General features: G+C 69.7%; 107 protein-coding genes, 2 tRNA genes and 1 other RNA gene (1 of these 110 only partly in view). 56 read left to right on the top strand and 54 right to left on the bottom strand.

The genetic code is table 11. The features are described 5' to 3' along the window. From ACFQVD_RS32405 to ACFQVD_RS32380, 6 genes are all read left to right on the top strand, one after another. Window positions 1–1,246: the 3' portion of a hypothetical protein gene (locus tag ACFQVD_RS32405; protein WP_386272918.1), read on the top strand. 674 nt of this gene lie to the left of the window's left edge; 1,246 of the gene's 1,920 nt are visible here — the last part of the coding sequence; its start codon lies beyond the left edge, outside the window; its stop codon occupies window positions 1,244–1,246. Further along, window positions 1,243–3,093 carry a hypothetical protein gene (locus ACFQVD_RS32400; protein WP_343971567.1) on the top strand — a complete coding sequence of 617 codons (1,851 nt, stop codon included), beginning with the start codon at window positions 1,243–1,245 and terminating at the stop codon, window positions 3,091–3,093. The genes ACFQVD_RS32405 and ACFQVD_RS32400 overlap by 4 nt, the downstream gene beginning before the upstream one ends. 50 nt (window positions 3,094–3,143) lie before the next feature. Beyond that, window positions 3,144–4,136, top strand: a complete 993-nt coding sequence (locus ACFQVD_RS32395) for a MinD/ParA family ATP-binding protein (protein WP_343971570.1) — start codon at window positions 3,144–3,146, stop codon at window positions 4,134–4,136. Beyond that, window positions 4,136–4,897: a hypothetical protein gene (locus ACFQVD_RS32390; protein ID WP_343971573.1), complete on the top strand. Its 762-nt coding sequence runs from the start codon at window positions 4,136–4,138 to the stop codon at window positions 4,895–4,897. Before ACFQVD_RS32395 ends, ACFQVD_RS32390 begins: the two co-directional genes overlap by 1 nt. 138 nt (window positions 4,898–5,035) lie before the next feature. Then, window positions 5,036–6,322 carry a hypothetical protein gene (locus ACFQVD_RS32385; protein ID WP_343971576.1) on the top strand — a complete coding sequence of 429 codons (1,287 nt, stop codon included), beginning with the start codon at window positions 5,036–5,038 and terminating at the stop codon, window positions 6,320–6,322. Between the two features lie 2 nt (window positions 6,323–6,324). After that, complete coding sequence (locus ACFQVD_RS32380; protein ID WP_343971579.1) at window positions 6,325–7,107, top strand: glycoside hydrolase family 16 protein; 783 nt, start codon at window positions 6,325–6,327, stop codon at window positions 7,105–7,107. 115 nt (window positions 7,108–7,222) lie between these two features. Here ACFQVD_RS32380 and ACFQVD_RS32375 read toward each other — a convergent pair whose 3' ends face one another. Beyond that, window positions 7,223–8,974: an ABC transporter ATP-binding protein gene (locus ACFQVD_RS32375; RefSeq protein ID WP_343971582.1), complete on the bottom strand. Its 1,752-nt coding sequence runs from the start codon at window positions 8,972–8,974 to the stop codon at window positions 7,223–7,225. A 111-nt stretch (window positions 8,975–9,085) separates the two neighbouring features. Next, window positions 9,086–9,598: a GNAT family N-acetyltransferase gene (locus ACFQVD_RS32370; protein ID WP_343971584.1), complete on the bottom strand. Its 513-nt coding sequence runs from the start codon at window positions 9,596–9,598 to the stop codon at window positions 9,086–9,088. Between the two features lie 148 nt (window positions 9,599–9,746). Here ACFQVD_RS32370 and ACFQVD_RS32365 point away from each other — a divergent pair, with 148 nt between their 5' ends. Then, window positions 9,747–11,171, top strand: coding sequence for an LCP family protein (locus tag ACFQVD_RS32365; protein WP_343971587.1), 1,425 nt, complete (start codon window positions 9,747–9,749; stop codon window positions 11,169–11,171). 77 nt (window positions 11,172–11,248) lie between these two features. Continuing rightward, on the top strand, window positions 11,249–12,244 hold the full coding sequence (locus tag ACFQVD_RS32360) for a GlxA family transcriptional regulator (protein WP_343971590.1): 996 nt from the start codon (window positions 11,249–11,251) through the stop codon (window positions 12,242–12,244). Here ACFQVD_RS32360 and ACFQVD_RS32355 read toward each other — a convergent pair. The 3 genes from ACFQVD_RS32355 to ACFQVD_RS32345 all read right to left on the bottom strand — a co-directional run bounded on the left by ACFQVD_RS32355 (window position 12,230) and on the right by ACFQVD_RS32345 (window position 15,662). Next, window positions 12,230–13,591, bottom strand: a complete 1,362-nt coding sequence (locus tag ACFQVD_RS32355) for an ABC transporter substrate-binding protein (protein ID WP_343971593.1) — start codon at window positions 13,589–13,591, stop codon at window positions 12,230–12,232. The genes ACFQVD_RS32360 and ACFQVD_RS32355 overlap by 15 nt on opposite strands. A gap of 185 nt (window positions 13,592–13,776) precedes the next feature. Then, window positions 13,777–14,157, bottom strand: a complete 381-nt coding sequence (locus ACFQVD_RS32350) for an ArsR/SmtB family transcription factor (protein WP_343971596.1) — start codon at window positions 14,155–14,157, stop codon at window positions 13,777–13,779. Between the two features lie 89 nt (window positions 14,158–14,246). Further along, a complete protein-coding gene (locus ACFQVD_RS32345) occupies window positions 14,247–15,662 on the bottom strand; it encodes an MFS transporter (RefSeq protein ID WP_343971599.1) in 1,416 nt (471 codons plus the stop codon). 180 nt (window positions 15,663–15,842) lie between these two features. Here ACFQVD_RS32345 and ACFQVD_RS32340 point away from each other — a divergent pair, with 180 nt between their 5' ends. From ACFQVD_RS32340 to ACFQVD_RS32320, 5 genes are read left to right on the top strand one after another with little or no spacing between them, the layout of a single operon-like run. Further along, complete coding sequence (locus tag ACFQVD_RS32340; protein WP_343971602.1) at window positions 15,843–16,802, top strand: 3-oxoacyl-ACP synthase III family protein; 960 nt, start codon at window positions 15,843–15,845, stop codon at window positions 16,800–16,802. Continuing rightward, window positions 16,802–17,533 carry a glycosyltransferase gene (locus ACFQVD_RS32335; protein WP_343971605.1) on the top strand — a complete coding sequence of 244 codons (732 nt, stop codon included), beginning with the start codon at window positions 16,802–16,804 and terminating at the stop codon, window positions 17,531–17,533. The genes ACFQVD_RS32340 and ACFQVD_RS32335 overlap by 1 nt, the downstream gene beginning before the upstream one ends. Continuing rightward, window positions 17,530–18,651, top strand: coding sequence for a cytochrome P450 (locus ACFQVD_RS32330; RefSeq protein WP_343971608.1), 1,122 nt, complete (start codon window positions 17,530–17,532; stop codon window positions 18,649–18,651). Before ACFQVD_RS32335 ends, ACFQVD_RS32330 begins: the two co-directional genes overlap by 4 nt. Further along, window positions 18,648–20,153: a class I adenylate-forming enzyme family protein gene (locus ACFQVD_RS32325; RefSeq protein ID WP_343971611.1), complete on the top strand. Its 1,506-nt coding sequence runs from the start codon at window positions 18,648–18,650 to the stop codon at window positions 20,151–20,153. The genes ACFQVD_RS32330 and ACFQVD_RS32325 overlap by 4 nt, the downstream gene beginning before the upstream one ends. After that, entirely contained in the window at window positions 20,146–21,126 is a 981-nt protein-coding gene (locus tag ACFQVD_RS32320; RefSeq protein WP_343971614.1) for an NAD-dependent epimerase/dehydratase family protein, read from the top strand. The genes ACFQVD_RS32325 and ACFQVD_RS32320 overlap by 8 nt, the downstream gene beginning before the upstream one ends. Here ACFQVD_RS32320 and ACFQVD_RS32315 read toward each other — a convergent pair. Continuing rightward, window positions 21,081–21,986: a hypothetical protein gene (locus tag ACFQVD_RS32315; protein WP_343971617.1), complete on the bottom strand. Its 906-nt coding sequence runs from the start codon at window positions 21,984–21,986 to the stop codon at window positions 21,081–21,083. The genes ACFQVD_RS32320 and ACFQVD_RS32315 overlap by 46 nt on opposite strands. A gap of 227 nt (window positions 21,987–22,213) precedes the next feature. Here ACFQVD_RS32315 and ACFQVD_RS32310 point away from each other — a divergent pair, with 227 nt between their 5' ends. Then, window positions 22,214–23,596, top strand: a complete 1,383-nt coding sequence (locus ACFQVD_RS32310; protein WP_343971620.1) for an LCP family protein — start codon at window positions 22,214–22,216, stop codon at window positions 23,594–23,596. 118 nt (window positions 23,597–23,714) lie between these two features. Then, a complete protein-coding gene (locus ACFQVD_RS32305) occupies window positions 23,715–24,278 on the top strand; it encodes a hypothetical protein (RefSeq protein ID WP_343971623.1) in 564 nt (187 codons plus the stop codon). A 114-nt stretch (window positions 24,279–24,392) separates the two neighbouring features. Here ACFQVD_RS32305 and ACFQVD_RS32300 read toward each other — a convergent pair whose 3' ends face one another. After that, window positions 24,393–25,970 carry a DUF7927 domain-containing protein gene (locus tag ACFQVD_RS32300; RefSeq protein WP_343971626.1) on the bottom strand — a complete coding sequence of 526 codons (1,578 nt, stop codon included), beginning with the start codon at window positions 25,968–25,970 and terminating at the stop codon, window positions 24,393–24,395. Between the two features lie 784 nt (window positions 25,971–26,754). On the opposite strand from ACFQVD_RS32300, the gene ACFQVD_RS32295 reads away from it, so the two are divergent. Then, entirely contained in the window at window positions 26,755–27,720 is a 966-nt protein-coding gene (locus tag ACFQVD_RS32295; RefSeq protein WP_343971629.1) for an ATP-binding protein, read from the top strand. 63 nt (window positions 27,721–27,783) lie between these two features. Then, window positions 27,784–28,170 carry an SCO5389 family protein gene (locus tag ACFQVD_RS32290; protein ID WP_343971632.1) on the top strand — a complete coding sequence of 129 codons (387 nt, stop codon included), beginning with the start codon at window positions 27,784–27,786 and terminating at the stop codon, window positions 28,168–28,170. 8 nt (window positions 28,171–28,178) lie between these two features. Here the strand turns inward: ACFQVD_RS32290 and ACFQVD_RS32285 are convergent, their stop codons facing one another. Genes ACFQVD_RS32285 through ACFQVD_RS32275 form a run of 3 tightly spaced genes read right to left on the bottom strand, consistent with a single transcriptional unit; the run spans window position 28,179 to window position 30,898 of the window. Next, the gene (locus ACFQVD_RS32285) at window positions 28,179–29,213 is read right to left on the bottom strand and encodes an LLM class flavin-dependent oxidoreductase (protein ID WP_343971635.1); all 1,035 of its coding nucleotides are present in this window, start codon (window positions 29,211–29,213) and stop codon (window positions 28,179–28,181) included. 26 nt (window positions 29,214–29,239) lie between these two features. Beyond that, complete coding sequence (locus ACFQVD_RS32280) at window positions 29,240–29,908, bottom strand: ribonuclease HII (protein WP_343971638.1); 669 nt, start codon at window positions 29,906–29,908, stop codon at window positions 29,240–29,242. Window positions 29,909–29,962: 54 nt separating this feature from the next. Next, a complete protein-coding gene (locus tag ACFQVD_RS32275; RefSeq protein WP_343971641.1) occupies window positions 29,963–30,898 on the bottom strand; it encodes a LysR family transcriptional regulator in 936 nt (311 codons plus the stop codon). Between the two features lie 98 nt (window positions 30,899–30,996). On the opposite strand from ACFQVD_RS32275, the gene ACFQVD_RS32270 reads away from it, so the two are divergent. Further along, on the top strand, window positions 30,997–32,277 hold the full coding sequence (locus ACFQVD_RS32270; RefSeq protein ID WP_343971644.1) for a pyridoxal phosphate-dependent aminotransferase: 1,281 nt from the start codon (window positions 30,997–30,999) through the stop codon (window positions 32,275–32,277). A 173-nt stretch (window positions 32,278–32,450) separates the two neighbouring features. Continuing rightward, window positions 32,451–33,095 carry a GNAT family N-acetyltransferase gene (locus ACFQVD_RS32265; RefSeq protein ID WP_343971647.1) on the top strand — a complete coding sequence of 215 codons (645 nt, stop codon included), beginning with the start codon at window positions 32,451–32,453 and terminating at the stop codon, window positions 33,093–33,095. A gap of 180 nt (window positions 33,096–33,275) precedes the next feature. Here the strand turns inward: ACFQVD_RS32265 and ACFQVD_RS32260 are convergent, their stop codons facing one another. Beyond that, window positions 33,276–33,761, bottom strand: a complete 486-nt coding sequence (locus ACFQVD_RS32260) for a hypothetical protein (RefSeq protein WP_343971650.1) — start codon at window positions 33,759–33,761, stop codon at window positions 33,276–33,278. A 303-nt stretch (window positions 33,762–34,064) separates the two neighbouring features. Here ACFQVD_RS32260 and ACFQVD_RS32255 point away from each other — a divergent pair, with 303 nt between their 5' ends. Then, window positions 34,065–37,169, top strand: coding sequence for an AfsR/SARP family transcriptional regulator (locus ACFQVD_RS32255; RefSeq protein ID WP_343971653.1), 3,105 nt, complete (start codon window positions 34,065–34,067; stop codon window positions 37,167–37,169). A gap of 312 nt (window positions 37,170–37,481) precedes the next feature. Here ACFQVD_RS32255 and ACFQVD_RS32250 read toward each other — a convergent pair whose 3' ends face one another. Then, a complete protein-coding gene (locus ACFQVD_RS32250) occupies window positions 37,482–38,933 on the bottom strand; it encodes a DUF7059 domain-containing protein (protein ID WP_343971656.1) in 1,452 nt (483 codons plus the stop codon). Window positions 38,934–39,202: 269 nt separating this feature from the next. Here ACFQVD_RS32250 and ACFQVD_RS32245 point away from each other — a divergent pair, with 269 nt between their 5' ends. After that, window positions 39,203–39,385 (top strand): hypothetical protein, encoded by a 183-nt coding sequence (locus ACFQVD_RS32245; protein WP_343971659.1) that lies wholly within the window; start codon window positions 39,203–39,205, stop codon window positions 39,383–39,385. Between the two features lie 34 nt (window positions 39,386–39,419). Here the strand turns inward: ACFQVD_RS32245 and ACFQVD_RS32240 are convergent, their stop codons facing one another. Both ACFQVD_RS32240 and ACFQVD_RS32235 read right to left on the bottom strand, forming a co-directional pair. Beyond that, window positions 39,420–40,016 (bottom strand): TetR/AcrR family transcriptional regulator, encoded by a 597-nt coding sequence (locus ACFQVD_RS32240; protein ID WP_343971662.1) that lies wholly within the window; start codon window positions 40,014–40,016, stop codon window positions 39,420–39,422. 146 nt (window positions 40,017–40,162) lie between these two features. After that, on the bottom strand, window positions 40,163–40,648 hold the full coding sequence (locus ACFQVD_RS32235) for a GNAT family N-acetyltransferase (RefSeq protein WP_343971665.1): 486 nt from the start codon (window positions 40,646–40,648) through the stop codon (window positions 40,163–40,165). A 142-nt stretch (window positions 40,649–40,790) separates the two neighbouring features. On the opposite strand from ACFQVD_RS32235, the gene ACFQVD_RS32230 reads away from it, so the two are divergent. Further along, on the top strand, window positions 40,791–41,315 hold the full coding sequence (locus ACFQVD_RS32230; protein ID WP_343971668.1) for a winged helix-turn-helix transcriptional regulator: 525 nt from the start codon (window positions 40,791–40,793) through the stop codon (window positions 41,313–41,315). Here ACFQVD_RS32230 and ACFQVD_RS32225 read toward each other — a convergent pair. After that, complete coding sequence (locus ACFQVD_RS32225) at window positions 41,263–41,916, bottom strand: VC0807 family protein (RefSeq protein WP_343971670.1); 654 nt, start codon at window positions 41,914–41,916, stop codon at window positions 41,263–41,265. The two genes, ACFQVD_RS32230 and ACFQVD_RS32225, sit on opposite strands and share 53 nt — an antisense overlap. A 206-nt stretch (window positions 41,917–42,122) precedes the next feature. Between ACFQVD_RS32225 and ACFQVD_RS32220 the strand changes: the two genes are divergently transcribed. Then, window positions 42,123–42,971: an SURF1 family cytochrome oxidase biogenesis protein gene (locus ACFQVD_RS32220; protein WP_343971672.1), complete on the top strand. Its 849-nt coding sequence runs from the start codon at window positions 42,123–42,125 to the stop codon at window positions 42,969–42,971. 105 nt (window positions 42,972–43,076) lie between these two features. On the opposite strand, the gene ACFQVD_RS32215 is transcribed toward ACFQVD_RS32220, so the two are convergent. Next, complete coding sequence (locus ACFQVD_RS32215; RefSeq protein WP_343971675.1) at window positions 43,077–43,790, bottom strand: hypothetical protein; 714 nt, start codon at window positions 43,788–43,790, stop codon at window positions 43,077–43,079. A gap of 133 nt (window positions 43,791–43,923) precedes the next feature. Between ACFQVD_RS32215 and ACFQVD_RS32210 the strand changes: the two genes are divergently transcribed. Continuing rightward, window positions 43,924–45,120 carry an amidohydrolase family protein gene (locus ACFQVD_RS32210; RefSeq protein ID WP_343971677.1) on the top strand — a complete coding sequence of 399 codons (1,197 nt, stop codon included), beginning with the start codon at window positions 43,924–43,926 and terminating at the stop codon, window positions 45,118–45,120. Here ACFQVD_RS32210 and ACFQVD_RS32205 read toward each other — a convergent pair. The 3 genes from ACFQVD_RS32205 to ACFQVD_RS32195 all read right to left on the bottom strand — a co-directional run bounded on the left by ACFQVD_RS32205 (window position 45,101) and on the right by ACFQVD_RS32195 (window position 47,983). After that, window positions 45,101–45,439, bottom strand: coding sequence for a YkvA family protein (locus tag ACFQVD_RS32205; RefSeq protein ID WP_343971680.1), 339 nt, complete (start codon window positions 45,437–45,439; stop codon window positions 45,101–45,103). The two genes, ACFQVD_RS32210 and ACFQVD_RS32205, sit on opposite strands and share 20 nt — an antisense overlap. A gap of 156 nt (window positions 45,440–45,595) precedes the next feature. Next, window positions 45,596–47,011, bottom strand: coding sequence for an amidase (locus ACFQVD_RS32200; protein WP_343971683.1), 1,416 nt, complete (start codon window positions 47,009–47,011; stop codon window positions 45,596–45,598). A gap of 3 nt (window positions 47,012–47,014) precedes the next feature. Next, window positions 47,015–47,983, bottom strand: a complete 969-nt coding sequence (locus ACFQVD_RS32195; RefSeq protein WP_343971686.1) for an LLM class F420-dependent oxidoreductase — start codon at window positions 47,981–47,983, stop codon at window positions 47,015–47,017. 196 nt (window positions 47,984–48,179) lie between these two features. Here ACFQVD_RS32195 and ACFQVD_RS32190 point away from each other — a divergent pair, with 196 nt between their 5' ends. Continuing rightward, a complete protein-coding gene (locus ACFQVD_RS32190) occupies window positions 48,180–48,977 on the top strand; it encodes a hypothetical protein (protein WP_343971689.1) in 798 nt (265 codons plus the stop codon). A 74-nt stretch (window positions 48,978–49,051) separates the two neighbouring features. On the opposite strand, the gene ACFQVD_RS32185 is transcribed toward ACFQVD_RS32190, so the two are convergent. Continuing rightward, a complete protein-coding gene (locus ACFQVD_RS32185; protein WP_343971693.1) occupies window positions 49,052–49,822 on the bottom strand; it encodes a bestrophin-like domain in 771 nt (256 codons plus the stop codon). An 81-nt stretch (window positions 49,823–49,903) separates the two neighbouring features. Continuing rightward, the gene (locus tag ACFQVD_RS32180; protein WP_343971696.1) at window positions 49,904–50,524 is read right to left on the bottom strand and encodes a TetR/AcrR family transcriptional regulator; all 621 of its coding nucleotides are present in this window, start codon (window positions 50,522–50,524) and stop codon (window positions 49,904–49,906) included. Between the two features lie 473 nt (window positions 50,525–50,997). Between ACFQVD_RS32180 and ACFQVD_RS32175 the strand changes: the two genes are divergently transcribed. Next, window positions 50,998–51,921 carry a hypothetical protein gene (locus ACFQVD_RS32175; RefSeq protein ID WP_343971699.1) on the top strand — a complete coding sequence of 308 codons (924 nt, stop codon included), beginning with the start codon at window positions 50,998–51,000 and terminating at the stop codon, window positions 51,919–51,921. A gap of 102 nt (window positions 51,922–52,023) precedes the next feature. Here the strand turns inward: ACFQVD_RS32175 and ACFQVD_RS32170 are convergent, their stop codons facing one another. From ACFQVD_RS32170 to ACFQVD_RS32150, 5 genes are all read right to left on the bottom strand, one after another. Further along, entirely contained in the window at window positions 52,024–53,091 is a 1,068-nt protein-coding gene (locus ACFQVD_RS32170) for an aspartate-semialdehyde dehydrogenase (RefSeq protein WP_343971702.1), read from the bottom strand. After that, window positions 53,088–54,362, bottom strand: coding sequence for an aspartate kinase (locus tag ACFQVD_RS32165; protein WP_030919807.1), 1,275 nt, complete (start codon window positions 54,360–54,362; stop codon window positions 53,088–53,090). The genes ACFQVD_RS32170 and ACFQVD_RS32165 overlap by 4 nt, the downstream gene beginning before the upstream one ends. A gap of 91 nt (window positions 54,363–54,453) precedes the next feature. Beyond that, window positions 54,454–54,987, bottom strand: a complete 534-nt coding sequence (locus tag ACFQVD_RS32160; RefSeq protein ID WP_030919805.1) for a DUF5063 domain-containing protein — start codon at window positions 54,985–54,987, stop codon at window positions 54,454–54,456. Beyond that, entirely contained in the window at window positions 54,980–55,579 is a 600-nt protein-coding gene (recR, locus tag ACFQVD_RS32155) for a recombination mediator RecR (RefSeq protein WP_030919803.1), read from the bottom strand. The genes ACFQVD_RS32160 and recR overlap by 8 nt, the downstream gene beginning before the upstream one ends. 3 nt (window positions 55,580–55,582) lie before the next feature. After that, window positions 55,583–55,936 (bottom strand): YbaB/EbfC family nucleoid-associated protein, encoded by a 354-nt coding sequence (locus ACFQVD_RS32150; RefSeq protein WP_343971709.1) that lies wholly within the window; start codon window positions 55,934–55,936, stop codon window positions 55,583–55,585. A 342-nt stretch (window positions 55,937–56,278) separates the two neighbouring features. Here ACFQVD_RS32150 and ACFQVD_RS32145 point away from each other — a divergent pair, with 342 nt between their 5' ends. Then, window positions 56,279–57,745, top strand: coding sequence for a helix-turn-helix domain-containing protein (locus ACFQVD_RS32145; RefSeq protein ID WP_343971713.1), 1,467 nt, complete (start codon window positions 56,279–56,281; stop codon window positions 57,743–57,745). 138 nt (window positions 57,746–57,883) lie between these two features. Here ACFQVD_RS32145 and ACFQVD_RS32140 read toward each other — a convergent pair whose 3' ends face one another. Together ACFQVD_RS32140 and ffs are read right to left on the bottom strand one after the other, a co-directional pair. Next, window positions 57,884–60,061: a DNA polymerase III subunit gamma and tau gene (locus ACFQVD_RS32140; protein WP_386272887.1), complete on the bottom strand. Its 2,178-nt coding sequence runs from the start codon at window positions 60,059–60,061 to the stop codon at window positions 57,884–57,886. Window positions 60,062–60,091: 30 nt separating this feature from the next. Next, an RNA gene (ffs, locus tag ACFQVD_RS32135) (signal recognition particle sRNA small type) lies at window positions 60,092–60,187 on the bottom strand. Between the two features lie 82 nt (window positions 60,188–60,269). On the opposite strand from ffs, the gene ACFQVD_RS32130 reads away from it, so the two are divergent. From ACFQVD_RS32130 to ACFQVD_RS32115, 4 genes are all read left to right on the top strand, one after another. After that, a tRNA-Ser gene (locus tag ACFQVD_RS32130) sits at window positions 60,270–60,358 on the top strand. Between the two features lie 338 nt (window positions 60,359–60,696). After that, window positions 60,697–60,900 (top strand): hypothetical protein, encoded by a 204-nt coding sequence (locus tag ACFQVD_RS32125; RefSeq protein ID WP_343970229.1) that lies wholly within the window; start codon window positions 60,697–60,699, stop codon window positions 60,898–60,900. Between the two features lie 438 nt (window positions 60,901–61,338). Then, window positions 61,339–62,196: a KPN_02809 family neutral zinc metallopeptidase gene (gene ypfJ, locus ACFQVD_RS32120; protein WP_343970232.1), complete on the top strand. Its 858-nt coding sequence runs from the start codon at window positions 61,339–61,341 to the stop codon at window positions 62,194–62,196. A 106-nt stretch (window positions 62,197–62,302) separates the two neighbouring features. After that, on the top strand, window positions 62,303–62,605 hold the full coding sequence (locus tag ACFQVD_RS32115) for a type II toxin-antitoxin system VapB family antitoxin (protein ID WP_030919787.1): 303 nt from the start codon (window positions 62,303–62,305) through the stop codon (window positions 62,603–62,605). A 104-nt stretch (window positions 62,606–62,709) separates the two neighbouring features. Here ACFQVD_RS32115 and ACFQVD_RS32110 read toward each other — a convergent pair. From ACFQVD_RS32110 to ACFQVD_RS32095, 4 genes are all read right to left on the bottom strand, one after another. Continuing rightward, a tRNA-Ser gene (locus tag ACFQVD_RS32110) sits at window positions 62,710–62,799 on the bottom strand. Between the two features lie 24 nt (window positions 62,800–62,823). After that, window positions 62,824–63,267, bottom strand: coding sequence for a tRNA adenosine(34) deaminase TadA (gene tadA, locus ACFQVD_RS32105; protein WP_343970930.1), 444 nt, complete (start codon window positions 63,265–63,267; stop codon window positions 62,824–62,826). A 17-nt stretch (window positions 63,268–63,284) separates the two neighbouring features. Next, window positions 63,285–63,776, bottom strand: a complete 492-nt coding sequence (locus tag ACFQVD_RS32100; protein ID WP_343970237.1) for a tRNA adenosine deaminase-associated protein — start codon at window positions 63,774–63,776, stop codon at window positions 63,285–63,287. 16 nt (window positions 63,777–63,792) lie between these two features. Then, on the bottom strand, window positions 63,793–64,302 hold the full coding sequence (locus ACFQVD_RS32095; protein ID WP_245651776.1) for a tRNA adenosine deaminase-associated protein: 510 nt from the start codon (window positions 64,300–64,302) through the stop codon (window positions 63,793–63,795). Window positions 64,303–64,480: 178 nt separating this feature from the next. Between ACFQVD_RS32095 and upp the strand changes: the two genes are divergently transcribed. The 5 genes from upp to ACFQVD_RS32070 all read left to right on the top strand — a co-directional run bounded on the left by upp (window position 64,481) and on the right by ACFQVD_RS32070 (window position 68,694). Beyond that, window positions 64,481–65,119: a uracil phosphoribosyltransferase gene (gene upp / locus ACFQVD_RS32090; RefSeq protein WP_343970242.1), complete on the top strand. Its 639-nt coding sequence runs from the start codon at window positions 64,481–64,483 to the stop codon at window positions 65,117–65,119. A gap of 185 nt (window positions 65,120–65,304) precedes the next feature. Beyond that, window positions 65,305–65,535 carry a hypothetical protein gene (locus tag ACFQVD_RS32085; protein ID WP_343970245.1) on the top strand — a complete coding sequence of 77 codons (231 nt, stop codon included), beginning with the start codon at window positions 65,305–65,307 and terminating at the stop codon, window positions 65,533–65,535. Window positions 65,536–65,852: 317 nt separating this feature from the next. Next, a complete protein-coding gene (locus ACFQVD_RS32080; protein WP_030919774.1) occupies window positions 65,853–66,383 on the top strand; it encodes a PH domain-containing protein in 531 nt (176 codons plus the stop codon). Between the two features lie 141 nt (window positions 66,384–66,524). Next, the gene (locus ACFQVD_RS32075; protein ID WP_343970248.1) at window positions 66,525–67,883 is read left to right on the top strand and encodes a helix-turn-helix transcriptional regulator; all 1,359 of its coding nucleotides are present in this window, start codon (window positions 66,525–66,527) and stop codon (window positions 67,881–67,883) included. 109 nt (window positions 67,884–67,992) lie between these two features. After that, window positions 67,993–68,694: a FadR/GntR family transcriptional regulator gene (locus tag ACFQVD_RS32070; RefSeq protein ID WP_030919768.1), complete on the top strand. Its 702-nt coding sequence runs from the start codon at window positions 67,993–67,995 to the stop codon at window positions 68,692–68,694. A 146-nt stretch (window positions 68,695–68,840) separates the two neighbouring features. Here ACFQVD_RS32070 and dnaN read toward each other — a convergent pair whose 3' ends face one another. From dnaN to ACFQVD_RS32055, 3 genes are all read right to left on the bottom strand, one after another. Then, a complete protein-coding gene (gene dnaN, locus ACFQVD_RS32065) occupies window positions 68,841–69,941 on the bottom strand; it encodes a DNA polymerase III subunit beta (protein ID WP_343970253.1) in 1,101 nt (366 codons plus the stop codon). 100 nt (window positions 69,942–70,041) lie between these two features. Continuing rightward, complete coding sequence (locus ACFQVD_RS32060) at window positions 70,042–70,701, bottom strand: response regulator transcription factor (protein ID WP_343970257.1); 660 nt, start codon at window positions 70,699–70,701, stop codon at window positions 70,042–70,044. Next, window positions 70,698–72,227 carry a sensor histidine kinase gene (locus tag ACFQVD_RS32055; RefSeq protein WP_343970260.1) on the bottom strand — a complete coding sequence of 510 codons (1,530 nt, stop codon included), beginning with the start codon at window positions 72,225–72,227 and terminating at the stop codon, window positions 70,698–70,700. The genes ACFQVD_RS32060 and ACFQVD_RS32055 overlap by 4 nt, the downstream gene beginning before the upstream one ends. Window positions 72,228–72,382: 155 nt before the next feature. Between ACFQVD_RS32055 and ACFQVD_RS32050 the strand changes: the two genes are divergently transcribed. From ACFQVD_RS32050 to ACFQVD_RS32040, 3 genes are all read left to right on the top strand, one after another. Next, window positions 72,383–73,279, top strand: a complete 897-nt coding sequence (locus ACFQVD_RS32050; protein WP_343970263.1) for an ABC transporter ATP-binding protein — start codon at window positions 72,383–72,385, stop codon at window positions 73,277–73,279. Beyond that, window positions 73,279–74,013, top strand: a complete 735-nt coding sequence (locus ACFQVD_RS32045; protein WP_343970266.1) for an ABC transporter permease — start codon at window positions 73,279–73,281, stop codon at window positions 74,011–74,013. The genes ACFQVD_RS32050 and ACFQVD_RS32045 overlap by 1 nt, the downstream gene beginning before the upstream one ends. A gap of 134 nt (window positions 74,014–74,147) precedes the next feature. Beyond that, window positions 74,148–74,885, top strand: a complete 738-nt coding sequence (locus tag ACFQVD_RS32040) for a phosphodiesterase (protein WP_343970269.1) — start codon at window positions 74,148–74,150, stop codon at window positions 74,883–74,885. 307 nt (window positions 74,886–75,192) lie between these two features. On the opposite strand, the gene ACFQVD_RS32035 is transcribed toward ACFQVD_RS32040, so the two are convergent. Beyond that, complete coding sequence (locus ACFQVD_RS32035; RefSeq protein ID WP_343970271.1) at window positions 75,193–75,402, bottom strand: winged helix-turn-helix transcriptional regulator; 210 nt, start codon at window positions 75,400–75,402, stop codon at window positions 75,193–75,195. Between ACFQVD_RS32035 and ACFQVD_RS32030 the strand changes: the two genes are divergently transcribed. Both ACFQVD_RS32030 and ACFQVD_RS32025 read left to right on the top strand, forming a co-directional pair. After that, a complete protein-coding gene (locus ACFQVD_RS32030; RefSeq protein ID WP_343970933.1) occupies window positions 75,396–75,881 on the top strand; it encodes a zinc-binding dehydrogenase in 486 nt (161 codons plus the stop codon). The two genes, ACFQVD_RS32035 and ACFQVD_RS32030, sit on opposite strands and share 7 nt — an antisense overlap. A 198-nt stretch (window positions 75,882–76,079) precedes the next feature. Continuing rightward, window positions 76,080–76,358 (top strand): hypothetical protein, encoded by a 279-nt coding sequence (locus ACFQVD_RS32025; RefSeq protein ID WP_343970273.1) that lies wholly within the window; start codon window positions 76,080–76,082, stop codon window positions 76,356–76,358. 230 nt (window positions 76,359–76,588) lie between these two features. Here the strand turns inward: ACFQVD_RS32025 and ACFQVD_RS32020 are convergent, their stop codons facing one another. Continuing rightward, a complete protein-coding gene (locus ACFQVD_RS32020; RefSeq protein ID WP_343970276.1) occupies window positions 76,589–76,954 on the bottom strand; it encodes a DUF5335 family protein in 366 nt (121 codons plus the stop codon). Window positions 76,955–77,286: 332 nt separating this feature from the next. Further along, on the bottom strand, window positions 77,287–77,826 hold the full coding sequence (locus tag ACFQVD_RS32015) for a cysteine hydrolase family protein (protein WP_343970279.1): 540 nt from the start codon (window positions 77,824–77,826) through the stop codon (window positions 77,287–77,289). 1,160 nt (window positions 77,827–78,986) lie between these two features. Between ACFQVD_RS32015 and ACFQVD_RS32010 the strand changes: the two genes are divergently transcribed. Then, complete coding sequence (locus ACFQVD_RS32010) at window positions 78,987–79,895, top strand: YihY/virulence factor BrkB family protein (RefSeq protein WP_343970282.1); 909 nt, start codon at window positions 78,987–78,989, stop codon at window positions 79,893–79,895. A 152-nt stretch (window positions 79,896–80,047) separates the two neighbouring features. Here the strand turns inward: ACFQVD_RS32010 and map are convergent, their stop codons facing one another. After that, a complete protein-coding gene (gene map, locus ACFQVD_RS32005) occupies window positions 80,048–80,830 on the bottom strand; it encodes a type I methionyl aminopeptidase (RefSeq protein WP_343970285.1) in 783 nt (260 codons plus the stop codon). 66 nt (window positions 80,831–80,896) lie between these two features. Between map and ACFQVD_RS32000 the strand changes: the two genes are divergently transcribed. Continuing rightward, on the top strand, window positions 80,897–81,199 hold the full coding sequence (locus ACFQVD_RS32000) for a helix-turn-helix domain-containing protein (protein WP_343970288.1): 303 nt from the start codon (window positions 80,897–80,899) through the stop codon (window positions 81,197–81,199). A gap of 68 nt (window positions 81,200–81,267) precedes the next feature. Here the strand turns inward: ACFQVD_RS32000 and dnaB are convergent, their stop codons facing one another. Then, the gene (gene dnaB, locus ACFQVD_RS31995) at window positions 81,268–82,623 is read right to left on the bottom strand and encodes a replicative DNA helicase (RefSeq protein WP_030919742.1); all 1,356 of its coding nucleotides are present in this window, start codon (window positions 82,621–82,623) and stop codon (window positions 81,268–81,270) included. Window positions 82,624–82,961: 338 nt separating this feature from the next. Here dnaB and ACFQVD_RS31990 point away from each other — a divergent pair, with 338 nt between their 5' ends. Both ACFQVD_RS31990 and ACFQVD_RS31985 read left to right on the top strand, forming a co-directional pair. Then, entirely contained in the window at window positions 82,962–84,290 is a 1,329-nt protein-coding gene (locus ACFQVD_RS31990) for an MATE family efflux transporter (RefSeq protein WP_343970292.1), read from the top strand. A gap of 226 nt (window positions 84,291–84,516) precedes the next feature. Then, window positions 84,517–86,010 carry an APC family permease gene (locus ACFQVD_RS31985; RefSeq protein WP_343970295.1) on the top strand — a complete coding sequence of 498 codons (1,494 nt, stop codon included), beginning with the start codon at window positions 84,517–84,519 and terminating at the stop codon, window positions 86,008–86,010. 67 nt (window positions 86,011–86,077) lie between these two features. Here the strand turns inward: ACFQVD_RS31985 and ACFQVD_RS31980 are convergent, their stop codons facing one another. The 7 genes from ACFQVD_RS31980 to rpsF form a co-directional block, all read right to left on the bottom strand. Then, window positions 86,078–86,821 carry an amino acid ABC transporter ATP-binding protein gene (locus tag ACFQVD_RS31980; protein WP_343970298.1) on the bottom strand — a complete coding sequence of 248 codons (744 nt, stop codon included), beginning with the start codon at window positions 86,819–86,821 and terminating at the stop codon, window positions 86,078–86,080. Window positions 86,822–86,855: 34 nt separating this feature from the next. Further along, window positions 86,856–87,722, bottom strand: coding sequence for an amino acid ABC transporter permease (locus ACFQVD_RS31975; protein WP_343970301.1), 867 nt, complete (start codon window positions 87,720–87,722; stop codon window positions 86,856–86,858). Window positions 87,723–87,783: 61 nt separating this feature from the next. Next, the gene (locus tag ACFQVD_RS31970; RefSeq protein WP_343970304.1) at window positions 87,784–88,665 is read right to left on the bottom strand and encodes an ABC transporter substrate-binding protein; all 882 of its coding nucleotides are present in this window, start codon (window positions 88,663–88,665) and stop codon (window positions 87,784–87,786) included. A gap of 228 nt (window positions 88,666–88,893) precedes the next feature. Continuing rightward, window positions 88,894–89,340 (bottom strand): 50S ribosomal protein L9, encoded by a 447-nt coding sequence (gene rplI, locus ACFQVD_RS31965; protein WP_343970307.1) that lies wholly within the window; start codon window positions 89,338–89,340, stop codon window positions 88,894–88,896. A gap of 14 nt (window positions 89,341–89,354) precedes the next feature. Beyond that, window positions 89,355–89,591, bottom strand: coding sequence for a 30S ribosomal protein S18 (rpsR, locus tag ACFQVD_RS31960; RefSeq protein ID WP_012895699.1), 237 nt, complete (start codon window positions 89,589–89,591; stop codon window positions 89,355–89,357). An 83-nt stretch (window positions 89,592–89,674) separates the two neighbouring features. Beyond that, window positions 89,675–90,220 carry a single-stranded DNA-binding protein gene (locus tag ACFQVD_RS31955; RefSeq protein WP_343970322.1) on the bottom strand — a complete coding sequence of 182 codons (546 nt, stop codon included), beginning with the start codon at window positions 90,218–90,220 and terminating at the stop codon, window positions 89,675–89,677. A 77-nt stretch (window positions 90,221–90,297) separates the two neighbouring features. Continuing rightward, window positions 90,298–90,588, bottom strand: a complete 291-nt coding sequence (rpsF, locus tag ACFQVD_RS31950; RefSeq protein ID WP_030919721.1) for a 30S ribosomal protein S6 — start codon at window positions 90,586–90,588, stop codon at window positions 90,298–90,300. Window positions 90,589–90,845: 257 nt separating this feature from the next. On the opposite strand from rpsF, the gene ACFQVD_RS31945 reads away from it, so the two are divergent. Beyond that, complete coding sequence (locus ACFQVD_RS31945; protein ID WP_343970326.1) at window positions 90,846–91,121, top strand: hypothetical protein; 276 nt, start codon at window positions 90,846–90,848, stop codon at window positions 91,119–91,121. Between the two features lie 40 nt (window positions 91,122–91,161). On the opposite strand, the gene ACFQVD_RS31940 is transcribed toward ACFQVD_RS31945, so the two are convergent. After that, window positions 91,162–91,344, bottom strand: coding sequence for a hypothetical protein (locus ACFQVD_RS31940; protein ID WP_030919717.1), 183 nt, complete (start codon window positions 91,342–91,344; stop codon window positions 91,162–91,164). Between the two features lie 94 nt (window positions 91,345–91,438). Here ACFQVD_RS31940 and ACFQVD_RS31935 point away from each other — a divergent pair, with 94 nt between their 5' ends. Continuing rightward, a complete protein-coding gene (locus tag ACFQVD_RS31935) occupies window positions 91,439–92,197 on the top strand; it encodes a deoxyribonuclease IV (protein WP_343970330.1) in 759 nt (252 codons plus the stop codon). An 83-nt stretch (window positions 92,198–92,280) separates the two neighbouring features. Here the strand turns inward: ACFQVD_RS31935 and ACFQVD_RS31930 are convergent, their stop codons facing one another. From ACFQVD_RS31930 to ACFQVD_RS31920, 3 genes are read right to left on the bottom strand one after another with little or no spacing between them, the layout of a single operon-like run. Further along, on the bottom strand, window positions 92,281–93,414 hold the full coding sequence (locus ACFQVD_RS31930) for a hypothetical protein (RefSeq protein ID WP_343970333.1): 1,134 nt from the start codon (window positions 93,412–93,414) through the stop codon (window positions 92,281–92,283). A 58-nt stretch (window positions 93,415–93,472) separates the two neighbouring features. Continuing rightward, window positions 93,473–94,780, bottom strand: a complete 1,308-nt coding sequence (locus tag ACFQVD_RS31925; protein WP_343970336.1) for a glycosyltransferase family 87 protein — start codon at window positions 94,778–94,780, stop codon at window positions 93,473–93,475. Further along, a complete protein-coding gene (locus ACFQVD_RS31920) occupies window positions 94,780–97,443 on the bottom strand; it encodes a transglycosylase domain-containing protein (RefSeq protein WP_343970339.1) in 2,664 nt (887 codons plus the stop codon). Before ACFQVD_RS31920 ends, ACFQVD_RS31925 begins: the two co-directional genes overlap by 1 nt. 604 nt (window positions 97,444–98,047) lie before the next feature. On the opposite strand from ACFQVD_RS31920, the gene ACFQVD_RS31915 reads away from it, so the two are divergent. Continuing rightward, window positions 98,048–98,716 (top strand): PadR family transcriptional regulator, encoded by a 669-nt coding sequence (locus ACFQVD_RS31915; protein ID WP_343970342.1) that lies wholly within the window; start codon window positions 98,048–98,050, stop codon window positions 98,714–98,716. Window positions 98,717–98,745: 29 nt separating this feature from the next. Further along, window positions 98,746–99,825, top strand: a complete 1,080-nt coding sequence (locus tag ACFQVD_RS31910) for an inositol-3-phosphate synthase (protein WP_343970345.1) — start codon at window positions 98,746–98,748, stop codon at window positions 99,823–99,825. Window positions 99,826–99,914: 89 nt separating this feature from the next. On the opposite strand, the gene idi is transcribed toward ACFQVD_RS31910, so the two are convergent. After that, window positions 99,915–100,496 carry an isopentenyl-diphosphate Delta-isomerase gene (gene idi, locus ACFQVD_RS31905; RefSeq protein WP_343970348.1) on the bottom strand — a complete coding sequence of 194 codons (582 nt, stop codon included), beginning with the start codon at window positions 100,494–100,496 and terminating at the stop codon, window positions 99,915–99,917. Between the two features lie 136 nt (window positions 100,497–100,632). On the opposite strand from idi, the gene ACFQVD_RS31900 reads away from it, so the two are divergent. Further along, the gene (locus ACFQVD_RS31900) at window positions 100,633–101,931 is read left to right on the top strand and encodes an MFS transporter (protein ID WP_343970352.1); all 1,299 of its coding nucleotides are present in this window, start codon (window positions 100,633–100,635) and stop codon (window positions 101,929–101,931) included. Here ACFQVD_RS31900 and ACFQVD_RS31895 read toward each other — a convergent pair. Both ACFQVD_RS31895 and ACFQVD_RS31890 read right to left on the bottom strand, forming a co-directional pair. Next, entirely contained in the window at window positions 101,885–103,168 is a 1,284-nt protein-coding gene (locus tag ACFQVD_RS31895) for an adenosylmethionine--8-amino-7-oxononanoate transaminase (RefSeq protein ID WP_343970355.1), read from the bottom strand. The genes ACFQVD_RS31900 and ACFQVD_RS31895 overlap by 47 nt on opposite strands. After that, window positions 103,140–104,549, bottom strand: coding sequence for a CCA tRNA nucleotidyltransferase (locus ACFQVD_RS31890; RefSeq protein WP_343970358.1), 1,410 nt, complete (start codon window positions 104,547–104,549; stop codon window positions 103,140–103,142). The genes ACFQVD_RS31895 and ACFQVD_RS31890 overlap by 29 nt, the downstream gene beginning before the upstream one ends. A gap of 160 nt (window positions 104,550–104,709) precedes the next feature. On the opposite strand from ACFQVD_RS31890, the gene ACFQVD_RS31885 reads away from it, so the two are divergent. From ACFQVD_RS31885 to ACFQVD_RS31860, 6 genes are all read left to right on the top strand, one after another. Further along, window positions 104,710–105,231 carry an aminoacyl-tRNA deacylase gene (locus ACFQVD_RS31885; protein ID WP_343970361.1) on the top strand — a complete coding sequence of 174 codons (522 nt, stop codon included), beginning with the start codon at window positions 104,710–104,712 and terminating at the stop codon, window positions 105,229–105,231. A 46-nt stretch (window positions 105,232–105,277) separates the two neighbouring features. Beyond that, the gene (locus ACFQVD_RS31880; protein ID WP_343970364.1) at window positions 105,278–107,401 is read left to right on the top strand and encodes a DUF6049 family protein; all 2,124 of its coding nucleotides are present in this window, start codon (window positions 105,278–105,280) and stop codon (window positions 107,399–107,401) included. A gap of 21 nt (window positions 107,402–107,422) precedes the next feature. Then, on the top strand, window positions 107,423–109,027 hold the full coding sequence (gene murJ / locus ACFQVD_RS31875) for a murein biosynthesis integral membrane protein MurJ (protein WP_343970367.1): 1,605 nt from the start codon (window positions 107,423–107,425) through the stop codon (window positions 109,025–109,027). A gap of 195 nt (window positions 109,028–109,222) precedes the next feature. Continuing rightward, complete coding sequence (locus ACFQVD_RS31870) at window positions 109,223–110,734, top strand: protein kinase family protein (protein WP_343970370.1); 1,512 nt, start codon at window positions 109,223–109,225, stop codon at window positions 110,732–110,734. A gap of 114 nt (window positions 110,735–110,848) precedes the next feature. Further along, on the top strand, window positions 110,849–111,496 hold the full coding sequence (gene sigM, locus ACFQVD_RS31865) for an RNA polymerase sigma factor SigM (protein WP_343970373.1): 648 nt from the start codon (window positions 110,849–110,851) through the stop codon (window positions 111,494–111,496). After that, the gene (locus ACFQVD_RS31860) at window positions 111,486–112,406 is read left to right on the top strand and encodes an anti-sigma factor family protein (protein WP_343970376.1); all 921 of its coding nucleotides are present in this window, start codon (window positions 111,486–111,488) and stop codon (window positions 112,404–112,406) included. Before sigM ends, ACFQVD_RS31860 begins: the two co-directional genes overlap by 11 nt. The last annotated feature ends 116 nt before the right edge of the window (window positions 112,407–112,522 follow it).

The following is a 112,522-nucleotide window of genomic DNA, read 5'->3' as shown; positions in this document are numbered from 1 at the left end:
CCCCGCGGAGAAGAAGATCGAGGTGGTCTCGCCGCCCAAGCCGACCCCTGAGGCAGGCAGGACGAAGTCCTCGGGACCCGCGCCGTCATCGCAGCCCCAGCCCCCCGGCGGCAACCGCACCTCCCAGCCACAGCCCACCGGCGACAACAAGTCACAACCCCAGCCCCCCGGCGGCAACCGCACCTCCCAACCGCGGCCCACCGGCGACAACAAGTCACAACCCCAACCTCCCGGCGGCAACCGCACCTCCCAGCCCGGGGAGACGGCACCGCACGCCCGGCCGACGGGCACCCTGCGGCCGGCGATCCGGTCGGGCACGGGCCAGCCGATCGTGCCCTCCGGCGATGTCAGGCCCCCCACGGCACCCGTCGTCGTGCCACCCGCGACCAGACCGACGGACGACGCGGGTGCGCCTTCGCTGAGGACACAGCCCTCGATACCGCCGAGAGCGGCGACACCGACAGCACCCGGTGGCAGCCTGAAACCTGTCCAGCCGCAGCCGCAGCCGTCCGCCGGTCCCGGCGAGAACGCGTCGCAGGGTCCCGACGGAACCGTGCTCATGCCGGCCACGCCGCAACTCCCCGGCGGCCAGAACGGCGTCTCGCTGCCGGTCTTCGAGGACCCCGAGCTCCTGCGGCGAGCCTACGAGGCCCTCGGACTGGACAGGGGCATGCGCTACACGGACGAGAACGGCGTGTGGGATCTCAACATCGCCCCGCCGGGCACGCCGCCGTGCCGCAACTACACCACCGAGGAACTGCAGGCGCTGAGCACGTCCCAGGGCCCGAGCCCGACCCAGAGCGGCCAGACGATCCCCCGCGACTCGTGCCTGTGGCCCGCGTTCATCCGCTGGCTCTACGCGGAGCCCGCACCCGGTGAGGTCAGCAACTGGACCAAGTTCACCGGCCTGCCCCAGCGGAACCTGGAACTCGTGGTGACCGACCCCGCTCCCGTGCCGCTTCCCCAGCCGGTGCCCGGCCAGAGCCTTCCCGACCCAGGCCAGGTCCAGCCCGATCCCGGCCAGGTCCAGCCCGACCCAGGCCAGTCCCTTCCCGAGCAGGCCGACCAGGGCCGGCAGGTTCCCGCACAGCCCGATCCCGGCCGGTTGAGCCCGGCTCAGCCGGGAACGGGAGACGGCGCCCCCTCGCAGTGGGGTCGCGGCGAGAACGACCGGGACCGGACCTCCTCTTTCCAGCCCGACCAAGGCCCGGCCGAGCCGGACCCGGTCGAATACGACGGCCAATGAGCACACCCACCGGAACCGGGCGTTTCGCGCCCGGCCCCGGCCAGGGGGCGGCCTGGGTGCGCGAGCACGGCGCGCACCTGATGGACTACGCCGCCTCCCACCTCGAATCCGGCCGGGCACGCGCGGCGGTCGTCGCCGCGCTGGCGGCCGGCCGGACCGAGGCCGCCCCCGAAGGCGTCACGGTCCGGGGACGGTTGCTGGCCGCGGTACGACGTGACTGCCGCACCTCCACCGTCCACCGGGAGCGGTACGTGCCGGGTTCGGGACCCGGCATGCCCGACGCCCTGCTGATCGAACGGGTGTGGACGATCGTCGACCCTCTGGGCACGGAGACGCTCAGGTTGATGTACCGCCACGCGCTCGGCATGGAGGATCTCCCCCACGTGCTGGGGATGCCCGCCGACGAGATCGGCAGGCTCGCCACCCGTACCCAGGATCTGATCGAGACCCTGGTGAGCGGGCTGGACGCGCTCGCCAACGGGCGGCGTACCTGTCCAGAACTCGCCCCGCTGGTGGAGACGGTCTTTCCCGGCGTCTTCCCCACCGGCAGGCCCGGTGGGCAGGCGTCCTCCGCCATCGATCCCGACGACGCCCGGGCGGCCCTGCTCTCCCACATGATCAGGTGTTCCGTGTGTACGCGGCCGATCAACATCCGCTACACGGTCCCACAGATGATCTCTCACCCGCCGGTCGCGCCGCTCTCCGCCGAGGAACGACAGCGGCTCACGGACTCGCTGCCTCCGGAGCCGGTCCCACCCGCACCTCCCGCCAAGAGTCGGCCCTCCGTCCTCCCCGCTCCTCCGGCCGGGAGCGGCGTCCCCGCCGCTCCGGTACCGCCGGCCGTGGCACTGCCGGCGCCCAGGGTCGGCACGCCTCCCTATCCGCCGGTGGCCTCGAAGCCACCGGCGAAACCACCCGCCACGACGTCAACGGGCACAGGGTCGGCGAATGCGGCCCCGCCGGTCGCCCCACCGGCGGGCGGACCGGTGGCGGGCACCTCCGATCCCTCCGGCCTGCCCCCGCTGCCCGCCCTGCCGCCCCGCAGGACCCGGCCCGTCCGCCCACCGTCCGCACCCCCCGTACCCGGGCACGACACCCCGTTGTACGACGCCCTGCTCACCCAGGCATGGGCGCGCGAGGTCCTCGCCCAGAGCGAGGAGATCACCGGCACCATCCCCAGACAGGCGCCGCCCGCCGCTCAACCCGTCGCCAGAGCCGAGCCCGTCGTCATCGCGGGGCAGGCGTCCATCGAGATGCGCGACGACGCCCAGGTTCCCGCACTGCGTTTCCACACCGAGCCCGACGACCGCCCCGGCGAGGAGCGGATCGAGATGGGGATCCGCGTGCTGGAGGCGCTCAGCTGGGCCGGTACCCGGATCAGGAACATGACGATCAAGATCGTCATCATCGTCGTGGCGGGCACGGCCGGCACCCTGACCGGAATGAACCTTCTCGGCCCCGCGATCGAGTCGAAGGAGCCGGCGAGGTCGCTGCAGGCGTCCACCAGCCAGAGCACCCAGACTCCCCCCACCGCGGGCGCGCCGGCGCGACGAGACGGACTCGCCTCCCGCCTGCGGGTCCCGCCCGTGGTGACGCTGGACGAGTTCGGCCAGGGAAGCATGCTCCTCACCCTCTCGGGAGAGCCGTTGAAGTGGCGGATATCGGCTCCCGGCCTGGCCGTGAGCCCTTCCGACGGCACGTTGCGGGAAGGGGTCACGCAGGTGATCAACCTGCGGGCCCACCGGATCCGCAACTGGTGTGGTGCCCCCGCCTCCGTCACCGCCCCGCTGACCGTTCACGGCCTCGACGACTCGATCACTACGACGGTGCGCTGGCGGACCTGCTGACAGCCCCGTATCCCTTCCCCACGATCGCTCTCTGCGAAAGGACCTTGGCAATGACGGATATCTCCCCCCACATCCAGGCATCGCCGCCCGCTCCAGCCGAGCAGTTCCACGAAACGGTCCCGCTCACCGCGGAACACCTGCTCACCAACCGCCGTCCTGAGCCCGCCGGAGGATGGCGCCGCCTCGTCTGGCAACTCTCCGGCAGGCGCTTCATCCCCGCGGAGTCGGCGGCGGAGTTGGAACGACGCACGCTGATGGCGTATGCACAGACCCCCGTCGCGAGCGGGCACCACCGGATCGCGGTCATGAGTCTCAAGGGCGGGGTGGGCAAGACCACGACGACCGTCGCCCTCGGCAACACCCTGGCCTCCCTGCGCGGCGACCGGGTGATCGCGATCGACGCCAACCCCGACCGCGGGACCCTGGGCCTCAAGGTCAAGTCCGAGACGGCCGCGACCATCCGCACCATGCTGGCCGAGGCCCCGCACATCCTGCGCTACGCCGACGCGCGCGCCTTCACCTCGCAGTCCCCCGCCCGGCTTGAGGTCCTCGCCTCCGACACCGATCCGGCCGTGAGCGAGGCCTTCAACGCCGAGGACTACCGCACCGTCGCCGGCCTCATCGAGCGTTACTACTCCATCTGCATCACCGACTGCGGTACCGGCCTGCTGCACGGGGCCATGGGCGCGACGCTGGAGCTGGCCGACCAGATCGTGCTGGTCAGCCTGGTCGCGGTGGACGGGGCGAGCTCCGCCGCCGCGACGCTGGACTGGCTGACCGCCCACGGCCACGCCGACCTGGTCAGGAACGCCATCGTCGTGCTGAACGCCGTGGAGGCCAAGTCCGACGTGGACCTGGAACTGCTGGAGCGCCACTTCACCTCCCGCTGCCGCGCGGTGATCCGCATCCCCTACGACCCGCACCTCAAGGAGGGTGCCGAGGTTGACCTGGTCCGCCTGCGGCCCACGACCCGAGGCGCCTACCTGCGCCTGGCCGCGGCGGCCGGGCAGACGTTCAACCAGCGCACCGATCGGAGCCACTAGTGCGCCCTGTCGCCGACGATCCCGCGCTGAACTGGGATCTGGGCCCGCCGCCGAGCGCCCGGCGCCGGATGGTCATCGTGGTCGTCTCGATCGTGGGGGCGATCCTGCTGGCGGTCGCGGCATGGCAGCTCCTACGCCCCGAGGCCGAGACCGTGAACGCCTCCGCGACCATCGGGAACGCCGGGGAGACCGTCGTGCTCGCCCCACCCTCCGGTTACGAGGGCGCGGCCGGCTACCCCGTCGGATTCCCCCACAACGAGGTGGGCGCGATCTCGGCCGCCGCCGCCGCGCTGGAGGCTGCGTGGACCCTGGACGCCGCACAGGCCGAGCAGGCGGCGCTGCTGTACGCGGCACCCGAGCAGCACGACGCGGCACGGGCCGGCGCCCGCGAGGCCGTCGCCGGATGGCGCGAGATCCTCGGCCTTCCCAAGGACGGGGCGCTACCCGACGGCGCCGCCATGCGGACACGGACGGTCGGCGTCCAGTGGAAACCTCGCGGCCAGGATCAGATGCAGGTCTCGGTCCTGGTCCAGGTGACCGCCACCAGGGGCGTCGGGGACACCGAACCGACCTTCTCCAACTCGTACGCCATCAGCCTGCTCATGCACTGGCAGCCCGGCATGCGCGGCACGGACCAGGGCGACTGGGTCAACATCCCCGACCCACTGGCGACCTCCGTACCGCCGGTCGCACTGCCGGGCACCCCCGAATTCACCACCGCCGGCTGGAAGCCCATCTCCGGCCCGAAATCCACCCCATAGACCCAGGAAGAGCCATAAATGCCCCCACGTAGCTCGTCCCGGCGAGGCACCTTACTCTCCGGCCTCCTGTTAGCCGCGGTATCCGCGACGACAAGCGCGATCATCGCCCAGCCGTGGGCCGCCGCGGCGGATCCCGGCGTGAGCACCACCTCAGCCCCGATGCAGGAGGCGCTCCCCAGACAGGAGGCCGCCTCAGAGGTCGTGATCCCCTCCGCCCCGAGGGAGAGCTCCCCGCCCACCCAGACCAGGGAACCCCGGGTCACCCAGGAGAAGCCGACGGAAGAGCCCAGACGCTCCACCACCGAACCCCAGGAACCCAGGCGCTCCACCACCGAACCCCAGGAACCCAGACGCTCCACCGCCGAGCCCCAGGAACCCAGGCGCTCCACCGTCGAGACCGAGGAGTCCGCGCCGGCGACCCGCAACCGCCCCGGTACGCGGAACGCCGCGCCCGCCCCGCAGGAGGACGTCCCCACCGAGGAGTCCACGATGAGCCGCCAGTCCTCGGCGGCTCGGCAACCCACGCGGACCGGGACCACCGTAACGACGGAGCCGGCGCCCCCCAGGACGCGTCCGACCGAGGAACCACCCGCGAACACCACCAAGCGCACCACCGCGCCGACGACGACCCCGAAGCCCACCAACCCCCCCGGGAGCACCAAGCCGTCGGCCACCGCGCCGAACCCGCCGTCCGCGACGCCGGCCCCCTCCGGCACGGCCGGGACCCCCGCGCCGAAGCCGAGCGGGACGGCCACCAACCCGGCCGCGACCCCGCCGGCCAGCACCCCCAGTCCCACGAAGCCGACACTCCCGAAGCCGACACTCCCCAAGCCAACGCTCCCGAAGCCGACACTCCCCAAGCCGACACTTCCCAAGCCGACGCTCCCGAAGCCGACACTTCCCAAGCCGACGCTCCCGAAGCCGACGTCGAACCCGCCGAAGCCCTCGGCGAGCCAGCCCGCCACCCCCATCCCCACCACCCCCGCCACGCCACCGCGCACCGGCACACCGAGTCAGCCGCCGCACACGCCACAACCCGCCCCCACGCAGACCGGCCTCTACGAGCCCACCCTGCTGAGCGAGTGGGTCCGCGACAACCAGCCCCAGACGGAGACCTCCCCGCAGACCGCCGTGCCGCCGCCCTCGTTCAAGCGCTCCGCCTCGGAGGCGTGCGACCCCGCCGACATCGCCTCGTGCTGGAGCCTCGCGCCCTGGCGAAGCCGTACCGCGGAGTCCTCTGACGCCCTGCCGGCCTCGGAGCAGGGGTCGTCGGTGTCGAACGCGCCGCGCTGGGTGTTCGCACCGCCCGCCCGGTCCGCCCAGCCGCTGTTCAGCCCGATGAGGGTGGCGGCCCCCAGCCCAACGGCCGTCGGCTGCTGGAGCTTCAGTCCCTCCAAGCTCTGCGCCAGATCCTGGGAGGAGTAACCATGATCACCAGATCCCACGTGCGGGTGGCCGTACTCAGCATGGTGGCCGCGCTGGCAGTGAGCACCCTCAGCGCGGCCCAGGGAGAGGTGGTCTCCGCGGCGCCCTGCGCCCCCGCCACGACCGGCGAGGCCAGCGCCGCGCAAGCCCTCAACTGGGGGACGCCGTCCTGGTGCGCGGAGTTCGACGACTACCTCAACGAGTCCGACTGGGTGTTCTACGACTCGGCCGGGCACGCGGGTAACGGCCGCCGCTCTCCGCAGCAGCTCTACCTCGGCAACGGGGCGCTCTACCTGTACGGCCGTGAGGACGGGACCACGGCCGGGCTGGCCGCCCGTCACGCCCAGGCCTACGGGCGCTGGGAGACCCGCATCCGCCTGTATCCGGGCGCCGGGTCGTACCATCCCGTCGCCCTGCTGTGGCCGAAGGACGGCGGCGGCAACGTACAGAGCTCCACCGGCGAGGAGGTGGACTTCCTGGAGGTCATCGACGATCCGAACAGGCAGCGGCCGAACTTCTTCCTGCACACCCCGCAGGGACAGGAGCAGGCCCACGCCAACATCGACATGACCACCTGGCACACCTACGCCGTGGAGATCACCCCCAATAGCGTCGTCGGCTACATCGACGGGCAGGAGTGGTTCCGCTCCGGCAACGCCACCCGCAGTTCGATGTCGGTCTGCCTGCAGCTGGACTGGTTCCCGGGCCAGGGCAGCTCGGGAGAGGCGTGGATGGAGGTGGACTGGCTCCGCATCTACCCGTCCGGGACGGGTGCCGCGGGCTGACCCCACCTCGGTAGGGCAGGAGGGTGCGGGACATGAGTCCCGCACCCTCCTCATGTTCCCGGACGGACCGCTCCGGGACCGGCTGGTCCGTGGGAAACGGACGGCCGGAAGGCGCTCAGGCGAGCTGGGCGCCCTGCAGCCCGGCGTAGGCACCACGCAACCGCATCAGCTCGTCATGGGTGCCCATCTCCTGGATCCCGCCTTCGCGCATGACCACGATGCGGTCGGCGCCGCGGATGGTCGACAGCCGGTGAGCGACGACAAGGACCGTGCGCCCGGCGACCAGGCGGGTCAGCGCCTCCTGGACGAGCGCCTCCGAGCGGGTGTCCAGGGCGGAGGTGGCCTCGTCCAGGATCAGCACGCGTGGGTCGCGGATCAGGGCTCGGGCGATGGCCAGACGCTGGCGCTGGCCGCCCGACAGACGGGCGCCCCGCTCGCCGACGACCGTGTCGAGGCCGGCGGGGAGCCGGTCGATGAACTCCAGCGCGTTGGCGTCCTGGAGCGCCCGCCGCACCCTGTCGGAGGGGACGCCGGCCATGCCGTAGGTGACGTTCTCCCTGATGCTGCCCTCGAACAGGATCGACTCCTGCGGTACGACGGACAGGAACCTGCGGTAGGTCCGCAGGTCCAGCGTCTCCATGTCACGCCCGTCCAGCAGGATCCGGCCGGAGGTGGGCCGCACGAAGCCGATGACGAGGTTGAGCACCGTCGACTTGCCCGCCCCCGACGGGCCGACCAGCGCGATCGTCTCTCCGGGGGCCACCGTGAGGTTGAAGCCGGTGACCGCGGCGTCCTCGCCGTAGGAGAACTCGACGTCACGGAACTCGATCTCGCCGCCGACGGAGACGACCTGCTCCTTGCCCGCGTTGTGCTCCAGGTCGGGCGCCTGGAGCACCTCGCCGATGGACCGTACGGATGCCAGTCCCTTGCTGATCACCGGGGTGAGGCTGAGCAGGGAGGTGACGGCGGAGGTGAGGGTGGCGAAGAAGGTGGTGAGCATGACCACGTCGCCCGCGGTGATGGGGATGACCTGGTAGTAGGCGACGAGCGCGGAGCCGGCGAGGAAGACGACACCGAGCGTGTTGAGCAGGATCCAGGCCAGCGCGCCGAAGCTGCCGTTGAGCAGGTCGAGCCGGAGCCCCTTGCGCAGCACCTTGGTCAGCGTGCCGTCGACGCGGTGCAGGGCGTCCTGTTCCAGACCGTGCGCGCGGGTGATCGGGATGAGCGTGGTCATCTCGCTGACCCGGGTGGACAGCTGCTCGACCTCGCGGCGGAAGCTCTCGTTGTCGTCGCGCAGCCGGGTGCGCATCCGCATCACGAGCAGCGCGGCGGCGGGTACGACCACCAGGAAGACCGGCATCGCGGCGGGCACCCGCACGGCGATCACCACCAGGCCCCCGGCCAGCATGGTGAGCGCGGACAGGCCCATGTCCGCCGCCTGCTGGCTGGTCTGCTCCACGCTCTCGACGTCCCGGATGACCTTGGTCTGGAGTACGGCGGCACTGACCCGCGAGTGGTAGCCGATGGAGAGCTGCTGCATGCGGCGGCAGAGCGCGGAACGCAGGTCCGTCCCCATCCGGCGGATGGCTCCGTGCAGGCAGCGGACGTAGAGCAGATGGAAGGGATAGTTGAGGAGCAGCAGGACGAGCAGCACGCCCGCGTTGACCCATAGGTGCGCGATCGGGCCGTGATCGACCACGATGTCGACGACATTGGCCGTGATCAGTGGCAGCAGCCAGGTGGGGCTGTGCTTGAGGAGGAAGGCGAAGACCGCCACGAGCAGCCTGAGGCGGTCCTCCCGGAAGAGATAGGCGAGCGTACGCGTTGGATGCTCACCGCGGTAGCGGTGATCGAGAGCGCCAACCACAAATCCCCCAAATAATGGTAGATCTCCGGTCAATCCTCTCGTACCGAAATTTCGCCCGCGTGACATGCCCGCGCGTACCGCCACCGGACCGCCCCGCCTGTCGCGGGCCGTTCAGCCCCTCGCGGAGGGGAGCCTCATCTCCAGGATCTGGCCGGGCCAGTCGCCGACCCTGAAACTCTCGGTCCTGGTGAAGCCCTGGCTCTCGTAGTACGCCACCAGGCGGCCGTCGTCGCCGCCGTAGCAGTCCACCCGCAGCAGCGCGACCTTTCGCTCGACGGCCTCGGCCCTGGCCCGCTCCAGCAGGGCCGAGCCGACCCCGCGGCCATGGAACCGCTGGTCGATGACCAGCCCCTGGACGTACAGCTCGGGCTCGGAGGCGGGGGTGACGTAAGGCATCGCGGAGCCCACGACCAGGCATCCCGCGGGCCGGCCGTCGAGTTCGGCGACGCGCATTCCGCCGGACGTCGCCCATGAGGTGACACTCTCCACGCGGGCCGCGTCAGTCGAGAACGGTTCGCTGCCCCACTGACCGGTGCGTCCCTGGGCGGTCAGCCAGGCCACCGCGCTGTCGAACATCGCCAGGACAGCCGGTACGTCGCCGAGATGCCCGTCACGGATAATCACCGGCGGATCGTAACAGGACATGCACCCCTATACGGGATATGCCGCGTAAAGGATCTCAACGCACCGGAAGATCAGTACACTCGGCGACGGCCGGAATACGGCTCCTCGGTCACGGGCGCACGCCGTGGCCCTTCCTCCCGGGAGTCACGTGAGCAACGAAGTGATCGGCGCGTTCCCCGAGCCGCCGGCGGTTCCACCTGGCCGGCGCTCGTTCCGCCCTGGCCGCAGGTGGCTGTGGTGGCTGGTGGCCGCCGTCACCGCCGTGCTGCTCGTGGCGGGCGGGACCGTGGCCGGCGCGTACGTCAAGCTGACCGGCAACGTCAAGCACGTCGAGGTCGCCGCGGAGGACCTCGGACGCCGACCGGCCAAGGTGGCGACCAGTGCGATGAACGTCCTGATCGTCGGCTCGGACCAGCGAAACGGCAAGAACGCGAGGTACGGCCGGGTGGCGGGCGAGCGGACCGACACCATCATGCTCGCGCACATCTCGCCGAAGCGGGACAACGCGATGGTCATCAGTTTCCCGCGCGACTCGATGGTCCAGCTCCCCGCCTGCCGGGCCAGGCAGGGACTGCCAGGGCAACAGCCGCACCTGGGAATGATCAACGAGTCGTTCAACTCCGGCGGCATCACCTGTACCTGGAAGACCGTCGAATCGCTCACCGGCATCCACATCGACCACTTCGTGAAGGTCGACTTCACCGGCTTCAAGGACATGGTCGACGCGGTCGGTGGCGTGGAGATCTGTGTACCCGAGGCGATCGACGACAAGAAGGCCCTGCTCCACCTGGCCGCCGGGCGCCAGAACCTCGGAGGCGAGCAGGCCCTGGGCTACGTACGGGCCCGCTACAGCCTGGGCGACGGATCGGACATCGGACGCATCCAGCGCCAGCAGATGTTCATCGCCTCCATGGTCAAGAAGGTCATGAGCGGTGAGACGCTCACCGACCCGGCCCGGCTGTTCGGCTTCCTGGACGCGGCGACGAAGTCGGTCACCACCGACCCCGGCCTCACCCCCGGCGTCATGAAGGACCTGGCCACCAGCGCCGAGGGGCTCGCCGCCGGACAGATCCACTTCATCACCACCCCGTGGCGCTACTCGCTGGTCCATCCGGGCCGGGTGGAGTGGGTCGAGCCACAGAGCGGCAAGCTGTTCCGTATCGTCGCGACGGATCGGGCGATCGCCGGCTCCGGAGTCAGGGGCGGTCAGTCCAGGGTGCCCCGATCGAAGATCCAGGTAGAGGTGCGCAACGGAACCATGCGGTCCGGGCTGGCCACCGGAGTGGCGGTCCAGCTGGAGGAACGGGGCTACCACGTCGCCAGGATCGGCGACGCTCCGCACAAGCCGTACCCGGCGACCACGATCGCCTACTCGCCGAACGGCACCGCCAAGGCGCCCACCCTCAGCCGCGACCTGAACGTCTCCACCCCCAGGCCCGTCTCCTGGGCGACCACGGGAAGGCTCATCCTGACGATCGGTGACGACTGGAAGGGCCTGAAGCCGCTTCCCCGCAACGACAACGAGAGCCTGAAGGGGTTCGACGCGACCCACGACTCGTGCACCGGCGCCTGACGCGCCGTGAACCCCGCCACCGGTCACCGCGGTCCCGGTGAGGATGGCCCGCATCCGCCATATGTGAGAATCAGGCCATGCACAGGGTCGTCGTGTTCGCCTTGGACGGTGTGATCCCCTTCGAGCTGGGCATCCCGCCGCGCATCTTCGGTATCGCCAGGAGCCCCGAGGGCGAGCGGCTCTACGAGGTGCTCACCTGCACCGTCGACGGCGCCCCGGTGCGCACCGACGCCGACTTCTCGATCACGGTGGACCACGGGGCCGAGGTCCTGGCCGACGCGGACACCGTGGTGATCCCCGCCACCCACGCGCTCGGCTCCGCCTCCACCGAGGGACGGCTCACCGGGCCCGTGGCCGACGCGATCGCGCTCGTCCGGCCGGGCACCCGCCTGGTCTCGATCTGCACCGCCGCCTACGTGCTCGCGGCGGCCGGACTGCTCGACGACCGTCCCGCGACCACCCACTGGAGCCACACCGAGCACTTCCAGAAGCTGTTCCCCCGGGTCAGGGTCAACCCGGACGTACTGTTCGTGGACGACGGGGATGTGCTCACCTCCGCCGGAGTGGCCGCGGGGATAGACCTCTGCCTGCACATCGTCCGGCGCGACCACGGCACCGAGGTGGCCAACCGGGTGGCCAGGCGATGCGTCGTGCCGCCGTGGCGCGACGGCGGCCAGGCCCAGTTCATCGAGCGCCCGCTTCCCGCGCCGACCGCCACGACGACCGCGGCGACCAGGGCCTGGGCGCTGGACCGGCTGCACAAACCGCTCCCTCTCAGCGAGCTGGCCGCCCACGCCCGGATGAGCCGCCGTACCTTCACCCGGCGCTTCCGCGACGAGGTGGGCCTCAGCCCCGGGCAGTGGCTCATCCTGCAGCGGGTGGAGCTGGCCCGCCGGCTCCTGGAGAGCAGCGACCTGCCGGTGGAAGGCATCGCCCTGCGGGCCGGGTTCGGCACCGCGGCCTCGCTCCGCCAGCACCTGCAGGTGGTCGTCGGCGTCTCGCCGTTGGCCTACCGCCGCACGTTCCGGCCCGTGGAGGCCGCACCGGACCCGGAGCCGTCACCGGCTGCGTGACCACTCCTCCTGCAGGCGGTCCGCCGCCTTCTCCGGGGTGAGCGTGCCGCGGGCGACGTCGAGGATCACATCGCCCTCCGCGCGCTCCAGGAACACCTCGTCGGGGACGTTCAGCGAGCCGCCACCCCGGATGAGTTCCTGGAGCGCGGCGTAACCGTCCTTACCCTCCTGGGTGGCGAAGACCGACGACTCCACCTTGAAGTCCGCAGCCGCGGGGGCCATCGTCAGATCCCCGGCCCAGCTGGAGACGCCGTCGCCCACGGTCAGGAATTCGATCAGTGTGGCCGCCTCGGCCACGTACCTGGAATTCCTGGGGACGGCCAGGCCCACCTCGGCCGTACTGCGGGCGGCCGGCCTGGCGTTCGGCAGGACAGTGGGGAAGGGGCCGGCTCCGATCCTCTTGACGGAGACCCTGCCGGTCTTGCGATAGGACGTGGACAGCATCGAGCTCTGAGCTGAGCCGTCCACCAGGAACAGCGCCTTGCCGGAGCGGAAGAGTTCGGCCGGGCCGTCGCCCCTGAGGGCCAGCATGGACCTCGCCAGCACGCCCCTGTCGAACATCGACTCATAGGCGGTCAGGGCCGAGACCATCTCGGCGCTCTTCCATGACTTCCGGCCGGCCAGCAGGTCGTCGGAGAGGGTCGGGTGGGTCTGGCCCGCGATGGTGAACAGCAGTTCCTCCTGCGGGCGCGGCTCGCCGGAGAAGACGATCGGCTGGAGGTCGGGGATCTCCTTCCTGACCCGCATGACGATGGATTCGAGATCGGCGATCGTCGTGGGGAACGACTCCCCGAGCTCGGACAGGAGAGCCGCGTCGTAGTACATGACCGCACCGGCGGTGGATCCCATCGGGACCGAGTAGAGCCTGCCGTCCTTGGCGGCCTGTTCCGTCTGCTTGACCACGGCCGGGTCGAGTTCCCCGAGCAGGTCGCCGCCGACCTTGTCCTTCCAGTCCGCGACCGGGCGGAGCCGGTCCTTGACCGCGCCGGTCATGGTCGGGATGTGGATGCCGACGACGTCGAGTGCCCTGTCCGCCCGGTCGTCGTCGAGTGCCTTGGACAGCCGCTTGTGGTAGCCGACCTCGTCGAAGGTGCGCAGTTCGACCTTGATGCCGGGATTCGCCTCCTCGAAGGCGGCGAGCGCCGCCTTCAGCCCGGCCTCGGGCGGGGAGAAGGTCCAGTACTTCAGGGTGACGGGCCCCGCGGGCTTCTCGGCCGGTTTCTCCGTGGGTTTGGAAACGGACTGCTCGACCGGTTTCCCGCCTTCGGCCGCCCCGCCGACGCCGCAGGCGGTCAGCCCCAGGGCGAGGGCGGCGGTCAGGGCGAACACGCGACTTGTACCACGCATGCATACCTCCAAAAGGATCACGGTGCGGGTGACGGTGTTCAGCCCGGCGAGCCTGATCACAGTAGATCGTGAAAAAAGATCTTATGTGCTCCTCTGCCGCGACGACGGGCCCTGAAACCCGCTGCGCCCCGCGCCCCTGCCGCGAACCGCGCGGCGAACCCCGGTGACAACCGGACGGGCCGCTCTCAGCCCTCGACGATCTCGTGACGGAGGTGCTCGCGACTGAGGTCGAGGAGCATCCTGACATGGGCGTCGGCGAGACGGTAGTAGATCATCCGACCGGACCGGCGGCCGGCCACGATGCCCGCCGTCCGCAGCAGCCTCAGGGCGTGCGACACGGCGGTGTCGCTGACCTCGACGGTCTCGGCGAGGTCGCAGACACACAGCTCGCCCGCCTCGAGCAGCGCGTACAGCAGCTGCGCGCGGGTCTGGTCGCCCAGCAGCCTGAACAGGTCGGCGAGCCGGGCCGCCTCGCTCGGGGTGACAAGACGATCCCGTGTCGCCGCCACCCTGGCCTCGTCGGGCTCCACGGTCACGCACGTGTCCAGACCGGCGACGACTTCCATGGGCGAACTCCTGAACAGATACTCAAATGATAACGACTATCGTACCAAGTCGCCCGGACGGCGGCGGGGCCGCGAGCCCGGCTGGACGGTCAGCCCTGTTTGGCGCTCAACGGCTGGGCGATGTCCTCCAGCCCCCTGCCCTCGGCCTTGACCCCGAGGAACAGCTCCACCAGCCCTGCGATGATCATGAGAGTCGCGCCGATACAGAAGGCCAGCGCCGTGTCACCGGGTCTGCCGCTCTTGACCAGGTTGGCGAAGACCAGCGGCCCGGACACGCCGCCGGCGAAGGTGCCGATCGCGTAGAAGAACGCGATCGCCATGGCCCGGGTCTCCATCGGGAAGATCTCGCTGACCGTCAGGTAGGCCGCGCTCGCCCCGGCGGAGGCGAAGAAGAGCACGACGCACCAGCAGGCGGTGAGCGTGACCGCGGTCAGCACCCCCTGGTCGAACAGCCAGGCCGTGCCGAGAAGGAGCACCCCGGATCCGATGTAGGTGCCGGAGATCATGGGGATGCGGCCGACCGTGTCGAACAACCGCCCGAGCAGGAGCGGGCCGAGGAAGTTGCCGACCGCGATGACCGCGAAGTAGTAGCCGGTGTGGGTGACGATGCCGAAGAAGGTCGACAGGATCTGCGCGTACCCGAAGGTGACGGCGTTGTAGAGGAACGCCTGGCCGATGAAGAGCGCCAGACCGAGGACCGTGCGCTTGGGGTAGCGGGCGACCATGGTGTGCGCGATCCGCCCGAAGCCGATCGACTTGCGCTGGTGGATGGTCATCGACCGCGAGGGCTCGTCGAGCGGGATACCCTCCTCGCGCTCGATCCGCTCCTCCACCTCGTCGACCAGCCTCTCGGCCTCCCGGTCGCGGCCGTGGATGAACAGCCAGCGGGGACTCTCCGGCACGTGTCTGCGGACCAGCAGGATGGCCAGGCCGAGCACCACTCCCAGGCCGAAGGCGACGCGCCAGCCGATGTTCAGCGGGAGGTTGTCGAGCAGCGGCACGGTCAGCAGCGCGCCTCCGGCGGCGCCGAGCCAGTAGCTGCCGTTGATGATGATGTCGATCCTGCCGCGATGGCGGCTCGGGATGAGCTCGTCGATGGCCGAGTTGATGGCCGCGTACTCGCCACCGATGCCGAAACCGGTCAGGAACCGGAACAGGAAGAACCACCAGGCGGAGAAGGAGAACGCCGTCGCGGCGGTGGCGACCAGGTAGACGGCCATCGTGATCATGAACATCTTCTTCCGGCCGAACCTGTCGGTGAGCCAGCCGAAGAACAGCGCCCCGAGACACGCCCCCGCCACGTAGAGGGCCGCGGCCGTGCCCGCGACCTGGGCCTGGGTGATCGCCAGGCCGCTGCCCTCCTTGGCCAGCTGGGCGGAGAGGTTCCCGATGATCGTCACTTCGAGGCCGTCGAGGATCCAGACGGTGCCGAGGCCGACGACGATCATCCAGTGCCATCGCGACCACGGCAGCCGGTCCAACCTCGCGGGGACCTTCGTGGTCACGGTCCCTGTCTGAACGTCGCTCACGACAGGATCGGCTACCCCTGCATGACCGGCTTATGCCGGTGTGAGACGCGCCGTTTCACCGGTCCCCAGCTGCACGATCAGGACAAATCTGCACCTTTTCGATACATTGCGCGAGCATGGGGACATAGGGAGACTAAATCCTGTACAGGGAGATCAATGAAAGCCCGGATCACGGGCGTCGCGACGTATCTGCCGGAACGGACCATGTCCAGCGCGGATGTGGAGCGGCGGATCGAGGGCTACGTGCCCTACGGAGGCGTCGTCGAGAGGCTGACGGGAGTCCGACGGCGCCATGTGGCCCGCGATGACCAGCAGGCCTCGGACCTGGCCGCCGAGGCGGCGCGCGGCCTCGACCACTCAGGCGTCGACCTGCTCGTCTTCGCGTCGGCCTCGCAGGACATGGTCGAGCCCGCCACCGCGCACATCGTGGCGGCCAAGCTGGGGCTCTCCTGCCCGGTGTTCGACATCAAGAACGCCTGCAACAGCATGATCAACGGGATCCAGATCGCCGAGGCACTGATCCTGTCCGGGGCGTACCGCAAGGTACTGGTCTGCTCGGGCGAGATCCCCTCACGGGCGATCCGCTGGCGGGTCAGGGACCGAGCGCAGTTCGTCGACTCCTTCGCGGGCTACACGATGTCGGACACCGGAGCCGCGGTCACGGTCGCCGCCGATATGGAACGCGGCATTTTCTACCGCGACTTCGCGGCCGACTCCACGGCGTGGGCGGTCGGCACCCTGCCGGGAGGCGGTTCGGCGCATCCCCGCGACCCCGAATACTCCTACTTCCGAGGCGACGGGCGCAGGTTGAAGGAGGCGTTCGAGATGATCGGCCCGGACATCTTCCTCAACGCGCTCAAGCGCACCGGCCTGACCTGGGACGACTTCGCCATCGTGGCGGTGCACCAGGTGGCGCTGCCCTACCTGCGCTTCCTGGCCCAGGTGCTCGGCATCCCCGCCGACAGGCTCGTGGTCAGCCTGCCCGAGCACGGCAACTGCGCCTCGACCACGCTGCCGCTCCAGCTCGCACTGGGCGGCTGGCGGCCCGGCGACCGGGTGGCGCTGCTCGGCCTGGGCGGCGGGATCAGCACCGGTGTGATCCTGGCGGAGATGTGATGAACCTCTGGGTGATCATCCCTGCCTACAACGAGGCCCCCGGCATCGAGGCGACGCTGAGCGCGCTGGCCGAGCAGGACGATCGGGACTTCACGCTGCTCGTGGTGGACAACGCGAGCACCGACGGCACCGCCGAGATCGTCCGGCGGCACGGTGTCCAGGTGATCGTCGAGACCCGGAAGGGCACGGGCGCCGCCTCCGACACCGGCATGCGCCACGCCATCGCGCACGGGGCGACCCATCTGGCCAGGACCGACGCCGACTGCCTGCCCCGCCCCGACTGGGTGCGCAACATCCGGCGGGCCTTCGATGACGGTCTGGAGATGGTCGGCGGCCAGCTGCGCCCCCGGACCGACGAATTCCGGCTGAAGTTCTGGGAGCGGCGCCTCATCCCGTTCGTGGTGGAGGTGGCGGCCACCTTCGGGCGCTTTCGGCCCGGCAACAGGGACCCGCGCTACCTGGGGCCGTACGTGATGATGCCCGGCGCCACCCTGGCCATCACCGCGGACCTCTACGACCGCGCGGGCGGCTTCCCCAGGACCGCGATCGAGGAGGTCCACGAGGACCGCGCCCTGGTCAACCGGGTGCGCATGCTCACCGCCGCGTACGGCTCACGCCGCGACGTGGTGGTCTTCGGCTCCGTGCGCAGGCTCAGGGCGTACGGTCTCGTGGGCACCCTCGCCTGGTACGCCGACCACCACTACCGCCCAGAAGTGATCGACGTCCGGTGAACCACGAGACACGGCTCTACCTGGCCGCGCATCCCTTCGCCTACCCGCTCCTGCGGCTGCTGGCCAGACTCGGGCCCGTGGTGCGGGTTCCCGGGCTGGGCGTCGTGGTCAACGACGCCACCGTGGCACGGGCCGTGCTGATGGACGAGCGGTTCCGCAAGGACGGCCCCGGATCACCCGGCGACCTGTGGACGCCCGTGCTCGGCCCCTCCGTGCTGCTCAACATGGAGGGAGCGGGCCACCTCGCGCTGCGCAGGAAGCTGATGCCGCTGTTCACCCCCGCGTACGTCTCGGCGCTGGTGGACGATGTGCTCCGCGGGCCGCTCGACGACCTCTCGGCGCGTCTGGGACGCGGCGAGGCGGTCGACCTGGTGGACGCCATGCGGCTGATGGCCGGAGCGGTGATCTGCCGGGTGATCGGGCTGGGCGAGGTCTCCGAGGCTCGGGCCAGGGAGCTGTTCGCGGAAGGGGAACGGGTCGTCTCGATGGTCTCGCTCCGCTCGCGGCGGCTGTCGGATCGGCAGGTGGCGGCCGCCCGGCAGGTGCTGGACCGGATCGGGGACATCGCGCAGGCCGCCTACGAGGCCGCCGACGAGTCCACGGTGATGGGCCGGATGCGGGCACAGGGGCTCTCGCCCACCGAGGCCAGGGGAGCGGCCGGGGCGTTCTTCCTGACCGGTACCGAGACGGTCGCCACGTTCGTCCCCCGGCTCTTCGCCCTCCTGCACGACCACCGGACCCCGGTGGACGACCTGGACCGGGTCATCGAGGAGGCCATGCGGGTCACCACGCCGACCCCGCTGATGCTCCGCTCGGTGTCCGCCGCCGCGCGCGTCGGCAGGGCCGCGGTGCGCCCCGGCGACAGGGTGCTGATCGTCACTCACAACTGCGCCAGGGCGTACGGCCCGTTCGATCCCTCCCGCCCCCACCCGCCCGAGCTGCGCAGGCTCTGGTTCGGCGCGGGCCCGCACTTCTGCATCGGCTACCCGCTGGCCCTGGCGGAGATCCGGGCGGTGGCCTCCGTACTGCTCTCCCACCGGGTGCGCGTCCTGCGACGGCGCGCGGCCAGAGGGGTCCTCATTCCCACCTACGAGCACCTGTGGGTCAGCGCCACGTGAACGACATCATCAACGGGATCATGACCGTCGCCGGGCGGGAGCCGGGACGGACCGCCATCGTCGACGGCCGGGGCCGCGAGATCACCTACGGTGAGCTCGCCCGCCGGGTGTCGGCGGTCCGCGACGCGATGGGCGGACCGCCGGCCGAGGAGGGGATGCGGCCCGGGGACGGGGTGCTGTTCGCGGTGCGGCCCGGGGCGGACGCGGTGGCGCTGGCGCTGGGGGCGGTCGCGGCGGGCGGGACGCTCGTCCTCGCGGATCCCGGGCTGGCGCCCGACGTGCTCGCGGCCCGCATGGCCGCGACCCGGCCCGCGTGGGTGATCAGCGAGTCCCTGCTCTACACACTGAGCGGCCCGCTCAGGAGCCTGGCCCGCCGCCGCGGCCTGCTCCTGCCGAACCTCGCCGATCCGCTTCCCGGCCGGCCCGTCCGCCACCTGTACACCGGCCCTTGGCTGCCGGGGGTTCCCCGGGGGGCGCTGCGGCTGCCCGGGATCCTCCGATCGCCGTCCGGCCCGTCCGGGCGGCGGGCGGACGAGTCCGACCCGGACCAACCGGCGGCGGTGATCTTCACCTCCGGGACCACGGCGCGTCCGCGAGGGGTGGTGCACACCCGAAGGTCGCTCGCGACCGGGTTGGAGATGTTCAGGAGCGTGTTCCCGCTCGGCCCCGGCGACATCGTGCACACCGACCAGCTGATGCTCGGCCTTCCCGCCCTGCTGGCCGGGGCGACCTGGTCACTGCCCGGGGGCGGGGACCTCGCCGCCGAGCTGGCCGCGAGACGGGCCACCCACACCTTCGCCGTGCCGGTGCACCTGGACAGGCTGCTGCGCCGGACCCCCAGGCTTCCCGGAACCCTCCGCTACCTCCTGCTCGGCGCCGCCCCCGCCCCGCCGGGCGTGCTCCGGCGCGCGATCGAGGCCGGCCCCGAGGTGCTGTCCGTCTACGCGATGACCGAGGCGCTCCCCATCGCCATCGCGTCGGCGCGGGAGAAGCTGGCCCAGGCCGAGGGAGACCTGCTCGGGGCACCGCTGCCCGGCGTCGGCGTCCGGATCGCCGAGGACGGCGAACTGTTCGTCTCGGGGCCCCACCTCGCGCGGTGCTACCTCGGCGAGGAGCCGTTGCGCGAGATCGCCACCGGTGACCTGGTCCGGCTCGACGCCGGCCGGCTGGTCCTGCTCGGCCGGAAGAAGGACATGATCCTCCGCGACGGCGTCAACATCTATCCGGGCCTGTACGAGTCCGGCATCGCGGCGCTGCCCGGGGTGGCCGAGGCCGCGATCGTCGGACTCGCCGACCCGGAAACCGGGGACGAGGAGGTCGTGCTGGCCGTCGTGCCCACCGGCGGCTACGACGAGAGCCTGCTGCGCGGGGCACTTCCCGAAATCGTGGACTCGGCGGCCCTGCCCGACCGGATCGAGCCGCTCGACGCCTTCCCCCGCTCGGGGCGGGCCGACAAGCTCGACCGGGCCGCCCTGCGGGATCTGGTCGCCCGCCGTGGCTGAGCGTCGAAACCCCTCGCGTCGGGCCGGCACCGCCTCCAGGCCGGGCGGCGGGGCCTTGCGGGTCGCGGTGACGGGGGCCTCGGGGTTCGTGGGAGGCGCGGTCTGCCGGGCGGCCGTGGCGGAGGGCTGGACGGTGTTCGCCTTCGGCAGGCGGCCCGGAGTGGACGGCGGGCACGTCGGCCAGGCGCCCTACACATCGTGGGACCTCCTCGGCGAGCGGCCGGAGCCGCCGGAGGTGGACGCGGTGATCCACTGTGCCGGGAGCGTCACGGACTGGGGGCCGGCCCGCGGCATCTGGGCGGCCAATGTCGACGGCACCCGCAACGCGGCCGCGGCCTTCCCCGGCGCCAGGTTCGTACACGTCAGCACGGCGAGCGTCTACGACCCGTTCCTGCCGACCGTGATGGCCACCGAGGACGCCGCCCCGGTCGGGCGGTACGTGGGCGCCTACGGTGCCTCGAAGGCCGCCGCGGAGAGGTGCCTGGAGCGGGCGGTCATCCTACGGCCGCACGCGGTCTACGGCAGGGGGGACACCACGCTGCTTCCCCGAGTCCTCGGCGCGGTCAGGGGAGGCCGGCTGCTCGCGGTGGGCGACGGACGCCAGCGGATCAGCCTGACCTCGGTGGACAACCTGGTCCTGGCCTGCCTGCTCGCCGCCGCGGGGCCCGTCGACCACGGCGTCTTCAACGTGACCGACGCCGAGCCCGTCGTGCTCGACGACGCCCTGCGCGCGATCCTCGCGGAGCGCGGCATCGACGCCGAACCGTACTATCTGCCCCTGAAGCTGGTCGACCCCGTCGCGGCCGTCGCCGAGGCCGCCTTCCGGCTGCTCCGGCGCCCGCACCCGCCCCGGCTGACGCGTTACGCCGCGGGCCACCTGGCCGTCGAGCGGACCCTGGACATCACCGCGGCGCGCACCCGCCTCGGCTACCGGCCGTCGGCGACGTCGTTCGCCGGCTCCTCCGACTGGTGAGCGCGGGATTCGAACATGGCGAGGGCCCGGTACCGGATGAGCCCGTTCCTGGCGACGAAGACCGCCCCCGCCATGAGCAGGCCGAGCACGAAGAGCACGCGCAGGCCGTTCCTCAGGAAGGCGGTCAGCGCGTCGAATATCACGAGCACGGCGGCGACCGGCAGGCCTCCTGGGCCGGTGGCCTGCGGCAGGTAGACGTTACGTAGCGCGGACATGGCGATCGCCAGTGTGAACATGCCCCCGGCCACGCCGACACCGGCACCGATCAGTGCGGCGCACCGGTCGCGTGCCAGGAGGATGCCGGAGGCGATCAGAGCCGGTGACATACCCGCCAGGGCCCACCTCAGTGAGATCAGCTCGTCATGGATGTGGTCGATCTTGGACACGCCGGAGGCGGGGAGCACCTGGACGACGAGAGGTGTCCTGGGCAGGAGGGCGGCGGCTTTCAGACCGTCGCTCCGCAGCCGGTGCTTGACCAGTTCGTACATGGGAGCGAGGTCGTAGCCGATGCCGCGTGGTATGTCGGATTCCGCGCTCAGGGCCGCGACGAACCGGCGGTGCGCCAGCCTGTTGGTCTCCACCCAGGCGGTGACGAAGTCATCGTCGACCTGATCACCCACCACGTTGTGGACGAGCCCCTCCTCGGTCGCGACGCCCCTCTCGCGCAGCCTCAGGGTGATCTCGTCGGCGACGCGGCCGGTGACCGCGTCCCGCACGTCCGGGTGGCGGGCCAGCGGTGCCATGTTCCTGAGGTAGCCGCCGGGGTCCGCCACCTCGTTCGCCGCCCAGAAGGCGACGAGGGTAAGGGGCGCAAGAAGGCAGCCGAGCGCGATCAAAATCGAGCTGATCATTTTACGCACGGGACCTCCTAACCGCTTTACCTGGAAATCCCCGCGTTTGCCAGCCAAAATCGATTACGTGTCCTTTTTGACGATAATTTGGAGGTCAGCGTCATCCCGACGGCGTGATCTGGTTTACAAACCTTGACCGACCGCCCTCAGCGCGTCGAACAACCACATAGCCCATTCAACTGGAAACCGTTACTAACCTGCGACGTATTGGGGTGACGGACAGGAGATGTAGGGCTATGGCCGATAACACGGGGCGGACAGGCGTCGGATCGAGTCTGGCACTGACACTGGGCTCGGCCGTTCTGTGGGGCCTGGCCCACGTCTGGGCGGGCCGCCGCCTGACGGGCGCCTTTCTGATGGGCGTCGAGCTGACCCTCGCCGGAGCCGCCGCGATCGCCATACTGACCGCGGGACCCGCCCTGCTCGCCCTCGCCGTACAACCCGTCTGGCTCTGGGCCTTCGCGCTCGCCGTGATGTTGCTGGCCGCCGTGGCGGTGGCCGTGGTCATACACTCCTACCTGCTGGTGCGGCCGGAGTCGTCGTCTCCCTCGGCCCGGTACCTCTCAGCCGCGCTCGTCGGCCTGCTGTGCGTGCTGGTGACCGCTCCGATGATCTACGTGGCTCGGCTGGCCTACGTATCCCAGAGCGTGGTGACCTCGGTGTTCGCGGAAAGCGTCACGCCGATGCCGACGGACCCGTGGAAGGGCATGGAGCGGATCAACATCCTGCTCATCGGCGCGGACGCGGCGGCCAACCGGGTCGGCGTGCGCACCGACAGCATGACCGTGGCCAGCGTCGACACCCGGACCGGCGAAACCGTGCTTTTCGGCCTGCCAAGGAACCTGGAGAAAGTCCCGATGCCGCCGGGCCCGGCCCGCGAGCGATTTCCCTTCGGTTTCGAAGGCGAGCCGCCCTACACACCGGGCATGCTCAACGAGGTCTACCAGTACGCCGAGGACTACCCGGAGATGGCGCCGAAGCTGGGTAAGAGGCACCGTGGCCCCTCGCTGCTGAAAAGGACGATCGGCGGCATCCTCGGGCTCGACATCTCCTACTACGCGATGGTCGACATGAGGGGGTTCGTGGAAATCGTCGATGCGATGGGCGGCGTGCGGATCCGAATCAAGGACCCCATCGTGTACGGCAGGCAGAACGAGGGCCGGATCGAGGCGGGCCGGCGGAAACTCTCGGGCGAGGAGGCGCTCTGGTACGGCAGGTCCCGCACCTTCAGCGACGACTACGTACGGATGAGCCGCCAGAAATGCCTGCTGAACGCCGTCGCCAAGCAGGCCGACCCCGTGACGGTGTTCAAGAGCTTCGAGAGACTGGCCACCGCCACCGTCGACGCGATCTCCACCGACATACCGCGGCAGCTACTGCCCGACCTGGTCGAGCTTTCGGAGAAGGTGAAGAACTCCAGGATCAGGAGCCTCCAGTTCGTGCCCCCGCTGATCTATTCGGGTGCGCCCGACTACCACCTGATCAGGCGCGAGGTCACCGCCACCCTGGCGGCCCCGCCCGCCGGGGCCGACGCCGCCGTACCCGCCGTGCCGACGGGGAACCGCGGCAGGGAGCGCGCGGGAGCGAACGCCGTCGTCCTCGACTCCGCCTGCGGCTGACGGACGGCGGATCGGCGGGCAACGCTGATGAGCGACACACCCGGCGCGTTGAGAGCGCCCACGAGGGCCGGAATGCTGTTATGGAGTGATTACTTAGAGTCACTACGGAGGTAAGAGGATGAAACGCCGCCTGGCCAGCCTGAGCCTGCTCACCGCGGTCGCCGTACCCGCTGTCGGATGGCAGCCGGCCTGGGGTGATCCGGTCCCCTCACTCTCCATCTCCATCGACGACGGAATGAGGGACACCGCTCCCGGCGCGGAGAGCACGTACACGCTCCGCATCAGCAACCAGGGAACCACCCGGTTGAGGCGCATCCTCCTGGTGCAGTCCCTGCCGCCGTCGATGACCTTCGTGAAGGCCGACGCCGGAGGCCGCGTGGAGCGGGACAAGGTGGCGTGGACCGTGAACGTCCTGCCCAGGAAGGAGACCGTCGTCCACCTGAGCGCCCGGGTCGGCGCGGTCGCCGGGGCAGCGGAGGCGCGGAACCTGGCGACGACCGCCTGCGCCCGCAGGAGCGCGGCCGGCCCCGTGCTGGTCTGCGCCACGGACGTCAACACCGTGGCCTCGCCGGAGACGACCGACTGGGTCCTGCCGATCTCACTGGCCTCCGCCGCCGCGGCCGGGCTGGCCACCACCGCGTTCCTGCTCCGTCGCCGTCGCCGCCGGTCCCAGCCGGCCTGACCCGCGGGAGACTCCCGGTGCGGTGTCCCTCACCGGACACCGGGCACGGGAGACCGTCCTGACGGCTTCAGCCTCCCGGCCGCGCGTTCACGGCCTCCGTTGAGGAACGGAACATCAGGACGTCCCGCGCCGGTGGCACAGCCGCGGGGCCAGGCCGAGCCCGAGGAGCAGGAACCCCGCCAGGACCGGTCCGAGCGGCAGGCCCGTGAACGGCAGGGCGGGGCGGCCCGGTCCCGCGCAGGGCCCGCCGACGGGACAGGGGATCGGCAGGGGCCGTTCCCAGCCCGGCCCGTACGGCGGCGCGGGAGACCGCCCGGTCACCCGCGTGGGCGAAGGGATCGGCCCCGGATCGGAAACGGGTGGCGACACCGGTTCCCGGCCGGGGATCGGCGCCGACTCCGGCACAGGATCGGTGGCGGCCCCCGGTTCCCGGTCGGGGCCGGCCCCCGATGCCGAGGCCGGCGTCGGGGCTATCCCCACCGGCTCCGTCCCGCAGTCGGGATCGGTCGACCCCGCGGAGCAGTTGGACTCGGGCTCCACGCCCACCACCTCGTCGCGCAGCGCGGAGTCGCCCGGAGGAGGGTCGCCCACCGTGACGCGGTAGGTGATCGTCACCGTGGACTCCGCCGGAATGTCACCCCGCCAGTCGAGCACCGGCTCGGCGTAGCTGACGGTGCCCGAGGATGCCTCCACATCGCCGAACACCGCGTCGTCGAGCACCCCCGACAGATCGTCCGTGAGGCGGGCTCCGGGGTACGCGATCCGCCCCGGGTTGGTGACCGTGATCGTGTAGGTCACGGTGTCACCCGCCTCGGGCTCCTCCGGCGCTAGCGTCCTGCTGATCGTCACACCCTCCACCGCGACCCGCTGCGCACAGCCGAGGCCCGTCACGGGAAGGGGCTCGCCGGGCCTGGCCGGTCCCGGTGCCGGGCCGGGGCAGTTCGTCCCGCCCCCGCGAGCCTGGACGGCGCTGTCCAGCACCCGGTCCCCGGTGTCGGGGGTGTTCACGGTCGCGCTGTAGGTGATGGTGACCGTCTCGCCCGCCGGGATGTCACCGGTCCAGGCCAGCTTCGACGCGCCGTACGAGACGGTTCCGCCCGTGGCCCGCGCGTCGCCGTTGTAGATCGCGTCGTCGAGCACCCCGGAGAGTTCCCCGGTGAGCGCGGCACCCGGATAGGCGGCGGTGCCGACATTGCCGACGGTGACCGTGTACGCGACCACCTGGCCGGGATCGACAGTCTCCCGGTCCGCCGTCATGAGGACGTACAGCAGCGGCAGGCCGGGCGCGTCGAGGTTGCCGCAGGCGGGATCGGTGGAACCGGCCTCGCAGTTGGAGCCCTCGCCACCGACCAGTTCGCCGGAGAGCCGCATGTCCCCCGCCGGAGGGTCGTTCACCGTGACTCCGTAGGTGATCGTCACCGTCTGGCCTATGGCCACGTCACCCGACCAGGTGAGCCTGGACTCGGTGAAGGAGACCGTGCCCGAGGTGGCCGACGCGTCGTGGTCGAAGTCCGCGTCGTCGAGCACGCCCGACAGGTCGTCGGTGAAGCCGAAGTCCGGCCGGTCGGCGTCACCGGTGTTGCGCAGTTCGACGGTGTAGGTGATCTTCTGCCCGGGCTTGGCGAGAGCGGGCGAGGCCGTCTTGGTGATCTCGACCCTCGCCTCCGCCTCCGCGTCCGCTGGAGCGGGCAAGGACCTCCTTCCACCGGACCTGGCAAGGACAGGCGAGGCCGTCTCGGTGGCCCCGGCCCCGGCCTCCGCCTCCGCCTCCGCCTCCGCCTCCGCTGGAGCGGGCAAAGACCTCCGCCCGGCAGGAACGGGCGAGGCCGTCTCGGTGGCCCCGGCCCCCGCCTCCGCCACCTCCGTCATCTCGGTCACCTCCGCCGGAGCGGACGGGGCTCTCTCGCCGGCCTCCGATCGCTGCGAAGACGTCACGGTGGCCGGGTGGGACGGTGCTGTCTCCGTCCCGGCCCGGGGCGGGGCGGAGACGACCAACGGCGTCGCGAGCATCGCGAGCGCGACCCCCCACGCGGCGAACCCGTCGGCTCGCCGCTCGGAAACGCGACGTGACCAGGTATCGGTACCTACCACCAAAGCCCCTTGCTGACTTCTCGTCCACGATCCCGCCGGGGGGCTCAAGATCAACCGACTCGGGGTGGGATACCCGGGCGACCGGGATCTCACCGGAGTCGATGGCAAACATCTGCCCTACCCGCCCCCAAGGCCGTCGCCGAGTCCATACAGGAAGGAGCGAAGCAGTAACGGCGGACCTTCAGCACCGGTCATGACATGGCAGGTGTTTTCCCTCAGGACCCACATCCGTACTTGTCATGAGAGACCACTTTCATCCGCGTACGCAGCGAGGGCGCCCTCCCACTCCGCTCGGTGATACACGCCACGCGCCCTCGCCCCCCGTGGCATGATGGTCCCCTCGCAAGAGTTGCAATGATTTTCATAACCAGATTGGATCGTCGTCGTGAGGGTGGCATTCGTCGGCAAGGGCGGCAGCGGCAAGACGACTCTGTCGGCGCTGTTCTCCAGATACACAGCAGGCCGGGGCGGTCCCGTCGTGGCCGTCGACGCCGACATCAACCAGCACCTGGGCATGGCGCTGGGGGTGGCCGACGGCGCGCTGCCGAGACCGATGGGCTCACACCTGGCCGAGATCAAGGAATACCTGCGAGGCGACAACCCCCGCATCTCCTCGGCCTCGGCGATGGTCAAGACCACCCCGCCGGGGCGTGGCTCGCGTCTGCTCCGCCTCGACGAGCGGAACGACCCGATCCACGCCGGATTCGCCGTCGCCGCACCCGAGGGGCCCCTGTTGATGGTCACCGGGCCGTTCAGCGAGGACGACCTGGGGGTGGCGTGTTACCACTCCAAGGTCGGCGCCGTGGAGCTGTATCTCAACCATCTGCTCGACGGCGCGGGTGAGTACGTCGTGGTCGACATGACGGCCGGAGCCGACTCCTTCGCCTCGGGGCTGTTCACCCGCTTCGACATGACCTTCCTGGTGGTCGAGCCGACCCGCCAGGGAGTGAGCGTCTACCGGCAGTACCGTGACTACGCCGCCGACTACGGCGTGCCGATCGCGGTGGTGGGCAACAAGATCCACGGCCCCGGGGACGTGTCGTTCCTGCGCGAGCAGGTCGGCGCCGACCTGCTCGTCTGCCTGGAGCACTCCGCGGCGATCCGCGCGATGGAGCAGGGCCGCCCCTTCACCCTCTCCGACCTCGAGGTGGCCAACTCCCGGGCCCTGGGCACGCTCCTCGACCATCTCGACGCCCAGGAGAAGGACTGGGACCGCTTCGGCCGCCAGGCCGTGCGGTTCCACCTCCGCAATGCCGAGGCCTGGGCCAACAGGGCAACGGGCGAGGATCTGGCGGCTCAGATCGACCCCGACTTCGTCTTCGGGCCCACGCGAGTGTCGCTCTCCCGCTAGATGGAGCGATCACTACGCCCGACCTAGTGTCTGATTGATCCCCTTCCGAGAGGAGAACGCAGTATGTCACTGACCGTTTCGAACGATCTTCTCGACCAGGCCAGGACCGGTGAGGTGGACGACGCGGCTTTTGTCACCTGCGTCAGAGACTCACTGCCCTACGCCTGGTCACTGATCAGCGACCTGGTCAAACAGCGTGAACATACCGGTGCCGAATTCGCCGACAACACCGTGCCACCGCCGGACGAGGCCGCCCGCGGCCAGCTCCTGCGCGCGCTCGCCAGCGACGCCATGCGTGGCGCCCTGGAACGGCACTTCGGGGTGCGGCTGGCCTTCCAGAACTGCCACCGGGTCGCGGTCTTCGACCCGGCCGCCACCGGGGCCCACGCGGAGTTCATCACCGCCAGGTCTCAGATCCTCAACCAGACGCCCGAGCTCGTCGACTGCTGACGGCGGCCTCATCCCGAGGCCGTTCCTCCCCGTGCCCGCCGTACCCGGCGGGCACGGCCGGAGAGCCTGGGCAGCACCTCGGCTCCCAGCCGTCTGATGTTCTCAAGGGTGCGGGCGCGATCGCCCGCCCCCTCCACCATGAGAATCAAATGCCGCAGGCCGGTGACCTCGGCGGTCCGCTCGATCCTCGTCACGCAGAGGTCGGGTGAGCCGACCGGATGCGTCCCGCAGAGGAAGTCCACGTACTCCCCGATGTCGCGCACCGGCCGCGCCCGCCCGTCCACCGGTACGTATCCCGCGAGACCCGGCTCCAGCCAGCGCGGCATGGCCTTCCGCATCTCCCGCACAGCCTGCTCCGTCGTGTCGGCCACGTACCCCACGGCCGCCGCGACATGACCGGGCGGTGACAGCGGGCCGGCCACCAGCGCGCCGTAGTCACGGAGCATGGCCGCCTTCTCCCGGTCCCCGACATGCATGCCCAGCAGCATCGGCAGCCCGCGTTCGGCGGCGATCCGCACGGTCGCGGGCGAGGTGCACGCGACAACCGGCCTAAGCCGGGCCGCCGGCACCATCGGCACCTGCCTGAAGTCGAAGAACTCCCCGCTCGCGGAGAGCGTGTCACGCGAGAGCGCCTCGCACAGCAGGTCGAGTGACTCGCGGAAGCCGCGCTCGAACCTCGCCAGGCCCGTGCCGAACACCTCCAGGTCCACCCACGGCCCACCCCTGCCCACCCCCAGGGAGAACCGGCCCCCGGAGACCTGGTCGAGGATCGCCGCCTGCTCGGCCAGATCCACCGGATGCCGGGTGGACAGGACGCTCACCGCCGTCCCGACCCTGATCCTGGCGGTGCGTCCCAGCGCCACACCGGCCAGCGTCGCCGCCGACGGGCAGACGCCGTACGACATGAAGTGGTGCTCGGCGATCCACGCGTCATCGAATCCCGCCTCCTCCGCGGCCACGACCGCGTCCACGGTGTCGCGCAGCACCTCTCCCGGTTGCCGGCCGGGAAATCCCGCCGCGACCAGGAAGACTCCGATTCGCACTCTTCGATGATGTCCGATGTCCGCCGCTAGCCGAAGAGGTCGAGCTGGCCCTCACCGGCCAATGGGTTGCGGTGCCTCTTGAGGTGGCGCCAGCGGGGCAGATCGTCCAGGTACGACCAGGACAGGCGGTGGTGCTCCGTCGGGCCGAGCTCGGCCAGGGCCGCCTGGTGGACCGGGGAGGGGTAACCCGCGTTCTCGGCGAACCCGTACTCGGAGAAGCCCAGCGAGGCCATGTAGGTGTCCCGGCGAACCTTCGCGATCACCGAGGCCGCGGCCACCGAGACACAGGACAGGTCACCCTTGACCTCGCACCGGACCGGCCAGGGCGCACCCAGATAGTCGTGCTTGCCGTCCAGCACGACCACGTCGGGCCGGACGGGAAGCCCGGCCAGCGCCCTCCTGGCCGCCCTGCGCAGGGCCTCGGTCATCCCGAGCGTGTCGATCTCCTCGTGGGACGCCTCGCCGTACCCGATACCGGCCGCCCAGGCGGTGATCTCGGCGACCATGGCGGCGCGGCGGGCGGGGGTGAGCAGTTTGGAATCGGTGAGGCCGGCGGGCGGTTCCGACAGGTCGGTGACCACGGCGCAGACCGCCACCGGGCCCGCCCAGGCTCCCCGCCCGACCTCGTCCACCCCGGCGACCAGCTTGGCACCGCCGTCGTTCAGCAATCGCTCGAGCGCGTAGGAGGGAGGCATGCGCCGACGTTACCGGCAGGGGAGCGCGACCGTCTCCCGGTGTACCCGAGGGCGTCATCTGGGCACGGGCTCGACCGCCTCCAGGTCGGCGGCGAGGAGCCTGGCGGCGACGTGGACGGCCCTGAGGGTGACGGAGACGGCAGGGCGGTGCACGCTGGAGGATCGGGCGACGGCGTGGACGGTCCGGCCGACCGGCGGGCCGGGCAGTCGGCGGACGACGATGCCCCGGACACCCGCGGCCAGCGCCAGGGCGGGAACGGCCGCGATGCCGATGCCCTTGGCGACCAGACCGATGATCGTGCTCAGTCCCTCGAACTCCCAGGGCACCGGCCGGTGGCCGCCGACGTCGGCCATCAGCCGGTCCACCGCCAGCCGGGAGGGCTCGCCGTCCGGGGTGGCCATCCAGGACTCCTCCCTCAGCTCGCGCAGGTCGACGGGGACGTCGGGGGAGGCGAGCCGGTGCGTGCGCGGCACCACGAGCACCAGCGGATCGCGCAGCAGCGGGAAGACCCGCATGGTGTCCGGTTCGCGTATGCCGCCGTACCAGTCGTCGATCAGAGCGATGTCCACCTCGCCTGACTGCACCTCGCGCATCCCGCGCCCCGAGCGCCCCTGCCCCATCCGCAGGGTGATCCCGCCGTGTCGGCGGAGCGTCCTGGTCAGCGCGGGCGCGAAGGCGACCGCGGCGGTGGGGAAGGCGGTCACCGTGACCCGTCCCGCCGGGGTGACGGCCTGGGCCGACAGATCGGACTCGGCACTCTCCACCATGGCCAGGATGCGCTCGGCGTGCTCGACCAGGCGGCGCCCCGCGTCGGTCAGCTCCGCGCTCCTGGCGGTCCTGTCGATCAACGCGGTCCCGGCCTGGCGCTCCAGCGCGGCCAGCTGCTGGGAGACCGCCGAGGGACTGTAACCCAGGGATGCCGCGGTGGCGGCGATGCTGCCCCGGCGGGCGAATTCGCAGATCAGCGCGAGTCTCCGCAAATCAAGCATCAGCTTTCCTTATGCCCACCCGCGAGAACCGAAGCTTGTCCTTACGCCCCTACCTCATCAGGGTTGGGAACGTTCCGCAACGAGGGAGGGACCTCACGATGAACGTCACCCTTTCCGCCACCCTGGCGGCCAACGAGGACATCGAGCGAAGACGGCTCGCCGGGGAGCGCGTGCTGCACCTGGCCTTCGGAGAGGCGGGGCTGCCCGTTCATCCGGCTCTGCGCGAGCGGCTGGCCGCGGCGTCCGGGCACAACGGGTACGGACCTGTCGCCGGCGCGCCGGCGCTGCGCGAGGCTGCCTCCGGCTACTGGTCGCGGCGGGGTCTGCCCACCGACCCGGAACTGGTGGTCTGCGGCCCCGGGAGCAAACCCCTGCTGTACGGCCTGCTGCTGGCGGTCGGCGGCGACATCGTGCTGCCGATGCCGAGCTGGGTCAGCTACGCCGCCCAGGCCGACCTGGTCGGGGCGCGTTCCCTGCTCGTTCCCGCGCCCGATGGCGAGGGCGGGGTGCCCGACCCCGAGCGCGTGGCGGCGGCGGTCACGCACGCCCGCGCCCAGGGACGCGACGTGCGTTCGCTGCTGGTCACACTGCCCGACAACCCCAGCGGCACGCTGGCCGGGGCGTCCACGATCCGGCGGATCGCCGAGGTCGCCCGCGAGCTCGACCTCACCATCATTTCCGACGAGATCTACCGCGACCTGGTCCACTCCCCGGCCACCGGCTTTCTCAGCCCCGCCGACGTGGCCCCCGAACGGACCGTGATCACCAGCGGGCTCAGCAAGAGCCTCGCCCTGGGCGGCTGGCGGATCGGTGTGGCCCGGCTCCCGTCCGCGGGGCTGCGTGACCGGTTGCTGGCGGTCGCAAGCGAGATCTGGTCCAGCCCGGCCGCACCCGTCCAGCAGGCGGCGGCGTACGCGTACACCGAACCGCCGGAGCTCGTCGAGCGGATCGGCGAGAGCCGCAGGCTGCACGGCACGGTGGCGCGGGCGGTGCACGAGCGGCTCGTCCGCGCGGGCGTGCGGGTGGACGCGCCGCAGGGCGGCTTCTACCTCTACCCCGACTTCACCGGGTTGGACTTCGCGTCCTCCGCCGACCTGTCGGCGTATCTGCTCGACCGGCACGGCGTCGGAGTGCTCCCCGGCCACGCCTTCGGCGACGACCCGGCGGCCCTGCGGACGCGGGTGGCGACCAGCCTCCTGTACGGCGAGACGACGCGGCGTCGGCTGGCCGCGCTCGGTGCCTCCGACCCCCTGGAACTGCCCTGGATCTCGGCCTCGCTGGACCATCTGAGCGAGGCTCTGGCCGACCTGCGCACCACCCGGCGGCCACCTCGCCCGCAGGTACGCGCCCCGCTCGTCGCGGCCCCCACGACGGGGTGAGATCGCATCGCGGCCCCCGCGTCGGCGACGCGCGTTCCCAGGGCGGATTCAGCGGGTCTGACCTGCTCTTTCTCACTGTGGAGAGTCCTGCGGCCGGTGCTTCTCATGATGCTCGCCAAGATGTCTCGTGTCGTTTGGCATCGAGCAGGGGAAAGAGCCCTCATTATGTGCTCATGCCCGCTTCTGTCACCCTGTCCGGGCGCCTCGTGCGCCTGGAACCGTTCAGCCTCGCGGTCGTCGACGACCTCGTCGCCGCGGCGAGTGAAGACCGTTCCACCTATACCTTCACTCGTGTCCCCAATGGCCGGGACGAGATGGTCTCCTATGTGGAGGCCGCTCTGGCTGAGCAGGCGGAGGGCCGCACGATGCCCTTCGCCATCCGGTGGCTTCACACCGACCGCGTGGTCGGTGCCACCCGTCTCATGAACCTGGAGTACTGGCAGGGCCCCATGCCCTGGCCGCCGGGTACTCGTGGGGCGGTGGGCGATGTCCCGTCCGTGGCGGACATCGGTTACACCTGGCTCTCCGCCTCCGCGCAGGGAACCGGTATCAACCGCGAGAGCAAGTACCTGATGCTCTCCCTCGCCTTCGAGACCTGGCAGGTCCACCGCATAACCCTCAAGGCCGACATACGGAACGTACGATCCCGGGCCGCCATCGAAGCCCTCGGCGCGCACCTCGACGGTGTGCGGCGGGCGGAGAGCCGAGGCGCCGACGACACGGTCCGAGATACCGCGTACTACTCGATCCTGAGCGACGAATGGCCGATCGTCCGAGAACGGCTGCGTGCGCGGATGGGCCTGTTCGAGGCCGCGTGAGACGCCCCCGGACGAGGGGTGAGGCAAGGAGAATCAAATAAACCGACAAAAGCCGCATAACGGTAAAAGCTCGCTTTAACTACTTAATTGAACAAAAGGCCCGCCCGGGTCTCGGGCGGGCCTGGTATTCGTCTGATGGCGTACGCGGGTCATGGAGGGGATCCGCCGGACGAGGTGGGGTCACTCCTCGCCATCGACCTCGTAGATGTAGCGCCACTTGCCGCACAGCGCCCTCTTGGCGTCGTGCTTGTCCCAGTAGCAGACCCTGACCTGCAGGTTTTCAACCTCTTCCCGGACGAAGTGGAAGGGGGTGTAGCCCTGGGAGCCGCACTTGCGCGCCCAGTAGTAGCTCTCCTCGCCCTCGTGGTCCTCGACCTTGAACTGGACGTAGCCGCAGAGCCAGCTCGGCGAGTACTTGTCGTAGAGCCTGCCCTGGACGTGGACGCTGTCGTCGTCCTCGGTCCAGACGCGGCCCTTGGCGCTGGCGCGGGAGCCGTTGTAGTACTTGGAGTAGTAGGAGCCCCAGAACTCGTCGTAGTCGCTGGAGGCGGCCGAACCGGCGGCGGGGGTGGCGGCCGAGGCCGGGGAGGCGAGGGCCGGAACACCGATCGCGATGACGGCGGTGGCGGCGGCGAGACCGAGGAGTTTGCTGATCGAGCGGCGCATGATGGTTCTCTCCTTGAGGGGGCGGCTCCCGACTTCCTCTAGGAGCCATGGCTCATTGATAGGCCCGCCCGCCTTCATCACGCTTACAGCACCTTTATTCATACCTGCAATCCACCGACATGTCGGGCATGGCCGCCCCCGTATGGGGCCATGCCCGACAGCCACAGCATTGTGGACATGACTCAACAGCCGATTAACGTGCGATCAACGGCTCGGCGAACGGACAACCCTCTACTTACTGAGTCAGCAGGGGAGGATCTATCATTTGGCCATAAACCTTCCCATCGGGCGGAGATTCAAGAAATGGCTGTTCAGGGCAGCGGAGACGGATTACGGTTCGCCGTACTCGGTCCTGTCCAGGCCTGGCGTGACGGATCCGAGCTTGACCTGGGCACCCCACTGCAACGTTCCATCCTGGCGATGCTCCTGCTGAGGGAGAACCGGGCGGTGACGCCGACCGAGATGATCGACGCGATCTGGGGGGACGACGCCCCGCCCCGCGCGCTCGGCGCCCTGCGCACCTACGTCTCCCGGCTGCGAGCGGTGCTGGAGCCGGACAGGTCCCCGCGCACCCGCCCCGAACTGCTCACCTCCGTCGGCAGGGGGTACGCGCTCCGGCTGAACGGGGTCGTCCTTGACCTGGTTCTCTTCGAGCGTGGCATCGCCGAGGCCGAGGTCGCGCGCCGCGCGGGCGAGCCGGCGAAAGCCGCGGAGAGCCTGCGTGCGAGCCTGGCGCTGTGCACCGGCGAGCCGCTGGCCGGAGCCGTCGGCCCCTATGCCGAACACCAGCGCGACCGGCTCACCGAGCGCCGGATGAGCGTGCTGGAAGTCCTGATGGACCTGGACCTGGAGCTGGGCAGGCACGCCGACGTGCTGTCCGAGCTGATCGCGCTGACCGCCGACCATCCGCTGCGCGAGCGACTCCGCGCCCAGCTGATGCTGGCCTACTACCGCTGCGGGCGCAGGGCGGAGGCACTCGCCGCCTTCGCCGACACCCGCGCCACGCTGATCGAGGAACTGGGCATCGAGCCCGGCCCCGACCTGACGAGCATGCACCAGCGCATTCTCACCGACGACCCGGCCCTCGCGCTCGGCGGCCGCCCCGCACGGCTCGCGCCCGCCGAGGCCGCACCGGGCGCCCCGGACCGGAGCCCGAAGCCGGAGCCGGAGCCGGAGCCGATGAGAACGTCGGGGAGGCGGGGAACACCGGTGGTCCCGGAGCTGCCGCGCCCCGCGCAGCTTCCCGCCGCCGTGAACGACTTCACCGGGCGCCGTCAGATCATCGCGCGGCTGCGCACGCTGCTGTCGGCCCAGGAGGGCTCCGAGGGCGTGCCCGTGGCGGCCATCTCCGGCATCGGCGGCGTGGGCAAGACGGCTCTGGCGGTGCACGTCGCCCATGCCATGCACGATCTGTTCCCCGATGGCCAGCTCTACGCCGACCTGCGCGGGTACGGCGTGGAGCCGACCGCGCCCGAGTCCGTGCTGGCCGCGTTCCTGCGCGGGCTCGGCCTGCCCTCCGACGCCATCCCCGACGGCCTGGCCGAGCGTTCCGCGCTGTTCCGGTCGCTCCTGGCCGACCGGCGGATGCTCGTGCTGCTGGACAATGCCCGCGACGCCGCGCAGGTGAGCCAGCTGCTCCCCGGTTCGGCAGGGTGTGCGGCGATCGTGACCAGTCGCGGCAAACTCGCCGACCTGGCCTCGGCCCGGCTGATCGACCTGGACGTCATGGAGCCGGAGGAGGCCCTCGCGCTGTTCGGCACCGTCGCAGGCACCGAGAGGGTGGAGGCGGAACGCGCCGCCGCCATGGACGTGGTCGCCGCCTGTGGTTTCCTGCCGCTCGCGGTGCGAATCGTGGCGGCGCGCCTGGCCGCCCGGCCGTCCTGGACCGTCGCCTCCCTGGTTCCCCGGCTGGCCGACGAGCGCCGCCGCCTGGACGAGATGCGCGTGGGAGACCTCGCGGTGGAGGCGACCTTCGCCCTCGGGTACGGCCAGCTCAGTCCGGCTCAGGCCCGCGCGTTCCGGCTGCTCTCCCTGCCCGGTGGCCCGGACATCTCGATCGGGGCCGCCTCCGGGCTGCTCGCGCTGGAGGCGATGGACACCGAGGACGTCCTGGAGTCCCTGGTGGACGCCAGCCTGCTTGAGGCTCCGGCCCCCGGCCGTTACCGCTTCCACGACCTGCTCAAGCTCTTCGCCCGCCGGATCGCGGAACGGGCCGAGAGCACGGCGGGGGGAGACGACGGTCAGGACGGCGAAGAGTGGCGCGGGTCCGGGGTGAGTGTGGCCATCGGCGGGGAGGGCGCGGCGGCGCTGGCCCGGCTGCTCGACTTCTACCTGGCGTCCGCGCGCTCGGCGCACCGCCTCGCCTACGAGGGCAGCACGATCGCCGACCAGCTGGGGGTCACCGGTACCGGCCACGCCTTCGTCTCCGCCGACGAGGCTGTGGCCTGGTTGTCGGTGGAGGCGGAGTCGCTGTTCGCGTCGATCGCCCAGGTGGCCCGCGCGAACCGGGCCGAGGCACTGCTGCCGGGGGCCGACCTGCTGCTCGCCATGGAGCCGCTGCTGGAGTCGGGAAGCCACGGCCGCGAATTCGAGAGCCGGACGCGGGAGATGCTGGCCGTGGCGCGACGGCTCGGTGCCGTCTCCAGCGAGCTGCGCTGCCGCTACGTGCTGGGCCGTGTGCTGTTCGGCACCAACCGGCTGGCCGAGGCCGAGGAGGAGTTCCGCGCCTCCCTGGAGCTGTCGGCCGGGGGCGACCGCATCGTTGTCGGCGAGGTGCTGAACGCGTTGGCCGTCGTGGCCGGGCGCCGACGTCGCCACGTGGAGGCCCTGGCCTGGTTCAGCTCGGCGCGCGAGGCGTTCAGGGAGGTCGGAGCGCGGGGCGGGGAGGCGCTGACGCTCAGCTACTCCGCCCGCGACCACCTGTTCCTGGAGCAGCCGCAGGAGGCGATCGCCGCCGCCGAGCAGGGGCTGGCCCTGTTCATCGAGATGGGCTCCAGCGCCGGCACCGCCAGGGCCCGCTACCACCTGGGGATGATCCTGTCGCGGGTCGGCCGGTTGACCGAGGCGGTCCACCACCATGCCGAGTGCCTCGCCTTCTTCCGGGCCAGCAGGCAACGGGTCTGGGAGCAGCGGGTCTGTTCCCGGCTGGCCGAGACCTTCATCCACGCGGGCCGCTTCACGGACGCGACCCGTCACGCGGAGCAGGCGCTTACCGTGAGCCGGGAGATCAGCCACCCGTACGGTGAGGCGCAGGCTCTGTGGGTGCTAGGCAAGGCGCTCAACGGCCTCGGCAGCACCGGCCGCGGTCGCGACTGCCTCGAACGCGCCCACGACCTGTTCAGCAGGCTCGGGGCGCCCGAGGCCGAGGATCTGCGCCTGCTGCTGGAGCGCGACCAGGTCGACAGCTGATCCAAGATCATCATAAAGATCATCGTCAAGTCGCGTCATCCAGATGTGGTTGATCACTGGCATACCCCTCGAAGTCGGTCCGCGGTCCGGAATGGACGTGGCAGCCCGGCCGGCCGCCTGGCCCCGGGCGACGTGTAGGGGGCCCGGTCATCCGGTACGTCACCCGCGGGCCGGCCGCCTCACTGTGGCGGCCGGCCGGACTTTGCACGGACCCTTCACCCCCCGGATCCGTGCCCACGCCCAGAGCTTCCCCCGCCGGGTTTGACATCCGATTGACAGGCGATAGCGGCGATATCCACAGCCTGTGGAGAATCACCCTGTGGATATGTGGAAAAACCCTTCGGCAATCAGCGGGCGGAGCACGGCAGGAGCCTTGGCCCGCAGGTCGTCGGGGTCCTCGCCGATGAGTTCCGCGATCGCGTCGAGCAGCGGGGCCAGTGGATAGTCGCCGTCGCAGACCCCCGCGAGGGCGGCCTCCACGGTCCCGACCCGCGTGCTGCGGCGCAGCCCCCCGGTCTGCCGCAGCACGATCCGCGCCGGGTCCTCGGCGCCGGGCGGTCCGGTCCGCTCCTCCAGCACCCCCTCGGCGACCGCCAGTCTGGCGCCCAGCAGCTGGGCGTCGGTCAGCCGGTGTGCCGTGGTGATCGCGCCGAGCACCTCGTCCACGTATCCGCCGACCGGCAACTCCACCGGCAGGCCGTACTCCTCCACCCGCACGACCGGGTCAAGACTCCCTGAGTCGTGCAGTGTGATCCAGCCGAAGCCGATCCCGGTGACGTTCTCGGACTCGAACCAGCCGAGCCAGTCGTCGTAGAGCTCGCGGTAGCGCGGGGTGCCCTGCTCGGCGGCGTCCCTCAGCCACAGCTCGACGTACTCGGCGGGATCCTGCACGTCGCGCTGGACCGCCCAGCCGTCACAGCCGGTCCCGGCGAGCCAGCCGCCCACCCGGTCACGCCAGTCCTCGCCGTCGACGTGCAGCCAGTTGGCCAGCAGGTGGCAGGTGCCGCCGGGTGCGAGGTGGCCCGGCGCCCGCCGTACGAGGTCGCGGCAGAAGTCGTCGGCGGACAAGCCCGACTCCCGGTAGGTGAACCGGCCGGCCGGGGAGATCACGAACGGCGGGTTGGAGACGACCAGGTCGAAGCGCTCGCCCTCGACGGGATCGAACATGGAACCCCGCCGCGCCTCGACCCCGGTGATCCCGGACAGTGCCCAGCTCAACCGGGCCAGCTCCAGCGCGCGCGGGTTGACGTCGGTGGCCGTGATCTCCTCGGCGCGGCCGTTCAGATGGAGCACCTGGACCCCGCACCCGGTACCGAGATCCAGAGCACGCCCGACCGGGCGACGTGAGGCCAGCTGGGCGAGGTTCGCCGAGGCTCCCCCCGCGCCGACGACGTGGTCCGGGCGCAGGGCGGGGTCGCCCGGCCTGACCTTGCGGTCGGAGACCAGGTAACCACCGGTCTCCCAGGGCTGCAGGTGAACCGTGGAGGCGACCCGCCCGCCCTCGACGGTCACCAGTCCCGCGGCGGCCAGTTCCTCCAGCGGGAGCCCCGCCGGTGCCCCTCGCGCCTCCACGGGGGCGCCGAGCCACCACAGCCGGATCAGGGTGCCGAGCGGGTCGCCCTGACCGGTGGCGCGCAGGGCGGGCACCGTCTCCTCGCGAGAGAGCGCGGTGGCGGCGACGTCCCCGAGTCGCTCGCGGACGCCGTCGATGGTGTAGCCGGTGTCGAGCAGAAGCTCTCTGAGCCGGTCCAGCAGATCGTTCACCGGGCAATCCTCGCACCGGGCACGTCCGGCTGCCCCGAGTGATGAGACTGTTACACACCGGGGTAAGCATTCTGCAAGCGGGCTTCAACCGGGAGGCGGTACTTCTTGGTAACTGCGCCATCCGTTTCAAAGGATCCGTGATGCTGATCCCCTGCTTCGCCTGCGAGTCCCGTTTTCGCCCTGATGAGTATTTTCGCGCCTGCCACGACTATTGCCGAGGCAAGGATCTGGTCGCCTGGACCTGTCCGCGATGTGGCAATCAGGATGAGTTGCGAGTCCTCCCCGGAGAGCTGGGGTTCGGCTACGCCAGGCGCGGCAGGTTCGACGTCTCCGACCGGGTGCGCGTGCCCGGCCTGCGGCGCCGGCGCCAGGACCTGCGACTGGACATCTCGCTCGACGAGGACGTCTGGCGGGTGTCGACGCGGATGCGCCAGTTGGCGGGCACCCGCTGAGCCCGCTCCGGCCGGGCGGGAACGGTGACGACGGTCAGGAACCCGGCTGCCGCAGACTCTGCCAGGCCGCCTCACAGAGGCCGCCGATCTCCTCGGAGGTGGGCTGGTGTGCCCCGGCGAACCACAGGCGGCACATCTCGTTGGCCGGTCCGAGCCAGAGCACATAGCACATCGTCGGGTGGACGGGCTGGAGCAGCCCGTTCTTCATGTGCGGGCGCCACCAGTCGGAGACCGTTCTGAAGAACGCCCTGCGCGACTCCGACACCTCGGTGCCACCCGGCTCCTCGCGCCTGGGCGGCCGCTCGCTGATCAGCAGGTGGGCGCGCTCGCGATGCTCGCCACACCAGGACATGTGCAGTGCGACGATGGCCTCGATGCCCTCCCGCGCCCCCTCGTGGCGATGGAGTTCGGCGAGGAACGCGTCCTGGTACATGCGCAGGGTCTCGGCGTACAGGACGCCGAAGACATGTTCCTTGCTGGCGAAATGGTGATAGAAGCTGCCGACGCTGACGCCGCTCTCCTCACGGAGGCTGGCCAGCGTGGTGGCCGAGACACCATCTTGGCTGAATCGTCGTAGGGCGCCCTCGACGATCCTGGTGCGGCCGTCGCGTCCGTTCTTGGCAGTCTTCACGATTCCAATGGTGAGGCACCAGAACCTTATTCCGCAAACTGTGCGGGAAACGGCTTGGGCCACGCCGATCCTACCGCCTTGATCTCGATACCGCGCCACACCCCCGAGGCCCAGCCCACACGCCCGCGCCCCGGCGCGGAGCTCGCTCAGCGCAGGATTCTCGCGGTCACCTCCACCGCGCCGCAGGAGGCGCGCATGGTCGCCTCGGGCCACATCTTGCGGATCATCGCCAGTACCGTGCGGTTGTCTCCGAGCACGTCCATCCCCACCGTCCCGGCTCCCCGGGCCGCCGCGCGGCGCATCAGCGTGCGGACGAGCCGGGAGCCGAGCCCCACTCCCTGCCACTCGTCGCCCACCACCACGGCGATCTCGATGTCGACCGCCTCCCCCTCTCTCCGGTGGCTCATCGCGTGCCCGACGACGAGGCCCTCGTGGACCGCGAGCAGCGCGTCGCACCGTTCGTCCACCGCGAGGAGCGCCCTGACGAAGCCCGCGCCGGGACGGCTCACCCCGCTGAAGAACCGCCGTGTCCGCGTCCGGGACGACAGCCCCCCGAGGAAGCGACGGACCTGCTCCTCGTCATCCGGCCGCGCGGGCCGGATCTCGATCGCCTCCCCGGGCACGACGCCCATGGGCACGGGTGACGCCGGGGCCGGGCACGGCGGCGCAAGCTGAGTTCGCATCATGGACTCAGATTCTCGCGAGAGGGCTGAGTATGTCAAGTAGACTTAGGCGAACGTTGGAGGTGGCGTCATGGCGACTTACGATTCGCACATGAGTGAGGCGGCTCCCGGCAACCTGCCCCTGCGGCTGGAGAACTGTTCCATCGAGCGCGCCCTCGGCGTCGTCGGCGAGAAGTGGACGTTCCTGGTGCTGCGCGAGGCGTTCAGCGGGGTACGGCGTTTCGCCGACATGCAGGCCGCCACGGGAGCCCCCAGGCAGGTGCTCAGCGCCAGGCTGGCCCGTCTCGTGGAGGAGGGACTGCTGCGCAAGGTGCCCTACCGCGAACCCGGGCAGCGGCAGCGCGACGAATACCGGCTGACCCAGATGGGCCTCGACCTCTATCCGACCCTGGTGGCCCTGATGCAGTGGGGCGACAGGTATCTCAGCGACCACGAGGGGCCGCCGACACTCCTCACCCACCGCGGCTGCGGCGCTCCGATCGAGCAGCACTTCCGCTGCGCCGAGGGGCACGAGGTGTCCGGCCCGAGAGAGGTCACCGCGCTTCCCGGACCCGGCATGCGCCTCAGCCCTCCGGCCCTCGCGTCTCCAGGCCCCGCAGGCAGTGCCGGAGGCTGAGCACCGAGATCAGTGCCACACCGCCGAGCAGCACCGCCACCGCCGAGGTGCGCACCAGAAGGTAGGTCTCCAGAGTCTGGCTGAGCAGCAGCCACAGGCTCAGCGCCGCGTTCAGCAGTTGCGCGCAACCCCACAGCACCGACTGCGACACGAAGAACCGGCGCATCCGCGGGTGCTCGGTCACCTGGTCGGGCAACGGCACGAGATCGGCCACCACCCGCCGGATCAGCGGCCGCCGCAACGGCGCGGTGAGCAGGAAACCCATGCTCACGCAGAACACCCCGAGGCAGGGCTGGAGGAAGAACACGATGGGGTTGCCCGTCGCCACGGTCAGCACCACCCTGACGGTGATCGTGCCCGCCGCCAGCATGAGCGTGCCGGGTGCCTCGCTCCGCCTGACCAGCCGCCAGGCGACCCCGCCGTAGACCCAGAGCGCCGCCACCGCGAGCGCGACGTGCGAGTTGGTGAAGATCAGCGCGACGTAGAAGACGAGAACGGGAAGCATCATGCTCTCGAACACCCTGGGGGCGGCATGCCGCAGCAGAGCGCCGAGACGGGGGAGTGCGATCGGAGCCGTGGGAGCGGGCATGAGCACAGTCATCAGGAGCAGGCTCCGAGGGTGGTGGAACGTCCCGGGGGGATATTTCAGCCGACCATATGCGATGTCCGGAGTGTCCATGGAATTTTCCATGACATCCGACGATCGCGCGGTTCCGGGCACCTTACTACGCCCGCGGGCACCCTCCGCCACTCCCAAAAGCGCACTCGGAGGACGGGGCGACGCTCCCGATGCCTACTCTTGAGAGCGTGTACCGGTTTCTGCTGACTCCCCGATGGCTGGCTCTGCACGTGGTGGTGTTGCTGGTCATCCCCGCTTTCGTGCTGCTGGGCCAGTGGCAGTTCGGGCGTTTCACGGAAAGATCCACCAGCAGCGACCAGATCACGCGCAACCTCGCCGCCACCCCCGTCGCCGTGGAAGAGCTGACCTCGCCCGGCGGCACCGTCTCCGTGCAGGACAAATACCGCCCCGTCACGGTCCGCGGCAGGTACGACGCGGATGCCCAGCTCCTGGTCAGGCGCCGCGTCCAGAACAAGGTGGTCGGCTTCTACGTGCTGACCCCGTTGATCTCCCCGAAGGGCACCGGCGTGCTGGTGAACCGGGGCTGGGTCAAGGCGGGTGCCACGGCCGACGCCCTCCCCGAGGTCCCCGCCCCGTCCTCAGGTGAGGTAACTGTCACCGGCAGGCTACGGCCCACCGAGACCGAGGAGACCTCGGGCATCCGGGACCGAGCGGGCCTGCCCACGGGCCAGGTCCTGCTGATCAACACCGAGGCGATCGGCGGCCGCCTGCCGTACCGGCTTCTCGGCGGGTACGTCGAGTTGACCGAGCAGTCGCCCGCGGCCGCCGCCGCGCCGGATCCCGTCCCGGCACCGGACGTCGGCGGGGGAGGCGGGCTCAACCTGGCGTACGGCGTGCAGTGGTGGCTGTTCATCGGGGTCGCGATCGGCGGCTGGGTGCTGCTGATCCGCAGGGAGGCCGCCGACCTCAGGGCCGCGGCCGCGACCGGCGGTCCGGAGTCCGGCGAACTCCCGGACGGTCCCGGGCGGCCCGCACCGGCGGAACAGACCGCGCCGGCGGAGCGGGCCGGCACCTGAGATCAGGACGAGCAGGAGCGCCGTCCGGATGATCGGCCCGAGGATCCGCCGGCCACGACGGACTTCGCCCCCCTTCGGGAACCATGCCCCATCACTACCTCATGGTCATGCGTTGACCATGGCCATGCCGAAAAGGAGCGCCACCGCGATCGCGAACCCCCGCGTGCCGTCGATTCTGGCCGGTGCGGGCAGCATCTCGTACGGTCCGCGCCATAGTGGGCGGGGCTCCAGCAGTACGTAGAACAGCGAGCCGCCGGTGAGGAACATCCAGAACCACGCCCAGCGGCTGGCGTAGCGGGGGTTCGGCCGGGTCAGCATGAGCAGCCAGGCCAGCACCTCCGCCATCACCGCCACCGGGCCGAAGGGTGCCCACCAGCGCCCGTAGGCGGGCGAGCCCACCGAGCCGCCGATCGGGCCGCCGAAGCCCTCGGTGCGCACGATCTCCACGCCGGGGTCGGCCGCGGCGCGTACCTGGGCCAGGAAGGCCCCCTGGCGCCGCTCAAGAGCCTCGGGGACCAGCCGGGTGGTCTCCGGGTCCCAGACGTCGTCGGGCTGGTCGAAGCGGGCCTGGTTCCAGGAGAGCGGCCCGTGCGACCACGTCAGCGTGCCGTAGGCGGGCCAGTTGCGGTCGTAGACGACCTTGGTCACCCCGCCGGCCCGCAGGTCCGAGATGAGCTCCGCGGCGGGCCGCAGAGGTGGCGCCTGGTTGAAATGGACGACCACCGTGGAGATCGCGAGCACGAACAGCAGCGCCAGACGCACGACATACGGTATGTCGCCCCGCGCCGGAACCACCACTCGCATCTCTGCCCCCGTCACGCGAGATCCACCGCCAGACAGGCTAGCCGGTGGCCCCGTAGGGCGCCTGTAAGAGACGTCCTGGGAGACAGAGATACCAACCGGAGACCTTGCGGCTTGAACAGTGTTATTCCAGCGTCATACGGTTGACCGTGTGACTACGCCGCTGCTCCCCGACCCCGAGCCCAGGCGGCGGGACTATGTGATCATTTCAGCCGACGACCACCTGATCGAGCCGCCCGACATGTTCGACGACCGGCTGCCGGAGAAGTACGCCGAGCTGGCTCCAAAGGTGGTCGAGACCGATTCGGGTCACCAGGTCTGGCGCTACGGCGGTGCCACCTACCCCTGCGCCGGGCTCGACGTGGGCGCCGGTCTGCCCCGCGAGCAGTGGACGCTCGACCCGGTGCGGTTCGAGCACATGCGTCCCGGCTGCCACGACATCGAGGCCCGGATCGAGGACATGGACCGCGCCGGCGTCTGGGCCGCGCTCTGCTTCCCCGGCATGCTGGCCGGGCAGTCGGGCATGGTCTTCGCCAAGACCCGCGACCAGGAGCTCGGTCTGGCGATCCTGCGCGCGTGGAACGACTGGCACGTGGACGTCTGGGCGGGCACCTATCCGGAGCGGATCATCGCCCTGCAGCTGCCCTGGCTGACCGACCCCGAGATCGCCGCCAAGGAGATCCGCGACAACGCGGCGCGCGGCTTCAAGGCGGTGCTCTTTCCCGAGTTCCCCACCCGGCTACGTCTGCCGTCCATCCACAGCGACCACTGGGACCCGTTCTTCCAGGCGTGCGAGGAGACGGGCACGGTCGTCTGCCTGAACGCCGGCGCCGGTTCCTGGGCCCCCGTCCCCTCACCGGACACCCCGATCGAGGCGATCACCACGCTGATGCCGACGAGCGCCATGTTCGCCTGTGCCGACTGGCTCTGGTCGGGCATCCCGCTGCGCTTCCCCGCGCTGCGGATCCTCATCGTGGAGGGGGGCGTGGGCTGGCTGCCGATGCTCGCCGAGCGGGCCGACTACGCGCTCGACCACCCGGTGGCCGGCGAGGCCTCCTGGGAGGGCGGCCTGAAGCCCAGCGAGGTCCTGCGCAGAAACTTCTTCTTCGGCACGCTCAACGACCACGCCCTGTCCGGGGTGCGGCTCGCCGTCGGGCTGGAGCACGTGCTGCTGGAGAGCGGCTACCCCCACTCCGACTCCACCTGGCCCGACACCCAGCAGGCCATCGCGACGAACCTGGGCAGCCTGCCGCCCGCCGACATCGCCCGGGTGGCCTACGGCAACGCCGCCCGCCTGTTCGGCCACCCGCTGCCCTCCCGCGCCTGGCTCAGGATGGAACAGCTCTGACCCGGTCACGCTCCCAGTCGACGTAGCGTCCGCCCTCACCGAGCAGGGAGCTCATCAGCCACAGGAAGACCCCGAAGTCGTCGGCCACCCCGATGAGAACCAGGAAGTCGGGGACGATGTCGACCGGCGAGATGATGTAGAGCACGCCAAGGCCCATCATGGCCAGCTTGCCCTTGCTCATACCGGGGTACTGCCCGCGCATGACCGCGCCGATCATCCTGGGAAGAGCGCGCAGGCGAGCGCCGAGACCGGGCGAGCCCGGCTTCGACACACTCCGGTACGTCTTCCACGCCTGTGCCGCGCGCGCCGCCTTCGCCATGGGGATTCCTCTCGGAAGCACGTTCGCCTGGTGGCGTACTACCCCGCCACTTCACGATATAACGCGTGATTTTCCGATACGGTTCCCGAACGCCGACCGCGACCGGGACGATCATGCCCCGCCGCCGCTCCCGTCCGTCCTTCCCCGAAAATCGGGTCAGCGCATCGCCGTGTGCCGGAAGGGCCGCTCCTCCTCGATCTGCGCGGCCACCCGGATGAGCAGGTCCTCCCGTCCCGCCGCGGCGACCAGTTGCACGCCTACCGGCAGACCGTCCGCGGTGCGGTGCAGCGGCAGGGAGATCGCGGGCTGCCCGGTGGCGTTGATCGGCGAGGTGAACGCCACCGCCTGGTTGGTCAGGCCCCGTGAGAGGCTCACATCGTCCGCGGGCAGCTCGCCGAGGCGGAAGGGCGCCACTCCCAGGGACGGCATGAGCAGCAGGTCGTGGGAGTTCCACCAGGCGGCCATCCGCCGCCGGAACCCGTCGATCCAGTCGCGCGAGGCCAGGTAGCCGACCGCACCGAGCTCGCGACCCGCCGCACCCAGGATCCGGTTGCGCGTCTCCAGCTCGTCCAGCTCCACGGGTCTGCCGCGCCAGCGCCCGATGTCCTCCAGGTCGGCGGCCACGTGGGCGGCGACGACGGTGCCGAAGTGCGCGGCGAAGCCGTCCTCGGCGAGCGCGGGCGGCCCTCCCGGCTCGACGTCGTGTCCCAGCGCCGCCAGCAGCCCGGCGGCCCCGGTGACCGCGGTCACCAGGTCCGCCTCCGGCGGGACGGTCCCGTCCGGATGTCCGGTGAGGAAGCCGATCCGCAGCCGCCCGGGGTCGGCTCCGACCTCCTCGGCGAGCGGGCGCCGCCAGGCGGGCGCGCCGTACGGATCACCCGGCATCGCCCCCGCGACCACGTCGAGGGTCGCCGCGCTGTCCCTGACCGTACGGCAGAGCAGGCCCGCGGCCGAGAAGCCCGCCCAGGGCTCGCCCGCCGACGGCCCCGAGCTGACCCTGCCCCTGCTGGGCTTCAGACCGACCAGCCCGCACATGCTCGCCGGGATCCGGATCGATCCGCCGCCGTCGCTGGCCGTGGCCACCGCGACCATGCCCGCCGCCACCGCCGCCGCGGACCCTCCGCTCGACCCGCCGCTGCTGTAGCGGAGGTCGTACGGGTTACGGGTCGGACCGAACGCCACCGGCTCGGTGGTGATCGCGGTGCCGAACTCCGGGGTGTTGGTCCGGCCCAGGATGGTGAACCCCGCCCGGCGCAGCCTGGTCACCGCGTAGCCGTCGCGCTCCGCCGAGATCCCGTCGAGGGTGCGCGATCCCGCGCGGTACGGCTCACCGGCCATGCCCCAGCCCAGGTCCTTCAGCAGCGTCGGCACCCCCGCGAAGGGGGCGTCGAGCTCGACCTTGTCCGCCTCCTCCAGCGCCCGCTCGAACCTGCGGTGCACCACCGCGTTGATCGCGCCGTCGCACGCCTCGATCCGGGCGATCGCCGCCTCGGCGAGTTCCCTCGGGGAGACTTCTCCCTTCGATACGGCCTGCGCCTGTCCGAGCGCGTCCAAACCCAACAGGTCGTGCAAGAGTCACTCCTCGGCGGGGGCCAGATCTCGTACGGCCTGCGTGATCGGAACCTCGCCGCCGGGGATGGGGGCGAGGACCGGGGTGTTCAGGCCGTTGCGCACATACTCCCGGATCCTGGCCCGGCACGTGGCGGCGTCCCCGTGCACGATGAGGTCGTCCACCACCTCGTCCGGAATGGCCTTGAGCGCCGCCTGCCGGTCACCGGCCGCCCAGGCCTCGTGCATCGGCCGCAGTGTCTCCCCACGTCCCAGCCAGTCGTGGAAGGCCGCGTAGACCGGGACCGTCAGGTAGCTGGCGAGCATCCAGCGTCCGAGCTCGCGCGCCTTCTCCGCGTCCTCGCTGACGCACACGAACAGCCGGGCGATCAGTTCGGTCTCCTCGCCGACCTCGGCCCTGACCTTCAGCACGTCCTGCGGGGAGAGCCAGTTGGTGATCGCGCCGTCGGCCTCGTCGGCGGCCAGGTGCAGCATGCGGGGACGGAGCGCGGCGAGCACGATCTTCGGCGGGATCTTGGGGGCGCGCTCCAGCTTGAAACCCTTGATCTCGAACGTCTCGTACCGCTCGGTGACCTTCTCTCCCGCGAGGGCCTTGCGCAGGAAGCGCAGGGTGTCCCTGGTCCTGGCGAACGGCTTGACGAATGCTCCGGCGTTCCAGCGCTCCACGATGGCCGGGGAGGAGGCCCCGATGCCCAGGACGAAGCGCTCGGGGGCCAGGTTGGCGAGCGTCGCGGCGGACATGGCGAGCAGGCCGGGCCCCCGGGTGGAGACCGGGACGATCGCGCTGCCGAGCCGCAGCCCCGGCGCCCATTCCGCGGTCATCGCCAGGGGCACGAAGCCGTCGACCCCGTTGACCTCGGCGGACCAGGCGTCGGTGTAGCCGAGTCCGGGGAGTTCGGCGATCAGCTCCTTGGAACCGGCCAGTGAGCGGTCGTAGAAGGGAACCGTCATACCCCAGCGCGGGCCTGTAGCCATCGTGCCACCTCCGTGTCAGCGGTCGCCGTCCCGGGACTTTGCCTAGAACGATGTTCTGATGTAGCTTGCCGCACCCGGCCGGGGGGTCGTCAATAGGCCGACTGTACCAACCAGACGGTATGCCTCGGATGTAATGATCTATGTCGACTCCCCACTTACCCTCCCATCACTTTCCGCATGATGTTAGAAACTTTGCGTGACGACGCATCGGTGGAGGAAAAGACGACGGGGCCTGCTCGGCGCGGCGGTCCTCGCGACCTGTATCGCGGCCCCCGCGCCGGCCGTGGCGCCCTCGCTCTCGGCGTTCTCGGCGACCTCGACGGCGGGCGGTGCCGGTCCGCCCGCCCCGCAGGTCGTCCGGCACGTCAGAGAGCCGATCTCGGCCTCCAGCCGTTCAACGCACCCGGAACCTGAGACGGACCACTCGGCCACCGGCTCCCAGGCGAGCCGGGAGCCGGTGTATCCCGGATATCCGGCCATGCCGCCACCCGAGATGAAGGCCGAGCCCGACTACCCGACAGCCCCTCCCCGGGTGGGCCTGGAGCCCGGGGACCCGGTCGCGTTTCCCTCCGAGGGGAAACCCGAACCGGACCATCCGAAGAAACCGCCGGAGAAACCGGGCTACCCGGCAGAAATTCCGGTCAAGCCGGAACCGGAGCCGGCTCCCGAACCCAAACCTGATCCCAAGCCCGAACCGACACCCGAGCCCGAACCGGTGTCGCCGACGCCCGCCCCGCCCTCACCACCCCGCCCCCTCCCGCCCGCCTACATTCCCAAGGCCGCTGTCACGCCGGCACCGTCCCGGACCCGCCCCCCGCGGCCCGCACCGGTGACGCGCCCCAGCGCTCCTCCCCTCCTGCGGCAGCGCCTGGTGCCGGACCGCTACGCCGAGCGGCGCAAGGGCACCGACCGCAGGCTCGTCCTTCTGGTGATGTTCACCGGCGTGATCTCGGTCACCGCGGTCGCCGCCCTCAACCAGCGGGGCCGCGGATAGCGCGGACGGCCCCCGATCGGACAGCGAAGCCCGCCGGGAACCACCGGCGGGCTTTTCGATCCGGACGCGCCGGGCTACGGCTGGGCGGGAAACTGGCCGTCGATCTGGTCGTACTGCCGCTGCGCGGCCTTGAACGCGTCAGGCCCGACGGCGCCCGGCCCGCTGAACGGGTGGCTGATCAGGATGATGAAACACACCCCGATGACCACCACGCCCACCCGGACCAGATCGGCGACGATCGACGGGAAGGTGGGCCGCACCCTGAGCGTCCAGGGCAGCGCGATCACCAGCAGCCCGGAAATGATCATCGAGACCACGAAGATGCTCTCCAGGCCGGTGCCCGCGTCGTCACCCCTTACGGTTCGGGCGTGGGAGATCTCGGAGACCCGGTCGAGCGCGTCCTGCTGGAGGTTCTTGCCCGCGTCGCCGATCGGCCGGAGCCGGAGCACCGAGGCCCGCATGTCAGCGAGGGTCTGCCCGGGGAGCGGGGACATCTCGCTGTCGGCCATGAGCGGCCAGTCGAGGTCGATGCTCTGCGCGGTGTACTGGCGGATCTGGGTCCTGACGGGCGCCGCCTCGGGGATGGGCGCCACCGACCAGTACATCTCGGTGAGGCTCTCGGCCTCGGCCTGTACGTCCGTCTCCGTCGTCCAGAGTCCGTCCCGGCACAGAACCGCGGCGTAGGCCAGCACCAGCAGGTAGACGGCGAGGGCGAGGTTGGCGGAGAAGTCGATGGACGACGAGCCGTGCCCGTCGTCATCCCGCCCCTTCCTCCTCAGCACACGGAACGCGATCAGCGGGATCGCGACGGACAGCACCACCAGCAGCACGGCTACCCAACCCATGAGACTCCCTTGAATCCGCCATCGAATCGACCACTCAGGGTAATCAGATCGACACGATGATTCCTGGAGTTCCGCCGGTATTCACTCGCGAAGTTCATGGACTCCCGCGATGAAGTCACGGGCGACCCCGCGCAGGCCAGGCAGGTGCGAGAGCCCCACCAACCGGTCCACCAGCGGCACGGTGAGCTCGATGAACCGATATGTCCGCCGACATCCCTCAGAGTCGTCGTGCACCCAGAACAGGACGACGCCCATCGACATCAGCCAGAGCAGTTCGGGCAGTTCGGCCCGCAACTCGGCGTCCATCCGGTCGGAGGATCCCTCCACGACCCGCCGGTAGATCCCGATCGACGCGTCCCTGGAGGGCGAGGACTCGGCGCTGAACGGGTTGAGCGGGTTGCTCGGCTCGGCCGCGTGCTTGAAGAACTTCACCGCGAACTCGTGGTAGGGCTCGGAGACCCGCACCCACTCCCGCAGCACGCCCTCCAACCGCGCGGCGAACCGGTGTTCGGTGGCCAGCAGTTTCTCGCACGCGGCCTCGTGCTCGGCCTGGGCCCGGTCGTAATAGGCCTGGACCAGGATCTCCTTCGAGGCGAAGTAGTAGTAGGCGTTGCCCACCGACACCCCGGCCTCGGCGGCGATGGCCCGCATCGTGGTCGCCTCGTACCCTCGCTCGCGAAAAAGCCGCAGGGCCGTCTCCACGATGACCTCACGGGTCCTGTCTGATCCACGGCTTCTCGGGGGCGGCTCGGCCATAGAGCACCTGTCACCTATCGATTGGAGCTGGGAGAACGGGCTCATCTGGTCTCTCTCCACTGGACGAACCCTAGATCATCCGTCCCGTGTCACCAGGGAGAAGCCCCAGTCAACGACCCTAGGCGCGCCACATTGCCCCCGCCACTCATATCAACCATCGCCACATGACTCTCGTCTCCGTGCGCCTTCGGCGGTAGCGACCCGATCACCGCGCGACCGCTGTCTCAGCAGGTCATCGAGCCGCACGATGATCCCCATTACCGGGCAAAATTCACTCTTCGGGAGGGATCATCCGGGTTCGGTAGTGGGATTGATCCATTTGGCGGAAGGGCTCCCGCGACAAGGGATACATAATGGGGACACGTCCCTGTAGACAGCGGGCTGCCCGGTTTACCGCCGGAGCACTGCTCGCTCTGCAGATGTCTTTCATCGCATCGGCCCGGGACGACAGTGCGACCGCGGAGAGCGGACGCGCGTCGGCCACCGTCACGATCGTGAGCCGGCCGATCACGGCCGGCCCGGCGGAGGCACGCCGGTCCACGACCATCGGGACGTACGACACCGGCACCCTGGAAACCGCCGGGCTGCACCGCCGGACCGTCCACCGGGTGAGGGACATCGCCACCGCGGGCACACCCCCCGAACAGGCGGCCCCCCTGATCCCCGAGACCACGGGACGGACACGGGCCGCCACCCCGGCGGGCACACCACCGGAACAGGCGGCCCTCCTGATCCTCGAAACCGCGGCGCGAACGCGGGACACCGCCGCCGCGGACGCGCCATCGGAACAGGCGGCCCTCCTGATCCCCCAGAGCCCCCGGGAGACCCGGGCCTTCCAGCCGCGGTCCCGCCCCGAAACCTTCGCGGAGCAGGCGCCCTCCGTCCCCGAGAAGGCGACCGAGGCCCACCCCCCTCAGGCGCAGCGGGCCAAGCAGCGCCAGCCGGTGCGGCTGGCGCAGGCGGACGCCAGACAGCGCCTGCGGGCGGCGGGCCTGACCTGGAGTTCCTCGGGTAAATGCGCGAACCGCCAAGGACGGCACTGCACCTCGCTGCAGGCGGTCCGGGCCGCCACCGTCTCCGACGTGATCGAGCTGAAGCGCCGCAGCGGTTGTCCCCTGGTCATCACCGGCGGCACCGAGGTGGGCCATGCCCCGGGCCCCTACAGCCACTACATGGGCTACAAGCTGGACATCAAGCCCAACACATGCATCAACCGCTACATCACGAAGAACTATCCGCCACAGGGCATACGAGGCGACGGAGCCCCCCTGTACGGCGAATCGGCGACCTCGGGCACCCTCTTCGCCCGCGAGGCGGACCACTGGGACATCCTCTTCCGCTGACTCACGGGATTCCGCCGGCTCCGGTGTTCGCCGTTCACACCAGTGCCGCGGAACCGCGAGGGTCGTGCGGCGACATCCGATGCCGCCGCACGACCGGGGAGGTCACCCGAATTCGGCCGCGACCAGCTCGGCGATCTCCGCCGCGTTCAGGGCAGCGCCCTTGCGGAGATTGTCGCCACAGACGAACAGGTCGAGGGTGTTGGGGAAGTCGAGCGCCTGACGGATTCGGCCCACGTAGGTGGGGTCGGTTCCGACGACGTCCGCCGGGGTCGGGAAGACGCCGTTGGCCGGGTCGTCCATGACGACCACGGTCGGAGCGGCCTCCAGAATCCGATGGGCGTCGGCGACGGTGATCTCACGCTCGAAGGTCGCGTGCACGGCCAGTGAGTGGGTGGTGATCACTGGGACGCGGACGCAGGTCGCCGAGACCTTCAGGTCGTGGATCCCAAGGATCTTCCGCGACTCGTTGCGGAGCTTGATCTCCTCGGAGGCCCAGCCGCCGTCCTTGAGCGAGCCCGCCCACGGCACCACGTTGAACGCCACCGGTGCCGGGAAGGGCGACTCGGCGCCGGAGAGCTTGTTCTGCAGGACCTTGCGCACGTCGCCGGCGGTCTGCCCGACCGTACGGTCGCCCGCCAGGGCCTCGACCTCGTCGTAGAGGCGGGCCGAGCCCGCCACACCCGCGCCGGAGACCGCCTGGTAGGAGGCGACCACCAGCTCACGCAGGCCGTACTCCTCGTGGAGGGCACCCATCGCGGCCATCATCGACAGGGTCGTGCAGTTGGGGGTGGAGATGATTCCCAGCGGCCGCTCGCGCGCGGCCTCGGGGTTGACCTCCGGCACGACCAGCGGGACCTCGGGGTTCATCCGGAAGGTGCCCGACTTGTCGATGACGACGGCACCGCGCTCGGCGGCGATCGGCACCCACGTCGCGGAGACCTCGTCCGGCACGTCGAAGATCGCGATGTCGACGCCCTCGAAGACCTCGGGAGTCAGCTCCTGGACGACGAGGTCCTCACCGCGGACCCTCAGGACCTTGCCCGCCGAGCGGGCGGACGCGACGAGCTTGATGTCTCCGTAGACATTCTCGCGGCCGGAGATGATGTCGCGCATCACGGTGCCGACGGCACCGGTCGCGCCGATCAGGGCAAGAGTGGGCTTGCGGCTCATCGCCCGGTACCTCCATAGATAACGGCTTCGACCTGGTCGGCGTCGAGATCGAACGCGCGGTGCGCGGCGCTGACCGCCGTGTCCACCTCGTCCTGTCCGACGATCACCGAGATACGGATCTCCGAGGTGGAGATCATCTCGATGTTCACCCCCGCGTCGGCGAGAGCGGCGAAGAACGTCGCGGTGACGCCGGGGTGCGAGCGCATGCCCGCTCCGATCAGCGAGACCTTGCCGATCTGGTCGTCGAAGAGCAGCGACTCGAAGCCGATGCGCTCCTGGATCTTCTTCAGCGCGGTGAGCGCCACGGAGGCGTCACTCGTGGGCAGCGTGAAGGAGATGTCGGTCCGGCCGGTCGTCGCCGCCGACACGTTCTGCACGATCATGTCGATGTTGACCTCGGCGTCGGCGAGTGTTTTGAAGATCGTCGCAGCCTCGCCGACCTTGTCGGGCACCCCGACAACGGTGATCTTGGCCTCGCTCCGGTCGTGCGCGACGCCGGAGATGATCGGCTGCTCCATCTCTGTTCCTTCGCTGTCGGGGTCGGATACGACCCACGTGCCTTCCTTGGTGCTGAACGAGCTTCTGACGTGGATCGGCAGGCCGAAACGGCGAGCGTACTCAACGCAGCGCAGGTGCAGGATCTTCGCACCGCAGGCCGCCATCTCCATCATCTCGTCGTACGAGATCTTGGGAATCTTACGGGCGGTCGGGACGATGCGGGGGTCGGCGGTGAAGACGCCGTCCACGTCGGTGTAGATCTCACACACGTCGGCGTTCAAGGCGGCGGCGAGCGCGACCGCCGTGGTGTCCGAGCCGCCCCTGCCGAGCGTGGTGATGTCCTTGGTGTCCTGGGAGACGCCCTGGAACCCGGCCACGATCGCGACCTGGCCGCTGTCGAGCGCCCCGCGTATCCGGCCGGGCGTCACGTCGATGATGCGCGCGCGGCCGTGCGAGGAGTCAGTGATCACACCGGCCTGGGAGCCGGTGAACGAACGCGCCTCCTGGCCGAGGTTGGCGATCGCCATCGCCAGCAGCGCCATCGAGATGCGCTCGCCCGAGGTGAGCAGCATGTCAAGCTCCCGGCCAGGCGGGAGCGGCGAGACCTGCTGGGCGAGGTCGAGCAGTTCGTCCGTCGTGTCACCCATGGCGGAAACGATCACCACGACGTCGTTGCCGGCTTTTTTCGTCGCGACGATCCGCTGAGCGACCCGCTTGATGCAGGACGCGTCGGCGACGGACGAACCACCATACTTCTGAACAACGAGCGCCACGAGATGTCTCCGAAGCAATCTAGGGCTGTGGAGTTCACAGTCTACTGGCGCCCTAGCTGGGACCTTCTGATGTGGCTCAGTATGTGGACGATCACACGGTTGTGCGCTCCTCGGCGACATCAAGCCGGGTATGGGCGACAAGAGCCTGAAGTGCCCGCATCGCCGCTCCGGCGTGGTTTCCCCAGGTATTGAAATAGGAGTACTGCCACCACCAGAGAGCCTCCAGCGGGCGACCCGCACTGTGGTGCCGCAGACCGTGCAGGAGGTCGGCGGCCACCGCCGTCAGGTCGTCGGAGAGACGGTACGGGGTGACCACGGTGTCCTTGTAGGGGTCGAAGACCTCGGCGTAGTCGTCGACCGGCCCCAGCCGCTCGGCCAGAGCCGTTCGGACGGCGTCAACGTCCGGGTCCTCCCCCAGATGCGGTTCCCAGTTGCCGGACAGGATCACGTCCTGACTCGCGCCGAGCTGCGCGCCGGCCGAGCTGACCTGCGCGACCTCCACCAGCAGCAGGGGCAGGATGGCGTCGCCGCCCTCGCCGCCCGCCAGGCGGGTCAGGCCGTCGATGTAGTTCTTCGCGTGCTCCGCGATCCGCTCCGCGAGAGCACTCCATGCGTCATCAGACATCAAGGAGCCTCCTTCCCTCGAACGCGCGGCCCAAGGTGACCTCGTCCGCGTACTCGAGGTCACCGCCTACCGGCAGACCGCTGGCCAGTCGTGTCACTTTCAGTCCCATCGGCTTGACCAGACGGGCGAGATAGGTCGCCGTCGCCTCCCCCTCAAGGTTGGGGTCGGTGGCGAGGATCAGCTCGGTGACCTGGCCGTCCGCCAGGCGGGTCATGAGCTCTCTGATGCGCAGGTCGTCGGGGCCGACACCGTCGATCGGGCTGATCGCCCCGCCCAGCACGTGGTAGCGGCCTCGGAACTCGCGGGTCTTCTCGATGGCCACGACGTCCTTCGACTCCTCGACGACGCAGATCACGTGGGGATCGCGCCTGGCGTCACGGCAGATCCGGCACTCCTCCTCCGCGGCGACGTTGCCACAGACCCGACAGAAGCGGACCTTCTCCTTGACCTCCAGCAGAGCGTGCGCGAGCCGTTTCACGTCGGCCGGCTCCGCGGCCAGCAGGTGGAACGCGATGCGTTGCGCGCTCTTGGGACCGACGCCGGGGAGCATCCCCAACTCGTCGATCAGGTTCTGGACGACCCCTTCGTACATGACCTAGAACCCGGGAAGCTGGCCGAGCCCGCCCCCGCCCCCCAGCCCCTGTGCGAGGGGACCGAGCTTCTCCTGCTGCAGGTCGGCCGCGGCGCGCACGGCGTCGCGGATGGCCGCGATGACCAGGTCGGCGACGGTGTCCGCCGTCTCCTGGGGATCACCGGGGTCGATGGCCTCGGCGCTGATCTCTAGTTCGAGCAGCTCGCCCCCGCCGTTGACCGTGGCCACGACCAGGCCGCCGCCCGCGGAGCCCTGGACCTCCGCGTCGTTCAGCTCCTGCTGGGCGCTCACAAGCTGCTGCTGCATGAGCTGAGCCTGCTCCAGCAGCTGCTGCAGGTTGACATCCCCTGGGTTCACCGTCGTTGTGCTCCTCATTCGCGACATCGGTCGTCACGAGCCTACGGGTTCTGAGCCGGGTGTTGTACTGAAGCGGGCACGGGTTCCCTGCTGACGGGGATTAAACCTCCATCGGGCCCCGGACCCCCTCAAGACGTCCGAGACCCGAGATGACACGTCCCGGAGCGGCCGCACACGGCGACGTGTGGTCGAAAGGTAACCGCCCGAAGGTTGCGCACACGTTGCGGTCGTCCGCTCACACTCCGCGTGCCCTCTTTGATCGAACGGGTTGCGTGCGGGGTTCCGAGCCCCGATGCTTCCGCCATCGGCTCTGTTCCGGGGGGATATGTGTCCGACGGCCAGATGAGAGCTGCCCAGGCAGCCGATCTCGACTCCTACGCGTCACGGCTGCGGCGCCTGCACGAGGCCCTGAGCGACGGTGGGCGACCGGTGGCCGAGGGACCCAGAAGCGTGATCTCCTCGTCGTGGCGGCGGTCGCTGGACGCCGGGGTCGACCTCGGGACCAGGTCGGCTCCGCCGGCCTTCGAGGGCCAGGACATCCGGGAGGTCCGTTCGGCCCACCCGATGAACGGGTTGCTGCCGATCATCACCGGCACCCTTCTGGGAGCCGCCGACGAGGGCGACCAGATCCTGCTCATCGCCGACGCCGAGGGCAGGGTGCTCTGGCGGGACGGCAACCACCGGACGATGGAACGCGCCGACGAGGTGGGACTGGCCGCCGGCTTCGACTGGAGCGAGCAGGCGATCGGGACCAACGGCCTGGGCACCGCGCTCGCGACCCGGCGGCCCCTCCACGTCTTCTCCTCCGAACATCTGGTCAGAGCACTCCACATCTGGTCCTGTTCCGCCGCGCCGGTCATCGATCCCGACGGCGGCGGCCTGCTGGGCTGCGTCGACGTCAGTGGCACGACGCGCGCCATGCACCCGGCGAGCGTCGCCCTCGTCGAGGCCGCCGCGCGGCTGGCCGAGAGCCACCTCACGCTGCGCATGCTCGAACGCGACGAGCGGCTCAGACGCCGCCACGAGAGGCAGGTGAGCGCGCTGCGCGGCGAGCCCGGCGCCCTGGTCACCGTGACCGGGCGGATCATCGCCGATGACGACGCACGGCAGTGGGGTCACCGCATCCGCCTGCCCGAGGTGGGCCACCGGGTGGTCCTGCCCGACGGGCGGAGCGCCTTCCTTGAACCGCTCGGTGACGAGGGCTTCCTGCTCCGCCTCGCGGGTCCGGCGCGCGGCCCCGTGCTGACCCTGTCCCTCCTCGGCACCGAGCACCCCTCGGCGTACCTGGAGGGGGTCCGCCTGCCGCTCTCCCTGCGCCACGCCGAGATCCTCGCGATGCTCGTCCTCAACCCCCGGGGAATGACGGCCGCCCAACTCTCCTTCCATCTGTACGGCGACGAGGGAAATCCGGTGACCATCCGTGCCGAGATCCACCGGCTCCGCGCCCACCTCGGCCGCACCATCGCCGCCAAGCCGTACCGCCTTACCTGCCAGGTCGAGGCCGACTTCCTGGAGCTCAAGCGGCTGCTCGCGGCCGGCGAGACCGCGCCGGTCGCCCGCGCCTACCGCGGCCCCCTGCTGCCCCGCTCCGAGGCGCCCGCCCTGCGCCGCGAGCGGGAGGAACTGGAGGGCCAGGTACGGGCCCGTCTCCTGCGGCGAGGCGACCCCGACGACCTCTGGGCCTACACCGAGACCGAGCACGGCAGGAACGACGTCCAGGTCCTCGAACGCCTCGCCGCCACGCTGCCCGGCCACGACCACCGCGCGGTGGCGGCCCGGATCCGCCTCAGCGGCGGCGACCCGCCCTGAGATCCTCGTCACCCCGAAGGCGGGGCTCCCGTGCTGCCACGGGTGCGGCGGGTTTCCCGGCGACCGCTTCCGGACGGACGCGCGCCGTCGACCGGTCTGAGACCTCCGGGACGCGGCTGGGAGCCCGGCGTGAAACCGTCAGGTGTGGTCGATCTCGCCGATGATCTGGCCACCCAGCTCGCGCTGGATGAGGGCCATCCCGCTGAGCGCGTCGACGTCGGCGTCCGCGTCGTTCAGCGGGTCGACCTCGTCGGCGTCGGGGGCGGCGCCGCGGTTACCCCGGCCGGGCACCGCGTCGGGCCAGGCCGGCTTGGCGCCGGTCTTGGCCACGGCCCGTGGACCGGCCTGGGCTGCGGCCTTGGCGGCCGAGCGGGCGGCGGCCAGACCTGGGCCGGGCCCGGAGATCGACGGGGGAGGCGAGCCCGGGTCCTCCGGCATGGGGGCGTCCGGCCAGGACTCGTCCGTCGCGGGCGGGCTCTGACGCGCCGGGGCCTCCCGCTCCGCCTGCGGCGCGGGCGGAGCGGCTGGGGCCTGTGCCTGCCGGACCGGCGCCTGGACCTGCGGCTGCGACGGCTGGGGGGTGGGCTGCTGGGGGGCCGGGGGCTGTCTCGGTGCCGGCGCACGGCCCCCGCCCGACGGAGCGGGCCCGTTGCCGACGACGGCCTCGACCTTCCAGGTCCCGCCCAGAACCTCCTGCAGCACCGCCGCGACGACCGCGTCCTTGCCGCCCCCGGTGAAGTTCTTCATCGCGCCGACCTGCGCGAATCCCAAAGTTACGATCTTGCCCTCGACCCCGACGACCTGGGCGTTGGTGTTGACGTTGGCCCACACGACAATGCTGCGCCGCTTGAGCGCGGCGAGCACCTGGGGCCACGCCTGCTGCACGGCCCCGCCCCCGGAACCGGGTGCGGCAGCCATGTCGACCGGCGCGGGCGCGCCGGGAGCCTGCTGAACGGGCGCCTGGGCCTGCTGCCCCGTAGCCAGTGCGCCGGGCCTGACCGCCACCGGCCAGTCGTCGCCCTGGGCAGCGGGCTGCTCGGCGGGTGCCTTGACGACGGGCGGTGCGGGCCGCTCCGCCTGCGGCGGGGGCGCCGCGTGGACCACCGGTGCCGGAGCCGCGGCCTGCGGGGCCACGGCCTGCGAAGCGGCGGGCACGGCGACCCCGCCCCGCTCCAGCCGCTCCAGCCGTGTCAGCAGCGCCGCCTCACCCTGCGCCGCGCCGGGAAGCAGGATCCTGGCGCACATCAGCTCAAGGAGCAGCCGAGGCGAGGCCGCGCCGCGCATCTCGATCAGGCCCGCGTTGAGGATCTCCGCGGCGCGGGTCAGCTCGGCCGGACCCATCGAGGCCGCCTGGACCTGGAGCCGCTCCAGCTCGTCGCCTGGCCGGTCGAGCAGCCCGCTGGTGGCCGCCTCCGGCACGTTGGCCAGGATCACCAGGTCACGGAAGCGCTCCAGCAGGTCCATCGCGAACCGCCGGGGGTCGTGGCCGCCCTCGATCACCCGGTTCACCACCTGGAACACCAGCGCACCGTCGCGACCGGCGAAGGCCGCGACCACGTCGTCGAGCAGGTCACCGTCGGTGTAGCCGAGCAGGGAGACGGCACGTGCGTACGTGATGCCCGCCTCGTCCGACCCGGCGAACAGCTGGTCGAGGATGGAGAGCGAGTCCCGGGCCGAACCCGCGCCCGCCCGGACCACCAGCGGGAGCGCGGCGGGCTCGAACGGCACGTTCTCGGAGGTGAGGATCTCCTCCATGAGCGTGCGCAGCGCGGCCGGCGGGATCAGCCGGAACGGGTAGTGATGGGTCCTGGACTTGATCGTCCCGATGACCTTCTCTGGCTCGGTGGTCGCGAAGACGAACTTCAGGTGAGGGGGAGGCTCCTCGACGAGCTTGAGCAGCGCGTTGAAACCCTCGCGGGTCACCATGTGCGCCTCGTCGATGATGTAGATCTTGAAGCGCGACGACACCGGCGCGAAGAAGGCCCGCTCGCGCAGGTCGCGGGCGTCGTCCACGCCGCCGTGCGAGGCGGCGTCGATCTCGATGACGTCGAGGTGACCGGGACCGGTGGGCGCCAGCGCCACGCAGGACTCGCACTCCCCGCACGGCTCGGGGGTCGGGCCCTTCTCGCAGTTCAGGGAGCGGGCGAGGATGCGCGCGCTGGACGTCTTGCCACATCCCCTGGGACCGCTGAACAGGTAGGCGTGGTTGATGCGCCCGCTGCGCAGCGCCTGGCGGAGCGGATCGGTGACGTGTTCCTGACCCTTGACCTCGGCGAAGGTTCCGGGCCGGTACTTGCGGTACAGCGCAAGACTCATGCGACGATCCCACCTGCGAGGGGTCCTGAAACGAAAGACCCCTCGCACACCCGCCAGAGCCCGCTTATCCTTGCTGCCTTCCGGCCCTGGGGAGGTTCACAGGATGACGCCGCGCGAGGGGTCGACCCTCAGTCTAGCCTCAGATCCGAGTGCTCGGGGTCGGAAATCCATGGTCCGTGCACCTCGAAAGTTGGGTAAGCTTCTCCACGGAGGATTCGCCTAGTTGGCCTAGGGCGCACGCTTGGAAAGCGTGTTGGGGGCAACCCCTCAGGAGTTCGAATCTCCTATCCTCCGCCACCTCGAAGGGCCGGACGGCATATGCCGTCCGGCCCTTCGTCGTCTCAGGCCGCTGTGGGACGCCTACCGGCTCCGAACGGCTACAGGCTTCGGTCCCACCGTGCCCGTCCGGTGGTGTTCGTGCCGCTGCCGGTGCGCGCGTACCCCGCAGAAACCGATGACGGCGCCTTGTGCTCACCTCGCACCGAGGCGCTCCCGGTAGCGGCCGTCTCGGCCTCTTCCGGAGAGTCCGTGACGAGGCCGAGACAGCCGTCGGGCCGTACGACGAAGAGGACGTCTTCGCCAAGGGTGACGCCGTAGGCCGAGTGCGCCGTCGCCTCTGGGACCTCATGGACCCCATGGCCGCCGACTTGGCCGGCCACCTCGACTACGTCTCCGCCGCCGGCCGCCCGCAGGACGTCGCCTGCGCCATCATGGCCCTCATCACCGAGTACGCCGCGATCTGGGTGAGCCAGCCTCCCAAGACCCGCCTTTCCCCCGACGCCGCCATCGACCTGGTCACCGACCTGATCTGCACCGGTATCACCGGCCCCACCCCCTGACCCACCGCGTGAGCACCGGGGTGCTCATCCGCGTCGGGAACGCATGAGCGGGGGAGTTCGGCGACGCGCAGGCGGAACCGGTGCCGGGGCGGGAATCGTCGACGGCCTCGGATCGAGGTTCCGGTTCTCGGACGCCCGACAACGGTGGGAAGGTCCGCCGAACCTCCGGGCTTCGAACGGGACGGCAAGCGGAGGACCTGGGAGATCGTCGTCTCCGGGCGCGCGAGGAGATCGTGGCGCCCCCTCGGCTCGGGACCACGCGTCAGCGAGCCGGGCAAGCCATCGATATTCACACCTCGGGTAACGAGTACGGAGAAGGGGGTCTTGGGCATGTAGGAGGGTGAACCTCGCATCTCATGCCTTTGTCCGCGTGCGGGCATGTCAAGCTCTGTTCGGGGCAGGGGAGGCGCCCCAAGCGGATCGAAGGGATGTCGGGCGATGGATTTCAAGGACGATGTCCAGCTGGACAGCTCGCAGGTCGAAAACCGCGGCCGGGGGAGGATTCCCGGTGGAGGTCTCGCGGTCGGCGGCGGGGCGGCCGGAATCATCGCGCTCATCCTCGCGCTGGTGTTCGGGATCAACCCCGGAGACATCACCGGCGGCTCCGATCCGGCTCCGGTCGGCCCGGGCTCCGACCTCTCGGCGCAGTGCAAGACCGGGCGGGACGCCGACCAGAACGAGGAGTGCCGGGTGGTCGGCGTGGTCAACAGCGTCCAGGAGTACTGGCCGAAGGCCGTCCAAGGATACGAGCCCGCCAAGACCGTCATGTTCTCCGGCCAGGTCAACACCGCCTGCGGTGCCGCCGACGCCTCCGTCGGCCCGTTCTACTGCCCGGCCGACCGCCAGGTCTACCTGGACCTCAGCTTCTTCAAGGAACTGGAGAGCAGGTTCGGCGCCAAAGGCGGCCCCTTCGCCCAGGCGTACGTCATCGGGCACGAGTATGGTCACCACGTCCAGCACCTGATCGGTACCGACGCCAAGGCCCAGGGGGACCGGCAGGGCCCCAAGAGCGGCTCGGTAAGACTGGAACTGCAGGCCGACTGCTACTCGGGCGCCTGGGCCAAGAACGCCTACGAGACCGGCCTGTTCGAGAAACCGTTCAGCAGGACGGACATCGAGGAGGCGCTGAGCGCCGCGTCCGCCGTGGGCGACGACAGCATCCAGGAGCGGACCCAGGGCCGGGTCACCCCCGAGGGCTTCACCCACGGCACGTCGGCGCAGCGCGTCAAGTGGTTCACCACCGGCTACCAGAGCGGCGATCCCGGCAGGTGCGACACCTTCTCCGGCGACATCTGAGAACTCCGGCGGCACCTGCCCAGGACGCATCCGAAAGACGGCCTCCGAACTGCGGCGATGAAGATCGGACAGGCGAGAGGCCGGATTCTCTCCTAAACTACGTACTGTGATCTTCAAGCTGGTCGGCGATGGACGGCCCTACCCCGAGCACGGTCTCTCGCATCGCGAGTGGGCGCAGATACCGCCGCGACAGGTCCGGCTCGACACGCTGATCACCACGAAAGCGGTGCTGGACCTGCATTCCCTGCTCGCCAAGGACTCCACGTTCTACGGCGACCTGTTCCCGCACGTGGTCCAGTGGCGCGGCGACCTCTATCTGGAGGACGGCCTGCACCGGGCCCTGCGCTCGGCCCTGCACCAGCGCTCGGTGCTGCACGCCCGGGTCCTGGAACTGCCCACGGAGAACTGAGGCCCCGGGCGGGATGTGCCGGGTTCGCGAAAGGGATGGAACGGCGGGGGAAAGAAGGCAGAACGCGAGGAAGGGCTCCCGCGACCGCGGGAGCCCTTCCTGTGTGGCGGTGGAGGTGGGATTTGAACCCACGGATAGGTTGCCCCATCACACGCTTTCGAGGCGTGCGCCCTCGGCCACTAGGCGACTCCACCGCGGAGCAGCCTACCGGATAACCGCTATTGCTCGCGCATCCGGCGAGCGGTGAAGAACTCGGTGAGAACCGCCGCGCAGTCATCGGCCAGGACCCCCCGCAGGACCTCGGGCCGGTGGTTGAGGCGGCGGTCCCTGAGCACGTCCCAGAGCGACCCCGCCGCTCCGCCCTTGGGATCGACGGCGCCGTAGACGACGCGGTCGACCCGGGCGAGCACGGCGGCGCCCGCGCACATGGTGCAGGGCTCCAGGGTGACCACCAACGTGCAGCCGGTCAGCCGCCACCGCCCGCACGCCTTCGCGGCCTGCCTCAGGGCGAGCACCTCGGCGTGCGCGGTGGGGTCGGCCGAGGCCTCCCTGTCGTTTCCCGCGCGCCCCAGCACGGAGCCGTCCGGGCCGATGACCACCGCACCGACGGGCACCTCGCCGCGGGCTCCGGCTTCGGCGGCCTGCGCCAGGGCGAGCCTCATCTCCCCGACGTAGTCCGTCAACGCAACCGGTCGAGCTCGTCGGCGAAGGCCATCCGCTCGGCGATCACCGAGAGCGTGTCCCCGGGGAGCGCGCCCTCCTCCATGCTGAGCTCGACGAGCTCGTCGGAACTCAGCCCGAGGTCCTCCAGCAACTCGAAGTCGCCCGCCGGCCGCACGCCCAGGTCGGGGGTGTCCTTGTCGACCGCCACCCCGGCCAGCTCGGTGAAGAGCTCACCGAGGCCGTCGGAGAGCCCCGCGTGGGCGTCGGACAGGAAGGTGCGTGGCTCCAGGTCGCCCTGATATCGGACGATCGCGAACCACTCGTCCTCCACCTCCACACACAGAAGAGCAAGCTCGTCGCCGTTGAGCCCCAGATGCTCCTGAACGGCGTCGCCGAGATCGTCGACGATCTCGGCCTCGCTGAGGTCGACCTCCGCGCCTTTCCAACCGTCCGGTGTACGGACGAAGGCCGCGGAGAAAACACTGTTGCGGGGTGGTCTGGAGGGCATGGCCGATCTCCCGAGGTCAGCCGAACACAGAGTCGATGGCGCGTTCGAACGGCTCGGAGAACCCCAGCCGCGCGGCGATGCTGGACAGGACGTCCTCCGGCAGGAGGTCGATGTCGCCGGAGAGGATGCCGAGTTCCATCTCGTCAAGCCCCAGGTCCGCGAAGATCGACAGGTCCCCCGCGGGGAGCGCCGTCTCCTCGTCCTGAAGAATCGCGTCGAGTTCGTCCTCGTCGGGAACCGGCACGTCCAGGTATTCCAGCGCCTGCCGGGCGAGCGGGAAGTCCCAGGACGCGGCGATGTCGGACAGGAAGACCTCGACCCTCTCGCCGAACACCCGTAGCGCCACGAAGAACTCATCCCCAACGGCGACCAGGCCAATCGTGCCGTTCATGCTCGGTTGCTGGCGCAGGGCGTGGATGAGGCCGTCGAGGTCGGACGTGAGGGCCACGGGGAGCATCTCCGCCTCCCAGCCGTCGTCCTCACGGTAGATCACGATGGCAAAGTCCAGCGAGTCTTCGTCTGACATGGCCATCCCCACCGAATGCTTTCTCTACGGAGGTCAATGCTTTCAGAAGCGGGACACGGACGTGGGTCTCTCCGACCAAATTGTGATCAAATCCGAGTGAGCGGGTGATGTCGAACAGGTGCCGCCCACCCTCCCCCGGCTCATCGCCCGCCGAGTGCCCAGGATATCTTTGGCCACCATGGAAACCCTGGTCGTCGACCATCCCCTGGTGGCCCACAAGCTGACCGTGCTGCGGGACGTCGGCACGGACTCCCCCACTTTCCGGCGTCTCGCCGACGAGTTGGTGACCCTGCTGGCCTACGAGGCGACCAGGCACGTCCGCGTCACCGAGTGGTCGGTGCAGACGCCCGTGGCTCCCGCCAAGGGCGTGCGGCTGGCACAGCCCTGCCCGCTGGTGGTCCCGATCCTGCGCGCGGGACTGGGGATGCTGGAGGGCATGACCCGGCTACTGCCCACCGCCGAGGTCGGTTTCCTGGGAATGATCCGCAACGAGTCCACCCTCCAGGCGGAGACCTACGCCACCCGGCTGCCCGACGACCTCTCCGGCCGTCAGGTCTACGTGGTGGACCCGATGCTGGCCACCGGCGGCACCCTCGCCGCCGCGATCCAGTTCCTCTTCGACCGGGGCGCCGACGACGTGACCGCGCTCTGCCTGCTGGCCGCCCCCGAGGGCATCGCCTACATGGACCAGGTCTTCAACGGCAGCGGCAAGCCGATCCGCCTGGTGACCGCGGCCCTGGACGAGCGCCTGAACGAGCACGGCTACATCGTTCCCGGGCTGGGCGACGCCGGAGACCGCCTCTACGGCGTCGTCTGAGTACTCCCCGGTATCGCCGCCGACCCGAAGGTTCCGGGATTTCAGAGCCATCCTTTTCCCTTGAAGGATGGTTCTTCTACCCGCCGATCGTTACATAACGCGATCGAGCGGGTACGAAGAGTCGCGAAGACATCTCTTCTGTGTCCCCGGTCCGCCGAGGCCGCGGGCGCACACCAGGGAGAACCATGAGCGAGCGAATCATCCCGGACACCGAACCCGACCCTTACGCGGACTTCAGCGCCGCGCTCAGGGACGAGTTCTCCGAAGTCCATCCGGCGGCCACGGTGACCCGCTGCATAGAGGCGGCTCACTACGGAGCGCTGGAGGTCGTCGGCCACGCCCATCCGACGCTGGTCGAGCGGATCGCCCGCAAGCACCTCGAGGTCCTCGCACTGGTCGCGAGCGAACGCGGGTGACGGGTCATGAGGGGCACGGATGTCCGGGAGGGGCCCACGGGGCCCTCGCGCGGGATCCTCGCGACGCGTACGAGACCGAATGAGCCGATGCGCTTTACCGCGGCATGGCCCTGGGTAATGTATATGGCGGGTGCAGTGGGTGAGTGGTAGTGGGAGGCCAACGTGCAGGTCAAGAAAGTCCTATCGTATAGCGCTGTCGGTTTTGTGGCGTTTTTCCTGTTCACCCGACCAGGTGACGCAGCCAACGCCGTAAGGGGTGCCATGGACACGGTTTACACGGCGGCCGATTCTCTGGCCCAATTCGTCTCACACCTGTCATGAGGCTCGTGACCCACGGGGACTCCGCTCCCTCGTCGGTCAACCGCTACCTGCTCCCCCACGAACACCAGGTCATCATGGTGCGGCGCCACCCGGCCGTGCTGCTTCGCGCGGTCGCCGAGGTCTTCGGCGGCCTGATCCTCGCCGGACTGCTCAGCAAGTGGTTCGGCGACCAGGGCGGCGGTGGCGTGCTCGTCATCGTCTGGTGGGCCTGGCTGCTGTTGTTGATCCGCTTCGTCTGGAAGGTCGCGGAGTGGTCGGTCGACTACTTCGTCGTCACCTCCAAGCGCATGCTGCTCACCACCGGCTTGATCACCCGCAAGGTCGACATGATGCCGCTCGGCAAAGTGACCGACATGAGCTTCCAGCGCTCGATCCTCGGCCGCATGCTGGGCTACGGCGAGTTCGTTCTGGAGTCGGCCGGTCAGGACCAGGCTCTGTCGAGGGTCAATTACATTCCATACCCGGAGACCCTCTACCTGGAGGTCTGCCAGATGCTCTTCCCGGGGGGCAATGATTCGGATGATTAGTTCCCTATGTCCATATTGACAGCAATGACATAGTGGCTGCCCACACTCCCCGGTGAGGATTTTTCACGCGGGGTTACCCGATTCGACTGCTTCATGCAATCATGGCGGGAACATTGACCATCCCCCGCCCTGAGAGATCAGATGCCGAGTCAGGGAACCATCGGTGACCGCGTCCGCGGACTGCGACTGAGTAGGCGCATGTCCCAGGCCCAGTTGGCAGGGCCCGACCTTTCCGACAGCTACGTCTCCCTCATCGAGTCCGGCAAGCGGACGCCGACGCCCGTGGTCGCCCGTCTGCTGGCCGAGCGACTGGGGTGCACCACCGAGTTCCTGCTGCACGGGATCGAGCCGCGCCAGCGCATCGACACCGAGCTTGGCCTGCGCCACGCGGAGTTGGAGCTTCTCCACGGCGACCCGTCCGTCGCGGCGGACCGTTTCGGTGAGATCGTCAAGGTCGCCGGCGAGGAGAACGCGATGCTGGCCGCGCACGCGCGACTCGGCCGCGCACGCGCGCTGGAGGCCCAGGGCAGGATCGGTCCGGCGTTGGAGGCGTTCGAGCGACTCCGCCGTGAGGCGGCCGCCCACCCCGAGCGCTTGGCCGACCTGCCGCTGACGGTGGCGCTGAGCCGCTGCTACCAGCGTGCCGGAGACACCCCTCGCTCGCGCGACCTGGCCGCCCACGCGCTCAGCGAAGTCAACCGGCTCCCCCTGTCGCAGGGCGAGATCGCCGTCGAGCTGGCCGCCTCCCTGATGGAGGCCGAAACCTCTCACGGACCCGGCTCACCGGGCATCTCCTACGTTCGGCACGTCCTGTCGACCAATGGCGTCCCCACCGCGGTCAACCGCACCGCGGAGATCCACGCCCTCTGGCGAGCGAGTGTCGCGGCCTCTGACAGAGAGGACTCGGCCCTGGCCGTCCGCCTCGCCGACGACGCGATCGCGACCGGTCGCCCGGCACGGATGGCGTCACAGCTCGCCCTCATCGCGATGGACTGGGCACGTCTCGCCGCCTCCACGGGCGACGAGTCACTCGACGAGGCCCACAGGCTCGCGACCAGCGCCGGCAAGGTCTTCGCGGCGTTCCCCGAACGCGTCCACGAGTACATCAGGAGCATCGTCGTGCTCGCCCAGGTCCGGCTGGCGACCGGCGACGCTCAGGGCGCGGCGGATCTGGCCAGAACCGCCCTCGACATGCCGGGCGGCCAGGCGGGCGCCATCGGGGCGACCGCGCAGCTGGTTCTCGCCCGGGCCGCGCTGGCCCACGGCCGGAGCGACGTCACGACCGCCCTGGACACCGCCAAGCTGCTGCTGAACGGCGTCCGGTACGAGCTCTCCGGCCCTGATCGGGGGACCGCGCGAGTCTGGCGTGACCTAGGAGACCTGTACGGCCAGGTCGGTGCGCGTGATGACCAGGCCAGCGCGTATCGTAGGGCTCTCGAAACCGCTGGAGTGCGCGACGCGCTGGTGGGCGTGACCGTCGACTCGGCTTTGGTCCGATAAGACCGGTTTCGTTAAGGGAGTTCCAGATTTGTTTTCGCACCTCTGGAATAACTAGGGTCTACCAGTCATTGATTCATAGGATGATTGGTTTCTCCGGAGGAGGCGGACGGTGAGTCTGCGTACGGCGCAGCGAGCATCCCTCGTCGACCAAGTGATCGATCAACTCAAGGAGCAGATCACTTCTAACTCCTGGCAGATGCACGCGAAGATTCCTACCGAGACCGTACTCGCCGAACAACTCGGGGTCGGTCGCAACACCGTGCGCGAGGCGGTGCGGGCGCTCACACACGCCGGCCTGCTGGAGTGTCGCCAGGGTGACGGAACGTACGTTCGCGCCACGAGCGAGCTCTCCGGGGCCATGCTGCGCCGGCTACGCTCCGCCGAGCAGCTTGAGATCCTGGAGGTGCGGCGTGCGCTGGAGGTGGAGGCCGCCAGGCTCGCCGCGACCAGGCGCACCGACGCCGACATCGCCGCGATCGAGGCGGCGCTGACCGAGCGGGACAACGCCTGGCAACTGGGCGAACCCAACGCGTTCGTCGAATCCGACCTTGCCTTCCACATCGCGGTGGTCCGTGCCACCCACAACCTGGTGCTGATCGAGCTTTACGAGGACTTCTCAGCGGCGCTGCGCGCCAGCATCACCGCCGCGGGCACCTCGCTGAGCAGCACCCTGAACACCACCTACATCCCGCACGACGCCATCGCCCGCGCCATCGCGGCCGGTGACGCCGCCGCCGCCGAACACGCGGGACACGCGTGCATGGAGCACATCCTGATCGCCCTGACCGAGGAACAGGAACTCTCCGCCTGACCCCTCCCTCCCAGGGCTTCTCACAGTGCGGGCCCCGCCACCGGCCGGTGGCGGGGCCCGCACTGTGAGAAGCCCTCTGGGCGGCCGGCGGGGCGCGGCCCGGTCCAGGTGCCCGAAGCACCCGGTGTGCCCGGACACGGAGGCGTTCAGGTCAGGCGCAGGGACATCACCAGGTAGCGGAAGGCGGGGTCGGCATCGCCGGGAACCTCGGTGATGAGAGCCGGGCGGCTCGGCGACTCCATGTTGAGCCGGACGAACTCGGTCTCGACACCGTTCAGGCCGTCGAGCAGGAAGTGGGACTGGAAGGCGATCTGGATATCGTCACCGGACAACTCGGCGTCGACGACCTCGGTGCCGCGGCCGATGTCGCCACCGCCCGCCTGGATGAGAACCTGCCCCTGGCCGAAGGAGAGCCGGATCGGGGTGTTGCGCTCGGCGACCAGCGCGACCCGCTTGATCGCGTCGACGAACGGGGCCACCCGCAGGTCGGCCCGGATCGACCAGTCGTCGGTCAGCCGCGCGCGGTAGTCGATGAACTGCTCGTCGAGCAGGCGGACGGTGGTGGCCCTGCCCACGCTCTCGAAACCGGCGATGCCCTCACCCAGCGCCACGGAGACCTCGCCGCCGCGCAACGATCTGGCCACCTCGACGAGCACCCGCGCGGGCACCATGGCGGCGGCCGCGGTGCCCGGCCGCTCGGGGCGCCAGCCGAACTCCCTGGCCGCGATGCGGTAGCGATCGGTGGCGGCCAGGGTCACGTCGTCGCCTGAGATGTCGACCCGGATGCCGGTCAGCATGGGGAGGGTCTCGTCGCGGCTGGCCGCCGAAGCCACCTGGCCGACCGCGGTCGCGAAGATCCCGCCGCCGACGGCACCGATCTTGGGGGGCATCTCGGGGAGAGAGGGGAAATCCTCAACCGGCATGGTCAACAGGCCGAACTCCGCGCTGCCGCAGGTCAGAACCGCCTCGGAACCGCTGGTGGCGACCTCCACCGCGTCATCGGGCAGGCTGCGGGTGATCTCCGCGAGAATCCGGCCCGGAATCAGCGCCCTGCCGGGCTCCGCCACGACAGCCTCGATCGAGACGCGGGCGGAGACGTCGTAGTCGAAGACGGACAGTACGAGATCGTCTCCGTCGGCCTCCAGGAGCAGCCCGGAGAGCACGGGAATGGCCGGCCGGTTCGGCAGCACCCGGGCCACCCAGGCCACCGCGTCGGCCAGGACATCACGGTTAACCCGGAACTTCACCTGATCATCCCTTCGTCCTGAACAGCACCGCCACGTGCGGAAACCGTCCTTCAGCACGTTATCCGCTAGGACCGACAAACAGGGTCCGAGCCTGGGAAAGTCAGCCTCGGGCCGCGTTGAGATAGGTCAGGACGGCGAGCACGCGGCGGTTGTCGTCATCGGAGGGGACCAGGTCGAGCTTGGCGAAGATACTGGCCGTGTGCTTGCCCACCGCGCTCTCGCTGAGGAACAGGCGCTGGGAGATGGCCGCGTTGGAGCGGCCCTCGGCCATCAGCTCCAGCACCTCGCGCTCGCGCGGGGTCAGCGCGCCGAGCGGCTGGTGACGGACGGTGCTGGCCAGCAACTTGGCGATCACCTCCGGGTCCATCGCGGTGCCTCCAGCCGCGACCCGGCGGACCGCGTCGACGAACTGTTCGGCGTTGAAGACCCGGTCCTTGAGGAGGTAGCCGATCGCCCCCGAGCCGTCGGCCAGCAGTTCGCGCGCGTACAGCTGCTCGACGTGCTGGGACAGGACGAGCACCGGCAGGCCGGGGACGGCCCTGCGCGCCGCCAGTGCCGCCTGGAGCCCCTCGTCGGTGAACGTGGGCGGGAGGCGCACGTCGACCACGGCCACGTCGGGCCTGAGCTCGATCAGCGCCTTCAGCAGCTCGGGCCCCGATTCCACTGCCGCCACGACCTCGAAGTCGTGGGCCTGGAGCAGGTGGACCAGGCCGTCCCGCAGAAGGTAGAGGTCCTCGGCGATGACGACTCTAAGGCTCATCGGCCCAACCATAGGCGGGCCGGCACGACCTCCGCCAACCGGCGCTGGCTGGAGTGCATGGCGGGGATGATCATGCCCGCGGCGTACATGGAGAGGCCCAGGGAGATGTTGAAGACGATCAGCGGCCACTGCAGGGGTTCGGGCAGGTAGAGCGCGAGGAACCAGCTGAGGTGCTCGGTGTCGATGATCTTCATGACCATCGTCACCAGCCCCTGCGGGAAGAGCGGTAGCCAGCCGAGCCCCCAGCAGATCCCGACGATGACGGCCTTCCCCCGCGGTAGGGGCCTGCTGTCCCGGCGCTTCTCGGCGAGCGCGTTGGGCAGGTCGAACGTGGCGATCGTCGGACCACCGCGCGGACTGCTGACCGCGAGCACCCCGTCGAAGGCCGCCAGCCTGCGCTCGATGCCTCGCAGGCCACTGCCCAGCGACGGGTCGGCGCCTCCCTCGCCGTCGTCGGTGACCACGACGCGCAGCGCGTGGTCATGGCTGCTGATGTCGATCGACACCCGCTCGGCGCCACCGTGGCGGGCCGCGTTGGTGAGGAGCTCGCTGATCGAGAAGTAGGCGGCCGACTCGACGGGCGAGTCCGGGCGGGCGTGCAGGTCCACGGTGACCGTGACCTTCAACGGACTGTCCAGCGCCAGGGCGCGCACCGCGTCACCGAGGCCGCGCTCGGCCAGGACCGGTGGGTGAATGCCCCTGACCAGGTCACGCAGCTCGACGAGCGCCGTGGAGGAGGCCTCCCTGACCTTGCCGAGCAGGGCCTTGGCGGCCGCCGGATCCTTGTCCATCAGTTCCTCGACCGCGCCCAGCGTCATGCCCATCGCGACAAGCCTCGCCTGCGCACCGTCGTGCAGGTCGCGCTCGATCCGCCGCAGCTCGGACGCCTGGGAGTCGACCGTCGCCAGGCGCGCCTGGTCGAGCCGCTGGATCCGCCCCGCGAGCACGGACTTGGCCGTGGGAGAGAGCAACAGGTGGTTCCACCAGGCGTATCCCCGCAGCAGGTGGGGCAACGCGATCAGCGCGACCACGGCGGCGCACCCCAGGAGCGGAGGCACGGCCGCCGGCACCGCGGACCGCGACGCCAGGACGGCGCCTGTGGCCAGGGTGAGGGGGAGCAGCAACAGAGCGGCCGCGACCACCGGGTTGAGGAACAGCCAGAGCCCGTCCCGCCAGGTGGCCGGGTCGCCGAACATCCACTTCCAGCGGTTGTTCCAGTCGGGCCAGCGCGGCGTCTTGTAGAGCTGGCGCTCGTGGCGGTACCACCCGTCGGGCTGGGGTCGTGCCGGCAGCGGCGGCGGCAGGTAGGGCACCGGCACCGCGATCCCGAGCCAGGTGCCGGTCAACCTCCTGGCGAACGCCGTACGGTACCTGATCAGCCGGGCCGTCGGAGGGAACACAAAGATCATCCCCAACCCGAACGTCAGCAGGAACGCGAACAGGGTCAGCGCCACCAGGGCGATGTCCACCAGTGCCATCGCCCCCAGGGCCAGTGCCTTGCCGACCGCCACCGCGTACGTCCTCATGTGTCAATTCTCGATGATGTCTCCGGATGTGCCCAGTGGTGGCGGACGCCGCCCGGGGGTGGAGGTAGCCACACCCCTGCCGGGTGCCTGGCCCGCCCCCGCCGGGGGTCCAGGCGGATTCTCCCCGCGCGGCGCGGCTTCTAGCGTCGGTTGGCATGAAGGTCATCGAGGTCAGCAACCTCCGCAAGCAGTACCGAGACCAGCTGGTGGTGGACGACGTCTCGTTCACCGTCGAAGAGGGCGAGATCTTCGGCGTTCTCGGCCCCAACGGAGCCGGCAAGACGACCACCGTGGAGTGCGTCGCCGGCCTGCGCGTCCCCGACTACGGGACCGTCGGCGTGCTCGGCGGCCTCACCGGCACCGAGCTCAGGGAACAGCTGGGCGTCCAGCTGCAGAGTTCCACACTGCCGGGGAAGCTCAGGGTGTGGGAGGCGCTCGACCTGTACGCGTCCTTCTACCGGGCCCCCGCGGACTGGGCCGAGCTCCTGGAACGGGTCGGGCTCGCCGACAAGCGTGACACGCCCTACGGGAAACTCTCCGGCGGCCAGCAGCAGCGGCTCTCGATAGCACTGGCCCTGGTCGGCAGTCCTCGCGTGGCGATCCTGGACGAGCTGACCACGGGCCTGGACCCGCAGGCCCGCAGGGACACCTGGGAGCTCATCGAGCGGGTGCGCGATGACGGTGTGACGATCCTGCTGGTCACCCACTTCATGGAGGAGGCCGAGCGGCTCTGCGACCGGCTCGCGCTGATCGACTCCGGCCGGCTGGTCGCGCTGGACAGCCCGGCGGGCCTGATCGCCAAGGTCGGCGGGCGGCAGACCGTCAGGTTCCGGCCCTCCCAGCCGTTCGACGACTCGGTGCTCAAGGCACTGCCCGAGGTCACCGAGATGAGGCGGAGCGGCGGGCAGATCACGGTCACCGGTACCGGTGACCTGCTGCTCGCGATCACGACCGCCCTGTCCGCCGCCCATGTCGTACCCGCCGACCTACGCGTGGAGCAGGCCAATCTCGACGACGCCTTCCTGGGCCTCACCGGAAAGAAGCTTTCCTGATGAACAAGATGATCCTGACCGAGCTCAAGCTCTTCCTGCGGGACCCCGCCGGCCCGATCTTCGCGGTACTGCTCCCCCTCGTGCTCCTGCTCGGGCTGGGCAGCACCGCCGGACTTCAGGAGGCTCCTCCCGAGATGGGCGGAGAGCGGATCATCGACACTCACTTTCCCACCATGATGGTGATCCTGGCCGTGGTGACGATGGCACTGACCACCCTGCCGGCGACGCTGGTGAGCTACCGGGAGAGCGGCGTGCTGCGCCGGATGTCCACCACCCCGGTCAGCCCGGTCCGGTTGCTGGTCGCCCAGGTCGTGAACAACCTCGCGGTGGCGATCATCGCCACCATCCTCCTGATCGGCTTCGGCGGCCTCGTCCTCGGCCTGACCCCGCCCAGGAACCCCCTGGCCTTCGCCGGGGTGTTCGTGCTCGGCACGGCCTCGATGTTCGGCCTGGGGCTGCTGATCTCCGCCTTGGCGCCCAGCGCGAAGTCCGCGCCGGGCATCGGTTCGCTGCTGATGTTCCCGCTGCTGTTCATGTCCGGGATGTGGGTTCCCAGGGAGTTCATGCCGGACCTGGTGCGGCAGATCGGCGACTTCCTGCCGATGGCGCCGTTCGCCACGGCGCTCCGCGACACGTGGGCGGGGCACGCGCCGCAGCCACTGCACCTGGTGGTGGTGGCGGTGACCCTGCTGGTCACGGGTGGACTGGCCACCCGACTGTTCCGGTGGGAGTAGCGGACAGAGTGTGATCACGATCCGCCGTGGTCCGCCCCTCGCGTGGGGCAGGGACGGACCACGGCCTGTTTCCGCCTTCTTTTCGCGGGGAGTTCGACGTACTTGGCGGAAAGTGGATATGCCACTCTTGAGTGATGCTGATCCTGGCGCATGTAAGTGACGTCCACATCGACGGTTCTCCCCGCAGCATCGACAGGACCCGATCCGTCATGCGGCGCCTGGAGAACCTTCCCGGCCCTCTGGACGCGGTCGTGGTGACCGGCGACATCGCCGACAACGGCCTGATCCAGGAGTACGAGATCGCGCGTGAGCTGCTGACCACGCGCCACCCGACGATCATCTGTCCGGGCAACCACGATGCCCGTTCGGCGTTCCGCAAGGTCATGCTCGACGAGGACGGCGACGGGCCGGTCAACCAGGTTCTCCGGCTCGACGGGCTCACCGTCGCGCTGTGCGACTCCAGCGTCCCCGGCCGGCCGGAGGGTTTCCTGGAGGACGAGACGATCGCCTGGCTGCGGGACGTGCTCGCCGAGAGCCCGGAGACCCCGGCCATCATCGGCATGCACCACCCGCCGGTGTCGCTGGGCATCCCGTACGTGGACGCGATCCGGCTACGGAACCCGGAGCGGCTGGAGGAGATCGTGCGGCAGTACCCGCAGGTGGCGGCCGTCATCGTCGGCCACGCCCACACCGCGGCGAGCACCACCTTCGCCGGCCTGCCGCTCTCGGTCGCTCCCGGTGTGGTCTCGACGCTGCTGCTCGACCAGGAACTCGACATCCCGGTCCCGGTCGACTACGACCTGCCGCCGCAGATCGCCATCCATGTCTTCGACGAGGGCCGCCTCGTCACCCACGTCCGCCCGGTCCTCTGACCTCGCCTCGGCCCGAGTACCGGGAGGTTGCCGGCATCGCCATGGCCACCGTACTGCTCCCCGCGGCGCTTGCCCCGGTCACGCGGGCCGACACCGCGAGCACGGCGGACGCCTACTTCGCGATCGGCTCCACAGGTCCGGCAGTGACCGAAGGCTGCATTCGAGGGCATGGGGCTCGATCACCCGTGTCCACGGAGATCGGCGGTGCCCACCGCACGGGAGCAAACCCCGTACGACGGGCACCGTCGTGTGCGGCCGACACCGAGACACCGCCCCGCCCCTGATCAGACCGATCCCCGGTCGCCGCTCACTCCACCCGTACGGGCCGGGGTTCCTCACCCGTGCGGAGGTCGTAGGCGTCACGGGCGGCCATGATCTCGGGCATGTGCTCCTCGGACCAGCTCTTGATGCCCTCCATCAGCATGACCACGCTGCGGCCCAGCGCGCTGAGCTCGTACTCCACCCGGGGCGGGATCGTCGGGTAGACGATGCGGATCACCATCCCGTCGCATTCCATGCGCCGGAGGGGTCGGCCATCTCACCGTCCAGATCGCCGCGTCTCGGGGCGCGCACGTCACCGGTACCGGCCGGGCCGCCAAGCACGACCTCCTGCGCGAACTCGGCGCGGACACGCTGATCGACCACACCACCGCCGACTTCGTCACGGAGACCGAGCCGGTGGACGTGGTGTTCGACCTGGTGGGTGGCGATTACGGAGAGCGTTCCGCCTCCGTGCTCAAGCCCGGCGGCGCGCTCGTCGGCGCGCTCGGGGGCAACCTGGGCATCACCGGGGAACGCGCGGCCGAGCTGGGGGTGCGGCTCGCGGTGGTGAACGTGCGTCCCTCGGCGGCCGATCTGTCGCGGCTGGTGGCCCTGGCGGAGTCGGGCCGGCTCAGGGTCCACGTGGACCAGACGCTGCCACTGGCCGAGGTGGCCAGGGCGCACGAACTCCTGTCGACCCGCCGCACCACCGGAAAGATCGTCCTGATCCCGTGATCCCCGCCCACGGGCTTCGTTCCAGCGTCTCTCCATGACGGCCCGTCCTGTCGTGGGCACCGGGCCGAGGCCGCCAGGACGGCATGTCGGCCTCGGCCGGAAAGGGATGCCACAACGACGCGTTCGCTGCCCTTTCCCCCTGTACCGACAAGTTCGCGGAGGTCGTTGGGTACCAGAGCACTCGGGCAGACTGTGACCATGACGCCACATCCGGATCTCCTGCGAGTGCTCGGCGAGGTGCGCGTGCTCCTCGCCCAACCCGACAACGACTTCGCCTGGTCCTCCTGGAAGAACGCGGACGCGGCTCTGGCGGAGATCGACGCCGCGATCGCCCGGATCGACGCGGGCAGCCGGATCCCGCCCGGGCTCGTGACGCTGTTCGCACCGACCGGGCGGCTCCAGGAGGTCGCGAGCTCCAGCGGCTGGGACGACGCGTTTCTCGCGCTGGCCGACCGCTTCGATGCCGCGCTGGAGTAGAGCGTCGGCACGGCCGCCCCGACTCCCGCGGCCACGGAGCCGGGTCTTTTCACGGCTTGACGGCGATCTCCTCTCACCGTGCCGGATCCGGGCGTGCCCGTCGCGGTTCCTCGGGGTGAACCGCTGCCCCGGGTCCTCTCCCGTTCGTGGCCGGCGATGAGTTTCCTGGCGGCACCCCGAGTAGTTCTCCGAAAGCGGGCGGTCGTCTCCCGGGCGCGGAGAGTGCGTGGCTACGCCGAGGAGGCCGAGGTCAGGTGGAGGGTCACGATCGTCTGCCCTCCCTCGGCGTCGAAGACGTCGAACGCTCGCACCGTGCCCTGCTGCAGGGTGTCGGCCAGGATTCTCTGCGGGTGGTCGATGGCATGGCGCAGCACCACCGGATAGCGCCCGTCACGGCCTCCCGCTCCGACCGAGAACTGATCGTCCTTGGGGTCGTACTCCAGGTAGGCCAGCGGTAGCTTCTCGACCTCCAGCAGGTCCCCGAAGTTCTGGTTCATCACTTCGATCGTCACCTCGGCGCCCTCGTGGTCGCGTGTCATGGTGTCGAAGAACTCACGCCACTCCTCACGCACGAGTTCCAACCGCTGCTGGTTCATGTGATGGCCCCCTCCCGGCCAAAGCCCGTAGGCCGCGTGGTCCCCATCCTCAACGATCCCGAGACCGTGCCACATCACCCGATCGAGTAGAAATCCTCTGCCGGGGCGGCGGGCTCCCCAGCACCGTACGGGCCCGGACGGCTCTCGCCCCTGGTCGTGCCGCCGCACTGGGTGAATCACCGCGGCTTCGGTACGACCCACCGTGCGACGAATGTGGCGCCGGCTCTGGCGCGGGCGATCCAGGTCTCATCGCCGGTGCGAAAATGACACGCGGGTTCGCGAGCCGACCTCCCCGCCAGGTGAAGGGCTAGGAAGGGCGCGGGTAAAACCCCTCACCCCAGACAGCGGTCGGCCGGCAGGAGGTCGGCGCGCATGTTGCGCTCCATCATCCGCAACGCCGCCTCGGCGAGGTCGGGGTGGATGTGGGCCACACAGTCGTAGGCCACCCGGACGGAGAACTCGCGCACGTAGGCGTCCAGCGCGCTGTAGAGCACGCACTGCTCGGTCACCTGGCCCGCCAGCACGACGGTCTCGATCTCCTCGCGGCGCAGCAGATACTCCAGTGGCGTGCCGAAGAACGCGCTGTGGCGCACCTTGGCTATGAAGGCGCAGTCGGCCGGGGGAAGCACGGGCTCGACCAGATCGGGACGCCGCCCCTCCAGGGCGCGCCGCCGCAGGTCCTCAGCCGTGGCGGTGAAGTCTCCGTGATTGTCGTTGACGACCACCAGCTGGGCGTCCTGATGCCGATGGGCGCGCCTCATCAACTCCGCCAGGGGCTCCATGATCTGCTCGACGCTCTTCTGCAGCTCGTCGGCGTCCTCGTGGTCGTAGGGGTTCAGCATGTCGATCACGATCACCGCGACAGCACTCATCTTTCCCGCCCCCGTGATTCGAGCTCGGGGCGATCACGGCCTTTCACGCGGCAAAACCGTGATCACCCGTCGGTCTCAGCCCTGTCCTGTCTCCTCCTCGCCATATCCGAGTGACCGCACCGCCCCGAACACCGCGTCAGGCGCGCCCTGCTCCTCGGCTCGCGCCGACAAGGGCGCGGCCGGCGGGAAAGACGCCGGCGCCACTGATCCGCCGGGCGGTTCGCTGCGGGCTGATGCCCTGTGGCGCGCCGGGTTCATGGCCGGGCACTCGCGACGTCACATCGTTTCCCCTCGATGTGGCCATGAAGCTCTTTCTTTTTCGCGGAGCGGAGTCCGAGCTCCGGGTGAGCGTCTCGTACCGGTGTCGCTCGTCGAGGTGTGTCATGCTCCGCTTTCATCTACGAGCGAGCCCTTACCCGCCCCCTAGTGGGCAAACATCCATGTCGAGGGCGTGTGACCTGCTTGTTCGCGTCGAGCCGGAGCAGATCTTCGATGCCGCCGGGTGAGGATTGCTCGGCCAAGTGCCGCGCGAACCGTGTCAGGGGCGCTCCCAGGGGTCGCCGGTGGTCGAAAAGCCCCGGAAGTTGTAGATCTTTAAAAACCTCCGTGTGTCTCACGGAATATGGAGGGGTTGCGAGGGCAGTCGGCCGCTCAGTCGAAGGCACGCAACCTTTGGAGGGCGCCGATGAGTGAGGTCGCGAAACTCGGCTCGCCGGTGTGGCGACGCGGAGCACGCCGGGCAACCCGCCGACGGCCGGGAGGATCGCTTTCGGCGCCGGACTGCCGGTGGCCCTCATGCCCAGGACCAGGGCCGAGAAGCGCGCGGCGCAGCTCATGGAGCAGGCCGACGGAATGATCCAGCCGGTCGGGAGAGCGGTGCGGGAGGCGGCCCAGGCCCTCGACCGGAAAGCCGGGGAAGCGGCCCGGCGGCCAAGGAGACCGGCCACGGAGTGCACGAGCAGGCCCGGCAGGTGGGCGAACACGCCCGTTCCGCCATCGACCACCACCGCCCCCACCCCCGGGATGGCGGTGCTCCGACGGAAGCGGTACCCATGTCACACCACGACACCCGAAGCCCGAGCACCGGCTCCGACCGTGCGGCAGGAGGCCAGGCGGCCCCGGAAAGTCCCACAGAGCTACCCAGACAGTCGTGGTGGGCGGTGCTCAAACGGACCGCCAAGGAGTTTCAGCAGGACAACCTGACCGACTGGGCCGCCGCGCTGACCTACTACGCGGTGCTGTCGATCTTCCCGGCGCTGCTGGCCGTGGTCTCGCTGCTTGGCCTGTTCGGTGAGTCCGCCACCAAGCCCCTCATCGACAACCTCGGAGCTCTGGCCCCGGGACCTGCCAGGCAGATCCTCGACACCGTGCTGCAGGCCCTGCAGAGCAACCAGCGCGCGGCCGGGATCACCACCGCCACAGGCATCGCCGTCGCCCTCTGGTCCGCCTCGGGGTACGTCGGCGCCTTCATACGGGCCGCCAACGTCATGTACGAGATACCCGAGGGCAGACCCATCTGGAAGACCCTGCCACTGCGCCTGACCATCACCACCGCCCTGGTGATCTTGATGGCGGCCGGCTCGGTCGCGGTCGTGTTCACCGGTGGGCTCGCCGAGCAGGCGGGCAAGGTCCTGGGAGTCGGCCAGAGCGCGCTGACCGTCTGGGACATCGCCAAGTGGCCGGTATTGATCGCCATCGTGATGGGCACCCTGGCCCTGCTGTACTGGGCGGCGCCCAACGTCCGGCACCCGGGCTTTCGCTGGCTCACCCCCGGCAGCGCCCTCGCCGTCCTGCTGTGGATCGTCGCCTCCGCCGCGTTCGGCTTCTACGTGGCCGACTTCGGCTCCTACAACAAGACCTACGCCGCCCTCTCGGGGGTCATCGTCTTCCTCATCTGGTTGTGGATCTCCAACGTCGCGGTGCTGCTCGGCGTGGAGTTCGACGCCGAACTCGTCCGCGGACGCGCCATCGAGGCGGGACAGCCGGAGGAGCAGGAGCCCTATGTCGAGCCCCGCGACACCCGCAAGTTCGACCACCAGGACTGGGATCACCGCGACTCCGGGCCGTGATCTCGCCGGTCGGCCACCCGCCGTCGACGAGACGAGCGGCGTCGAGACGGTGTCGGGGAGTCAGGGCAGCGTTGACGTGAGGCGTCGGCAGCCTTTCGCACCAACGATTCGCGATGCGGTGTGCGGAGAAGAGGAACACGGGGGCTCCGACCTCACGGCTGCGCCTGCTTCGGCAAGGTGAGGATTTCGGCCCCGTCGTTGGTGATGGCGATCGTGTGCTCACTGTGTGCTGTCCGGCAGCCTGTCGCACTTCGGAGCGTCCACCCGTCGGCGTCGGTGACAAGTTCGGCGGTGTCCGCCATGACCCACGGCTCCAGTGCCAGCAGCAGCCCAGGGCGCAGTTTGTATCCACGGCCAGGCCGTCCGGTGTTCGAAACGTGCGGGTCCTGGTGCATCGTCGATCCGATGCCATGACCTCCGAACTCGGTGTTGATCGGGTACCCCGCCCCGCTGAGGACCGTGCCGATGGCATGGGAGATGTCGCCGATACGGGCTCCGGGCCCGGCAGCGGCGATCCCCGCGGCCAGCGCGCGTTCGGTCGCGCTGATCATCGCGACGCTCTCCGGGGACTTCGCGTCGCCCACGATGAAGCTGATGGCGGCGTCCGCGGCGACTCCGCCCTTGGAGACGGCGAGGTCGAGACTCAGCAGATCGCCGTTGGCAAGCCTGTAGTCGTATGGCCGTCCGTGGAGCACGGCGTCGTTTACGGCCGTGCAGATGTAGTGGCCGAACGGGCCGCGTCCAAAGGACGGCTCGTAGTCGAGGTAACAGGACAGTGCTCCCGCCTCGACGATCATGGTCTTGGCCCATCGGTCGATGTCCAGAAGGTTCGTGCCGATCGTGCTGCGGCTCTTCAGCGTCTGCAGGATGTCAGCGACCAGGGCGCCTGTGTCTTTTGCTCGGGCCAGCAGGGTGGGGCTCAGGATCTCGATCATGCGGCGTCCTTCTCACGCAACCAATAACTATACCGGCCATACTATACCGGTATTAGAATTGGAGCCATGGTCAGGTTGCCGCTCACTCCCGCAGAGGTCGAACGCGGACGGCGCCTCGGCGCCCTCCTACGTCGGGCCAGAGGAGAGCGCTCGATGCTCGATACCGCGCTCGACGCACGTGTCTCACCGGAGACCCTCCGGAAGATCGAGTCGGGCCGCGTGGCCACCCCCGCCTTCCCGACCATCGCGGCGATCGCCGATGTCCTCGGCCTCTCCCTCGATGCGGTGTGGGCAGAGATCAGCAGGCCCGAACGTGGCGTCAGACCGACCGGCTCCGGTCACAACGCGCGTGAGCGGTTGACCTCGTAAGTCTCAATCCCGCAGCCGCGTTGGAGACGTCGACAAGAGAACTCGGCCAATGCCCCCGGTCAGCACACCTAGTGGGGGGCCATGTCGACGAAGCGGCTGTAGTGGCCCTGGAAGGCCACGGTGACCGTGGCGGTGGGGCCGTTACGGTGCTTGGCCACGATCAGGTCGGCCTCACCCGCCCTGGGCGACTCTCGCTCGTAGGCATCCTCCCGATGGAGCAGGATGACCATGTCGGCGTCCTGCTCGATGCTTCCGGATTCGCGAAGGTCGCTGACCATGGGTCTTTTGTCGGTTCGCTGCTCGGGGCCACGGTTGAGCTGGGAGATCGCGATCACCGGGACCTCCAGTTCCTTGGCGAGCAGCTTGATGGCCCGGGAGATCTCCGAGACCTCGTTCTGGCGGCTCTCGGTCTTCTTCGGCGAGGACATCAGCTGCAGGTAGTCGATGATGACGAACCGCAGGTCGTTGCGTTGCTTGAGACGGCGGCACTTGGCCCTGATCTCCATCATCGACATGTTGGGCGAGTCGTCGATGAACAACGGCGCCTCGGCCACCTCGCCCATCCGCCGGGCCAGCTTGGCCCAGTCGTCGTCGGTCATCGTGCCCGAGCGCATGGCGTGCAACGCCACCCGCGCCTCGGCCGACAGCAGGCGCATTGTGATCTCGTTACGGGACATTTCCAACGAGAACACCACAGTCGTCATGCCGTGCTTTATAGCGGCGGATCTGGCGAAATCCAGCCCCAAAGTCGACTTACCGATGGCCGGGCGGGCGGCTACGACGATCATCTGACCGGGATGCAGGCCGTTGGTGAGCGAGTCGAGGTCCTGGAACCCGGTGGGGACACCGACCATCTGGCCACCCCGGCCTCCGATGGCCTCCAGTTCGTCGAGGGCGCCCGGCATGATGTCGGCCAGGGGGATGTAGTCCTCGGAGGTGCGGCGCTCGGTGACCTTGTAGATCTCCGCTTGGGCGCGGTCGACGAGGTCGTCGACCTCCTCGTCCTGGCCACCGTAGCCGTAGGAGACGATGCGGGTGCCCGCCTCGATCAGGCGGCGGAGGATGGCCTGCTCCCGGACGATCCTCGCGTAGTAACCGGCGTTGGCCGCGGTCGGCACGACGGCGGTCAGCGTGTGCAGGTAGGCTCCGCCGCCGACCCGGGCGACCTCGCCTCGCTTCTGCAGCTCATCGAAGATGGTGACGGCGTCGGCGGGGTCACCCCGGCCGTAGAGGTCGGTGATGATGTCGTAGATGATCTGGTGGGCGGGCCGGTAGAAGTCATCGGATCGCAGGATCTCGACCACATCGGCGATGGCGTCCTTGGAGAGCAGCATGCCACCCAGGACGGACTGCTCGGCCTCGATGTTGTTCGGCGGGGTGCGCTCGAAACCTGGCTCGAAGACCGGTGGCTCCGCGATGCTCACCGAACACCCCCTCTTTCGAACACAGTTACGTTATCTCTATTTTTAGCCGACCGGTGTGACAGTTTCGCGGCTCGGCGCCCCGGCTGGCAACGCGGGCTGTCGACAGAGGTGTGGATAAGCTGTGCACTTCTTCCCCAGAGGTGTGGGCAGCCTGGGGACAGTCCTGTGGATAACTGTTGTCCACAGCTGTGGATACCTTTCTGACCAGGGGAAACGCAATCCACTGCCTGTGGAGAAAAGAAAGTTGGGGCGACACGCCGGGAGTCGCCTTAGATGGGATGAGCCGACCGGTTCATCCCGCTGAAGATCCATTGAGAGGTAAGAGACACAATGGAGCTGTGACTCTTACGCCTCGATCCGGTCGCTCCAGCCGCTCCGGTCGCGACCATGACAGGCAGATCCTGCGGCTGGCACTGCCCTCGTTCGGCGCCCTGGTGGCCGAGCCGCTCTTCCTGCTGACGGACACCGTCATCGTCAGCCGCCTGCCCGCCCCCGCGCTCGGCGCCCTGGGGGTGGCTAGCACGGTGCTGAGTTTCCTGGTGGGAATGTGCGTGTTCCTGGCCTACGGCACGACAGCGGCGGTGGCCAGGCAGATCGGGGCGGGCGAGACCGGGCGGGCACTGCGGCAGGCGGTGGACGGCCTCTGGCTGGCCGCCGGGGTGGGATCGGCGATCATCGTGATCGTCTGGCCCCTGGCCCCCTGGCTGGTCCACCTGATCGGCGCCGAGGGAGAACTCGCCCGGCAGGCGGTGACCTACCTGCGGATCAGCCTGCTCGGCGTGCCCGCCATGCTGGTGGTGCTCGCGGGCACGGGTGTGCTGCGCGGCATGCAGGACGCCTCGACTCCGCTGCTGGTGTCGGTGGGATCCTTCGCGTTGAACGCGGTGCTCAACGTCGCGTTCGTCCTGGGACTGGGCTGGGGGATCGCCGGCTCGGCCTGGGGCACGGTGCTGGCCCAGTCTCTCGCCGCCGCCGTCTACCTCGTCCTGATCTTCGTCCGTTACCGTGCGCCGTTCCGCCCGGACCTGGCGGGCGTGCGGGCGGCGGGCTCGGCCGGGATCGCCCTGATCATCCGTACGGTGTGCCTGCAGGCGGTGCTGGCCGTCTCCGCCGCGGTGGCCACCCGGATGGGAACGGACCAGATCGAGGCGTACACCGTGGCCATCAGGATCTGGATCCTGATGGCGTTCGCCCTGGACGCGATCGCGATCGCCGGACAGGCGATCACCGGGCGTGCCCTGGGTGCCGGCGACGTGGCGGGAACTCGCGCGGCGACCTGGAGAATGGTGATCTGGGGAGTCGGCTCCGGCGTGCTGCTCGGCCTCGCCGTACTGGTGGCCAGGCCGTTCATCCCCGCTCTGTTCGACGCCGGCCCGGTGGTCGCCGCGGAGCTGCTCGGCCTGCTCTGGGTGGTGGCCGCCCTGCAGCCGATCGCCGGGGTGGTGTTCGTGCTGGACGGTGTGTTGATCGGTGCCGGGGACCGGCGCTACCTCGCCTGGGCGGGGGTGTGGACGACGATCGCCTACCTGCCCGCCGCGTTACTGGTGGACCTCTGGGGCGGTGGCCTGGTGGCACTCTGGCTGGCGTTCGGGCTGTGGATGGCCGCCCGGCTGATCACTCTTTCGACGCGTGCGTACGGCACGGCGTGGCTGGTGGTCGGCAGTTGATCGAGCGGGTAATCCGGGCGTGACACTGTGGTGTCCACGACGTGACCGGATAGCACTTGTCCCAGATAACTCCCCTGCGGCACTGTGAAGCAAGTCCGACAATAAGGGTATTTAGCCCACCACGATTGGCCAGGTCGTGCCCAAAGGTCCTCCCCCGTCGATCGTGCGCCGCATGCCTCCGAGCCATGCCACAGACCGGTGGACCGGTGCGCGCCACGGCCTGCCCATGGCCTATCGCAGAGCCGACCTGGTCGTCCTCGGTATCGGCGTCATGATCGGTGCGGGCATCTTCAGCCTCGCCGGCCGCCAGGCGGCTACCATGGCCGGGCCCGGCGTGATCCTCTCCTTCATGATCGCGGGGATCACCAGCCTGCTGGTGGCCTTCTGCGTCGCCGAACTGTCCTCCGCCATGCCTGCCTCGGGAAGCGCCTACACCTTCACCTACGTCATCTTCGGCGAGGTCTGGGCCTGGGTGGTGGGCTGGGCTCTGGTCATGGAACTCCTGCTGGCCGCGGCGACGGTGGCCCGCGCGTGGTCGCTCTACGCCGCCCAGATGCTCACCGACTTCGGGGTACGCCTTCCCGACGTGGTCGCGGGGATGGTCGGTCGGCACACTGGTTTCGATCTTTTCACGCTGTTCATCCTGGTGATCCTGACGATCGTGGTGGCCCTGGGCGCCCGCGTCGGACTGCGTGCCCTGTGGATCATCGTGATCGCCAAGCTGCTGGCCGTCGGCGCGGTCATCGTGGTCGGTGCCCTCCACTTCGACCGGCGCAACCTGGCGGCCATCCCGGTGCCACCGGTGCCCGCGGAGAAGGCCGAGGAGGCCCTGCACTCCCCGCTGCTCGGCATCGTCTTCGGCCAGACGGGCGCCTTCGGCTGGTTCGGCATCTTCGCGGCCTCTGCGGTCATCACCTTCGCCTACATCGGCTTCGACGTCGTGGCCACCGCCGCCGAGGAGGCCGAGGACGCCCCGCGTTCGATCCCGCAGGGCATCATCCGCGCGCTGGTGATCACCACGGTCATCTACATCGCGGTCGCGCTGGTGATGGTCGGGATGACCCCGTACGACAGGATCGACACCGACGCGCCGCTCGCCGACGCCTTCCGCGACGCCGGCGAGGGTTTCATGGTGCACGTCATCAACATCGGAGCGGTGCTCGGCCTCACCACGGTCGTCCTGGTGCTGCTCGTCGGTCTGACCCGCGTGCTGTTCTCCATGGCACGCGACGGGTTGATCCCCCGCTCGCTCTCCAAGATCAACCGTAGCTACCACAGTCCGACGAGGGCCACGCTGGTCATCGGATTCCTGGCGATCCTGCTGGCCGAGTTCGTGGACGTGTTCACGCTCGAACCGCTGGTCGTGATCGGTGCCCTGTTCGTGTTCATCTCCGTGGCCGGCGGAGTGATCAGGATGCGGCAGACGATGCCGAACCTGCCGAGGGGCTTTCGCACCCCGCTCTCTCCCGGCGTGCCGATCGCCTCGATCGCCGCCTGCCTGTGGCTCATGGTAAACCTCCAGCTCATCACCTGGGTGTACTTCATCATCTGGATGGCCTTCGGCGTGCTGGTCTACCTGGTGTACGGCAGGCGCAACAGCGTGCTCGCCGGGATGGCGCAGTCCGCCCCCGAGGCTCCCGCCCCCTCCGCGGGACCTCCCGGCCCTCCGGAAGGTCCCGGCGGTCCCGGCACCGGATCCCGCGGCAGGCACCGGCGCTGAGCGCTCTGCGAGCGCCTGGAGCGGGGTCCCGTCCTTCGAAAATCCGGCCTCCCCGGGCCGGAGGACGTCAGAGACGCCGGGCGTCGATCACGCTCTGCACGAACTCCCTGGTACGGAGCTCGCGAGGATCGGTGAAGATCTGCTCGGGGGTGCCGCGCTCCAGGAGCACGCCACCGTCGAGGAAACAGACGGTATCGGCGATCTCGCGGCAGAAACCCATCTCATGTGTGGTCAGGACCATGGTCATACCGCCCTCCTTGAGCTCCCGGATGATCCCGAGCACCTCCTTGACCAGCGCCGGGTCCAGCGCCGAGGTGACCTCGTCCAGCAGCATCAGGCGAGGCTGGGTGGCCAGGGCCCTGATGATGGCGACGCGCTGCTGCTGGCCGCCGGAGAGCTGATCGGGATAGGCGCCCACCCTGTCCGCCAGGCCGAACCTGTCCAGCAGGTCACGGGCCTGTTGCTCGGCCTGCCTCCTGCCCACGCCGTGCGCCTTCCGCGGGGCCAGCGTGATGTTGTCCAGCACGGTCATGTGCGGGAACAGGTTGAAGGCCTGGAACACGATGCCCATACGCTTACGCACGTCGTTGAGATCGGCGCGGGCGTCGGTGATCTCCTCTCCGTCCAGGCGGATCGTGCCGTCGTCGGCGGTCTCCAGCAGGTTCACGCAGCGCAGCAGCGTGGACTTTCCCGACCCGGAGGCGCCGATCAGGCAGACCACCTCGTGCGGCTCGACCTCCAGGTCGATACCGCGCAGCACACTGTGGCCCCGGTAGTTCTTCCACAGGCCCTCGATGCTCAGCAGGCTCATGCCCCCTCCTTTCCACCGGTTGCCCGCTGCCCGCTCACTGGCTCCGCCGCCGCTGCGAGCGGGCCGCCAGATAGTCGGTGAAGCGGGCCATCGGAATGGTGAGCAGGATGAACAGCAGCGCCGCCACCAGGTAGGGGGTGTAGTTGAAGTTGCCGGCCACGTGGATCTGCGCCTGCCTCAGCGCCTCCAGCGGGCCGATCGTGGCGACGAGCGCGGTGTCCTTCTGCAGCGAGACGAAGTCGTTGAGCAGCGGCGGTACCACCCGGCGCACGGCCTGCGGCACCACCACGTGGCGCATGGTCTGGCCGTGACTCAGGCCGAGGGACCGGGCGGCGGCCCGCTGGCTGGGATGCACCGACTCGATACCCGCCCGGAAGACCTCCGCCACGTACGCTCCGTACGAGAGCGTGAGCGCGATGATGCCCAGCGTCGCGAGGTCCGTCGGGGTGCCCTGCAGGCCGAGCGCGGGCAGCCCGAAGCCGACGAGATAGATGATGAGGATCGTGGGCACGCCACGGAAGACGTCGGTGTAGATCACCGCCAGGGCGCGCAGCGGGAAGAAGACCGGCGCCGTGAGATTGCGGGCCAGCGCGACCAGCAGGCCCACGAGAAGGATCAGCGGCTCGGCGATCAGGAAGATCTTGATGTTGAGCAGGAACCCGCTCAGCACGTCCGGCAGCGCCTTGACGAACTGCTCCGGGTCGAAGAACGTCTCCCGCACCCGGGGCCAGCCGGGGGAGGCGGTGAAGAGCCAGAACAGCAGGACGATCACAATGATCGTCGAGACCGTCGCGACGGAGCCCGAGCGGAGAGACGACCTCCTGCGGAGCCGCTCCCGCTCAAGCTGCCGTTCGCTCTTCGTCCAGTCGTCGGAGAGCCGCAGGCTCTCGTCGTTCCTCATCGAGCGCCGCGGCGCGGACCGTACGCGCTCCGCGCCCACGGCGGTGACATGAAATCCGGGATCACTTCAGCTCCGGCGCACCCGCGGCGGAACCGAGCCACTCGGTTTCGATCTTCGCCAGCTCGCCGGAGGCGGTCAGCTTGTCGATCGCCTCGTTGACGCAGCTCACCAGCGGGCTGCCCTTCTCGAACACCGCGCCGAAGACCTCGGGAACACCGGAGGCGGTGCCGAACTGACCAACGATCTTGGAGTTCTCGACCTGGGCGGCGGTCACGTAGAACGCGGTGGGCAGGTCCACCACCACCGCGTCGACCTGCTTGTTCTTCAGCGCGTTGACGGCGTCGATCTGCTCGTTGTAGACGTTGAGCTCGGCCGAGGGCTGGATGACGTCCTTGACCGCCTGCAGCGAGGTGGTACCGACCTGCACGCCGATCTTGGCGTCCTTCAGGCCCGCCAGGTCCGTGGCGGCGGCGACCTTCGAGCCGTCCAGCGCGACCACCGCCTGCTTGACCGTGTAGTAGCCCTTGCTGAAGTCGACGACCTTGGCCCGGTCGGGGGTCACCGAGACCTGGTTGACGTCGAAGTCGAACTGCTTGGCACCCGGCGCGAACGCGGAGTCGAACTTCACGGTGGCCCAGGTGACGTCACCTTCGGCGAAGCCCATCTGACCCGCGACGGCGTAGGCGACGGCGCTCTCGAAGCCCTTGCCGTTGGCCGGGTCGTCGTCGTTGAACCACGGCTCGTAGGCGGGCTTGTCGGTGCCGATGGTGAGCTTGCCGGGGGTCTTCAGCGCGAGGCTCTCCTTGGCACAGGCGTTGGAGGCGGCTCCGGAGGCGCTCGGGGCCGCGGAGTTCGTCTGGGTCGTCGTTTCCGAGGCCGGCGCACAGGCCACCGCGGTCGCCGCGAGGGCACCGAGCGCGAGCAGCATCGAGGGACGGACCATGACAAGACCTCCAGGGGGAAACAACGATTTCCGAATTGTACGTATCAGCGATGACCTGGAGTAACACGGTCTCGATATGTGGGCTTCCGCTCGCGGACAAAGAGCTTTCCGCACGCCCCGCCGATATCCCGACGGGCGGTAGCCCGTGGAGAAACCCGCACCGCCGGTTGCGAAAGAACAAGGGCTCCTCCCCGCGAACGGGGAGGAGCCCTTGTCTCACTGGGCCTCTCAGGCCGCGACGACCTCGACATCGAGGGACGCGGAGACCTCCGGGTGCAGCTTGACGCTGACCCGGTGGGCGCCGAGGCTCTTGATCGCGGAGGCGATCTCGATGCGACGGCGGTCGAGCACGGGGCCACCGGCGGCCTTGACGGCCTCGGCGACGTCACCCGTGGTGATGGAGCCGAAGAGGCGACCGGACTCGCCGGCCTTCGTCTTCAGGACCACCTTCAGGGCCTGCAGCTGGCCGGCGACCTCCTTGGCGGTGCCAAGGTCGCGGATCTCGCGGGCGTCGCGAGCCTTCTTGATCGAGGAGATCTGCTTCTCGCCGCCGCGCGTCCAGAGGATCGCGAAACCGCGGGGAAGCAGGTAGTTGCGGCCGTAGCCGTCCTTGACCTCGACGATGTCGCCGGGGGCGCCGAGGCCGGTGACCTCACTGGTGAGAATGAGCTTCATCTGTCCGGACCTCCTTAGCGCGCGGTGCTCATGTACGGCAGGAGCGCCATCTCACGAGCGTTCTTGATAGCGGTCGCCACGTCACGCTGGTGCTGGGTGCAGTTGCCCGTCACCCGGCGGGCACGGATCTTGCCGCGGTCGGAGATGAACTTCCGAAGCAGCGCCGTGTCCTTGTAGTCGACGTAGGAGATCTTGTCGTGGCAGAACAGGCAAACCTTCTTCTTGGGCTTGCGCAGTGCCGGCTTGGCCATCGTGGTGCTCCTTTCAGAGCCCCGCCGTCAGGCGGGAATGGTCGCTGCGGATATGGACTGGGATCGCGGGAGGACCGCTGTCCCTAGAAAGGCGGTTCGTCGCTGAAGTCGCCGCCGCCGAAGCCGCCGCCACCCTGCTGCTGGCCGCCGCCCCCGTAGTTGCCGCCGCCGCCGAAGCCGCCACCTTGCGGTGCGGCGGGCGTCGCGGAGGCCCACGGGTCGTTGGCCGGGCCGCCGCCGAAGCCACCGCCACCGCCCTGACGGGCGGTCTTGTTGACCTTGGCGGTCGCGTTTCGCAGGGAGGGGCCGACCTCGTCGACCTCAACCTCGTAGACCGTGCGCTTCTCGCCTTCCTTGGTCTCGTAAGACCTCTGGCGTAGCCGTCCCTGAACGATGACCCGCATGCCGCGCTGGAGGCTCTCGGCGGCGTTCTCCGCCGCCTGCCGCCACACGTTGCAGGTCAGGAACAGGCCTTCGCCGTCCTTCCACTCGTTGGTCGTCTTGTCGAGGAACCTCGGAGTGGATGCGATGCGGAACCGGGCCACCGCTTGCCCCGTGGGGGTGAAGCGCAGCTCCGGGTCGTCGACGAGGTTGCCGACGATGGTGATCGTGGTGTCGCCTGCTGCCATGGCTAGCGCTGCCCTTCCTGCGGCCTTGCTGGTTATCGGCTCAGAGTACGGCTGCCGCCCGACAAAATGCCGGGGGTTTAGTGCACGTCCGGGCGGAGAACCTTGGTGCGCAGGATTCCCTCGTTGAGGTTCATCTGCCGGTCGAGCTCCTTGACCGTGGCGGGCTCGGCGCTCAGGTCGATGACGGCGTAGATGCCCTCGGGCTTCTTCGCGATGTCGTAGGACAGCCTGCGGCGACCCCACACGTCGACCTTCTCCACGGTGCCGCCGTCGTTGCGGACGACCGTGAGGAACTGGTCGAGGGAAGGGGCGACCGTACGCTCATCGAGCGAGGGGTCAAGAATGACCATCACTTCGTAACGGCGCATGCTGACTTCAACCTCCTCTGGACTCTTGCGGTCACGACACCGTGCCGTGACAGGAGGACGCTGACGTACTTCACCTCGGGCGCCCATTTCGGCGCTCGGGGTGGAGGGTGGGCGATGACACACCCATTCGACGTAGCCGTGCCAGCCTACCAGTCCGTCAAGGGTTGGGCCGTCGCCTCGCCGGGCACGTCCTCTCGCAGGAGAAAGAGGAGGCGGTGAAGATGCCTCGTGCGTATGGACATGCCCGGAAGAGACCCTTGCGGTTCACGTTGAACACCGACGGGCGTCGTCACAGGATCGAGAACGTGCTGAGCGTCGTCACGATCGGCTGCGGGCTACTCGCCTTCGCCACCGGGCTGATCCCCGCCGCGCATGTCGTCGCGTCGTGGGCGGGGGTGCTGGGATTCTTCGGAGGTCTCTACTCGCAGTACGTCTCCGCGACGACGCCGGAACGCGCGCTGAACATCGTGGGCATCGTGGCCTCGTTCGTCGGTGTGGCCTTCGGCATCTATCACGGGGGTTTCCTCCCGTGAGGTTCCCGGTCAGACGAGGGCCACACCGGCGCGGGGACGGCTAACCATTCAGGCGCAGGTCCACGCCGAGCAGGACGAGGAACCACAGGAAGACCGCCAGCAGAGCCTCGGCGACGTCCTTCAGGAGCGCGGGAGTGATGTAGTCGTACACCCAGGCGACGTACAGGCCGACCAGGATGTAGATGAGGCCGATAAGACTGATCCCTCTGCGATAGTAAGCCACGTGGACTCCTTGTGTTCGGCCCGTGGGGGTGAGTGGTAGGGCGCGCCCTGCGACTGCCCAGGGCCTCGCCGTTGAAACAGCTAGGCTCGGACACATGCCGCTTATCGGAGCTCATGTCGACCAGGACGACCCGCTGGCGCACGCCAGGGCGCGCGGCGCCGAGGTCGTGCAGTTCTTCCTCGGTGACCCGCAGGGCTGGAAGGGCCCGGTCATCGGCGAGAAGACCCTGGAGATCAAGGACTCGGACGTGGAGGTCTACGTCCACGCCCCCTATGTGATCAATGTGGCGACCGCCAACAACCGGGTCCGCATCCCCAGCCGCAAGCTGCTCGGCTCACATCTCGCCGCGGCGGCCGAGCTCGGCGCCAGGGGGCTGATCGTCCACGGCGGGCACGTGGGGGCCGGAGAGGATCCGCAGAAGGGCTTCGACAACTGGCGCAAGGTGTTCGAGCGCCTGGAGGAGCAGCGGATCCCCGTGCTCATCGAGAACACCGCGGGCGGCGGCAACGCGATGGCGCGCAAGCTTGACCGCATCGCCCGGCTCTGGGACTCGCTCGACGGCTTCGACGTGGGCTTCTGTCTCGACACCTGCCACGCCCACGCGGGCGGCGAGGACCTGGCGGACGTGGTCGAGCGGATCATGGCGATCACCGGCAGGATCGACCTGATCCACTGCAACGACTCTCGCGACGCCTTCGACTCCGGCGCCGACCGGCACGCGAGCCTCGGAGCGGGCCAGATCGACCCCGAACTCATCCTGAGCGTGTGCCGGAGCGCGAACGCGCCGATCGTGGTGGAGACGCCCTTCGACGGCCAGGCCGCCGACATCGCCTTTCTCAGATCGAAGCTCTAGCGCGAGACCTCGGGCGGAAGAGTCCGTCCACAGCCTGTGGATAACTTGGTGGGATTACTTTTCCCCGGAAACGGGTAAGGGATTCAGCCCACCCAGGCACCGTCGGCGAAGATCAGCACGTTGAGCGCCATCAGCGGGCCCACCACCAGGGCATAGACGATGATGATCCACCGCCGCCACGGCGCCTGCCCGCCGCTCGCCTTCGCGATCAGGATGAAGAGCGGCCACCACAGCAGCGCCGAGCGCGGAACCGACAGGTAGTAGGCGGAGCAGAGCAGGGCGCCCACCTGAAGCCCCACGTAAACGAACTCGCTCCACCTCCGCAGGTAGAGCAGGACCAGCACGAGCACGACACCGACGATCGCCCCCGCGATCTCGAACCGGAACGCCCAGGCGAACCGGCCCTCGCCCATGGCCGAGTTCCAGGTCGTGATCAGTGACTCCCAGGGCCACACCATGTGCCGACCCCAGCCGGCCTCCTGGGCGCTCTTCCAGGCCAGCCAGTCGCCGGTGCGGGAGTGCTGGTAGACGGAGTAGAGCACCAGCGGCACGAACGGGAGCAGCAGCCAGCCGGCCTGCCGTGCGAGCTGACGTACGGGCCGCCGCCGGGCGAAGAACTCCACGATCAGCGCCAGAGCCAGGAACAGGCCGGTGATGCGCACACAGGAGGCACCCGCCGCCAGGGCCGCGGCGAGCGGCCAGCGCCCCCTGCGCGCCGCGAGCCAGGCGGGAACGGCGAAGGCCAGGAAGAGCGACTCGCTGTAACCGGCGAACAGGAACACCGCCATCGGCCAGAGCAGCAGCGCCAGCACCGCGCGCCGGCCGGTCCCCGCCGGCCCCTCGAACTCGGCCAGCCTGGCGAGCGCCGTCATCGCGACGGCGCCGGCCACGAAGGAGATCAGCAGCCCGGCGACCGTCCAGTCGCCGACCACGAGGTGCACCGCGCGGAGCGCCAGTGGCATCCCGGGGAAGAAGGCGGGCAGCCCGGCGTCGGGCTCGCTGCCGGGAGCGCCGTCGTAGCCGTGCTCGGCGATGGTGGCCAGGAGGCTGGCATCCCAGTGCTTCCAGCGCTCCAGGAACGGCGGCGGGACCGCGTCCCCCTCCATCATCGCCTGGGCGCCGACGACGACCAGGGCGACGACTCCCAGCCGGGAGGCCAGCCAGAGCAGCAGCCCTTCCTGCGCGGGGTCGCGCGGAGGGTCGCCAGGGTTAATCACAAAGTGTGATTTTTGCGGATCATCCCGACCGGCCGCCAGAGTCATCCCGTCCCCCGCGTCAGGAGAGCGCAAGCCGGAAACGGTCGGGTGCGCCGTCGAAGACGCCGCCCGCCTGGTCGTCGGTCCCGTCCTGGCGGATCACGTCCTTGTCGGGGAGCAGGATGTCCCGCACCACGAACGCCATCATGATCAGAATGGTGATCGCGCGGGCCCACACCGCGGTGAAGTAGGTGTCGCCGGCGATGCCCAGTGCCTCGTTGCCCGGCTGGATACCGACCAGATAGAGCCAGATCGCGAAGAAGTACCAGCACTCGGCGAGCTGCCAGAGCGCGATCGGCTTCCAGTTCGGCCTGGCCAGCACCGCGAAGGGGATCAGCCAGAGCACGTACTGCGGCGACCACACCTTGTTGGTCAGCATGAACGCGGCCAGGGTGAGGAAGCAGAGCTGCATCAGGCGCGGGCGGGTCCTGGCCGTCACGGTGAGCACGGCGATCGCCAGGCAGAACGCGGCGAGGGAGACGACGCCCAGCTGGTCGACGAGTTCGGCGTCACCGAGGATCGGCCACTGCTTCTGGTTGAAGAAGTACCAGAGCGACCCCCAGTCGGCTCCCCGCTCCTGGCTGAAGACGTAGAACCTCTTCCAGCCGTCGAAGGCGAACACCATGATCGGCACATTGACGACGAGCCAGGCTCCCACGACGCCGCCGAGCGTCTTGAGGAACGGCACCCACCTGCCGGTGCGCAGCGCCAGCAGGAACAGCGGGCCGAGGAACATCAGCGGGTAGAACTTGGTGGCGATCGCCAGGCCGAGCAGGATGCCCGCCAGCAGGTGTTTCCGCTTCGACCAGGCCAGCAGCGCGCCCAGCGCGAGGGCGTTGGCCGCCAGGTCCCAGTTGATGTACGCGGTGAGGATCAGCCCGGGGACCAGGGCGTACCAGAGCGCGTCCCAGCGCCTGGCCGGACCGGCCAGCGCGGCCATCAGCAGCACGCCGATGACCAGGCAGATCGCCATGAGGATGACCGTGAGGTCGTAGAACGCCGTCCCCTGGTCTGCCATGGGGGTGACGATCCGGCGGAAGAACTCCATGATCCCGCCGATGCCGACGGGGTACTCGACCGGGTAGTCGAAATAAGGGATCTTGCCCTCGTTGAGCTTCTCGTTCCACCACAGGGGATAGATGTCGGTGTAACAGAAGTTCGTGAACTGCAGGGTCCCGTCGTTCCACGCCCCGCCGACGCGGCACGGCCACTTCCAGAACCAGGCCAGGATCGCCCCCAGCCCCGCGAACAGGGCCAGGGGCACGTACGGGATGGCCCGGGTGCCGAACTCCGGCAGCGAGCGCCGCGACGTCAGGAGGTTCTTCATCAGGGGCGTCGTCCGCTCGCGGCGGGTGTCGGCATGATCGCCGCGCCGGGGGCCCCGGGCGCCCCGGCCGCGCCGTTATCGGTGATCTCGCCGTTCGGCGGACCGTCGCCCGGGCCGCCGTCGCCGACGTCGCAGGAGCCGTCCCAGGGCAGACACTCGCGACCGTCGGGGTTGTCCGGCTCACCGCCGCCGTCTTCGGGCCAGCCGCCGCCGTTGTCGCCGCTGTCGGGGAACGGGTTGTCGTCCATGGTCGGCGTCGGGGAGGGCGTCGGCTTGGGCGTGGCCAGGTTGCTCTGCGAGCCGGTGTTGGCCCTCGGCGGGAACTGCTGGACCTCGTCCTTGGCGGTCACGGCCTGCATGTAGTCGTGCCAGATCTGGGTCGGGGTGCCACCACCGCCGATGAAGGAGGGCATGGGCTCCTCCTTCCAGAGGATCTTCGAATCATCGATCTTGCGGCTCGGCAGGCCGTACTTGTCGACCTTGAGCTTGCGCGTCCCCGCCCTGTTGTAGGGCACGTCCTTGGACATGCCGACCGCGGTGACGATCTGCGGGGTGAAACCGACGAACCAGGCGTCCTTGTAGCCGTTGTTCGTGCCGGTCTTGCCGGCCACCGGCCGCGAGCCGATGTTCGCGGTGGCGCCGGTGCCGCCCTTGACCACGGCCTGGAGCGCGACCGTCGCGTCGGCCGCGGACTCGGGGCTGATGACCTGCCGCACGGTGGCCTGCTCCGCGAGCACCGGAGAGCCGTCGATCTTGGTCACCTTGACGACGGTGTGCCAGTCGGCGTGCTTGCCCTCGTTGGCGAAGATCGAGTAGCCGGCGGCCTGCTCGACCGCGGTGACCGAGGCGCTGCCGATGGTGACCTGGAACTTCTGCTCGTCGACCGCGTAGTCGACCGCGTTCTTGCCGCCGTAGGAGGGGTTGTACTTGGCGGTCTCGCCGACCCCCGCCTCCTTGGCGATCCTCGCCACCTCGGGGAGCGTGACGACCTCACCCATCTGCACGAAGACCGTGTTGACCGAGCTGGCCATGGCCTTGATCATGTTGATCGCCCCGTACGCGGTGTTCCCCGAGTTGCTGATCGGGGTGGTGCCCGGCATCTTGATCGTGGCCATGCCGTCGACGTAGCTGTCGAGCGACCGGCCGCTCTCCAGCCAGGCCGCGAGCACGTAGGGCTTGAACGCCGAGGCCGCCTGCTTGGTGGAGTCGAAGGCGCGGTTGTTGAAGTCGTTGACGAAGTCGTCGCCGCTGTAGAAGGCGAGCACCCGGCCGTTCTTCGGATCCACCGAGGCGATGCTGGCGTGGATGGTCGGCTCCAGGCCGGCGGTACGGGCCTTCACCGCCTTCTGCGCCTCCTCCATCATCTTCTTGTCGAAGGTGGTGTAGACCTTGTACCCCTTGGTCTCCAGATCCTCCTGGGTGATGCCCCGCCCCTTGAGCTCCCGGAAGACGATGTTGAGCATGTAGCCCTTGATCCCCTTGAAGGTCTGCGAGACCTTGACCTTGGCGAACTTCAGATCCTCGAAGGAGCTTCCGGCGTACTTGCCGTACGCGGCGGGGTCGATCTCCGCCATGTTCCTCAGCGCGGCGCCGAAGCGCTCCTTGGTCGCGGCGTAGTTGCCGGCCTGCTCCTGGATGTCGAAGGCGTCCGGGTTCTGGATCCGGCCGGCCAGGTAGGCGCCCTCCTGCGGGGTCAGCTGACCGATGTTCTTGTTGAAGAAGGCCTTCGAGGCTGCCTGGATACCGTACGCGCCGCGGCCGAAGTAGATGATGTTGAGGTAGCGCTCAAGGATCTCGTCCTTCTCCAGCGTCTTGCTGATCTTGACGGCGACGAAGATCTCCTTGATCTTGCGCTGTACCGAGACCTCCTGACTGAGGCCGTCGTAGTAGCCGCGGGCCATCTGCTGGGTGATGGTCGAGGCGCCCTGGAGCTGTGCGCCGCTGACCGTGCTCCAGAGGGAACGGGCCATACCGGCCAGGTCGATGCCGCTGTCGGTGCGGAAGCTCTGGTTCTCCAGGGCGATCACCGCGTCCTGGACGTGCTTGGGAATCTGGCTGATCTTGACCGGGGTGCGCTTGACACCGAGGCGCGCGATCGGGGTCTTCTTGTCCCGGTAGTAGACCACGCTGCCCCGGTCGTCCACGCCGGCCTGCGCGGTCTCCGGGACCGGCGTGTTGGCGTAGGCCACCGCGATCATGCCGAAGACACCGGCGCTGAGGACCACGAAGCTGGCCATCACGATCTTCCAGTTGGGCAGGAAGCGCGTCCACCGCCTGGCCTTGGGCTCGTCCTCACCGTCGCCGTCGCCGGGACCGTACCCCCCGGGCCCCCCCGGGCCGCCCGGACCCTCCGGCCCCTGGCCTCCGGGACCGCCCGCGCCACGCCCGGCGCGGCGTCTGCGCACGCCGCCCTCACCGGACCTCGAACCGGTTCCCGCCTGGGCGGCGAGCATCGCCTGGGTGTCCTCGAACGCGGCCTCGGCCCGGCGGCCTGTCGGGTCGGTGTCACGGCGACGGAGCTCACCGCCCCGCTGCTCGGGCTCGCGCGGGGGCATCCCGCCCGGAGCGCCCGCGTCCCGCCGGGGCTGGGCACCCGGGTGCTGTGGCGCGCCGCCGGCGTAGGGCATCCCGCCGGGCGCCCCGCCGGGCTGGGGCATCATCATGGTCCGGTTGTCGGCCCCCGCGCCCTGTGGCGGCCGACCTTGCTGCTGTTCCCAGCTCGCGCCGCCGGTTTGAGAGTTTTGTGAAGGGGGAACTGCACGGGGAGCGGCTCCTGGGCCTGAGCGACGGCGCCGCCCCTGACGAGCCGACCCGTCGGCGCCCTCCTGGCGCCCGTTCGGCTCCGGGTCATTGCTGTGGCTGTAACTCACGCGTCCTCGTTCGGTCATCGGGGTCTACGACGGCGTGCAGGCGGGCGAGACTACCTCCTGATCACCGGAGATCTCGCCGCCTTGGCTTACTGGTAGCCGGCCCATTCGGGTGGATCTCCGTTCCCGAGGACGAACGAGATCGTCAGCTGGTTTCGACAACAACCTTGGCAGACCTCTCCCACGTTGACGCGGGATTCCCCGTATTGGAAAGCGGTCCACGCCGCGCGGGGGCCGTGCCCCACCACCGCCTGTTGTGACCACATAGGCGCCAGACTACGGCTTTTTGTTGTTTGCTCCCAACCTCTTGGGAAAGTCGCTGATTGCAGGGTTATGTTGAATGGACGTATCCTGCAGATGTATCGGTTCGATACATCGGCGCGAGAGGTGGTGGTTTCCGGTGGCCGGCGGACGTGGCGGGGTGCTGGAGCTGGCCGTGCTCGGGTCGTTGCACGAGACCCCGCTCCATGGCTATGAGCTGCGCAAACGGCTCAACGCCCTGCTCGGCATGTTCCGGGCCTTCTCCTACGGCTCGCTCTATCCGTGCCTCCGCCAGTTGCTCACCGACGGACTGATCATCGAAGACGGCGACGCCGCCGCTGCCAACGCCGACAGCCCCATCGCGCTCCCCGGCCGCCGCTCGAAGATCGTCTATAGGCTGACCGCGGAGGGCAAGGAACGCCTGCATGAGCTGCTCACCCAGGCCGGTCCTTCGGCCTGGGAGGACGAGAGCTTCGGCGTGCACTTCGCCTTCTTCAGGCACACCGAGGCGGAGGTGCGCCTGCGCATTCTCGAAGGCCGGCGCAGCCGGCTCGAGGAACGCCTGGACGGCGTGCGCACGGCGCTGGCCCGCACCCGCGAGCGACTGGACAGCTACACCCTTGAACTCCAGCGTCACGGTCTGGAGTCGGTCGAACGCGAAGTGCGCTGGTTGAATGAGCTGATCGCCACCGAACGGCGAGCGTCGCCCCCGGACGAGGAGCGGCGATCCGCGCGGGAGGGAACGTCCCGGGCGTCCGAGCCCGGGGCGGATACGACGGGGCGGCCTGCCACCCCGGAAGACAACTGACCACCAAAGAACAAAGGGGAGCGAGTGCCATGGGTTCGGTGCGCGTAGCCATTGTCGGTGTAGGCAACTGCGCCACGTCGCTCGTACAGGGCGTGCACTACTACCGGGACGCCGACCCCGGTGCCCGGGTGCCGGGCCTGATGCACGTCAAGTTCGGCGACTACCACGTCGGCGACGTCGAGTTCGTCGCGGCGTTCGACGTCGACGCCAAGAAGGTCGGCCGCGACCTGTCCGAGGCGATCGTGGCCTCGGAGAACAACACGATCAAGATCTGCGACGTACCGCCGCTGGGCGTCACGGTGCAGCGCGGCCACACCTTCGACGGTCTGGGCGAGTACTACCGGGAGATGGTCGAGGAGTCGGACGAGGCCCCGGTCGACGTCGTCCAGATCCTCAAGGACAGCAAGGTCGACGTGCTCGTCTCCTACCTGCCGGTGGGCTCGGAGGAGGCCGACCGCTTCTACGCCCAGTGCGCCCTCGACGCGAAGGTCGCGTTCGTCAACGCGCTGCCGGTGTTCATCGCCTCCGACCCCACGTGGGCCCAGAAGTTCGTCGACGCCGGGGTCCCGATCGTCGGTGACGACATCAAGTCGCAGGTCGGGGCGACGATCACGCACCGCGTGATGGCCAAGCTGTTCGAGGACCGCGGTGTCGAGCTGCTCCGCACGTACCAGCTGAACTTCGGCGGCAACATGGACTTCATGAACATGCTGGAGCGCAAGCGCCTGCAGTCCAAGAAGATCTCCAAGACCCAGTCGGTCACCTCGCAGATCCCGCACGAGATGCGAAAGGCCGACGTGCACATCGGTCCCTCCGACCACGTGCCGTGGCTCGACGACCGCAAGTGGGCGTACGTGCGCCTGGAGGGCAGGTCCTTCGGCGACACCCCCCTCAACCTGGAGTACAAGCTGGAGGTCTGGGACTCCCCCAACTCGGCCGGCATCATCATCGACGCGGTCCGCGCCGCCAAGATCGCCCTTGACCGGGGCATCTCGGGGCCGATCCTGTCGGCCTCCTCGTACTTCATGAAGTCCCCGCCGGAGCAGTACTCCGACGACGAGGCGCGCGACTACGTGGAGAAGTTCATCCGCGGCGAGATCGAGCGCTGACCGATCGGTGCCCTCATACGGCGAGAGCCCTCGACCCGGGTGGACGGGTCGGGGGCTCTCGCCGTATGAGGATCGCCGGTGGGCCCGCGTCAGCGGGCGGCGGGTGGGAGGTCGGTGGGGTCGGCGGCCCGCCAGGCGAGCGGGTCCGCGCCGAGCTCGATCAGCTGGGGGACCTGCTCGCGGCACCACGGGGAGATCGCCAGGCGGTCGCCGAGCACCCCGTCGGTGAACTCCTTCCACGGCATCCAGCGCACGTCCTCGACCTCGTCGGGGTTGGGCACGGCCTCGGAGGCGGCGATCACCCGGTAGACCGGGCACAACTCCCGCTCGACGATGCCGCTGTCCATGACCGCGCGATAGGAGAAGCGCGGCAGAAGCAGGTCGACCTGGCCGGCCGCGAGGCCCAGTTCGTGGGAGAGCCTGCGGGTCACCGCCGCGGAGAGCGGCTCGCCCGGCAGTGGGTGGCCGCAACAGCTGTTGGTCCACACCCCCGGCCAAGTGATCTTGTGCAGTGCGCGTCGGGACAGCAGGATCTGCCCCTGCTCGTCGAACACGTAACTGGAGAAGGCCAGGTGGAGGGGAGTGTCGGGACCGTGCACCGTGGCCTTGGCCGCCGTGCCGATCGCGTTCCCCGCACTGTCGACGAGCACAACGTGTTCATCAGGTGTCACTCGACCGAGGGTACGTGATCATGTTGGTTCACCGCGCCCCACTTGACGATACGTAGGTAAAGGTCGGTAATGCTCACCCGTACATTCAGGGATGTTCCCGATGCCCATCGGGGGCGGTCCCCCATAGGCTGAGCGCGTGTCATTCATATCCGACCTACGCGTGGTCCTGGAAGGTCGGGACTTCCGGAGGCTGTACGGGACCCGTCTCGTCTCGCAGTTCTCCGACGGGATCTTCCAGTTCGCCGTGGCCGGATTCGCGTTCTTCAGTCCGGAGAAGAGCACGAGCGCGGTGGGGATCGCCGCCGGCCTGGCCGTGTTGCTGCTGCCGTACTCGATCCTGGGGCCCTTCGTCGGGGTGTTCATCGACCGCTGGTCACGGCGGCAGATCCTGCTCGTCGCGCCGCTGATCCGCGGGGTGCTGCTGCTCGTGGCCGCGACGCTGGTCGCCGCGGACGCCCCTGACGCGATCTTCTACGCCGCCGCGCTCGGCGTGCTCGGGGTGAACCGGTTCTTCCTGGCCGCGCTGGGAGCCTCGCTCCCGCACGTCGTGCCAGCCGACCGGTTGATGGTGGCCAACGCGGTCACCCCGACCTCGGGAACCGTGCTCACCTTCGTGGGCGTGGGCGCCGGCTACCTCCTCCGGGCGGTCTTCGGCTCCGACCACCGGGGGACAGCGGTGCTGCTGGTCGTCTCCGGTCTCATCTTCGGGCTCAGCGCGCTCATCTCCAGGACCATGGACAGGCGGCTGCTCGGCCCCGCCTACGATCCCGACCGGCCGCAGGCCCGCGAGGCGGTGCGCCACGTGCTGAGCGGCCTGACCGACGGCGCACGGCACCTGGTACGCCACCGGGCCGCCGCCGCGGCGATGGGCGCGATGACCACCCACCGGTTCGTCTACGGCATGTGCACGGCGATGCTCGTGATGTTGTCGCGCTACTACTTCGCCGAGGACGCCGAGGACGCACTGAACGCGGTCTCCGTCGTGGTCGCCACCTCCGGGCTCGGCTACTTCCTGGCCATCCTGGTCACGCCGTGGGCCACCGAGCGCTTCGGCATCGAGCGGTGGGTCCCGGCCATGCTGGTCACCGCCGGGGTGCTGACGTTCGCGCTCTGCGCGCCGTTCCAGCAGTGGGGGTTCGCGGCCGCGGGCCTCGTGCTCGGCGTCGCCGGGCAGAGCGTCAAGATCTGCGCGGACACCGCGGTCCAGCGGGACGTCGAGGACGCCTATCTGGGCCGAGCCTTCTCCATCTACGACATGCTCTTCAACGGCGGCTACGTGCTGGCCGCCGCCCTGGCCGCGGCGCTGCTCCCGGCGGACGGCAAATCGACGCTCGTGCTGGTGGTCATCGCCGCCGGATACCTCGCGGGCGCGGTGGCGTACCGGGTCGTCACGCCGGCCCGAGTGATCGAGCCGCTGCCGTCATCGCCGTCGTGACCCTCTCCAGGTCGTCGTCGCCGATCGAGTAGGGCGGCATCGCGTAGAGCAGGCGGCCGAACGGGCGGAGCCAGACGCCGTGCCGCATGACGACGTCCTGGACGGCGGGGACGTCGACGGGCTCGTGGCTCTCGATCACCCCGATCGCGCCGAGGACCCGCACCTGACGCACGCCGGGTGCCGTCGCGGCCCCGGCCAGGCCCGCGAGGAGACCGGTCTCGATCCGGCGGACCTCCTCACGCCACGGGCGTTCCTCCAGGAGATCCAGGGAGGCGTTCGCCACCGCCGCGGCCAGCGGGTTGCCCATGAAGGTCGGCCCGTGCATCAGCACCCCGACACCCCGGGCCACCCGCTCGGTGCACAGCGTCGCGGCCAGCGACAGGTAGCCGCCGGTCAGCGCCTTGCCCAGGCACATGATGTCGGGCCTGATCCCGGCGTGGTCACAGCCGAACAGCTCTCCGGTCCTGCCGAATCCGGTGGCGATCTCGTCGGCGATCAGCAGGACGCCGTGCTCGTCGGCCAGTTCGCGGAGCAGGCGCAGGTAGGCCGGGTGGTAGAAGTGCATGCCGCCCGCCCCCTGGACCACCGGTTCCACGATGATCGCGGCCAGTTCGTGGGCGTGCCCGGCGAGAAGATCCGCCAGCCGGGCCGCGTAGCCCTCGTCGTACTCGCGCGGCGGCCGGTCGGCGAACACGTGTTCGGGCAGCACGCCGGAGAAGAGGTGGTGCATACCGTTGACCGGGTCGCAGACCGACATCGCCCCGAAGGTGTCGCCGTGGTAGCCGCCCCTGACCGTGAGCAGCCGGCCCCTGCCGGTGAGCTGGAACGCCATTTTGATCGCCACCTCGACGGCGACCGACCCCGAGTCGGCGAGGAACACCTTCGGCAGGCCGGTCATGGCGGCGAGCCTGCGGGCCAGCCGCACGGCGGGCTCGTGGGTGAGCCCGCCGAACATGACGTGCGCCATGTCCTCCAGCTGCTCCCGCAGCGCCCGGTTGAGCTCGGGATGGTTGTAGCCGTGGATGGCCGCCCACCACGACGACATGCCGTCGACGAGCTCGCGCCCGTCGGCGAGCGTCAGCCGCACGCCCTCCGCGCGGGAGACCACGTGTGGCGCCACCGGCTGGGGCACGGCCGCGTAGGGATGCCACACGTGCTCCCGGTCGAGTGCGGCGACATCGCCGGGGCCCTCGGGGCCCGCGGCCCGGTCAGGAGTGCCGCTCAGGGGCCACCTCATTCGCCCGCGCCCACTCGCGGAGGGCGTCCGCGGCGGCCTCCTTGCCGAGAACCCCCTGGTCCAGGCGCATGTCCAGCAGGAACTTGTAGGCGCGGCCCACGACCGGGCCCGGCGGGACACCGAGTATCTCCTGGATCTCGTTGCCGTCGAGCTCGGGACGGATCTTGCCGAGCTCCTCCTCCTCGGCCAGCCTGGTGATCCGCTCCTCCAGCTGGTCGTAGGTCCGCGACAGGGCCTGGGCCTTGCGCCGGTTGCGGGTGGTGCAGTCGGCGCGGGTCAGCTTGTGCAGGCGTTCGAGCAGGTGCCCGGCGTCACGGACGTAACGGCGCACCGCAGAGTCGGTCCACTCGCCCGTGCCGTACCCGTGAAAGCGCAGATGCAGCTCCACCAGGCGGGAGACGTCGGCCACCACGTCCTTGGGGAACTTCAGCTCCGTCATCCGCTTCCTGGCGAGCTGCGCGCCGACCACCTCGTGGTGGTGGAAGGAGACCCGGCCGCCGGGCTCGTGGCGGCGGGTCTTCGGCTTGCCCACGTCGTGCAGGATCGCGGCCCAGCGCAGGATCCGGTCGGGGCCGTTCTCCTCCAGGTCGATCGCCTGCTCAAGCACGATCAGCGAGTGCTCGTAGACGTCCTTGTGCCGGTGGTGCTCGTCGATCTCCAGGCGGAGCCTGGGCAGCTCGGGCAGCACGTGGGCGGCGAGCCCCGAGTCGACGAGGATCTTCAGCCCCTCGCGGGGGTGACCGCCGCCGATGAGCTTGTCCAGCTCGTCGCGGATGCGCTCGGCGGAGACGATGTCGATCCGGTCGGCCATCGCGTCCATCGCGGCGAGCGCCGCCTCATCGACGGTGAAACCGAGCTGGCTGGCGAACCTGGCCGCGCGCAGCATCCGCAGCGGGTCGTCGCCGAAGGAGCGCTCGGGGGGGCCGGGGGTGCGCAGCAGCCTGGCGTGCAGGTCGTCGAGGCCGCCGTAGGGGTCGACGAACTCGCGGGACGGCAGGCGCAGCGCCATCGCGTTGATCGCGAAGTCACGCCGGGCCAGGTCGCCCTCCAGCGTCTCGCCGTAGGCGACGTCGGGCTTGCGCGACTTGGGGTCGTACGACTCGCTGCGGTAGGTGGTGATCTCCAGCAGCCACCCGTCCTTGCGGACGCCGACGGTGCCGAAGTCGATGCCGATCGTCCAGACGGAGTCGGCCCAGTCACGGACGAGCTCCAGGACCGTCTCGGGCCTCGCGTCCGTGGTCAGGTCGAGATCGTTGCCGATCCTGCCCAGGAAGACATCGCGTACGGAGCCGCCGACCAGGGCTATCTGGTAACCCTTGGCGGCGAACAGCTCGCCAAGCTCGTCCGCCACAGGAGCGATCTTCCGGAACAGCTCGCTCATGCCGTGGCGCTGGCTCTGGGTCAGATTTGAAAGGGACAAGCCGGGTAGGTCCTTCGGTTACGGAACATGTTCCCCTGCGGGGATACACCTGAAGCGATCACCAGGTTACGGTCAGTCAGGAGAACCTCGGGGGCCGTGCGTCGAGGCAAGGAGCACACACATGAAGGATGCGCTCGCGATCCACCGCTGGCTCCTCGCACACCAGGTCCATCATGAGATCGTACGCCTTCCGCGCGCGATGACATGCTCGGACGAACTGCCCGAGGTGCTTTCCGCGAGCCCCGCCGTCTGCCTGGCGGTCACGGTCTTCGAGGTCACGACGCGAATCGCCCGCGAACCCGTGGCGGTCGTCACCTCCGTCGGCTCTCCTCCGCGCCCCGGCCTGATCGGCGGCATCCTGGGCGCGCGGCGGGTCCGGCCGGCCTCGGCCTTCACCGTCAACTCCGCCACCGACTACGCCTCGGGGCTGGTCTGCCCGCTGCTGCTGCCCGCCACCTTGACCGTGCTGGTGGACGAGCGACTCACCGACATCGCCACACCCGTCTACGTGCCCACCGGGGAGCGTCACACGGCACTCCTGATCCGTGCGGACCACCTGCTCACACTGGTTTCAGGCAGGGCCGTCGACCTGACTCGCCAGGGTTCCCGGAAGGAGGCGGCGACCTTTCCCCTCGCCGGTTAGGCCATACCATTACGGGCGTGCGCCGTACTCGACCCCTGGCCGGCACGTGATCCGCAAGGTCACGCTGCTCGCCCTGCTCGCCACCACGCTGCTCCTGCCCGCGGCCGTGGTCGTTTCCGGTACGGCGAACGCGCAGACGACCGCGGCGAGCCGGCTGAGTCTCCAGATCATGATGGAGGCCATCGGCCCCGACGTCCCCCGTGAGCCGACCACCGAGGTCAAGGTCTCCGGATCACTGGTCAACTCGGGCACCGAGACCATGAGCGGGCTGCGCATCCAGATGCGCTACTCGCCCCAGCCGTTCGCCCAGCGTGGCGACATCGAGGCGTACCAGTCGGGGCAGAGCCTCCAGCCGAGCGCCTGGCGCGACCAGCGCTACGTCCAGACCTCGATCGCGCCCTCGGGGAAGACGCCGTGGGAGTTCGTCTTCACCCCGCAACTGCTGGGCTTCTCCCGCTTCGGCGTCTATCCGATCATGATCGAGGTGCTCGACGCCTTCAACCAGCAGGTCGCCACCCTGCGGACCCTGGTGACCTACATGCCCAGGGAGACCAGGGTGGTCCGTACCCGGCTCGCCATGGTGCTGCCCATCGTCGACCAGCCGCGCCGGAGCGGTGACGGCGTCTTCGCGGACGAGGGGCTGCCCGCGGCCATGGCCCCCGGCAAGCGCCTCGGCGACCTGCTCAAGATCGCCCAGGACACCTCCTCGGCCAAGGGCCTCACCTGGGTGGTCGACCCCGCCCTGCTCGACGACGCGCGGGCCATGGGCGGGCCGCACGCGGTCAGGTCCAAGAACCGCACCCAGCAGCGTCCCGCGACGCCCGCGGCCGCCCAGTGGCTGAGCGACTTCCGCGAGGCCGTCGCGGACCACCCGGTGATGGCCACCCCGTACGGCGACCCCGACGTGGCGGCCCTCGCCCACAACGGCGTCGACAACGCCGCCGCGACCGGTATCAACGCGGCCAGGATCATCGGCAGGGAGACCCTCGGCCGCGATGTGATCACCAACGTGAACTGGCCGCTGGGTGGCCTGATCGACTATGACGGGCTGGACCTGCTGGCCACCGGCGGCGTCGACACCGTGCTGCTGAACGTGCTGAACCTGCCGCCGGCGGCGCCCCCGGTCACCACCCCCGACGCCTCGGCGACCCTGGAGAGCGTGAACGGCCCGGTCACCGCCCTGGTCGCCGACGCGAGGCTGAGCGAGACCGTCGGCGCGGACACCTCCGCCCCCGGCTCGGCGCTGATGAACCGCCAGCGGTTCATCGCGGAGACGGCGATGATCAGCGCGGAGCCGGTCAACACGGCCAGGACCGTGATCGCCGTTCCGCATCGCCGCTGGGACCCCGACCCCAAGTACGTGACCAACCTGATCGAGACCGCCGCCGGCCTGCCCTGGCTGCTGCCCGTCGGTCTCGACGCGGTCAAGCGCGGCAAGGGTGCCCCGACACCGCGGGCCGACCTGACCTACACCGACCAGAACCGGCGGGCGGAGCTCCCCAAGCAGTACCTGACGGGCGTCAAGAAGGTCGGCGCCCGCGCCGACCTGACCGCCGCGATCACCACCGCCCAGGATCTCGACGTCTTCGACCTGGCGCTGCTCCGTCTGACCTCCTCGGCCTGGCGCGGCAGGACCGCCGCCGCGGCACCGTACGTCCAGCAGGTCGCGGAGGCGATCGACAGCCGGATCGCCATGGTCTCCATCACCGGTAGCGAGCAGTCGCGCCTGCGCACCCTGGCCGGCAGCAACGGCGATGTGCCGATCAGCGTGCGCAACGAGCTGAGCGGTGAGGCCAGCCGGGTCGCGGTCCGCCTCAGGGTCACCTCCGACCAGCCCAAGCTGTTGAAGATCGAGCCGTACGTGGACCAGCTGATGATCCTCGGCGGCCAGAGCCAGACCATCCGGATCCCGATGACCTCGACCGCCAGCGGCCAGACCACGGTGACGGTGCAGCTCACCACCGACGACGGCCGCAAGTACGGCAAGCCGGTCGAGCTGACCGTGCGGACCACCGGGTACACCGGGGTCGCCCTGGTGATCGTGGGGGCGGCCCTCGTGGTGATGCTGGCCGCCGTCGTCCTGCGCGTGCTGCGCCGGCGGGGAGGTCGCCGCCCGGCGGCCGCTCCCCCGTCGGAACGCGATCGCGAGCCGGCCGGCACCGAGTCCTGACACCCAGCGGAGGAATGGCGCATGAGCAGGGTTCTGCGTGCGAGCGCGATCATGGCGGCGGGGACGATGGTCTCCCGCGTCACCGGCTTCGTCCGGACGGCGGTGCTCGCCGCGGCCATCGGGACCTTCGCCCTGGGCGACGCCTACAACGTGGCCTACACGATCCCGTTCACCCTGTTCGACCTGCTCATCGGCGGGGTCCTGAGCAGCGTCGTGGTCCCGATGATCATCCGGCGGCAGCAGGCCGACCCCGATGGCGGCCGGGCCTACGAGCAACGGCTGATGACGATCGGGTTCGTCGCGCTGACCCTGCTGGCGGTGGTCGCGGTGGCACTGGCCGGGCCACTGATCAGCCTCTACAGCACCGACTGGGGCCCCAGGCAGACCGAGGTGGCGGTCCGGCTGGCCCAGTTCATCCTCCCGCAGATCGCCTTCTTCGGGGTCGGCGCGATCGCCGGCGCGATTCTCAACACCCGGGACAGGTTCGCCGCGCCGATGTGGGCGCCGGTGCTGAACAACATCGTGATGATCGGCGTCGCGGTCGTCTACTACGTGAAACTGGGCGGGGCGGGCACCGACGTCGACACGATCAGTGACGCCGACCTGGCGCTGCTCGGGCTCGGCACCACCGCGGGCATCGTGGCACAGTGCGTGGTGCTGGTCATCGCGCTGCACCGGGTCGGCTTCCGCTTCCGGCCCAGGTTCGACCTGCGCAACGCCGGGCTCGGCGAGATGGGCAGGACCGCGGTCTGGACCTTCGCCTACGTGGGGATCAGCCAGCTGGGCTTCCTGGTCACCACCAAGCTGGCGACCGGCGCGGGCGAGCGTGCGCCCGGCGCGGGAAACGCCGCCTACGCCTACGCCTACCAGCTCTTCCAGCTCCCCTACGGGATCATCGCGGTCTCGGTGATCACCGCGATGCTGCCCCGGATGAGCAGGGGCGTGGCCGAGGGAAGACTGGAGACGGTCAGGGCGGAGTTCTCCTCAGGGGTGCGGCTGATCTCGGTGCTCCTCGTGCCCGCCGGGTTGCTGCTGATGGTGCTCGGCCCCGCGGTGACCGTACTGATCTTCTCCTGGGGCAACATGACCGTCGACTCGGCGGTCTACATCGGCAACGTGCTGCAGGTCTTCGGACTGTCGCTGGTCCCGTTCTCGATCTTCCAGCTCCTGCTGCGGGTCTTCTACTCCTTCGGCGACACCCGGACCCCGGCCTTCCTCGCCCTCGGCAACGTGACGGTGAACGCCACGCTCAGCGTCATCGCCTACTTCACCCTGCCGGCGAAGTACATCGTGATGGGCCTGGCCTTCGCGTTCACCGTCGCCTACGTGGTGGGCAGCGCGGTCGCCTGGGTGCTGGCCTCGCGCAGGGTGGAGGGCCTGGGAGGGCGCAAGGTGGCCGCCGGGCTGTCCCGGATGTACCTGGCCTCGCTCCCGGCGGCGGCGCTCGCGCTCGGCGTGCTCTGGATCACGCAGGAGCTCACCGGGCTGGACGCGCTGAGTGCCGCCATCATGCTGGCGGCGGGCGGCGGACTCGGTATGGTTCTTTACTTGGCGATCGCCCACCGGATGCGCATCCCCGAAGTGAGCTCGATCGTTGGAATGGTGGCAGGACGGGTAGGCCGGTAAGCCAAAGGCTTGTCTCAAACGTCTGACAAGGCGAACACGGGCGGAACCGGCGCGGGACTACCATGGTGCGACACGTGTGGTGACATGCGGCTAATGGAAGCAGGAGGGCGTGGGCGGATCCACCCGGCATCATGTGATGTGTCTTGATGTGCCGACCTGGCGTGGTGCTGTCGTGTTCTCAGTTTCGGAGTCCACATGAGTTCTCCCACCGTCGAGCCCGGCACCAAGCTGGCCGAGCGCTTCCGGCTCGAAGACCGTGTCTACGAGTCGGGCGGTGCCACGCTGTGGAAGGCCATCGACGAGGTGCTCGCCCGGCCCGTCGCCGTCCACACCTTCGACCCCGACTTCCCTCGCCTGAACGAGGTCGTCACGGCGGCCCGGGTGGCCAGCCGGCTGACCGACCCCCGTCTCACCCAGGTCTTCGACGCGACCGAGGACGACGGCCACTCCTACGTGGTCAGCGAGTGGGTGAGCGGTGAGACCTTCGGCGACATGATCGCGGGCGGCCCGCTCGACCCCGAACGGGCCGCCGCGATGGTCGCCGAGGCCGCCGAGGCACTGGCCCACGCGCACGAGGCGAACCTCTCCCACCTCTGCCTGACCCCCGAGCACCTGGTCTGGACGGCGGGCAGCACCGTCAAGCTGCTCGGCCTGGGGGTCGACGCCGTCCTGAACGACGTGACGAGCGACGACGGGGCCCGCGAGGACGTCGAGGGCCTCGGCCGCCTGCTGTACGCCGGGCTGACCGGCCACTGGCCGGGTGAGGAGCACGACAGCGGCGGCCTGCCGGTCGCGCCCATGGACGACGGGCACTTCTGCACGCCGCGCCAGGTCACCGCGGGCGTTCCCGGCTACCTCGACACCATCGTCTGCCGGGCGATGCTGCCGGAGACCAGGCGCGGGGCCGACCCGCTGACCACGCCCGCCGAGCTCGCCGAGGCCCTGGCCTCGGTGTCGCGGCCCAGCCCGCTGCCGATGCCGACGCCGATGCCCATGACGGTGCTCCCGGTGGCCTCCTCACGCTCCGAGGGCATCGACACCGCGGCGCCCCAGCACCACACGCCCCCACCCCAGCACCAGCCCCGTCCGATGCCCCGCCAGGCGGGTGGCGGGATGCTCAACAAGGTCGCCATGACCGTCGTCGTGCTGCTGGTGATGGTGGCCGTCGGCCTGGGGGCCTGGACGCTCGGCCGCAGCATCGGCAACGCCGGCACCCCGGTCACTGGCGAGCAGATCGCCACTCCCACGCCGACCGTGGCCGTCGCCACCCGCGAGGTGAAGGCCACGGCCACCGGCTTCGACCCGCTGGGCGACCAGGAGGAGGGCAGCAGGTGGGCCTCGGCCGCGGTCGACGGCAAGGAGTCCACCGACTGGCACTCCGAGACGTACGACTCCGCCGACTTCGGGCGGCTCAAGAACGGTGTCGGCCTGCTGCTGGACATGGGGGAGAGCATCCCGGTCAAGCAGGTCTCGATCGACTTCGGCGGCACCTCGGGCGGCGCCGCGGAGCTCAGGATCGGTGACTCGGCCGACCTCGACGCCCTGACCGCGGTCGAGAAGTTCAACGGGCTCTCCGGCAAGAAGACGTACTCTGCGGAGAACCCGCCGAAGGGCCGCTACGTGCTCGTCTGGTTCACCAAGCTGCCCAGCTACCAGGGCAAGTTCCGCGGCCAGATACAGGAGATAAAGGTCCTCACGATCAAGTGACACCGGTGCGATTTGATCTGTTTTACGCGGCTTCTTACAGATCATCGGAGAATCCATGGCACCATCTATCCCGTAGTGGTGTTCTCCCCGGACCGGTATAGCAGGACTCTCCTTGTGAATTCCCCACCCGAGACCCCGCCAGCGGCGGACCAGCAGACGGCGAAGGCCCCCGTGTCCGACGCCGACCTGCTCACCCGGCACCTCGCCGGGGATCCGCACGCCTTCAGTGAGATAGTCAAGCGACATCGAGACCGCATGTGGGCGGTCGCCCTGCGCACGCTGGGCGACCCCGACGAGGCGGCCGATGCCGTTCAGGACGCCTTCGTCTCGGCCTACCGCAAGGCCGGGAGTTTCCGCGGCGAGGCGGCGGTGACCACGTGGCTGCACCGCATCGTGGTCAACGCCTGCCTCGACCGCATGCGCAGGAAATCGGTACGCCCGGTGGCCGACGACGAACTCGTCGAGGCCGCGGAGCGTGACACCCCGGTGCTCGACCAGACGGCCGAGCGCGAGGTTTCCATGGAGGTCTCCGCGGCCCTGAAGCTGCTGCCCTCCGACCAGCGCGCCGCGCTGGTGCTCGTGGACATGATGGGCTACTCGATCGAGGACGCGGCCCAGGTGCTGGAGGTGCCGAGCGGCACGGTGAAGAGCCGATGCGCGCGTGGCCGGGCGAAACTCGCCCCGATTCTTTCCCATTTGCGGAACCGATCAGACCTGTCTCGCGTCTCATCCGCGAAGGGAGCACAACTTCGTGACGGGTGATACGCACTACGACCTGGAGATCTTGGCCGAACTGGCCGAGGGACTCCTCGACGCCGCCACGGCCGTGCAGGTACGCGAACATCTCGCGATCTGCGATCCCTGTGGCGAAAGTCTCGCCGACCTCGCAGCGGTCCGTGAGATGCTCGCGGCGACGCCCACACCGGCGATGCCGATGGGAGTCGCGCTGAGAATCGACCGCGCGCTGGCCGCCGAGGCCGAGAGCTTCCGTGGAGGTGGAGTGGGGCTGGTGGAAGCACCGGCCTGGGACGACATAATGCGTGACGCGCCGTGGGAGACGGGATCTCCCGCAGAACCGGCGCCGTGGGAGAGGGCGCCTCTTCCCGAGCAGGAGCCTGAGCCGGCCGTGCGGCTGGGGGTCGTCGGCGACGACGGCACCGTGATCCCGGTGAGTCCAGCGGGTCCGGCCAGACGTCACGGTGTGACCCGGCGGGCGACCCGGCGGCGCCGGTGGGCGATGCCCGCCGCGGCGGCGGGCGCCGCGGCCGCGGTGATCGGTGCGACCGTGCTGGCGACCGGAACGCTCACCGCGTCCGGCCCGGCCCCGAGTCCTCTCGTCGCCCAGCCCGCGCCGAGTGACACGGTCCAGTACGCGCTGACCGACAGCAACTGGAACTACACCGACGCCGAGCTCCGCGGCTCGCTGCTCAACTACATCGGCCCCGCGACCATCGTCGGCACGACTGACAAGTCCGGGATCGACAAGTGTGTCCGGCAGATCTCGGCGGAGATCGGCAAGTCACCCTTCGCCGTGGACCAGGGGTTCTACAACGGGCAGGAGGCCAACATCCTGCTCTTCTGGCAGAACCAGGCCAAGAACACCGTGCGTGTCCACGTCGTGGGCCCGCAGTGCGACAACGTGCGCAAGCCCGGCCTCGCACGCTGGAAGTGATCGGGGGGACCCGCGGGTAGGGTCCTCGCCCTTTCCGGGAAGGCCCGGCACGGATTCGTTCCGTGCCGGGCCTTCCCGTTTCACCTGCGAATCCGTCGGTGCGCCCGGCGGGAATC

The organism is Streptosporangium amethystogenes subsp. fukuiense (assembly GCF_042665875.1).
Classification (GTDB): Bacteria; Actinomycetota; Actinomycetes; order Streptosporangiales; family Streptosporangiaceae; genus Streptosporangium; species Streptosporangium fukuiense.
The sequence above is the reverse complement of the archived record's forward strand: the minus strand, read 5'-3'. Positions and strand labels throughout refer to the sequence as shown.

Bases quoted from the DNA above. Each gene is read 5' to 3' on its own strand.
- ACFQVD_RS32270 (WP_343971644.1), top strand. From the start codon at position 30,997: ATGAACGTCACCCTTTCCGCCACCCTGGCGGCCAACGAGGACATCGAG.
- upp (WP_343970242.1), top strand. From the start codon at position 64,481: ATGGAAACCCTGGTCGTCGACCATCCCCTGGTGGCCCACAAGCTGACC.
- ACFQVD_RS31870 (WP_343970370.1), top strand. From the start codon at position 109,223: ATGAGTTCTCCCACCGTCGAGCCCGGCACCAAGCTGGCCGAGCGCTTC.
- ACFQVD_RS31955 (WP_343970322.1), bottom strand. From the start codon at position 90,220: ATGGCAGCAGGCGACACCACGATCACCATCGTCGGCAACCTCGTCGAC.
- ACFQVD_RS32360 (WP_343971590.1), top strand. From the start codon at position 11,249: ATGCACAGGGTCGTCGTGTTCGCCTTGGACGGTGTGATCCCCTTCGAG.
- ACFQVD_RS31980 (WP_343970298.1), bottom strand. From the start codon at position 86,821: ATGAGCCTGCTGAGCATCGAGGGCCTGTGGAAGAACTACCGGGGCCAC.
- ACFQVD_RS32170 (WP_343971702.1), bottom strand. From the start codon at position 53,091: ATGAGCCGCAAGCCCACTCTTGCCCTGATCGGCGCGACCGGTGCCGTC.
- ACFQVD_RS32355 (WP_343971593.1), bottom strand. From the start codon at position 13,591: ATGCGTGGTACAAGTCGCGTGTTCGCCCTGACCGCCGCCCTCGCCCTG.
- ACFQVD_RS32280 (WP_343971638.1), bottom strand. From the start codon at position 29,908: ATGCCTCCCTCCTACGCGCTCGAGCGATTGCTGAACGACGGCGGTGCC.
- ACFQVD_RS32340 (WP_343971602.1), top strand. From the start codon at position 15,843: ATGAAAGCCCGGATCACGGGCGTCGCGACGTATCTGCCGGAACGGACC.
- ACFQVD_RS32395 (WP_343971570.1), top strand. From the start codon at position 3,144: ATGACGGATATCTCCCCCCACATCCAGGCATCGCCGCCCGCTCCAGCC.
- ACFQVD_RS32045 (WP_343970266.1), top strand. From the start codon at position 73,279: ATGAACAAGATGATCCTGACCGAGCTCAAGCTCTTCCTGCGGGACCCC.
- ACFQVD_RS32205 (WP_343971680.1), bottom strand. From the start codon at position 45,439: ATGGCGAAGGCGGCGCGCGCGGCACAGGCGTGGAAGACGTACCGGAGT.
- ACFQVD_RS32235 (WP_343971665.1), bottom strand. From the start codon at position 40,648: ATGGGCGTCGTGCCCGGGGAGGCGATCGAGATCCGGCCCGCGCGGCCG.
- ACFQVD_RS32000 (WP_343970288.1), top strand. From the start codon at position 80,897: ATGGTCAGGTTGCCGCTCACTCCCGCAGAGGTCGAACGCGGACGGCGC.
- ACFQVD_RS31970 (WP_343970304.1), bottom strand. From the start codon at position 88,665: ATGGTCCGTCCCTCGATGCTGCTCGCGCTCGGTGCCCTCGCGGCGACC.
- ACFQVD_RS32275 (WP_343971641.1), bottom strand. From the start codon at position 30,898: ATGCTTGATTTGCGGAGACTCGCGCTGATCTGCGAATTCGCCCGCCGG.
- ACFQVD_RS32125 (WP_343970229.1), top strand. From the start codon at position 60,697: ATGGCCGCCGACTTGGCCGGCCACCTCGACTACGTCTCCGCCGCCGGC.
- ACFQVD_RS31910 (WP_343970345.1), top strand. From the start codon at position 98,746: ATGGGTTCGGTGCGCGTAGCCATTGTCGGTGTAGGCAACTGCGCCACG.
- ACFQVD_RS32040 (WP_343970269.1), top strand. From the start codon at position 74,148: ATGCTGATCCTGGCGCATGTAAGTGACGTCCACATCGACGGTTCTCCC.
- ACFQVD_RS31920 (WP_343970339.1), bottom strand. From the start codon at position 97,443: ATGATGATGCCCCAGCCCGGCGGGGCGCCCGGCGGGATGCCCTACGCC.
- ACFQVD_RS32015 (WP_343970279.1), bottom strand. From the start codon at position 77,826: ATGAGTGCTGTCGCGGTGATCGTGATCGACATGCTGAACCCCTACGAC.
- ACFQVD_RS32350 (WP_343971596.1), bottom strand. From the start codon at position 14,157: ATGGAAGTCGTCGCCGGTCTGGACACGTGCGTGACCGTGGAGCCCGAC.
- ACFQVD_RS32075 (WP_343970248.1), top strand. From the start codon at position 66,525: ATGCCGAGTCAGGGAACCATCGGTGACCGCGTCCGCGGACTGCGACTG.
- ACFQVD_RS32185 (WP_343971693.1), bottom strand. From the start codon at position 49,822: ATGGGTTGGGTAGCCGTGCTGCTGGTGGTGCTGTCCGTCGCGATCCCG.
- ACFQVD_RS31985 (WP_343970295.1), top strand. From the start codon at position 84,517: ATGGCCTATCGCAGAGCCGACCTGGTCGTCCTCGGTATCGGCGTCATG.
- map (WP_343970285.1), bottom strand. From the start codon at position 80,830: ATGATCGAGATCCTGAGCCCCACCCTGCTGGCCCGAGCAAAAGACACA.
- ACFQVD_RS31895 (WP_343970355.1), bottom strand. From the start codon at position 103,168: ATGAGGTGGCCCCTGAGCGGCACTCCTGACCGGGCCGCGGGCCCCGAG.
- ACFQVD_RS32260 (WP_343971650.1), bottom strand. From the start codon at position 33,761: ATGCGCCGCTCGATCAGCAAACTCCTCGGTCTCGCCGCCGCCACCGCC.
- ACFQVD_RS32085 (WP_343970245.1), top strand. From the start codon at position 65,305: ATGAGCGAGCGAATCATCCCGGACACCGAACCCGACCCTTACGCGGAC.
- rpsR (WP_012895699.1), bottom strand. From the start codon at position 89,591: ATGGCCAAGCCGGCACTGCGCAAGCCCAAGAAGAAGGTTTGCCTGTTC.
- ACFQVD_RS32025 (WP_343970273.1), top strand. From the start codon at position 76,080: ATGACGCCACATCCGGATCTCCTGCGAGTGCTCGGCGAGGTGCGCGTG.
- ypfJ (WP_343970232.1), top strand. From the start codon at position 61,339: ATGGATTTCAAGGACGATGTCCAGCTGGACAGCTCGCAGGTCGAAAAC.
- ACFQVD_RS32305 (WP_343971623.1), top strand. From the start codon at position 23,715: ATGAAACGCCGCCTGGCCAGCCTGAGCCTGCTCACCGCGGTCGCCGTA.
- ACFQVD_RS32195 (WP_343971686.1), bottom strand. From the start codon at position 47,983: ATGGCTACAGGCCCGCGCTGGGGTATGACGGTTCCCTTCTACGACCGC.
- ACFQVD_RS32310 (WP_343971620.1), top strand. From the start codon at position 22,214: ATGGCCGATAACACGGGGCGGACAGGCGTCGGATCGAGTCTGGCACTG.
- ACFQVD_RS32100 (WP_343970237.1), bottom strand. From the start codon at position 63,776: ATGCCCTCCAGACCACCCCGCAACAGTGTTTTCTCCGCGGCCTTCGTC.
- ACFQVD_RS32265 (WP_343971647.1), top strand. From the start codon at position 32,451: ATGCCCGCTTCTGTCACCCTGTCCGGGCGCCTCGTGCGCCTGGAACCG.
- rplI (WP_343970307.1), bottom strand. From the start codon at position 89,340: ATGAAGCTCATTCTCACCAGTGAGGTCACCGGCCTCGGCGCCCCCGGC.
- ACFQVD_RS31975 (WP_343970301.1), bottom strand. From the start codon at position 87,722: ATGAGGAACGACGAGAGCCTGCGGCTCTCCGACGACTGGACGAAGAGC.
- ACFQVD_RS32335 (WP_343971605.1), top strand. From the start codon at position 16,802: ATGAACCTCTGGGTGATCATCCCTGCCTACAACGAGGCCCCCGGCATC.
- ACFQVD_RS31925 (WP_343970336.1), bottom strand. From the start codon at position 94,780: ATGAAGAACCTCCTGACGTCGCGGCGCTCGCTGCCGGAGTTCGGCACC.
- ACFQVD_RS32095 (WP_245651776.1), bottom strand. From the start codon at position 64,302: ATGTCAGACGAAGACTCGCTGGACTTTGCCATCGTGATCTACCGTGAG.
- ACFQVD_RS32380 (WP_343971579.1), top strand. From the start codon at position 6,325: ATGATCACCAGATCCCACGTGCGGGTGGCCGTACTCAGCATGGTGGCC.
- rpsF (WP_030919721.1), bottom strand. From the start codon at position 90,588: ATGCGCCGTTACGAAGTGATGGTCATTCTTGACCCCTCGCTCGATGAG.
- ACFQVD_RS32035 (WP_343970271.1), bottom strand. From the start codon at position 75,402: ATGGAATGCGACGGGATGGTGATCCGCATCGTCTACCCGACGATCCCG.
- tadA (WP_343970930.1), bottom strand. From the start codon at position 63,267: ATGAGGCTCGCCCTGGCGCAGGCCGCCGAAGCCGGAGCCCGCGGCGAG.
- ACFQVD_RS32400 (WP_343971567.1), top strand. From the start codon at position 1,243: ATGAGCACACCCACCGGAACCGGGCGTTTCGCGCCCGGCCCCGGCCAG.
- ACFQVD_RS32080 (WP_030919774.1), top strand. From the start codon at position 65,853: ATGAGGCTCGTGACCCACGGGGACTCCGCTCCCTCGTCGGTCAACCGC.
- ACFQVD_RS32145 (WP_343971713.1), top strand. From the start codon at position 56,279: ATGAGAGCTGCCCAGGCAGCCGATCTCGACTCCTACGCGTCACGGCTG.
- ACFQVD_RS31890 (WP_343970358.1), bottom strand. From the start codon at position 104,549: ATGAGCGAGCTGTTCCGGAAGATCGCTCCTGTGGCGGACGAGCTTGGC.
- ACFQVD_RS31885 (WP_343970361.1), top strand. From the start codon at position 104,710: ATGAAGGATGCGCTCGCGATCCACCGCTGGCTCCTCGCACACCAGGTC.
- murJ (WP_343970367.1), top strand. From the start codon at position 107,423: ATGAGCAGGGTTCTGCGTGCGAGCGCGATCATGGCGGCGGGGACGATG.
- ACFQVD_RS32230 (WP_343971668.1), top strand. From the start codon at position 40,791: ATGAGTGAGGCGGCTCCCGGCAACCTGCCCCTGCGGCTGGAGAACTGT.
- ACFQVD_RS32175 (WP_343971699.1), top strand. From the start codon at position 50,998: ATGTCTTTCATCGCATCGGCCCGGGACGACAGTGCGACCGCGGAGAGC.
- ACFQVD_RS32160 (WP_030919805.1), bottom strand. From the start codon at position 54,987: ATGTCTGATGACGCATGGAGTGCTCTCGCGGAGCGGATCGCGGAGCAC.
- ACFQVD_RS32225 (WP_343971670.1), bottom strand. From the start codon at position 41,916: ATGACTGTGCTCATGCCCGCTCCCACGGCTCCGATCGCACTCCCCCGT.
- recR (WP_030919803.1), bottom strand. From the start codon at position 55,579: ATGTACGAAGGGGTCGTCCAGAACCTGATCGACGAGTTGGGGATGCTC.
- ACFQVD_RS32060 (WP_343970257.1), bottom strand. From the start codon at position 70,701: ATGAGCCTTAGAGTCGTCATCGCCGAGGACCTCTACCTTCTGCGGGAC.
- ACFQVD_RS31935 (WP_343970330.1), top strand. From the start codon at position 91,439: ATGCCGCTTATCGGAGCTCATGTCGACCAGGACGACCCGCTGGCGCAC.
- ACFQVD_RS32255 (WP_343971653.1), top strand. From the start codon at position 34,065: ATGGCTGTTCAGGGCAGCGGAGACGGATTACGGTTCGCCGTACTCGGT.
- ACFQVD_RS32290 (WP_343971632.1), top strand. From the start codon at position 27,784: ATGTCACTGACCGTTTCGAACGATCTTCTCGACCAGGCCAGGACCGGT.
- ACFQVD_RS32140 (WP_386272887.1), bottom strand. From the start codon at position 60,061: ATGAGTCTTGCGCTGTACCGCAAGTACCGGCCCGGAACCTTCGCCGAG.
- ACFQVD_RS32050 (WP_343970263.1), top strand. From the start codon at position 72,383: ATGAAGGTCATCGAGGTCAGCAACCTCCGCAAGCAGTACCGAGACCAG.
- ACFQVD_RS32020 (WP_343970276.1), bottom strand. From the start codon at position 76,954: ATGAACCAGCAGCGGTTGGAACTCGTGCGTGAGGAGTGGCGTGAGTTC.
- ACFQVD_RS32055 (WP_343970260.1), bottom strand. From the start codon at position 72,227: ATGAGGACGTACGCGGTGGCGGTCGGCAAGGCACTGGCCCTGGGGGCG.